The 83,155-nt window shown below is 34.4% G+C and carries 84 protein-coding genes; 14 read left to right on the forward strand and 70 right to left on the reverse strand.

Features of this window, described 5'->3' with window-relative positions; translation table 11 throughout:
* Positions 1-1,037: 1,037 nt before the first annotated feature.
* Positions 1,038-1,775 (forward strand): tyrosine-protein phosphatase, encoded by a 738-nt coding sequence (locus tag FJV36_RS03115; RefSeq protein WP_158729309.1) that lies wholly within the window; start codon positions 1,038-1,040, stop codon positions 1,773-1,775.
* Between the two features lie 543 nt (positions 1,776-2,318).
* Complete coding sequence (locus tag FJV36_RS16425; protein WP_233264578.1) at positions 2,319-2,909, forward strand: transposase; 591 nt, start codon at positions 2,319-2,321, stop codon at positions 2,907-2,909.
* Between the two features lie 256 nt (positions 2,910-3,165).
* Here FJV36_RS16425 and FJV36_RS03125 read toward each other — a convergent pair whose 3' ends face one another.
* From FJV36_RS03125 to FJV36_RS03210, 18 genes are all read right to left on the reverse strand, one after another.
* Positions 3,166-5,526, reverse strand: coding sequence for a tyrosine-protein kinase (locus FJV36_RS03125; protein WP_158729308.1), 2,361 nt, complete (start codon positions 5,524-5,526; stop codon positions 3,166-3,168).
* 6 nt (positions 5,527-5,532) lie between these two features.
* A complete protein-coding gene (locus FJV36_RS03130; protein ID WP_158729307.1) occupies positions 5,533-6,327 on the reverse strand; it encodes a polysaccharide biosynthesis/export family protein in 795 nt (264 codons plus the stop codon).
* A 409-nt stretch (positions 6,328-6,736) separates the two neighbouring features.
* On the reverse strand, positions 6,737-8,644 hold the full coding sequence (locus FJV36_RS03135; protein ID WP_158729306.1) for a nucleoside-diphosphate sugar epimerase/dehydratase: 1,908 nt from the start codon (positions 8,642-8,644) through the stop codon (positions 6,737-6,739).
* A gap of 813 nt (positions 8,645-9,457) precedes the next feature.
* Complete coding sequence (locus FJV36_RS03140) at positions 9,458-10,612, reverse strand: DegT/DnrJ/EryC1/StrS aminotransferase family protein (protein ID WP_158729305.1); 1,155 nt, start codon at positions 10,610-10,612, stop codon at positions 9,458-9,460.
* 276 nt (positions 10,613-10,888) lie between these two features.
* The gene (locus tag FJV36_RS03145; RefSeq protein WP_158729304.1) at positions 10,889-11,479 is read right to left on the reverse strand and encodes a sugar transferase; all 591 of its coding nucleotides are present in this window, start codon (positions 11,477-11,479) and stop codon (positions 10,889-10,891) included.
* Entirely contained in the window at positions 11,479-12,696 is a 1,218-nt protein-coding gene (locus tag FJV36_RS03150; RefSeq protein WP_347753117.1) for a DegT/DnrJ/EryC1/StrS family aminotransferase, read from the reverse strand. Before FJV36_RS03150 ends, FJV36_RS03145 begins: the two co-directional genes overlap by 1 nt.
* A 13-nt stretch (positions 12,697-12,709) precedes the next feature.
* Positions 12,710-13,309 (reverse strand): N-acetyltransferase, encoded by a 600-nt coding sequence (locus FJV36_RS03155; RefSeq protein ID WP_158729303.1) that lies wholly within the window; start codon positions 13,307-13,309, stop codon positions 12,710-12,712.
* A gap of 127 nt (positions 13,310-13,436) precedes the next feature.
* Positions 13,437-14,696 (reverse strand): glycosyltransferase family 4 protein, encoded by a 1,260-nt coding sequence (locus FJV36_RS03160; RefSeq protein ID WP_158729302.1) that lies wholly within the window; start codon positions 14,694-14,696, stop codon positions 13,437-13,439.
* 29 nt (positions 14,697-14,725) lie between these two features.
* A complete protein-coding gene (locus tag FJV36_RS03165; protein WP_158729301.1) occupies positions 14,726-15,595 on the reverse strand; it encodes an alpha-1,2-fucosyltransferase in 870 nt (289 codons plus the stop codon).
* 6 nt (positions 15,596-15,601) lie between these two features.
* The gene (locus FJV36_RS03170; RefSeq protein ID WP_158729300.1) at positions 15,602-16,690 is read right to left on the reverse strand and encodes an EpsG family protein; all 1,089 of its coding nucleotides are present in this window, start codon (positions 16,688-16,690) and stop codon (positions 15,602-15,604) included.
* A gap of 4 nt (positions 16,691-16,694) precedes the next feature.
* Positions 16,695-17,483 carry a family 6 glucosyltransferase gene (locus FJV36_RS03175; RefSeq protein ID WP_158729299.1) on the reverse strand — a complete coding sequence of 263 codons (789 nt, stop codon included), beginning with the start codon at positions 17,481-17,483 and terminating at the stop codon, positions 16,695-16,697.
* A gap of 75 nt (positions 17,484-17,558) precedes the next feature.
* Complete coding sequence (locus tag FJV36_RS03180) at positions 17,559-18,842, reverse strand: lipopolysaccharide biosynthesis protein (protein ID WP_158729298.1); 1,284 nt, start codon at positions 18,840-18,842, stop codon at positions 17,559-17,561.
* Positions 18,843-18,924: 82 nt separating this feature from the next.
* On the reverse strand, positions 18,925-19,632 hold the full coding sequence (locus tag FJV36_RS03185) for an acyltransferase (protein WP_158729297.1): 708 nt from the start codon (positions 19,630-19,632) through the stop codon (positions 18,925-18,927).
* 236 nt (positions 19,633-19,868) lie between these two features.
* Positions 19,869-20,954 (reverse strand): GDP-mannose 4,6-dehydratase, encoded by a 1,086-nt coding sequence (gmd, locus tag FJV36_RS03190; RefSeq protein WP_158729296.1) that lies wholly within the window; start codon positions 20,952-20,954, stop codon positions 19,869-19,871.
* 75 nt (positions 20,955-21,029) lie between these two features.
* Positions 21,030-21,980 carry a GDP-L-fucose synthase gene (locus FJV36_RS03195; protein WP_158729295.1) on the reverse strand — a complete coding sequence of 317 codons (951 nt, stop codon included), beginning with the start codon at positions 21,978-21,980 and terminating at the stop codon, positions 21,030-21,032.
* Positions 21,981-21,998: 18 nt separating this feature from the next.
* Positions 21,999-22,901, reverse strand: a complete 903-nt coding sequence (rfbA, locus tag FJV36_RS03200) for a glucose-1-phosphate thymidylyltransferase RfbA (RefSeq protein ID WP_158729294.1) — start codon at positions 22,899-22,901, stop codon at positions 21,999-22,001.
* Positions 22,902-23,387: 486 nt separating this feature from the next.
* Complete coding sequence (gene rfbB / locus FJV36_RS03205) at positions 23,388-24,434, reverse strand: dTDP-glucose 4,6-dehydratase (protein ID WP_199250908.1); 1,047 nt, start codon at positions 24,432-24,434, stop codon at positions 23,388-23,390.
* 1,027 nt (positions 24,435-25,461) lie between these two features.
* Entirely contained in the window at positions 25,462-25,920 is a 459-nt protein-coding gene (locus tag FJV36_RS03210) for an HU family DNA-binding protein (protein ID WP_233264577.1), read from the reverse strand.
* Between the two features lie 597 nt (positions 25,921-26,517).
* On the opposite strand from FJV36_RS03210, the gene FJV36_RS03215 reads away from it, so the two are divergent.
* Positions 26,518-26,658, forward strand: coding sequence for a hypothetical protein (locus FJV36_RS03215; protein WP_158980824.1), 141 nt, complete (start codon positions 26,518-26,520; stop codon positions 26,656-26,658).
* Positions 26,659-27,742: 1,084 nt separating this feature from the next.
* Here FJV36_RS03215 and FJV36_RS03220 read toward each other — a convergent pair.
* The 9 genes from FJV36_RS03220 to FJV36_RS03260 form a co-directional block, all read right to left on the reverse strand.
* Positions 27,743-28,219, reverse strand: coding sequence for a UpxY family transcription antiterminator (locus FJV36_RS03220; protein ID WP_158980826.1), 477 nt, complete (start codon positions 28,217-28,219; stop codon positions 27,743-27,745).
* Between the two features lie 1,099 nt (positions 28,220-29,318).
* Positions 29,319-30,326, reverse strand: a complete 1,008-nt coding sequence (locus tag FJV36_RS03225; RefSeq protein ID WP_158729292.1) for a mannose-1-phosphate guanylyltransferase — start codon at positions 30,324-30,326, stop codon at positions 29,319-29,321.
* A gap of 112 nt (positions 30,327-30,438) precedes the next feature.
* Positions 30,439-31,722 carry a nucleotide sugar dehydrogenase gene (locus tag FJV36_RS03230; protein ID WP_199250907.1) on the reverse strand — a complete coding sequence of 428 codons (1,284 nt, stop codon included), beginning with the start codon at positions 31,720-31,722 and terminating at the stop codon, positions 30,439-30,441.
* Positions 31,723-31,998: 276 nt separating this feature from the next.
* On the reverse strand, positions 31,999-33,390 hold the full coding sequence (locus FJV36_RS03235; RefSeq protein WP_158729291.1) for a UDP-glucose 6-dehydrogenase: 1,392 nt from the start codon (positions 33,388-33,390) through the stop codon (positions 31,999-32,001).
* A 79-nt stretch (positions 33,391-33,469) separates the two neighbouring features.
* Entirely contained in the window at positions 33,470-34,453 is a 984-nt protein-coding gene (locus FJV36_RS03240) for an SDR family oxidoreductase (protein WP_158729290.1), read from the reverse strand.
* A 23-nt stretch (positions 34,454-34,476) separates the two neighbouring features.
* Positions 34,477-36,924: an exopolysaccharide transport family protein gene (locus FJV36_RS03245; RefSeq protein WP_158729289.1), complete on the reverse strand. Its 2,448-nt coding sequence runs from the start codon at positions 36,922-36,924 to the stop codon at positions 34,477-34,479.
* Between the two features lie 15 nt (positions 36,925-36,939).
* Entirely contained in the window at positions 36,940-37,728 is a 789-nt protein-coding gene (locus FJV36_RS03250; protein ID WP_158729288.1) for a polysaccharide biosynthesis/export family protein, read from the reverse strand.
* A gap of 73 nt (positions 37,729-37,801) precedes the next feature.
* Complete coding sequence (recR, locus tag FJV36_RS03255) at positions 37,802-38,422, reverse strand: recombination mediator RecR (RefSeq protein WP_158729287.1); 621 nt, start codon at positions 38,420-38,422, stop codon at positions 37,802-37,804.
* Between the two features lie 412 nt (positions 38,423-38,834).
* Positions 38,835-39,200 carry a CoA-binding protein gene (locus tag FJV36_RS03260; protein ID WP_086452740.1) on the reverse strand — a complete coding sequence of 122 codons (366 nt, stop codon included), beginning with the start codon at positions 39,198-39,200 and terminating at the stop codon, positions 38,835-38,837.
* 147 nt (positions 39,201-39,347) lie between these two features.
* On the opposite strand from FJV36_RS03260, the gene FJV36_RS03265 reads away from it, so the two are divergent.
* Positions 39,348-39,977 carry a MarC family NAAT transporter gene (locus FJV36_RS03265; protein WP_158729286.1) on the forward strand — a complete coding sequence of 210 codons (630 nt, stop codon included), beginning with the start codon at positions 39,348-39,350 and terminating at the stop codon, positions 39,975-39,977.
* 57 nt (positions 39,978-40,034) lie between these two features.
* Here the strand turns inward: FJV36_RS03265 and ctlX are convergent, their stop codons facing one another.
* From ctlX to rpsL, 37 genes are all read right to left on the reverse strand, one after another.
* On the reverse strand, positions 40,035-40,970 hold the full coding sequence (ctlX, locus tag FJV36_RS03270) for a citrulline utilization hydrolase CtlX (protein WP_158729285.1): 936 nt from the start codon (positions 40,968-40,970) through the stop codon (positions 40,035-40,037).
* 76 nt (positions 40,971-41,046) lie between these two features.
* Positions 41,047-41,961 carry a dimethylarginine dimethylaminohydrolase family protein gene (locus FJV36_RS03275; RefSeq protein WP_158729284.1) on the reverse strand — a complete coding sequence of 305 codons (915 nt, stop codon included), beginning with the start codon at positions 41,959-41,961 and terminating at the stop codon, positions 41,047-41,049.
* Positions 41,962-42,027: 66 nt separating this feature from the next.
* Positions 42,028-43,311, reverse strand: a complete 1,284-nt coding sequence (locus tag FJV36_RS03280) for a citrate synthase (RefSeq protein ID WP_158729283.1) — start codon at positions 43,309-43,311, stop codon at positions 42,028-42,030.
* A gap of 154 nt (positions 43,312-43,465) precedes the next feature.
* Positions 43,466-44,758, reverse strand: coding sequence for a phosphopyruvate hydratase (eno, locus tag FJV36_RS03285; protein WP_158729282.1), 1,293 nt, complete (start codon positions 44,756-44,758; stop codon positions 43,466-43,468).
* 242 nt (positions 44,759-45,000) lie between these two features.
* Positions 45,001-46,101, reverse strand: a complete 1,101-nt coding sequence (carA, locus tag FJV36_RS03290; protein WP_158729281.1) for a glutamine-hydrolyzing carbamoyl-phosphate synthase small subunit — start codon at positions 46,099-46,101, stop codon at positions 45,001-45,003.
* A 189-nt stretch (positions 46,102-46,290) separates the two neighbouring features.
* The gene (rplQ, locus tag FJV36_RS03295; RefSeq protein WP_158729280.1) at positions 46,291-46,779 is read right to left on the reverse strand and encodes a 50S ribosomal protein L17; all 489 of its coding nucleotides are present in this window, start codon (positions 46,777-46,779) and stop codon (positions 46,291-46,293) included.
* A gap of 64 nt (positions 46,780-46,843) precedes the next feature.
* Positions 46,844-47,836 carry a DNA-directed RNA polymerase subunit alpha gene (locus FJV36_RS03300; protein WP_039110214.1) on the reverse strand — a complete coding sequence of 331 codons (993 nt, stop codon included), beginning with the start codon at positions 47,834-47,836 and terminating at the stop codon, positions 46,844-46,846.
* A gap of 21 nt (positions 47,837-47,857) precedes the next feature.
* Complete coding sequence (gene rpsD, locus FJV36_RS03305) at positions 47,858-48,463, reverse strand: 30S ribosomal protein S4 (protein ID WP_158729279.1); 606 nt, start codon at positions 48,461-48,463, stop codon at positions 47,858-47,860.
* A gap of 93 nt (positions 48,464-48,556) precedes the next feature.
* Positions 48,557-48,940, reverse strand: coding sequence for a 30S ribosomal protein S11 (gene rpsK, locus FJV36_RS03310; protein ID WP_024981527.1), 384 nt, complete (start codon positions 48,938-48,940; stop codon positions 48,557-48,559).
* Between the two features lie 8 nt (positions 48,941-48,948).
* Positions 48,949-49,323: a 30S ribosomal protein S13 gene (gene rpsM, locus FJV36_RS03315; RefSeq protein WP_158729278.1), complete on the reverse strand. Its 375-nt coding sequence runs from the start codon at positions 49,321-49,323 to the stop codon at positions 48,949-48,951.
* A gap of 2 nt (positions 49,324-49,325) precedes the next feature.
* A complete protein-coding gene (gene ykgO, locus FJV36_RS03320) occupies positions 49,326-49,442 on the reverse strand; it encodes a type B 50S ribosomal protein L36 (RefSeq protein ID WP_008992256.1) in 117 nt (38 codons plus the stop codon).
* Positions 49,443-49,455: 13 nt separating this feature from the next.
* Entirely contained in the window at positions 49,456-49,671 is a 216-nt protein-coding gene (gene infA / locus FJV36_RS03325) for a translation initiation factor IF-1 (protein WP_007136545.1), read from the reverse strand.
* Between the two features lie 3 nt (positions 49,672-49,674).
* Positions 49,675-51,021 (reverse strand): preprotein translocase subunit SecY, encoded by a 1,347-nt coding sequence (secY, locus tag FJV36_RS03330; protein ID WP_158729277.1) that lies wholly within the window; start codon positions 51,019-51,021, stop codon positions 49,675-49,677.
* A 13-nt stretch (positions 51,022-51,034) separates the two neighbouring features.
* Entirely contained in the window at positions 51,035-51,487 is a 453-nt protein-coding gene (gene rplO, locus FJV36_RS03335; RefSeq protein ID WP_086452752.1) for a 50S ribosomal protein L15, read from the reverse strand.
* A gap of 11 nt (positions 51,488-51,498) precedes the next feature.
* Positions 51,499-51,681: a 50S ribosomal protein L30 gene (gene rpmD / locus FJV36_RS03340; RefSeq protein WP_086452753.1), complete on the reverse strand. Its 183-nt coding sequence runs from the start codon at positions 51,679-51,681 to the stop codon at positions 51,499-51,501.
* Between the two features lie 12 nt (positions 51,682-51,693).
* Positions 51,694-52,221: a 30S ribosomal protein S5 gene (rpsE, locus tag FJV36_RS03345; protein WP_035668102.1), complete on the reverse strand. Its 528-nt coding sequence runs from the start codon at positions 52,219-52,221 to the stop codon at positions 51,694-51,696.
* A 6-nt stretch (positions 52,222-52,227) separates the two neighbouring features.
* The gene (rplR, locus tag FJV36_RS03350; RefSeq protein WP_086452754.1) at positions 52,228-52,578 is read right to left on the reverse strand and encodes a 50S ribosomal protein L18; all 351 of its coding nucleotides are present in this window, start codon (positions 52,576-52,578) and stop codon (positions 52,228-52,230) included.
* An 11-nt stretch (positions 52,579-52,589) separates the two neighbouring features.
* The gene (gene rplF / locus FJV36_RS03355) at positions 52,590-53,132 is read right to left on the reverse strand and encodes a 50S ribosomal protein L6 (RefSeq protein WP_086452755.1); all 543 of its coding nucleotides are present in this window, start codon (positions 53,130-53,132) and stop codon (positions 52,590-52,592) included.
* 18 nt (positions 53,133-53,150) lie between these two features.
* The gene (gene rpsH / locus FJV36_RS03360; RefSeq protein WP_158729276.1) at positions 53,151-53,549 is read right to left on the reverse strand and encodes a 30S ribosomal protein S8; all 399 of its coding nucleotides are present in this window, start codon (positions 53,547-53,549) and stop codon (positions 53,151-53,153) included.
* Positions 53,550-53,671: 122 nt separating this feature from the next.
* Positions 53,672-53,941, reverse strand: coding sequence for a 30S ribosomal protein S14 (gene rpsN, locus FJV36_RS03365; RefSeq protein ID WP_026707007.1), 270 nt, complete (start codon positions 53,939-53,941; stop codon positions 53,672-53,674).
* Between the two features lie 3 nt (positions 53,942-53,944).
* The gene (gene rplE, locus FJV36_RS03370) at positions 53,945-54,496 is read right to left on the reverse strand and encodes a 50S ribosomal protein L5 (RefSeq protein WP_158729275.1); all 552 of its coding nucleotides are present in this window, start codon (positions 54,494-54,496) and stop codon (positions 53,945-53,947) included.
* 2 nt (positions 54,497-54,498) lie between these two features.
* Entirely contained in the window at positions 54,499-54,813 is a 315-nt protein-coding gene (gene rplX, locus FJV36_RS03375) for a 50S ribosomal protein L24 (protein ID WP_158729274.1), read from the reverse strand.
* A gap of 11 nt (positions 54,814-54,824) precedes the next feature.
* The gene (rplN, locus tag FJV36_RS03380) at positions 54,825-55,193 is read right to left on the reverse strand and encodes a 50S ribosomal protein L14 (RefSeq protein ID WP_026717863.1); all 369 of its coding nucleotides are present in this window, start codon (positions 55,191-55,193) and stop codon (positions 54,825-54,827) included.
* A gap of 2 nt (positions 55,194-55,195) precedes the next feature.
* Entirely contained in the window at positions 55,196-55,456 is a 261-nt protein-coding gene (rpsQ, locus tag FJV36_RS03385; protein WP_086452759.1) for a 30S ribosomal protein S17, read from the reverse strand.
* A gap of 17 nt (positions 55,457-55,473) precedes the next feature.
* The gene (rpmC, locus tag FJV36_RS03390) at positions 55,474-55,659 is read right to left on the reverse strand and encodes a 50S ribosomal protein L29 (protein WP_086452760.1); all 186 of its coding nucleotides are present in this window, start codon (positions 55,657-55,659) and stop codon (positions 55,474-55,476) included.
* Positions 55,660-55,672: 13 nt separating this feature from the next.
* Positions 55,673-56,098, reverse strand: a complete 426-nt coding sequence (rplP, locus tag FJV36_RS03395; RefSeq protein WP_007803637.1) for a 50S ribosomal protein L16 — start codon at positions 56,096-56,098, stop codon at positions 55,673-55,675.
* An 18-nt stretch (positions 56,099-56,116) separates the two neighbouring features.
* Positions 56,117-56,875 (reverse strand): 30S ribosomal protein S3, encoded by a 759-nt coding sequence (gene rpsC / locus FJV36_RS03400; RefSeq protein WP_035668118.1) that lies wholly within the window; start codon positions 56,873-56,875, stop codon positions 56,117-56,119.
* A 5-nt stretch (positions 56,876-56,880) separates the two neighbouring features.
* Entirely contained in the window at positions 56,881-57,294 is a 414-nt protein-coding gene (gene rplV, locus FJV36_RS03405) for a 50S ribosomal protein L22 (protein ID WP_035668120.1), read from the reverse strand.
* Between the two features lie 6 nt (positions 57,295-57,300).
* Positions 57,301-57,579, reverse strand: a complete 279-nt coding sequence (gene rpsS / locus FJV36_RS03410) for a 30S ribosomal protein S19 (RefSeq protein WP_007136562.1) — start codon at positions 57,577-57,579, stop codon at positions 57,301-57,303.
* A 6-nt stretch (positions 57,580-57,585) separates the two neighbouring features.
* Positions 57,586-58,410 (reverse strand): 50S ribosomal protein L2, encoded by an 825-nt coding sequence (rplB, locus tag FJV36_RS03415; protein ID WP_144893902.1) that lies wholly within the window; start codon positions 58,408-58,410, stop codon positions 57,586-57,588.
* Between the two features lie 6 nt (positions 58,411-58,416).
* Positions 58,417-58,707, reverse strand: coding sequence for a 50S ribosomal protein L23 (gene rplW / locus FJV36_RS03420; protein ID WP_073370568.1), 291 nt, complete (start codon positions 58,705-58,707; stop codon positions 58,417-58,419).
* Positions 58,708-58,713: 6 nt separating this feature from the next.
* Positions 58,714-59,343, reverse strand: coding sequence for a 50S ribosomal protein L4 (gene rplD / locus FJV36_RS03425; RefSeq protein WP_144893904.1), 630 nt, complete (start codon positions 59,341-59,343; stop codon positions 58,714-58,716).
* Positions 59,343-59,960, reverse strand: coding sequence for a 50S ribosomal protein L3 (gene rplC, locus FJV36_RS03430; protein ID WP_072945403.1), 618 nt, complete (start codon positions 59,958-59,960; stop codon positions 59,343-59,345). The genes rplD and rplC overlap by 1 nt, the downstream gene beginning before the upstream one ends.
* 335 nt (positions 59,961-60,295) lie before the next feature.
* The gene (rpsJ, locus tag FJV36_RS03435) at positions 60,296-60,601 is read right to left on the reverse strand and encodes a 30S ribosomal protein S10 (protein ID WP_007803605.1); all 306 of its coding nucleotides are present in this window, start codon (positions 60,599-60,601) and stop codon (positions 60,296-60,298) included.
* Between the two features lie 11 nt (positions 60,602-60,612).
* The gene (fusA, locus tag FJV36_RS03440; RefSeq protein ID WP_158729273.1) at positions 60,613-62,769 is read right to left on the reverse strand and encodes an elongation factor G; all 2,157 of its coding nucleotides are present in this window, start codon (positions 62,767-62,769) and stop codon (positions 60,613-60,615) included.
* A gap of 10 nt (positions 62,770-62,779) precedes the next feature.
* Complete coding sequence (rpsG, locus tag FJV36_RS03445) at positions 62,780-63,256, reverse strand: 30S ribosomal protein S7 (protein WP_158729272.1); 477 nt, start codon at positions 63,254-63,256, stop codon at positions 62,780-62,782.
* 98 nt (positions 63,257-63,354) lie between these two features.
* Positions 63,355-63,738 (reverse strand): 30S ribosomal protein S12, encoded by a 384-nt coding sequence (gene rpsL / locus FJV36_RS03450; protein WP_007136570.1) that lies wholly within the window; start codon positions 63,736-63,738, stop codon positions 63,355-63,357.
* A gap of 170 nt (positions 63,739-63,908) precedes the next feature.
* On the opposite strand from rpsL, the gene FJV36_RS03455 reads away from it, so the two are divergent.
* The 4 genes from FJV36_RS03455 (at position 63,909) to rlmB (ending at position 71,187) form a co-directional block, all read left to right on the forward strand.
* Positions 63,909-65,591: a hypothetical protein gene (locus FJV36_RS03455; protein ID WP_158729271.1), complete on the forward strand. Its 1,683-nt coding sequence runs from the start codon at positions 63,909-63,911 to the stop codon at positions 65,589-65,591.
* Between the two features lie 84 nt (positions 65,592-65,675).
* Positions 65,676-68,930 (forward strand): SusC/RagA family TonB-linked outer membrane protein, encoded by a 3,255-nt coding sequence (locus FJV36_RS03460; RefSeq protein WP_158980828.1) that lies wholly within the window; start codon positions 65,676-65,678, stop codon positions 68,928-68,930.
* A 4-nt stretch (positions 68,931-68,934) separates the two neighbouring features.
* Positions 68,935-70,377, forward strand: a complete 1,443-nt coding sequence (locus FJV36_RS03465; RefSeq protein WP_158980830.1) for a SusD/RagB family nutrient-binding outer membrane lipoprotein — start codon at positions 68,935-68,937, stop codon at positions 70,375-70,377.
* 75 nt (positions 70,378-70,452) lie between these two features.
* A complete protein-coding gene (gene rlmB / locus FJV36_RS03470) occupies positions 70,453-71,187 on the forward strand; it encodes a 23S rRNA (guanosine(2251)-2'-O)-methyltransferase RlmB (protein WP_144893916.1) in 735 nt (244 codons plus the stop codon).
* Between the two features lie 42 nt (positions 71,188-71,229).
* Here rlmB and FJV36_RS03475 read toward each other — a convergent pair whose 3' ends face one another.
* Complete coding sequence (locus FJV36_RS03475) at positions 71,230-72,015, reverse strand: rhomboid family intramembrane serine protease (protein WP_158980832.1); 786 nt, start codon at positions 72,013-72,015, stop codon at positions 71,230-71,232.
* A gap of 247 nt (positions 72,016-72,262) precedes the next feature.
* Between FJV36_RS03475 and FJV36_RS03480 the strand changes: the two genes are divergently transcribed.
* Positions 72,263-73,540: a replication-associated recombination protein A gene (locus tag FJV36_RS03480; RefSeq protein WP_158980834.1), complete on the forward strand. Its 1,278-nt coding sequence runs from the start codon at positions 72,263-72,265 to the stop codon at positions 73,538-73,540.
* Positions 73,541-73,591: 51 nt separating this feature from the next.
* Here the strand turns inward: FJV36_RS03480 and FJV36_RS03485 are convergent, their stop codons facing one another.
* From FJV36_RS03485 to radC, 3 genes are read right to left on the reverse strand one after another with little or no spacing between them, the layout of a single operon-like run.
* Positions 73,592-74,359 (reverse strand): hypothetical protein, encoded by a 768-nt coding sequence (locus FJV36_RS03485; RefSeq protein ID WP_158729266.1) that lies wholly within the window; start codon positions 74,357-74,359, stop codon positions 73,592-73,594.
* 1 nt (position 74,360) lies between these two features.
* Positions 74,361-75,047, reverse strand: coding sequence for a YjjG family noncanonical pyrimidine nucleotidase (locus tag FJV36_RS03490; RefSeq protein ID WP_158729265.1), 687 nt, complete (start codon positions 75,045-75,047; stop codon positions 74,361-74,363).
* A gap of 9 nt (positions 75,048-75,056) precedes the next feature.
* Positions 75,057-75,749, reverse strand: coding sequence for a DNA repair protein RadC (radC, locus tag FJV36_RS03495; protein WP_158729264.1), 693 nt, complete (start codon positions 75,747-75,749; stop codon positions 75,057-75,059).
* A 68-nt stretch (positions 75,750-75,817) separates the two neighbouring features.
* Between radC and FJV36_RS03500 the strand changes: the two genes are divergently transcribed.
* The gene (locus FJV36_RS03500; protein WP_370514389.1) at positions 75,818-76,339 is read left to right on the forward strand and encodes a DUF1287 domain-containing protein; all 522 of its coding nucleotides are present in this window, start codon (positions 75,818-75,820) and stop codon (positions 76,337-76,339) included.
* Positions 76,340-76,543: 204 nt separating this feature from the next.
* A complete protein-coding gene (locus FJV36_RS03505) occupies positions 76,544-76,642 on the forward strand; it encodes a DUF1287 domain-containing protein (protein ID WP_370514388.1) in 99 nt (32 codons plus the stop codon).
* A gap of 32 nt (positions 76,643-76,674) precedes the next feature.
* Here FJV36_RS03505 and murC read toward each other — a convergent pair whose 3' ends face one another.
* Positions 76,675-78,084 carry a UDP-N-acetylmuramate--L-alanine ligase gene (gene murC, locus FJV36_RS03510; RefSeq protein WP_255470326.1) on the reverse strand — a complete coding sequence of 470 codons (1,410 nt, stop codon included), beginning with the start codon at positions 78,082-78,084 and terminating at the stop codon, positions 76,675-76,677.
* Between the two features lie 61 nt (positions 78,085-78,145).
* Positions 78,146-78,796, reverse strand: a complete 651-nt coding sequence (locus FJV36_RS03515; RefSeq protein WP_158729263.1) for a lipopolysaccharide assembly protein LapB — start codon at positions 78,794-78,796, stop codon at positions 78,146-78,148.
* A gap of 244 nt (positions 78,797-79,040) precedes the next feature.
* On the opposite strand from FJV36_RS03515, the gene FJV36_RS03520 reads away from it, so the two are divergent.
* From FJV36_RS03520 to FJV36_RS03530, 3 genes are all read left to right on the forward strand, one after another.
* On the forward strand, positions 79,041-80,030 hold the full coding sequence (locus FJV36_RS03520; RefSeq protein ID WP_158729262.1) for a glycosyltransferase family protein: 990 nt from the start codon (positions 79,041-79,043) through the stop codon (positions 80,028-80,030).
* A 207-nt stretch (positions 80,031-80,237) separates the two neighbouring features.
* Positions 80,238-80,699: a DUF962 domain-containing protein gene (locus FJV36_RS03525; protein ID WP_158729261.1), complete on the forward strand. Its 462-nt coding sequence runs from the start codon at positions 80,238-80,240 to the stop codon at positions 80,697-80,699.
* 1,544 nt (positions 80,700-82,243) lie between these two features.
* The gene (locus FJV36_RS03530; protein ID WP_158728025.1) at positions 82,244-83,146 is read left to right on the forward strand and encodes an IS1595 family transposase; all 903 of its coding nucleotides are present in this window, start codon (positions 82,244-82,246) and stop codon (positions 83,144-83,146) included.
* Positions 83,147-83,155 lie beyond the last annotated feature (9 nt).

The raw sequence follows: 83,155 nt of genomic DNA on the forward strand, positions 1-83,155 counted from the left end.
GTTCTTGCGAACAAAACGGCTGTCAATTCAATATGTCTAGGAACGTATTCTTACTATTTTTTCGCCTTTCGTTTGTTTCTCAAAGCGGGTGCAAAAGTAGTTATTCTTTTTTAACTGGCAAGAAAATCATGAAGTTTTTTTGAGATAATATTTATCTCGTTTGCTTCTCTATTTCTTATCAATCTCTCAAGGAACTTCCAGCGTTTTGCGGGGTGCAAAGATAACTTTCTCTTTTAAATCTCACAAGCTTTTTTTAAGGTTTATTTAAAGAGTAAATCTCTAATTACTTTGTTTTACTTGTCAATCATTTAAAGAACGTCTGCGTCATTGCGGGTGCAAAACTACAACCTTTATTCCCTTTTACAAGCTTTTTATTCGCCTTTTTTTGATCTTTTCTTAACTTTTAAACTAAAGCACTGATTAAACGACTCTTAAAACATAAACTTTTTTAAGTTAATTTAAATTAGGATCGTTTTACTGTAAAATCGTGACTCTTGAGAGTATTTGATAGCATTCTATATATAACGACTACTGGTTTACATCTATTCAATAATAGAATTATTAATAGAATTGTTATCTATTATATATAGGTAGCGTTTTTACTTATCCGCAAAAAACGTCTTCTAGATTCTCAAACCGCGTTAGGGATAGTAGCGAAAAGCCCACAGTGACGACCGAAAGGAAGGAACGAGGACTTGTAGCGAAAAGCCCGTCCTTATATAAAACAACAAGAGTAGCAGGATCAACTGCTACTCTTGTTGTTTTATATAAGGGATCGCCCAAATAAAATTTAATATTCCCATCTACTTACACGAACAATCATTAGTTAATATCTAAATCAATTAAAAAAGATGCACTGACAAATTATAGAATAGTATTATTCCTTTATTATTTAAAAAACTCAATTGTACTACAATCTTATTTTGAAAGGAAATGAAACAGAAAACGATTACCTTACAATTGAGTACTATCAAAAAAACGAATGCATTCTCTTTTAAAATAATCCTTTTAGACAGAGTTTTATTTATATTTGCATCATGTTTACATTTTTTAAATCGAAGCCTCCTTTACGAGAGCTCATTCCGCAAAATCACATTGACATCCATTCGCATTTGCTTCCAGGCATTGACGATGGTGCTCAAACATTCAAAGATACGCTAGCCCTAACCACTGCTTTGCAAAGCATGGGTATTACGGAGTTTATTACAACACCTCACATTATACAACATGTTTGGGACAACACACACGAACAAATTATAAAGAAACAAAATGAAACGATATCCCTATTACACGGTAGCGGTATCACTTCTCCATTTAAGGCTGCAGCAGAATACCTAATGGACGATCAGTTTGTTAAACTTTTTCAAGAGAAGTCATTACTAACCTTGAAAAATAATTATGTACTAGTAGAGATGTCTTATATCAATGCTCCTATTCAACTGTATGCTATTTTATTTGATCTACAAGTTGCGGGCTATATTCCCGTTTTGGCACATCCTGAACGCTATCTATTCTATCACAACAACATGAAGGAATACGACAAACTTATAAAGGCGGGATGTTTGTTCCAGCTTAATTTACTGTCTATAGTTGGCTATTACGGCAACGGAATTGCTCAAATTGCCGAACAATTACTTCAAAAAGGAATGTATACCTATGTAGGCACCGATGCACATCATGCCAAACACATTGCTGCATTTGATCAAAAAATATTAATTAAAGACACCGCCCCCTTGAAAGAAGCGATTGCCAACAATCAATTTTTCAAACTATAAAATCAATCCAGAGCAGTTGCCACTAGGATTACCATTTACCCCTAAAAAAAAGGGTTTAATAGTCAAAAATAGTTGGTAAAAATGCTGTAAAGCATTATAAAATATGATGTTTCCAAAAGTTTATTGAAATTCGTTTCAATAAACTTTTTTTATTTATGAAAAACTCAAAAAAAAGCGTTGTCCAACGTGCAAAAGTCTTCAAACTATTAAATGGGGAATTCAACAAAATAAGCAGCGTTTTAAATGTAAGGATTGCAGTCAATTATTTACTTCAAACAATAAATCTGTTTCAGATTCTAACAAAGAAATTTGGTTTAAAAATTGGATAATTGGCAAAGATACTTTTGATAAGATATCACTTGAATCTGGATATAGCAAGAGCACATTACAACGTTATTTTTCTAAAATGTTGCATAAGGCACCCTTTTAGAATTTAGCTCTGCTGATGAAATTTATTTAGTCCTGAATGGAACCTATTTTCCAAATGATATCTGTTTGGTTGTTTATAGGAACTTTCATTTAAGGTCAACGCAACTTTATAGAATGACCAATGGAGAACATTTTGAGGAGATTGCAGAAGACTTACAGAATTTATTGAAACTAGGAATTAAAATAAAGAGCATCACATCGGATGGAGATAAATCCTCAATAAAAGCTATTAAAAAAGTGTGTCCAAAAGTACCTTTTCAAAGATGTTTGGTGCATATATCAAGAATGTGCAGAATATGGATTACTCAGCATCCAAAGCACAAATCTGGTTTTGAACTTAAGCAAATAGTTGTCAAAATCCATCATATTGATTCTGAATATAAACGACAATTATGGCTTATTGAACTCATTCAATGGGAAGAAGAATATCGGGATTTTATTAATCAAAAATCACATAATATGGAAACTGGAAGATATTGGTATACCCATAAAATGGTTAGAAGATCATTTACTGTAATTAAAAAAGCATTACCCAATATGTTTCTCTATTTACAGGATGGCAAAATACCCAATACAACAAATTCTTTAGAATCTTTTTTTGGACATTTAAAAGGTAATTTGAATGTTCATAGAGGATTAAGTTTAGCCAACCGCAAGAACTTTTTGAAATGGTATTTGTATTACAAAAATCAAAACAACAAGTAGGTTTTCTTAGCCATTAGACATACCAAAAAATGTATAAAAAAGGGCAGATAAACTGCCCTCATTTTTCGTATATGTATCAAATCTATTGCTAATTGGTTGCTCCTCAGCAGAGCCAATGTCCTCTTCAATTTGACTGAGCTAATTTAACTAATCTAAAATTAAAAATTACCAACTATTTTTGACCACATTACCAAAAAAAGAAAGCTTACTACGTAAACACACAGTAAGCTTTCTTTTTTTGTAGTATAACTTTTGATTATTTGATATTCAACAATCTTTTATACCATACTTTTTGTTCCACTTGCATTCCGTAGCCATAACCGTAACCGTAGCCTTTAGACGAATCGGTATCGTTTAACAACAAACACATATTAGGTAATTTATGCTCTCTATATAATGTGTTCGGTATATCGAGCATTCTTTTTTCTAAGACATTAGCACGTGCTACATAAATAAAACAATCTGCATTATTGGCAATTAAAAGTGTATCTGTAACCAGAGCAACAGGAGCCGTATCAACAATAACATAATCGTATTTTTTCTTAAGATTTTCAAACATTATGTCTACTTTTTGACTCATTAAAAGCTCAGCAGGATTAGGCGGAATAATACCCGCTGGTAGAATATCAAAATGCTGAAAACCATCGTACCTTACAATGAAATCTTCTACTTTTAGATCTTTGGACGATAAATAATTAGTAACTCCCTCATCTGGAATAGTTACATAATCATCCAGACGTGGACTTCTGATATCCATCCCTATTAAAAGCACTTTTTTTCCAGAAAGCGCAAAAGTGGCTGCCAAATTTACAGATACAAACGTTTTCCCTTCGGAAGGAAAAGTAGAGGTTAAAAATATGGTTTTGGCTTGACCATCCGGCACACGACTTAACATAAACTCTAGGTTGGTTCGTATAATTCGTAACGCTTCTGCACTACTCGTTCTACTTTCGGCACGAATCAACTCGTTTGGCGAATCAGACGAAGGAACATCACCAATAAAAGGGATAAGTGTTTTTCCTTCTAAATCCAAACGGCTTTTAATTTTAGTATCAAACAAACTGTTCACATATATCACCCCGATAGGGACTAAAACTCCAAGCAACAAAGCTGCCAAATAGATAATGCTCTTTTTGGGCGCTACAGGAACAACTGATCCTTTTGCCTCGTCCACAACTCGAGCAATAGCCTCTGTTGCAGCCATGGCGATAGCCGTTTCTTCACGTTTTTGCAACAAATACAAATATAGCTCCTCCTTCACTTTTTGCTGTCTTGCAATTACACGAAATTGACGTTCTTGGACCGGAATTTTACCGATTCTACTATCTAACAATCCTTCTTGACCGCGCAAATCTCTCTTTTGGATTTGCAGGTTAGACTTCATTCTATTCAAACTAGCCGACACATTAGACTTTAAAGACTCTATTTGTTCGCCTATTTTAATAACTGAGGGATTAGATTCCGTGGCCGACTTTAAGATTCTATTACGATCTAATACTAATTTATTATATTCACCAATCAACTCTGTAGCTTCTCCACTGATAATATTACTAGGCAAGAGATCAGCCTTTTTACTGTTTTTCATGAAATCAAGCATAGAACCAATCATGTTCAACTGTATATCAGCCTCAACTCCTTTTTTATCGTACTCGCTAGACCCCTCTATAAAAAGCTTGGCTTCAGTTTCAATATCCGTCAAACGATTGGACTTTTTAAAGTCTTGAACGTTCTGCTCCACTCCATCTAATTCTTGGGTAATTAAAGCCAAACGATTGGCAATAAAACGAGAGGTATTCTCCGAGATGAAATTTTTATCTGCTGCAGAACCTTCGTTGTAGTTTTTAACCAAATTATTTAAGAAATCCTCTGCTTTTTCCACCACAGGATCTACAATAGCAAGTTCTACCACACTACTCGTCTTACTCAAAGGATTTACGGTCAAACGAGACCTGTAGCTCTCTACTAATTTCTCTAAAGGTGTGACGATAATCTGAATGGACGTAGCTGATTCACCAAAAGACACACGACGAATCAACGATTTGTTAATCACAAAAGTCCCTAACTTAGAGGGAATTGATTCTCCATAACGGTACGTCATTTTGGATGCTAGTAACATCTTATTCTCCGCTACCTCTTGCAATTCAAATGAATTAGGTGTAGTTCCTTTAAATTCAAATACAGCTCTCCTCTCTTCAAAATCTTTCTTTTTATTTAAAAAAGTAACAATGATGGGAGCATTTTTATACAAATCACTGCTGATGACTTTTCCTTGCGATGCTAATGTTATCGCAAGATTCATCTTCCTCAGCGTACTTTCTACGAGTGTTCGCGACTTTAAAATCTCAATTTCATTATCTAAATTGTTTTTTACACCGCCAAGGCCCATATCTGCAAAAGCTGACAATTCTGAAGACAGTCCACCTTTTTTTTCATCTTTAACTAATATGGTAGTGGCAACTTTATATTGAGGTGTCGCATACCTTAAATACACATATGCAATTGATAAACTGATCGTAATACCCAACAAAAACCACCTCCAATGCGCCGCATATTGTTCTACAAGGGCTTTAATATTAAAATCTTGTTCTGTATTTTCAGTATGAATACTATTTTCCATTCGGGTTTATTTTGAACTTGAAACGATAAGCGTTATTAAAGTGATTAGCAAGGAAGAAATGGAGATAATTACTCCAGTATTGGGTCCTACAGCAGCTGCATTGATGCGGCTTTTATTAGGCTCTACATAGACCACATCATTTTGTGCTAGATAATAAAAAGGAGACTTCAAAAAGGCAGCATTGGTAATATCCACCCGATTGAATGACTTTACTCCATTCGTTTCTCTAATAATCAGGATGTTATTTCTTTTACCATAAATGGTCAAGTCTCCAGCCAAAGCTAGTGCCTCAATCAGTGTAATGCGCTCAGAGTTTACGGGATATGAACCTGGAGTAGTTACCTCTCCTTGTATGGATACTTTGAAATTGGCAATTCGGAGGTTGATAATTGGATTTTTGATGTAGGCAGCAATTTTTGTATGTAATACTTGCATCACCTCTGTACGAGTAAGACCACTCACCTTCAATTTTCCAATTACTGGAAACTCAATATTACCTTGCGTATCGACTAAATACAATTGCATGGTCATTTGACCATTCGCATTATTGAGATTTGTACTTTGTTGCGTAATAACCGAACTCAAGTTAAAGGGTGCAGCAATTTCAGGATCCTCTGCTGATACAATAATAGACAACAAATCGTCTTGCTGAATCTTAATTTCGTAGGAACTATTATTGGATAAAGGTGACATGGCATCAATATTTTGGTAGTAGACCACGTCTTTTCTTTGGGCACAAGAAAACAACAAGCCAATAATTACAAACGGTATGATCCGTTGGAGTACATAATAATATTTCATTTTCAATGATTTGGGTTTTAACGGTGCAAATATAAGAAAACACCACTTAAATTGACCTTTTAATGATACTAATTTAAAATATTCTACAAACCAACGCTATGGCATCAACAAACTCAGGTAAACAATAGATTTAAGCTCTATTACCAAACAAAACGGAAAAAAGTTTCTAAAATTGCTTTCCTGCTTGCGAATTCCAAAGAATATAGATATTTAAACAACGCACGCTATTAAACTCTCGTATTCTCTTACTGCAATAGTAGCGTAAAGAACTTTTTTTTTATAAAAAACGATAAAGAATCCCTTAAACCAGAAGCACAGGACGTATGCAATAAAAAAACACTCGAATTGACTGTTTTTTTTATTAAAATGGCTGCTCGAGTGTTTGTTTACTGTGTATAGCAACACGCTACTAAGGATGTACTTCCACTGTATCTAGCGTTTCAAAAGTAGAATTCATACTTTTAAACTCGGGTACTATTTTTTTCATCTGCGCCACCATGGTATCGTTGGCATACCCTTCTGCAATATTTATCAAGTCAGTCACATCTTGGTGTAAGGTCTCGTATTCATCCTGTAATTCCTGCGCGATCATAATTTTAGAATGGTGCGTTGGCATTGACTTTGAGGTGTCATTCAACAATTCTTCGTATAATTTTTCACCCGGCCTCAAACCAACTACCTGTATCTTTATATCCCGTTCTGGTATAAAACCAGCCAACTTGATCATTTTTCGAGCCAAATCAATAATTTTTACTGGCTTGCCCATATCAAAAATATAAATTTCACCACCTTTACCCATCGCTCCCGCTTCAAGCACCAGTTGACATGCCTCAGGTATGGTCATGAAATACCGAATAATATCCTTATGGGTTATCGTTACAGGCCCACCCTCGGCAATTTGTCTTGTAAAAAGTGGCACTACAGAGCCATTGGAACCCAATACATTTCCAAAACGAGTGGTAATAAACTTGGTTGCTTGATCCCCTTTTTCGTGTTGGTTTTTTAAATGCAAGGACTGTACGTATTTCTCTGCTATTCGTTTGCTAGCCCCCATAACATTACTTGGGTTTACCGCTTTGTCGGTAGAGACCATAACAAATTTTTTGACGTTATACATACAAGCTAAATCCGCTAAATTTTTAGTTCCTTTAATATTCGTAAAAATAGCTTGACAAGGATTATCCTCCATTAACGGGACGTGTTTATAAGCTGCTGCATGAAAAACGACATGTGGTTTATAGGTTTTAAAAACCATATCCATCGCTTCCCTGTCTCTAATATCGGCTATCACGGTTCTAATTTTTGCGTCTGTAGTAATAGCATCCGTTTCCAATTGTAAATGGTGCAAAGGCGTTTCGGCTTGGTCTAGTATGATTACTTTTTTGGGTTGAAAAGTCAATACTTGCCGAACTATTTCACTACCTATGGAACCAGCTGCACCACTAATTAAAACCACTTTGTCTTTCAATTGCTTCGAAATGGATTTGTTATCCAAAACGATCGGTTTCCGTTCGAGCAAATCTTCAATTTGAATGGTTTTAACCTTTTGAGAAATCTCACGTTGGTTCTCCCAATCAGAAATCAAAGGCACTGTAAACACTTTCAAATTATACTCTAAGCACTGGTCTACGATCACAATTTGCTCTTCTCGGGTTAATGCTCTATCCGCCAGAAGTACACTAGTGGCACCTACTGAACGCATCAAAGCAGGTAATTTCTTTTTCTGAACTAAAATTGGTAAATCCAACATTCTTTTGGACGCATTTTGATTGTTTTTATCAATAAAACCTACAATTTTAAAACGTGTTGGTGTTTCAAATTTTAATGCATTCGCTACAGATATTGCATTGGCATCGGTACCATAAATTACGGTACGAATCAAGTTGGTACTTTTACTTTCAGAAAAATAGAGCTCAAAAGTATGTTTTACTATGACACGGTATAAAAATAACCCACAAAAAGACAGTACTATATTGATGAATAGGGCGGTATTCAAAATTATTTTTCGACCTTCAGCAAATTCAAAAAAGAAATTGATGATTAAAAAAACTATTAAAACGGATAGTTGTGAAAACAATAATTTTACGGCATCAATATTAGAGGAATGCCTAATAATCCCGGAATAGGTTCGGAAAAGCCAAAAGAAAAAAACATTGCACAGCAATAGCATACTTAAATACAATGCTGAATGGGTGGTAATCACATAATCTAAACCAGTACCTTTAAAAATAAGGAAGGTAAAAAAAAATGACAAAATTAGAATTACCAAATCAATAGATACAATGATCCATCGGGGTAAATATCCCAAATTATGCATGCTCAAGCGCAAATTTAACTTGGAAAAAAAATCTGTAAACAATGCGGCAGCTTTTTTTATATATAGACGACTCAAATTCGTAGGTTTTAAAATAGTATTATTATAATTCGTATTCTGAAATCAAAGATAAGGAAAATATTGACCTTACAACTTTCCTTCAAAGATGTGTTTTCGGTTTTTAGTCTACAGTAGTCAGTTTACAGTGATCAGTTTACAGTATACATTTAACATTTTACATTTTTCAGGCTTAAATCGAAGATTCATGAATACCAAAAAAAAAAAACAATATTAACCCGTGAATAATTTTTGTTTCTTTTGAAATGTCAATTCATGAACACTCATAAATTAAGACCTCGTGAGTAATCAAGACAAAAGAAGAGAATAATCATAAAAATCTCAATTGTCTGCAAAAATGAAAACCATGTAGAGATGCTTCGTACCTCAGCATTACAAAATAAAAAGTCGAGGGGACTAAGGCACTGAGGTTCTAAGTTAATTTTCGAAATAGTTCGTCACTAGCAATTAGCTTTCAGCTTTAAAAAATACTCCTCCGAAAATCAATTCGCAAAAAACCGCCCTTAAATTAAAAACGTAAAAAAACAGCGAAAAAACGAAGTGGCAGTAGTCCGCGAGTTGAGGCTTAAAGCCGAACGGCTCGGGCTGCGGAACTTAGTTTCGAGGTAGTTTTTAAGTTTTTAATTTTCAGGCTTGATCTTTTGTTTCTTTTGTATCAAGACAAAAGAAAAAGAAAATCTTTAAAGAATAAAGTCGTCTAAAACTAATGATTAACAGCACCTACTCAGTAACCCGCTATCATTTATAAAAAGGTTCTAAAATCGCAGTCAATACCTTAGTAATCCGTTCTCGATCTGCATCGGATAAATTAGATCCTGACGGCATACACAATCCAGTATCAAACAAGCTTTCAGAAACAGTACCTCCATAATACGGATACTTCTCAAAAATAGGTTGCAAATGCATCGGTTTCCATAATGGTCTTGATTCTATATTTTCAGCTTCTAATGCTAATCTCAAGGTCTCACGTGTTAACCCATTTGTTAAAAGAGGATCTACAACAATAGCACTCAACCAATAATTCGCAAAATAATCGTCATTAGGAACTGTAAAAACCGAAATTCCCTTATAATTCTGAAAGAAATCAACATAAAAATCATGCATTGCTCTGCGTTTGACAACATGTGCATCTAATACTTCCATTTGCCCCCTTCCAATTCCGGCACAAATATTACTCATACGGTAGTTGTAACCAATGGCACTGTGCTGGTAATGCGGTGCATCATCTCTAGATTGAGTCGCATAGAAAACAGCTTTTTGCTTTAGGGCTGCGGTAGGAGTTACAATAGCACCACCGCCAGAAGTAGTTATGATTTTATTACCATTAAAAGAAAACACCCCAATATCTCCAAAAGTGCCACATTTCTTTCCTTTATAGCTGCTTCCTAAGGCTGCAGCAGCATCCTCTAAAATGGGTATTTGGTGTGAATCAGCAACCGCTCGCACAGCTTCAATTTGATACGGTATACCATACAAGTGCACGGCAATAATGGCTTTAGGCTTTTTACCTGCTACAATCCGGTCCTTAATAGCTGCTTCTAAAACTGTTGGGCATAAGTTCCAAGTGTCCAATTCACTGTCAACAAAAACGGGCGTAGCGCCCTGATAAAAAATAGGATTAACCGAAGCGGCAAAAGTCATACTTTGGCAGATCACTTCATCACCTGATGTAACACCTAATAAAACAAGGCCTAAATGAATGGCTGATGTTCCAGAACTTAGTACAGCAACTGAAACTTTGTTTTTAAATAAATATTCCTCAAGATCTTGTTCTAGCCCTATAACATTAGGTCCAAGTGGGGCAATCCAATTTGTAGCAAAAGCTCTTTCTATAAATTTTTGTTCACCATCACCCATATGCGGACAAGATAACCAAATTCTTGATGACGACATTTTCTTAGATTGCTTATTGTGGTACAAAGTGTTTGTTTAAGTATCTTACTTAAGATTGCTTAGTTTACTTGTTTAATATTATTCCTCATGAAAACTTAAATAACATAGAAAAGTGAAAAAATATTTCAAATAAAAAACTATATTAACCAGTTACTTTATATGTTAAAATATCAATTTCATTTTTTACAAGTACAACAAAGGATATAATTATATTAGTGCGAAACACAGTTAATAAATTTCACCAAATATTCAATAATTTAAAACTGCTATTCATAGTTAGTTTTTAAATATGCTCCAAAATGTACTAATTATCACACCAATATCCTTTATCAAATTCCTTTTCTCTAAGTAATTTAAATTAATCTGAAGCTTTTGTGGCATAACAACTTCAATGTAATAACGGTCTGGATTTTCTTGACAAGAAAGAAGTTCGTTCTCATTTCTGAACTCAATGGATGCTAAATCCGTTATTCCAGGTCTCACATTTAACACTTGCATTTGCATAGGATTATACAAATCCACATATTTTCTAACTTCAGGCCTTGGGCCTACAAAACTCATGTCCCCACAAAACACATTAATCAATTGCGGCAACTCGTCAAGCTTATATTTACGCAAATAAAATCCGATTTTTGTTACTCTTGGATCTCGTTCACCAACAGTTAACAAACCTAATTTATCTGCATTAACAAACATGGTTCTGAATTTAAAAATAAAAAAATCATTATTGTTTTTACCTACTCTAAGTTGCTTGTATATAATAGGACCCTTCGTGGTGATTTTCATCGAAATAATTATCAAAACGAATAATGGAAGTAATAAAACAAGGCCGAAAAATGAAAACACGATGTCAAATACTCTTTTCATTATTTACCAGTAACTTTATGCACTGATGTTGCAACAACTTCAATCACCGTATTAATTTGCTCTTCTGTGATTTCATAAAAAACTGGTAACGAAATTTCAGTTTCCCATAATTTTTTTGCTATCGGAAAATCATCTATATCATATTCTAGCGACTTGTAATAAGAAAGTAATGGCAATGGTTTATAATGGACATTAACCGAAACATCAAGATTAAATATTTCTTGGATGATACTGTTTCTCTCTTCTAAAGTCACATCCTTTATTCTTAGCAAATAAAGGTGATATGAGGTTTCCCTAGATTCATCGGCATAAACTGGAGTTATCGCCCAATCGTACTTTTCAAAAGCCGCAGTGTATTTTTCGAATATAGTTTTTCTTTTTGGCAAAGTTTCCGTTTCATACCTGTCAAATTCCACCAATCCGATTGATGCTAAAATATCGGTCATATTGCATTTAAAACCTGCATCTATAACATCATATTCCCAATTACCTTTTTGACTTTTTGCCAATGCATCCTTGTCTTGCCCGTGCAGCGAAAGGGTGTTTAATCGGTCATAAACTTCTTTGTTGTTGAAAGGTGGTGGCAAATTAATACAGATAGCGCCACCTTCAGCAGTTGTCAGATTTTTAACCGCATGAAACGAAAATACGGTAAAATCGGCCTGAGCACCGACTTTTTCATTATGATAAACTGCTCCAAAAGAATGTGCTGCATCGGACAATACCAAAATCCTTCCTAGTTTTTGTTGATTTTCCGATTCAGGTACAAACAATTCCTTTACATTTTGATTCTGCAACAATTGATTTAGAGCTGCATAATCAATTGGCAGTCCCCCTACATCAACCGGAATTACGGCCTTAGTTCTGGAAGTAATATGTCTTTCAATTTTGGAAATATCAATGCCGAAATCTGATGTAACATCAACCATAATAACTTTAGCACCACGGTGTCTGACTATGTTTGCAGTAGCGCAATAGGTATATACGGGTACAATTACTTCATCTCCTTCTTTTATCCCGTACCAATACAACAGCAATTCTGCACCGGCGGTCCAAGAGTTAACTGCTAGTACATTGCTCACATTACTGTACTCTGCTATTTTTTTTTCAAACAACTTGGTTCGCGGACCAGTAGTTATCCAGCCCGATTCTAGGGCATTTGTAACTTCATCAATAACTTTTTGATCTATTCGTGGTGGTGAAAAGGGTATAATCATTACTATATCTGTATTATTTTAAATTCTTTTTTAATTTATACATTTTTCGGTTGGGATACGTTACAAATTCATAATAAACTTGATAGCCAGTACTTTTATAAAACTCTAAAACTTTCTTATTTTCATTGAAATCTGTGGTCAAGGCCAATTCGGAACAACCTTTATTAACGGCTTCTTCCTCAAACTTTTTTATCAATTCTTTTCCTATTCCTTGTCCATTATAATTAGGAAGAACACCAATAGAGAGTAACTCAGCATAATTTCCATCATCTTTTTCATCTGAATTTTTCCCTAAATTATTTCCCAAACGAATTATTGCTTTAGGATTTGAACAAAGAATAATTACACCTTGAAGCATAAAGGCTAAAAGGTTTTGCTTAATCAATCTTTTATGAAACCCTTTAGAATACATACATCCAATACTAAATCCTATTAAATTGTCATTCGCATCAGTAGCACAAATAGCTATTGACTCCTTACTTTTTAGACAGGATTTATAGTAAGTATTTAAGAAACCTTCTCCCAACGAACTTAAAAAGAAATCTTTAAATGATTTTAAATGAATCGATGCTATCTCATTTGATTCCGATATTTTAATGGCTCTGTATTTCATATTAAATCGTTATCAGTGCTACAATTAATCACTTTTATTAATTAATTTTTGGATAAATATTCTATTAATTAAATTCATAAACTTAAAATTCTTGTAAATTATAAATAGTAAATTACTGATATTATAATTAAAATGCATGTCTATTAGCCTCCATAACTGTATCTATAAGTGGTCCCAATTTTTTGATTTGATAATTTTTGTCAAACATAAGTCCTATCCGATTTGAATTTTGTGCGAATTCGTCACGTTTATCGTTATTATTAACAAGATAAATTATTCCTTTAAGGAGTGATTCCTTGTTACCTGGCTCATAATTGAGGCCTGCAGTTTCCTTTTCTATTATAGATCCTACTTCTCCTTTTAATGAATTTAAAATTGCTATACCAGCAGCTGTATAATCATAAAACTTATCTGGCATTTCTACATTAGAAATTTCTGTGTAGATGGATAAACCCACATCACTCATACTATATAGATAAGAAAGGCTTTCTGGCTCTAATTTTCCTAAATACTTTACTATTCCAGATTTACTATTCTTTATAAATTCTTCTACATTACTTCTCAGTGGACCATCTCCAGCAATTAGAAATTTAACATTACCTACCTGCAGTTTTTCAATTGTATTTACAACTTCAAGTAAATTTAGAATATCATAAGAAGGACCTAGTGTTCCTGCGAAAGTAAACCATATATCGTTATCTTTTTTGTCAGGTAATAAAGCTAATAAACCTTTATCTGGTTTTATATTTCTTCTAAATTCCTCTACATCTATACCATTATAAATTACAGCATGAGGTCTTGATCTTAAATTGCTAGCAAAACTTAGTGGAAGTTCGAGATAAGGTGTAGATAAGGAAATAAATCCATCTAAATCTTGGTAAATATTTTTTCTATTTCGATACACTGGATAAAATAAAGCATTTATTAATCCTTTAATCTTGTTAGGAAAAGAATTTACCATTAATTCTGGCCATAAATCCATTTGATCAAAAATGGCAGGAACTTTTTCCCTTTTAGCTATTTTGTATCCTGCATAACCAAAAGTCAGCGGAGATTCACTATAAATTACTAGATCGGGCTTATTTACTAATTTACTTTGGTATAATTTATAAGAAAAAACTAAATCTCTATAGATTCTTCCAAAAGAAATATTTTTTTTATACCCTGGTGTAGGAACCAAAGTAATTTTAAAATTTTCATTTATTACTATATCTTTCCAGCCTGATGATCTCTGATTTTTAAAATGGTGAGAAAATGACGAAGTATACCACGTTACATTGTGCCCTATTGAAGACAAATAATTTCCAATTATTGTACATCTATACTCTCTCCATTTTTCTTCCGGTATTGGTATCGGTCCATATGGATTAATTATAATTATATTCATTTAAAAAAAAAGTTATTAAAATAATTTATTTAAAATTTTTCCCAAGAATCAAGATGCACTTGTGAATCATAATCTCTATTTACCCACCTACTGGGGCTAATAATCTTTATATCTTTGTTATTATTCAGATAAGCCGCCCACCAACTGAAAGAGCTGTTGGCGATAATCATATTTTTACAACATGACATAAGATACATATCCCAAAAACTCTCTTTACCAATGTTGTGAGATACAAACTTAATCCTATCAGTGTTAAGAAAAATCTTTATATTATCTATACACCACTGGATATCATTAGAAAATATAAAAAAATATGGATTCTCTACTTTAGAATTTATCTCAAAAATTGCATTGCAATAATAGTCTAACTCGCATATCCCGATAAAAGATTTTGCATTTAAATAATCCCCCCTCCGTACATGTATCGATACAGAATTAACCGATTTAATTAATTCTGACAACTCTTTATTTTCCCCGCTAGCAATAGGAAAGCTAAATATTTTTTTAACATCTTCTTTTATACTTTCAAAATACAAAGGGCTTTGCCAATATCCTTCGAAATAACAATCCCCATTAACTGTTAGAGCTCTTTCATCGTAAACATAATCTCTTTTTTCAATGTACTCTTTAGACTTTTTTGGCAGTATTTTTCTAACTAACCTTGATAAAGTATAATGCGGTATATAAGTTGTTAATCTAGAAATTTCCCTCTTATTTGCCACCATAATTTCTTTGACATTAAAAATTTCATTGATTAAGAAGCCATCATGAAGACCATAATGGTTAAAGTGCGATATATCAACAAATATATCATCATCATTTCTTTTTTTTAAGGCAAGTGCAAATGCATAGCAAAACATCTGATTACCTAAACCTCCAATTGTATTAACTATCTTCATACATTTCTATTCCCAATAAAATTTATATGGAATTACTGTAAACCACTCTGGTCTATAGACTAATATGATATAAACTTGTATACATAAAAAAATTACCCAAAATAAATACATCATAAATCTATCCATAATACCTTTGATTCTATAACATGAATTTGTAAGTAATACAATCGATATAGGAATAAAATAATGCGTATATCTTACTAAGATACCAAATTTTATCGAAAGCACTAAAAATAAGACATTACCTAAAAAGAATAAAAGCATTTGCTTATCACTATTAACAAATATTTTAAAATTAAAGTTCTTTACCACAATTATTAAACCTATCAAATAAGTTAATAAAACTAAAAAAATTCCAATCTTAGACTCTGAAATACCTTCTTGACCTAAATAATCAGATCCGTAGTTTGGAAAAAAAGAATAGAAAATTCCTAAAATTTTATCAAGTGATAAAAAAGTACATAGCGTAAAAAAAATGGTATAGATCAAAGTTTTTTTAGAAAATCTAATGAAATTCAAAAAAGGAACCAAAAAAAGAATATATGCTGAAGAATGAAACTGTGCAGAAATGAATACAATTAAATAATACCACTTCCATTTTTGATTAAATAAATATGGTATAGCAAAATTAAAAACCGCTATAGCAAGTCCCTGTCTTATTCCTGATACTAGAAAAAAATAATGTGTTAAACCAATAAACAAAAAAATTGTAAACCATAAGTTTTCAGAATATCTATAGAAAAGAATGATAAATGAACTTTGAATTAGTAAACTTGTAATAAAAAATAATGCTACAGGATCTTTAGAAATTAAAAGATAAATAATGTTTTCAAGTATCTGATATCCTATTTCAAATCTTTCAAACGCGTTAAGATCAAATATATTATTAGGTGATATACTTTGAAAATGTTCAGCGTAAGCAGGAGTATCATTATATACAGTTATATGTCTTAAACCAGCTGGTAAAAATAATTGTACAAAGAATAAGATTGCAAGAATTTTTTTTTTATTTTGTGTTGATAAATGTTTTATCGAAGATATAAAAACTCCTTCGACAATAAATAACAACATTAGAAATACTAAGATTAACTCCATCAAATTAATTTAAAAATAACCATCTAATTCCACTGTAAACTATTTTAAATCCCTTAAAAACCCTAGTTTTTTTTGAGTGATCAATTACTTTATCAAAATATATATCAATTTTTACTTTATTTCTTATTATTATTAGTGGTTTATATGGTGTCTTTGCATCTTCAGGACAAGCATAGGAGGACGGTAATAATTTTCCGCCATAATCATAAAAGTATCTATTAATATGGGACTCATCATGATATATTGCCATTATTCCATTTTTGTAATCTTCCATAATATTATTATAGCAAACCTGGCAAAATAACAAATAGTCTTTTGTTTTACCCCCATTAAGACCACCTATTACGTACCGATATTTATTTCTTAATTTAAATGGTATAAAAGCTTTAGAGAGTTGATTTCTCTCGAAAGGATACCTAAGGGGCGTTTTATTATAATACCCCCCATTTAAGGCAAATACTATCTCACCATCTTTATTAGGTAAGATTTCTGGACCTATGTGAGACACAAAAAGCATGTTAGAATTAAAAAAATAGATATAGTCGTACTTCTTTAATTCCTCACTAATTGATAAAAACATGTTAAAACGCATAATTGAGTCTAATGGAAATCCTTCACACTTTTTCTCTATTATGGTAACATTATTATCGACAGAAATCTTGCTATTATCTGTAAAAACAAAATACTGTTTATTTGCAATATTTTTTAAGAAATACTTTTCTGATGAATTATAAAAGCCTTCAAAGAACTGATTGTACCTACCTGTACAAATATATACTATTGCTATATTCATTTTTTATAATTATTATCAATAAAACTCGAACGATTTAACACGAACTATTATACCTACGATTAATTAAAATTGAAGTTACTTTAAAAAGTTCATGCTTCTTTTGTACATAGGGACAAAAGCGATAAAAAACCATGAAATTGTCATTACTAAAATAAAATAATTCAACCCAAAATAAGAAATTGCAATTCCTCCGATTAAACAAATTGAAAATGCTAACAAAATATGTATTATAAATTCAAATTTAAAATCTGTAATACTATGTAAAAATGTACTAACCCAATATACCATTCCTATTATTAAACTCAAAACACCTAACATTAAAATAAAGATTATATTAGATTTTATGACTTTTGAAGATAAGTAAAAAACAATATCTACACCCCAAAAGATGGCGATACCTAAATAAAAAGCGTAACCTATCAAAGTTAAAAGTAAAGATGTATGAATAATTTTCTTGATCCAAATTTTGTCTCCTTTATGCCAAGCCAATGTTAACATAGGCCAAACTGCTGGCAAAATTGCTGATATTAATATCAATGGTATGCTAATGTATTTATAAACAACACTATAATGAGTCACTTCCTTTAATCCAAATTCTCTTACTATATAAAAGTTGGGGACAATAGTAATTATTATCTCAGCCAACTTAATCCCGAGAAATGAAATTGAAGGTTTCAACTCTTGTTTTAATTTTGAAATGACATCTTTATTTGAAAAACGAACAATATTACTTGAATACATTAAATTAAAAAAAAGAAATATACGCAAAATAAATATTGGACTAGAAAAAAGAAAGGCTACTAACACTAAATTATCGGTATATATTAATGCCAAAAAAGTGGCACCAAACATCAATAGTGTTAAAATCCCTTCAATAAATCTAATATTTCCCAATAATATTTTAGATGCATAATAATTTTCAACATTACTTAGACTAATGCTAATAACCATAACCCCGTACAAAACTATAAACAAAGGTAAACTTTCACTTTTTGCAATTGGATCTGTTATTTTAAAAAATAAATTTATATCCACAAAAAAAAAACACAAGCCCAATAATGACGCCATTAAAAATAAAAAAGCCCCAAAAACAAATCCTGAATATAAATATAACTGGAAATTTATAGTGTCGTTATTACTGTTAAATTCTGTGAGTCTATTTTTAATACTTGGAAAAACTCCTGCGTCTAAAAAATTTATAAATGTCAATGTACTTAATGCCATTATCCACAACCCATATCTATCAGCACCTAAATATTTTACAAATAAAGGTATGCTTACAAAACCAATTAATGTTTTACATAATGTAGCAAACAACGAACTTGAAATTTCTTTATAAAACTTAATTTTTCCAAACATATAAAATTCAATTTTTTTTAGTTTAAAATAGATGTTTTTTTAATTAACTCGTACTTGCCTAACGTTTATCCTTTATAAAAAACTACAATCCAGCTTTACTAATAAATTCTTCAAAACTTTCAAAAATTGATTTATGTTCTGATTTAAATCTTTCGTAATATTTACCATATTGACTTTTAATTGGTAAAATCTCCGAAAATTTATCACTATCCGAACCATTTAAAAATATTGGAAATTCTTCATAAAAATCTGAAATTATTGGTCTCCGTCCAAAACCGTCTTTTATACTGCGGGCATATTCAAAAGCTTCATCTACATATCTACTTTTCCTCTTTTCATAATATTCATCTAATGAACATATTACTTTTGCCGGCACACCAGCTGCTACACAATTAGAAGGTATGTTTTTATTCACGACAGAACCAAATCCAATAAAAACATTATCCCCGATAGTCACTCCTTTTAAAATAGAGACATTTCTTCCAAAAGCCACATTATTTCCAATTACTACTTTACCCGTTGATGAAACATAGTCATGATAAACATTTAAAAACACATGAGATACATAATCATGTGTTAACAATGAAAATCCTCTATTAATAAAAACATCATTACCAATTTCAACTAATGTTGGCTTATGCATATCTATATCTAGTGTGGTTCTATTAGTAAAAATCACGTTTTGACCAATATTCATTCCTTTTCTTCTTAAATATCTAGTGTAACTTGTATTAGACATCAAAGAAATTTTGTATTCTAATAAATTAATAAATTTGATTATTGTTTTCATATCGTAAAATTAAATTAAACGTTTTTAACTTTCTAACAAGATTAAAATAAATACTTAGCTTTTTTTTATGCTATAAAATTTAATTAGAATATAAACTTTTTTTATATTACTTAATATAAATTGATTACATATCTTTTCAGGCTAAGACCATCGATTTTCTAATCCTCATTATTTATTTATTAGCTGTGCAACAATTAAAGTAATCAAGAGCAAAAGGATAGACCGTAAATTAAAATCTATCCTAATTTCTTAATTATCTCCAAATCACTTGCTACCATCTCTTTCACCATGTCAGCTAAATCGTATTTCGGTTCCCAACCCAATTGCGTTTTTGATTTCGTAGGGTCTCCAATTAATAAATCTACTTCAGTTGGACGGTAGTATTCTGGATCTACGCGTACTACTACTTTACCTATTGGTAATTGATATTCTGCATTACTGCATGAAACTATTTTTGCCACTTCACTTTCATTTACTCCTTCAAAAGCCAATTCAATACCCACCTCAGCAAACGCCATCGCAACGAAATCTCTAATATAAGTAGTTACTCCTGTCGCAATCACATAGTCCTCAGCAACATCTTGTTGCAAGATACGCCACATCGCCTCCACATAATCTTTGGCATGACCCCAGTCTCTTTGAGAATTTAAATTTCCTAGGTACAAACATTCTTGCTTTCCTTTGGCTATTGCAGCAGTAGCCATAGTAATTTTACGGGTCACAAAGGTTTCGCCACGTCGAGGAGACTCATGATTAAAAAGAATACCATTGCAGGCAAACATATTATAGGCTTCACGGTAGTTCTTTGTAATCCAAAAACCATATATTTTAGCAGCACCATACGGAGAGCGTGGATAAAAAGGGGATTGTTCATCATAAAACCCTTGTGCATTTTTATTTTCGGCTAAGCCACCATACAATTCCGATGTTGACGCTTGATAAACTCTTGTTTTTTTAGTTAATCCTAGAATACGAACTGCCTCTAATATTCTTAAAGTACCTATTCCGTCTACATTAGCAACATATTCTGGTGAATCAAAAGAAACTTTTACATGAGACATAGCCCCAAGATTGTATATTTCGTCAGGCTGTACTTCCTGTATAATTCGGATAATATTTGTAGAATCGGTTAAATCACCGTAATGCAATTTAAAATTCACATGAGCTTCATGCTGGTCTTGATAAATGTGATCGATTCTTTGTGTGTTAAAGGACGAGGCACGGCGTTTAACACCATGAACCATATATCCCTTTTCTAATAATAATTCCGCTAAATACGAACCATCTTGACCTGTAATTCCAGTAACTAAAGCTGTTTTCATCTTCTAATTGTTTGCTATTTTGTTTTCTACATCTAAGTTCCTGCACCATCAAATCTTAGCGTATTTTACTATATTTTATAATTTTACTTCTTTGTACGAACTCTCGTTTTTCAAAAACCAATCGTAGGTTTTCACAATTCCTTCTTCCAACTTCATTTGATGTTTCCATCCAAGTTCATGCATTCTAGAGACATCCATCAGTTTTCTGGGTGTACCATCCGGCTTGCTGCTATCCCAGATAATTTCTCCTTGGTGGCCGACTATTCTTTGTATCGTTTCTGCCAAATGTTTAATGGTCAAATCCTCTCCCGTTCCCACGTTGTACAAGTACTCAGGAAGTCTGTTCTCTAATGCAAAAACAACTGCTGCTGCCATATCATCCACAAAAAGAAATTCTCTCATGGGTGTTCCGCTACCCCATAAGGTCACAGAGGCGTTATCGTTGTTTTTGGCTTCGTGAAATTTTCTAATCATTGCCGGTAGTACATGAGAAGAGTTTAAATCAAAATTATCATGTGTTCCATACAAATTAGTCGGCATTAAACTAACAAAATCTTTATCAAACTGGTTGCGTATGGCTTGGCAGGCTTTTACGCCTGTAATTTTAGCAATAGCATACCACTCATTGGTGGGTTCCAAAGAATCGGTCAGTAAATATTCTTCCTTTAATGGTTGAGGCGATAATTTTGGATAAATGCAAGAACTACCAAGAAATATAAATTTTTCAACTCCTGACTGATGGGCCGCATCTATCAAATTATTTTGAATTTGCATATTTTCCATCAGAAATTGATACGGAAAATTATTGTTTGCTAAGATACCTCCCACTTTTGCAGCGGCATCGATAATCACAGCAGGTTTTTCATTGTTGATATAATCCAGCACCGAATTTTGATTTCGTAAATCTAATTCTTTACTTGAGGAACCTATTAAATTTGTATAACTATTGGCTACTAATGTGCGCCAAATGGCACTTCCTACCATGCCCTTATGACCCGCTATGTATATTTTTGTATTTTTATTCATTTTAAACGCAACTAACGATTATAACCCTTCACTTTTATTTTGCACTACTCTTTTTGCCAATCGTAACAAATACTGACCGTACTCATTTTTACTCAATGGCGTTGCTTGCTCTAGTAGTTTTTCTCTGGAAATATAGCCTTTTTCAAAAGCTATTTCTTCCAAACAGGCTACTTTAAGCCCTTGTCTTTTTTCTATGGTTTGTATAAAATTACTCGCTTCTAGTAAGGATTCATGAGTACCTGTGTCTAACCAAGCATAGCCGCGACCCATCAACTCCACTTTTAAATTTTGTAAAGCCAAATATTCTTGATTGATAGTGGTAATTTCTAATTCCCCTCGGTCACTTGGCTTAATATTTTTGACTATTTCTACCACAGAATTGGGATAAAAGTACAATCCTACTACAGCATAATTACTCTTAGGCACTACTGGTTTTTCTTCAATACTGACCACAGTTCCAGTGGAATCAAATTCAGCTACGCCATACCGCTCAGGATCCTGTACATAATAGCCAAAAACAGTGGCTTTGTTGTCTACAGTGACATTAGCAACGGCTGTTTGTAATAAAGCTGTCAATCCATGACCATAAAAAATATTGTCCCCTAAAATCAAACAAACCGAATCGGTGCCGATAAAATCAGCTCCTATAATAAACGCTTGTGCCAATCCGTCTGGACTAGGCTGTTCAGCGTACTGAATGGTAATCCCAAAATCACTTCCATCTCCCAATAGGTTTTGAAAATGCGGCAAATCATGAGGGGTGGAAATCAACAACACTTCGGTTATCCCAGCCAACATCAATACCGACAACGGATAATACACCATCGGTTTGTCATAGATGGGCATTAACTGCTTGGATATCGACTTAGTAAGGGGATACAATCGGGTGCCGGACCCGCCTGCCAATATGATTCCTTTCATAATTTATATTGTCTTTCGATTGTCATTTATGAGATCAATTGCTTCATGCATCTTTTAAGACTCTCTCTATAATGAGGTATGACCAAAAGTATTTTTAATTTTATACGTATTTAGTAAAGAATAGGCCAGTCTTTTGGCTGGCGTGAGATACGAGTCTGCATTTACTTGCCAGTTGATGGCTCAAGTGAGATCACTATACTGGATTCCACTTTCACTATCTTTATAGTAGACTTCATCCACTTTATATGAGACTATCTCATTCGCACTTAAGGCCTAAAAGCCATGGGCAAATCCCTTAGGAATGATTAATTGTATTTTTTTTGCTCATTATTTAAATGATATGATTACAATTAACTTGATCCGTTATTTTTTTGTCTAAAGATTACACGCTTTTAGATATTAGTCCAAATTAATATTTTTAATCTGCGTGCATTTGTATCCAAAAAATAAAGTTATACCACAACGCTGAACATTCTGTTTAATGTACTACGATTCGTATTGTTTTTGATAATAGGTAGCGTAATCACCTGAAGTCACGTTTTTTAGCCATTCTTCATTGGACAAATACCAATCTATAGTTCGCTCTAATCCTTGTTCAAAAGTTACAGAAGGCTTCCACCCCAACTCCGTATTTATTTTAGAGGCATCTATAGCGTAACGTAAATCATGACCTGGTCGGTCTTTCACGTATGTAATCAGCTTTTCAGAAGTACCAACTGGTCGTCCTAATTTACGATCCATTTGCTGACACAACAGTTTGACTAAATCAATGTTTTTCCATTCATTGAAACCGCCTATGTTGTAGGTTTCATGATTTCTACCTTCGTGAAAAACCAAATCAATAGCTACCGCATGATCTTCCACAAAAAGCCAATCACGGGTATAATTACCGTCTCCATATACGGGCAGCGCTTTGTTGTTTATGATGTTGTTAATAAATAACGGAATCAATTTTTCTGGAAAATGAAACGGCCCGTAGTTGTTAGAACAATTAGTTAACACATAAGGTAATCCGTAAGTTTCACCATAGGCACGCACAAAATGATCAGAACTGGCTTTTGATGCCGAATAAGGTGAATTAGGATCATAGGCTGTAGTCTCAGTAAACAAGCCCGTTGCCCCTAAGGAACCGTAAACCTCATCGGTACTAATGTGGTAAAACCGCTTGCCTTCGCTGTTGTTTTTCCACAATTCCTTACACGCATTTAAAAGATTCATAGTTCCAATCACATTGGTTTTCACAAAGGCTAAAGGGTCTTTTATGGAACGGTCCACATGAGACTCCGCTGCCAAATGGACCACCGCATCAAATTCATACTGTTGAAATAAATTATCCACAAAAGTAGCATCTACAATATCCCCTTTTACAAAAGTATAATTGGAATAGTTCTCAATATCTTTGATATTTTCTAGATTCCCAGCATACGTCAAAGCATCTAGATTTACGATTGTGTATTTAGGATATTTAGTCACAAAACGGCGTACCACATGCGATCCTATAAATCCTGCTCCTCCCGTAATTAGTATTTTCACAACGATTGTATATATATTTTTATTCTATGCCTCTTACAATTTGCATGTACAAGCATTGGCCTATTCCATTTTTATAAAACCTATTGGCATTTGTTTATAATGCGCAACTACCTTACCAATAAAAAACTATTAAACGGTCCAAAATGCAACTAGTAAACATGGCTTCGCCACTGCAAGTCCCATTTGAGATTGCTTTTTTTCTAGTTGTGGCAAATTTATAGTAAATTATCCAACAAAGTGCAGATTATCTAAGAAAAATATGCTTGACTCCCTAAATTTAACTTACAAATCACATAGTCTTTTCTTGCAAATTGCATAGTGATTGGTGCGTATTCCGTTTTCTGTGTTTAGTAATTAGTGCTTAGTAGTTAGTAGCTAGTCCTAAGTATTTAGTCCTTAGTAATTAGTGCGCGATCATTAGTCCTTAGTGCAGCGTGCTCAGTTTTAAGTTTCAAGTTTCAGGTTTCAAGTTTCAAGTTTACAATTCACAATTTAAAATTTAAATTAAGAACTACTTCGTAAATCGGGTAGAAAAAACCACACCTACTTTTAACATTAAATTTATAAATAACACCGCCACATATTGAAACTTTTCGCTACATTTGAAATCTGATTTAACGAATAACTGGAATTATTCGAGGTCTTAAATTCACTCCATTGCTCAAAAAAACAGGGTTCTAGTCCGTATTTTTGAGCTTTTTTTATGACTAAAACCCATCCATTTGACCTAATTTAAACAAATAATCTTACATAAAACCTTCCTGTTTTACGAGACACAGCCGAAATACAGACACTAGTAAGCGATTTTTTGATCCAAAAAGACTTAACAAGGATTTCAAAAACTTTTTAAAAAATCAACTTCACGGTATTTTGACATCGTCTTGATGAACTTTTTACTTCGTCAAGACGATTCTTTTGTTGCAACAAGACGATTTGAACGTAATTTTGACACTATTGGGCATAAAAAAACCTCGAATACTGGAATATTCGAGGTCTTAAACTCAGTCTTTTACTACTGAACAGGGTTCTAGCCCACTTTTCTAAAAGATAAATCCTTTAGCATACTGCGCATTTTCTTGCCAGGACGGAAGAGCACGCGCGTTTTTTTGATGGCTGCTGTTGATACCTCATCAGCAACATCTTTACCTTCAGAGCTAATGCCTACTTGAAAGTTGCCTAAACGACCTAGCTTCACAATGCGACCTTGACCCAGTTCGCCAATGATGTTGTGTTCTAGCGAAGCGAGTACGGCATAACAATCAGAAGCTGTCAAGGTACTCTGATACGAAATCAACTCTGCTAGTCTTTCGAAATCAACATCGCCATCTGCAACTGCAGCAGCATAAAACTTTTCCGGAGCCACTAAGTCTCTCGGGTTCTTCCTTGGAAGAATTTTGTATTTAATAGCCATAATTTTTGGTATTAAATTAATAAATAAGTTTGTCTTAGTATACGTACTAAAGCATCTAACTGACTTTACAAACATAATATACTTTTACTGTAAGTAAAAGCCAAACTTATTCACAATTGAGGCTTGTTTTTAACAACAAAAAGAAATGTGCAAATACACCCAACATACTTACATACAGCATATTAATTTTATTCGGAATTCGTTAAGCCCTGTTAAATATAGGTTTTTCCAAAAAGACAATCAAGAAACGCATTTAACACAGCATATTGGCATTACAAATTCCAGCAATAAAAACTAGAGCATTTTAAGTTACTTGTATCAAACGTATTCAAACACACTGAAAACCTACCACAGGAACTTAAGCGAAAGCCCCAGAACCAGAAATAGATTCAATTCACAAACTTGTTACATTCCCTTATCTTGTAAAAAAATAATGGATTTTGTGCTTTTTTGCAACAGGATTTCTAGATGTCCCAAATGTCATTTATCAATCCCCATTTATAGCGTGTGTGATACATGTAAAATATTTCGTTCCGATATAGAATGGTTTGTTTTCAGTACTCAGAAATTAGTCCTTAGTAGTTAGTCCTTAGTGCAGCGTGTTCATTTTCAGGTTTCTAGTTTCAGTTCACAGTTTACAGTTCACAGTTTACAAATAGACCTGCTACAAAAATGAATTTGGAAAAACCGCCCTTAAATCAAAAGCATAAAAAAACAATGATAAAGCAAAACGGCAACAGTCCGCGAGATGAGGACGAAGGACGAACGGCTTGGGCTGCGGAACGTCGTTTTGAGGTAGTTTTTAAGTTTTGAATTTTTAGGCTTGATCTTTTGTTTCTTTTGTATCAAGACAAAAGAAAAGAACAAACTCGAAAAATGAAATCGTCTGCTACAATAAAGAATATGTAGAGATTCTTCGTACCTCAGCATGACAGAATGGAGAGAGTTGGCAGTGGTCAGTGGTCAGTGATCAGTAATTATTATTTAGTCCTTAGTCCTTAGTGCAGCGTGTTCAGTTTCAGGTTTCAAGTTTCAAGTTTCAGTTCAAAGTTTACAGTTCAAAGTTTACAATTTACAATTGACATTTCACAGTATACGATTGACAGTTAGTAATTTAAAATTTAAAAATAGAATTGCTATATAAACGAATTCAGGAAAATCGCCCTTAAATTAAAAACGTAAAAAAACAACGTAAAAACGGAGTGGCAGCAGTCCGCGAGATGAGGACGAAGGACGAACGGCTCGTGCTACGGAACGTAGTTTTGAGGTCGTTTTTAAGTTTTGAATTTTTAGGCTTGATCTTTTGTTTCTTTTGCATCAAGGCAAAAGAAAAGAATAAACTCGAAAAATGAAATCGTCTGCTACAATAAAGAATATGTAGAGATTCTTCGTACCTCAGCATGACAGAATGGGGAGAATTGGCAGTGGTCAGTGATCAGTAATTATTATTTAGTCCTTAGTCCTTAGTGCAGTGTATTCAGTTTTAGGTTTCAAGTTTCAAGTTTCATTTCACAGTTTACAGTTCACAATTGACAGTTCACAGTTCACAGTATATAGTTGACAGTTAATAATTGACAATTTAAAAATAGAATTGCTACATAAACGAATTCGAAAAATCGCCCTTAAATTAAAAACGTAAAAAAACAACGTAAAAACGGAGTGGCAGCAGTCCGCGAGATGAGGACGAAGGCCGAACGGCTCGTGCTGCGGAACGTAGTTTTGAGGTAGTTTTTAAGTTTTTAATTTTCAGGCTTAATCTTTTGTTTCTTTTGTACCAAGACAAAAGAAAAGAACAAACATAAAGAGATACTTCGTACCTCAGCATGACAGAATAAAAAATTGCATGTCAAATGTTACAAGTGATTAGTCTTATGTTGTTGTCATTTAATTAACAAAGTTATTTCATCTCTACTTTAAGCACGCAACCCAGAGATTCTAAAACCAGCAAATAATGGTTTTGTTTGACTTCTTGAACAGTAGCCTCTTGGTCTATAAATGGCCCTGACTCTAAAACAACTTTATCTCCTTTTCTCCACGTGTCAATGACAACATCAAATGTACCTGGGGCTGAAAGCCAGTTCTGAATGGTCTCTATCTCTTTGTCTTTGACAATTGCTGGTTTCCCTAACCAGAACAAGTAGCGCACAACACCTGGAACATCAAAAACAACATTACGCTCTTTCTCAATTAGATTGACAAAAATATAAGAATTAAATAAAGGAAGCTGTATCTTTTTTTTTCGATCAGACCATTGCGTAATTTTAGTAATTATAGGACAATACCCCAAAACACCCATTTCAGTCAAACGATCAGCTACTTTCTTTTCCGATTTTGGTTTGGTATACAATACATACCAATTTGTAGTTACATTCATATTATTTATTGCAATCTATAATAGACAAAGATACTACTCCAATTGCGATAACAAAGCAAATGGGGTTGATTTTAAAATGAATCTACTGTGTTTTCAACCCCTGATTATTCCTTTAGTTTTTAAACACATAACGATTTTTGACAGTAGAAATTTGGAATTGAAGGCACTAAGTATTTAAATCAATAGTAGTTTACATTCATAAGTATATGTGAAGTGATCAGTAAATAGTCATTAGTAGTAAGCCCTTAGACATTAGTGTTCAGCATTCTGATTTAAGCAATTAGTAATTAGTAGTAGGTGTTCAGCAGTTAGGTGCGAGTAATTAAACCATAGTTTAGAAAAACGGCTCGGCCTGCGGAACGACGCTTGGTGGTAGTTTTTGCGCTTTTTATTTTCAGGCTCGATCTTTTGTTTCTTTTGAAATGTCAATTCATAAACACCCATAAATTAATAACTCGTGTGTAATCAAGACAAAAGAAAAGAATAGCTCAAAAAAAACGAAATCGTCTGCTAAAATGAAGAAGATGTGGAGATGCTTCGTACCTCAGCAGGACAAACTACATAATAGAAAGTGAAAAGTGAAAAGGTCGAAAGTAATTAGTAGTCAGTTTTCAGCATTTAGTCCAAAGTTTAAACAATAACTCCACTCGAAATCAATTCGAAAAAAACACCCTTAAATCAAAGGCATAAAAAACAATGATAAAGCAAAGTGGCAGCAGTCCGCGAGTTGAGGACGAAGGACGAACGGCTCGGGCTGCGGAACGGCGCTTGGCGGTAGTTTTTACGCTTTTGATTTTTAGGCTTGATCTTTTGTTTCTTTTGAAATGTCAATTCACGAACACCCATAAATTAATAACTCGTGATTAATCAAGACAAAAGAAAAGAATAAACTCGAAAAACGCAATCATCTACTAAAATGAAGAATATGTGTAGATGCTTCGTACCTCAGAGCAACAAATGATCTCTATAACCAAGCAACCCGACAATCAAAACGAAAATTTAATCGCTTGATTATTCCGTAAAATACATCAAAAAAAAATGTACCGAAAACAACTTCTTAAAAAAGTCTTTTCGGCACATTTTGATAAAGAGAAAACGATTATTCTAATAATATTGAATTGCTTTTTTCTAATTCTGTATAAATATTTTTTACTTCTTGTGAACTTTCTTTTTGCAGAATCAAATTTGCATTCTCCGTATGTACGAAAATAGCGTTCTTCAACCCCACAAATGCAGTGTATACATCAGTACCGATCACCATATTACCATTAGCATCTACAGACTGTCCTTTTGAAACCAAATAATCATAAACCGATTCAAAAGACCCTAAATCAGACCATTTGAACTCAGACGAAACTACTTTAATCTTCTTACTGCGTTCCATTACCGCATAATCCACACTAATGGATGGGATTGTCATTGACAATTCATAATCCAATTGCCCTGCTTTATTAGCTTCCCAAACCTGCTTTGATTTTTCGTATACTTCTGCATTATACAATTTCAACTCTTCTAAAAATACCGCAGCTTTAAAACAGAACATACCACTGTTCCATAAAAAGTTACCATTCTTGATAAAATCTTTAGCCGAAACTTTATTGGGTTTTTCTCTAAACGAAATTACATCGTCACCAGAGCGTTCTATATAACCATATCCGGTTTCAGGTTTAGTAGGAACAATTCCAAATGTAACAATATATCCTTGCGATGCCTTTTCTATAGCTTCACTGATCGATTTTTCATAAGCAGCAGTTCCATCAATAATGTGATCTGAGGGTGTAACGATTAAAATCGTATCTGGAGCTGAAGCAAATGCAGCAAAAGCAATTGCGGCAGCTGTATTTCTTGGTGTTGCTTCAATAATATCTATATAAGCAGTACCCGATTTTTCTAAAACTTTTTTACTTAAATGACAATTATCTGTGTTACCAACGACCATCACGGTATCTGCCAAAGATCGATTGCGATCTACGGTCATTTCAAACAAAGACTTACCATCAAACAAATCCAAATATTGTTTGGGTTGGCTTTTACGTGATAACGGCCATAGCCTGCTTCCCACTCCTCCCGTAAGAATTACATGTGTAATTGATCTTGCTTTTTCCATAATTAAGCTATATTTAATGTATATTCTTTATTCATTTATTTTTTAAATCTAGAAACAGGATTAAAAATCTTTAATCACAACTCTATAATAGATTTTTAAAGTCCATCTGCTTTCACAGTCGTCCATCCGCTCGTTCTCCTAAAATGCCTTTCACATCATAAAGCAAACTTTTTTCACATTGTAAAGCAGAAAAATCTAAATCTACAAAAACTGTATGTGCCACGCCCAAAACAACAGCATCAAAACGTTCTACTGGTAATGTAGTTGATGTGGTTAAATTGTACTCTCTAGCTACCTCAACTGGATTTGCCCAAGGATCACAAATCGTGATTTGAATGCCATAATCAGCTAAAGCCTTTATAACATCTACTATTTTGGTATTGCGCACATCAGGACAATTCTCTTTAAAAGTGATGCCCAACATTAACAATCGAGCGCCATTGACAATGACTCCTTTTTTAATCATGAGCTTCACTACCTGCGACGCTACATAATCACCCATACTGTCATTCAAACGTCGTCCTGCCAAAATGATTTCGGGATGATAACCAAACTCTTGTGCGCGTTGTGCCAAATAATACGGATCAACCCCTATACAATGACCGCCAACCAATCCTGGTTTGAAAGGTAGAAAATTCCATTTGGTACCAGCTGCTTCTAGCACCGCTTGGGTATCTATTTGCATCAAATTGAAAATTTTGGCCAACTCATTTACAAATGCAATGTTGATGTCCCGCTGGGAATTCTCTATTACTTTTGCCGCCTCGGCCACTTTTATCGATGGGGCCAAATGTGTGCCAGCAGTAATGACCGATTGATACAATTTATTTACTTTTTGACCAATGGCAGGAGTAGAACCTGAGGTCACTTTTAAAATTTTTTCAACCGTATGTTCTTTGTCGCCTGGATTAATTCGTTCTGGGGAATACCCTGCAAAAAAGTCCACATTGAATTTCAATCCAGACTTTTTTTCCAATACAGGAACACATTCCTCCTCGGTTACACCGGGATATACGGTTGATTCATAAATGACAATATCTCCTTTTTTTAAAACCGAACCTACCGTTTCGCTGGACTTAAACAAAGGCGTTAAATCAGGTCGGTTGTTTTTATCAACTGGAGTTGGCACGGTAATGACAAAATAATTACAATCGGCTATAGCTGCTATATCCGCTGTGCAATACAGTCCGTTTTCATCACTTGGTGCGGTCCGCAAAACCTGTTGCAAGGTTGCGTCGTCTATTTCTAAAGTACTATCAGTGCCCGCAGACAGACTTGCTATACGTGACTGATTGATATCAAAACCTACAACAGAATACTGGGTAGCAAACAATCTTGCCAAAGGAAGACCGACATACCCCAAACCAATTACTGCTATTTTTATATGTTCACTCAACTTATTCTTAACTATTGATTATTTAAAAGTACGCCTTTAAGCGTTGCCGTTGTCGGCTATATGTTTCTAAGGTTGCGCTTTTCCAGCATTCATTACCGTATCCTTTAATAAAAAGCTCAAATAGCCGTTCCCTTTATTTTACTTTCGAAGAAAAGCCTTAAAAACTATTTTAAAATTGTTTCTTAGTACACAAATGTAGCTAAAACAGGCTCTATTTCTAATACCGTTCAACGATGCTTTAGGATGCTTGGTGTTTACAAAAGAACAAACAACCGTCTAGGAGCCGATTCCTTGGTATACAAATCCAATGGCACGAAGTTGCGCTGCATCCAACACATTTCGTCCATCAAAAATAAAAGCTGGTTTTTGCATCCGGTCAAATATTTTTTGCCAGTCATAATTTGCAAATTCATCCCACTCGGTGAGAATGGCTACCGCATGGGCATTTGCACAAGCTTCATAAGGATTTGAAAAAGTAGTTACACTCGCACTGTTTTGCTCTGGACTGCGTGTTTCTAGATAATTAAGATCCTCTACTATTTTCTTTGAAGACACTTTTGGATCGTATACTGCAATTCTTGCATGCTCATTGATCAAATCATCGGCCACAAATATCGCTGCCGATTCTCGGGTATCATTCGTATCCTTCTTGAAAGCCCAACCCAAAAAAGTAATTTTTTTATCCGAAACCGTATTGTACAATGTTTGTACAATACCATTTGAAAAGCGTCTTTTTTGATGATCGTTCATAATAATTACTTGCTCCCAATAATCGGCTACTTCATGCAAGCCGTATGATTTAGCAATGTATACTAAATTCAAAATATCTTTTTGGAAACAAGACCCTCCAAATCCTACCGAAGCTTTCAAAAATTTAGGTCCAATTCTACTATCCATCCCAATTGCCTTAGCCACTTCATTAATATCAGCACCTGTTTTTTCACAAAGTTCAGACATGGCATTAACAGATGAAATTCGCTGTGCCAAAAAAGCATTGGCAGTAAGCTTAGACAGCTCAGAAGACCATACATTTGTAGTTAATATTTTATCGGCAGGAACCCAATTAGCGTAGACTTCAACCAATGCATCTATTGCTTTCTTACCTTCGGGAGTAGTGTCGCCTCCAATTAAGATGCGGTCTGGCTGCAATAAATCAGTCACGGCCGTACCTTCAGCCAAAAATTCAGGGTTCGAAAGAATTTGAAATTGAACACCGTTTCCGGTATGATCTAAAATACTTTTGATTGCTTCTGCTGTTCGAACAGGCAGCGTTGACTTTTCGACTACAATCTTGTTGTCTTTGGCTACCCGTGCAATTTGGCGCGCACACAACTCAATGTATTTCAAATCAGCAGCCATACCCTTCCCTTTTCCATAGGTTTTTGTTGGCGTGTTTACAGAGATGAATATGATTTGCGCTTCATCAATAGCTTGATCCACTGCTGTAGAAAAGAATAAATTTCTACCTCGAGCGTTGGCTACTATGGCACTCAAACCAGGTTCGTAAATAGGTATATTATCGACATTCGGGTCGTTCCAAGCAGCAATTCGCTCTTCATTCAAATCAACAACAGTTACTTGTATATGGGGACATTTTTGTGCAATCACAGCCATGGTAGGACCACCTACATACCCTGCTCCAATGCAACAAATTTTTGTAATTTCCATTCTTTATCTATTAAGCGCTTATTTTTTATTTATATTTTATCTCAAAGCTTTGAGAAAATTTCATACTGATTACTGCATCTTATTTTAAATGCTCCCAATACCAGCCAACGGCCTCTTGCAAGCCTTCTTGTAATGAAAATAGCGGATTATAATTCAATAATAGTTGCGCTTTCTCAATGCTGGCCAAAGAATGCGGAATATCTCCTGCCCGGTTTGGACCATATTCTACTGCTACATGTTCAATTTCAGGATCATAAACCGATAAATACTGTTTTAAATAGGTGACCAAATTGTTCAACGTATTCCTATCCCCAAAAGCAGTATTGTATACCGTGTTTACGGCTTCAGGATTTTGAGTTAACATTGCCAATTCATTCATTTGTATCACATTATCAATATAGGTGAAATCTCTAGAATAATTACCATCGCCATTAATTCTTGGGCTTTCGTGTTGCATCAATTGCATGACAAACTTAGGAATCACCGCAGCATAAGCGCCATTAGGATCTTGTTTTCTTCCAAAAACATTGAAATAACGCAAGCCTATCGTTTCTAAACCATATGATTTGCTAAATATTTCAGCATACAGTTCGTTCACATATTTAGTAATAGCATAAGGAGACAGGGGCTTGCCGATAGTTTCCTCTACTTTTGGGAGCGCTTCTGAGTCTCCATAGGTTGACGAACTAGCTGCATACACAAAACGTTTTACTTTATGATCTCGTGCAGCGACCAACATATTCAAAAATCCCGAAACGTTGACGTCATTACTCGTAATGGGATCGTTTAATGAACGGGGAACAGAACCCAACGCAGCTTGGTGCAATACATAGTCAACTCCATTTACAGCTTCATTACAAGTCATAGCATTACGAATATCACCTTCTATCAATTGGAAATTAGGGTGATTCAGACAGTTTTTCAAATTGTGCCGGTGTCCCGTTGCAAAATTATCCAAGCATACCACTTCGTACTTTTTATGTAAAAAATATTCACACAAATTAGATCCAATAAAACCCGCTCCACCCGTAACCAATATCTTTTTTCGGACTTCGTTTTCCATGCTGTTTTTTATTTTACTGCTTTTTATGTGTTATTCTTTTTGACTAAACCTTTTATTTTTTGGAACCAACCTTTAGGCTTTTCCTCTTCATAGTAACTTTTATCATAAGTACCATAGCCGTATCCATAACCTGTTCCGTATTTGGCTTTATTTTCATGACCGTTTAAGATAATGCTTGTATTATTCAACTCACCACGCTTGATGCGATTGTTCAATAATGCAATCATGTCTTTTTTAGTATAATTTTGTCTTACAATGTATAACGTTACATCACAGTATTGTGCCAGTTCAAGTGCATCCGAAACCAATCCTGCTGGTGGTGTATCTAATATTATGTAATCATATTCTTTCTTCAAAGCATTGATCAAATCCTCCATCCCTTGACTTATGATCATTTCTGAGGGGTTTGGCGGTATAGGTCCAGATAATATTACATCTAAATACGGAATGTGCGTCTTATTGACAATCTCTTGTATTGATTTTTGTTTGATAATGTAATTAACAACCCCTACTTCGTTTGTTAAATTAAACTCAGCTGCAAGTCTAGGTTTGCGTAAATCCAACCCAATTATAACCGTCTTTTTTTCGCTCAAGGCAAAAACAGTGGCGATGTTGATAGAACAAAAGGTTTTCCCTTCACCACTTATTGAAGAGGTAATCATCAACGTTTTAGCACCATCAACATTTTGTTGTTTGTACAAAAACTGTAAGGAGGACCGAATGGCTCTAAAGGATTCTGACAATGCTGATTTTGGTTTGTCAAAAACGGCCAAATTAGATTTCTCTTTATTGACCCCAACCACTCCAATCAATGGAATCTTGGTCATTTTATTAACATCATCACTATTTTGTATAGTATCATTAATAAAGAAAACAAAGAAAACCCCTATCAACGGAATTAATATTCCCACGAAAAGTGCCAAAATATAATTCACCGATGTTTTTGGCCCAATAAGCCCTCCCCCTGTGTCTTTTGCAGGATCAATAAAATGAATATCTGATAAATTAGCTGCTTTTACAATATCAGCCTCGCTTCGTTTTTGTAAAAAAGTATTGTAAATATTGTCACTCAAGTCATACTTCCTTTTTATTTTTATTAGCTCTTGCTGGTCTTCGGGTAGTTTTTTGATCGTGCCTTCTGTAGCATTGATTTTACTACTCACTAAGGCTAAATCGTATTGTAAGGCCCCTTTTGCCGTTGAAATATTTTCCAGTAATACTTTCTTTACCGCCTCCATTTGGTTGTCAAACTCTTGAAAAATTTTCTCGCTTTTTACAGCATAAGCCATTTCAGACCTTTGCGTAGACAAAGCGATTAATTTAGACACATTAACAACAATGTTAGGATCATCAATTCCTGCAACAGAGGGCGCCGGAAGTTTAGCATAATTAACGCTATTATTTAAATACGATTTTAAGGAATTATAGTATACAATTTTTCGATTGATTTCCTCTTTCTTAACATCATATTCCAAAATTTGTTCCGAGAATTTAACACCACCGTCTTCTACATCGTAAATATTCTTTCCTTTTCGAAACGATTTTAACTCATTACCCGTTTCTTTCAGTTGAGTCTCCATGGCTATCAAGGTACTGTCTATAAAAGCAATGGTATTCGTTGCAAATTTATTTTTACTGTCCAACTGTCTTTTGATTAACATCTTGACCGTAGCATTCAAATATTCGACCAAACGGGTTTTATTAGTACCCTGCATGCTTAAAGTAATAATAGAGCCTGCCTTTTCATAGGTTTGAACGTTAATGCCTTTGTAAGCAGCAACTGTTCCGTCAAAATCATTGAATTGAACAAAATACTCATTCCCTTTATACAGCCCTGGATTTTGGTTAAGTTCTAATTGCCAGTTGAGGAAAGGCAAAACTACTTTTTGTCCTACTTTGTATCGCTTTACAAACTCACCTGCAACCACATTGGTAGTACTATACGTGTTGGTAGCATATTGAATAACGTTTACGCTTGGGTTTTCAAACGGAATTTTGATTTCGTATTCAGTCTCAGTCAAAAACCTAATACTAATACGTTGCCCTGCAAGCTGCGCCTTGGTTTTGTCAATTTTTACAAAAAAAGGAACTGCTCCATAGGCATCTGTAAAATTGTATTTACCTTGTATTTGATAACTGATATAATAATTCAATTGATCTACCACCAATTCATTATGAGATCTAGATTGTAGTGTAGTAGAAATGGTTTGAACTTGATCTGAATTACCTCCCCAATTGAATGTCAAACTGGTATTTGAGGTAAAGAGTGGGTTGTTTTCCTCCTTTATGGAAATCATGGTCTCCATACCATAGATTTTCTCTTTTCGAATGTTGACTTGATAGGCAATAATCAATGTAATGGCCAGACTAATTAAAAACCAACGCCAATAGCTGCTAATTTTAATCAGAAAGCCTTTAAAATCAAAACTAACTTGGTTTTCGAAAATTGAAAAATCTTTGATATCTAACATGTGTTCCGTGCCGTGTTAATTCTTTAACAATAAAAAGGTTGTGGTTGCTAATGACAACAAAGTAATAATAGTCCCTAAAGATTCTATACCCGTTTTTCCGGTACCCCACGTTTTCTGTTTGAGCGGTTTGACGTAAATATAGTCATTGGGTTGCAAATAAAAATAAGGTGATTGCATGACATTTATATTTGTAAGATCAATATCAGCCATTTGTACACCGGTAGGCGTTTTTCGGATTACTGTAACGGCCTTCCTATCTCCTGTTATGCTGATATCACCTGCATTTGCAATTGCTTCCATAATAGTAACTTGCTCTTGATACAAAGTTTTAGTTCCCGGAGCACCTATTTCTCCATTCATAGTAAAACGCAAACCTGCTAATTTTACGGTTACAAAAACGTTGGCTTCTTTAGTAAAATAATCTGATAAAAGTTGTTTTTCTATTCGAAGTCGAATGTCATCCAAGGTGTATCCAATCACATTTTGCTCTCCCAAAACGGGAATTCGAATGTTTCCATGATCATCTACCCTGAATCCTTCAAAATACAATGACGCATCGGACTGGCTTTGTTTTCCACCATCATTTGAAATAGAAAAAATGGATGCTAACTTAGGATCAATGGTTTTAATAGAAATGCTTAGCACATCATTGACTTGTAACCTGTACGGCTTTGATGCCACCACCGAAATGGGAACCTCTGTCATGCCATCCTTTTTTTGCAAATAAATTAAATCTTGTGTTGCGATACATGATGTCATCAAAACACTGATTAGTAGCATCAAACCACCTACAAATTTGTTCATTTTTCATTATTTTTATCCACAAATATAGCTTTTCATTTACGATATAAAAAGTATCCTAATGGGAATGCTTGTATTAATTGTTTTTTAATGATTTCTCAAAAGGTACACGGTGCAAAATACTGCGTCCTAGTGTCACTTCATCTGCATATTCTAGTTCATCACCCACAGCTATCCCTCTAGCAATAGTTGATACTATGATGTTGCTCGATGCAATTTGTTTGAAAATATAAAAATTGGTGGTATCCCCTTCCATTGTAGAGCTTAAGGCAAATATAATTTCCTGTACTGCCCCCGATTTGACTTTTTCAACCAATGCTGTAATGTGCAACTGGCTGGGACCAACACCATCAATAGGAGAAATTTTTCCACCCAAAACATGATAAATACCCCTAAACTGATTGGTATTTTCAATCGCCATCACATCTCTAATGTCCTCAACCACACAAATCACATTGTGGTTTCTACTGCTATTAGAGCAAATCTCACACACCTCCCGATCTGAAATGTTATTACAACTCACGCAGTATTTGATATCCTGCTTCATTGCAAGTAGGGCTTGCGCCAAAAATCCCGTTTGCTCCTTGGGCTGTTTTAACAAATGCAAGACCAATCGCAATGCCGTTCGCTTCCCAATTCCCGGAAGTTGCGACATTTCGTTGACTGCCTTTTCTAAAAGTTTTGATGAAAATTCCATACCTGCAAATGTAGCAATTTGTTTATTTGTTCCGCGCCATTATTCCCAATTCCTAAACAATGATCAAGCTATATTGAAGGTTTTATTTTTGCATCATTACACCACCAAAAACTTTACAAAAAAACTTAAAACTTTCCTATAAACTCCATTTCACAATACCCAACTGTTTACAGTTTAGTAACAGTATCTAATTGGCATAAAGCCAAAAAAAGGAGATCCATTTCAAGTGATTATTTCTTATTTTCCTTGGAAATAGTCTTGTTGTAACAACCTTAATTGCGTTTGGTATTGATTGACTAATCTTTAAAATACAATCTTGAATCTATGAAATGCATATTAAAAACATATCTTTTTGATCAAGAGCGGTTTAATAACTAATTAAGAAAATCAAAATCAATAAAACTTACGAATATTAATACTGATTGGTAGCCAATAAAACTAGAGTACAAGCCACTTCTACCTTAATATTGTTCAATTGTAACAACTGGTAAAACTCGGGATTCTCTGTTCCTGGATTAAAAATGACACGTTTAGGTTGTGCCTCAACTATATAGTTGTAATAATCGCGCTGACGTGTTGGGTTAAGATATAACGTAACAGTGTCTATGTTTTTAAGTGGAATTGCTTTCGTTTGGATTTTGATTCCAGCTACTTCTCCTGCATTTTGGCCCACAGCTAGTACTGAATGTCCTTTTTCAACTAACTGCTGTACTGCTTTGAACGCATAACGATCCGTTTTGGTCGTGGCACCCAGTACCAATGTTTTTTTATTCTTCATCCTTATCATCCTTTTATGAGTCACAAAAGTAAGCAAAAAGGTTCACCTTATGTAGTGATTATGGTAATTGTTACGGTGCAATAAAAAAACATTGCGCTAACAGTCCCAAACAAAAAATGAGTATTTTTGTGGTATTAAACAACAATTATGGATCTCTTTATTTATCTTTTTGTCGCGCTTTTCTCTGTATTGAATCCTATAGGTACCGTTCCTATTTTTGTAGGTCTTACTCAAAATGATCCCAAAAAAGAACGCTCGCGCATTTCTTTATGGACAGCCATAAACGTTTTCATTATCTTGATAGTTTCTTTTTTTATTGGACAATATGTTTTGCTTTTTTTTGGCATTAGCATTGATGCACTCCGAATTGCAGGAGGTCTTATCATTGTAAGTTCTGGATTTTCATTGCTCTCTGGTAAGTTTACCAAAAAACGAGGTATCAACAAAAAGGCAGAAACGGAAGCGCAACAACGAAATGACATTGCACTTACACCACTTGCAATACCCATGCTTGCGGGACCTGGATCTATATCGCTCCTCATTGCTTTTTATCAGGAACACAACAGCACCAAAGAAATCATCATTTCTACGCTAGCCATCTTAGCCATTGCAGTAACTATTTTTATCATTTTACGCAGCGCTCATTACCTCGCCAAAATATTAGGTGCTTCTGGAATTATCGCAATCTCCAGAATTGTAGGCTTTATTGTAATCGCCATTGGAATACAATACATTGTAAGCGCCATCATTAACATCATCAAAGTAAATCTTTCATAAAAAAAAGAAGCGGATCATTCAGTGAATGATCCGCTTCTTTTTTAAAATACTTTTTTTCTAGCTTCTCGGCAAGAAAATCTCAGCCATCATACATCGGGCGCTTCCGCCACCACAAGCCTCAATGGTATCTAGACTTGAACTCAGTATTATAGCATGCTTTTCTAATTGCGCCACTTGCTTTTCTGTAAGCGCCTGATGCGCCGCGGCACTCATAATCAAGAATCTTTTACCAGCAGCTCCTTGCACTTCAAGCATGTTTCCTGCAAAACTATTCATCTGGTCTTCAGTTATTAAAATAACCTCTTTATTGTTTTCTTTTAAATTATCCAGAACCATTTTGCGTTCTTTTTTGTCGTCTATGCAATCCGCACAAATCACAGCAAAAGTTTCGCCCAAACACATCATGACATTGGTATGATAAATCAATTTTCTTTCGCCATCAACAGTCTGAAACGCTTCAAAAAGAACTGGAGCATAATCAAAATCTTCACAGAACTCAATAAACAACTCCTCATCTGCACGAGGTGACAAAGCACAATATGCTTTAGAATTGGTTCTATCCAAAAGAATACTACCCGTACCTTCTAAGAAAAAACCATCCTCTTCTGCTGATGTGTAATCTACTATATTGTGTATAACAAAACCTTTATCTTCTAACAAGTCTAATACATCCTCACGGCGTTCTTGACGTCTGTTCTCAGCAAACATTGGATATAAAGCTACATCCCCATTTTCATGAAAAGATATCCAGTTGTTCGGAAAAATACTATCTGGCGTATCTGGAACTAGCGTATCGTTGACTACGGTAACATCTATACCTGCAGCAACTAATTTGGCTACAAAATCATCAAATTCTTGCTGTGCTTTCGCATTTACAGTTGCCGGTAATAAGCCATCTAGCACTTTTTGATAGTAATTATTCACAGCCGTTTGCTCGTTCATTCTAAAAGCTACGGGCCTAATCATCAAGATGGAATTGGTAGTTTGTTTCATGTATTTTTAGTTTAAAGTTGAGTTGTTTAAAGTTGAATATTGCATTCTGTTTCACTTTAAACTTCAAAACAAATATTTATTCTCTAATTAAAGGTAAGGTCGAACATCGCAACAAGCCTTCTTGTTTTGCAATCTCGGCATACGGAATTTCTTCTACTGTAAAGCCGTTTTCTCGAAGCCAATTGTTGAGTCTCGTAAAATTCCTTTCCGAAACTACAACACGAGTATCAATTGAAAAAACATTAGAATTCATGTGATACATTTCTTCTCGGGTTAAATGAAAAAGATTTTCTTTACCAAAAAGATCTACAAGAAACACATAATCGGCTTCTTCTCTAAACCCATTTTTGTAGATAATTCCTTTGTTCGTTCCCAAAGGTTGAAAACAACAATCCAAATGTAAAGCATTGTCTCGAGCTTCAATTTTTGATTTTACCAAATCGAATTCTTTTACAATCTTATTTGGAAATAAATCTCTAATATACTGAACGCCTCGCATATTCGTTCTTGCCGTAATGTAATCTTTATAGTCACTACCCTTGTATGTCCCAATAAAAATATAGTCATCCCATAACATCACGTCTCCGCCTTCAATATGAACTTCTTCTGGCGGTCGCACAACGTTTTCTGGTTTTATTTGATCAATTACATATTGAATTGCGTCGAGCTCTCGCTCCCTGTCTGGCAAAATATTAGACTTGACAAAAGTGCTTTCAATTACAAAACCAATATCTCTAGTGAAAATTTGGTTGTAATTCTCAATCATTTCAGGTCGATACACCTGCACATCATACTTTTCCAACACCTGCTTGAAAGCATCCATTTCCTGTATCATGTCCTGCTCAAGTGGATAGGTACCGGCTAGAATATGCTCTAGTGATTTTGGATCATAAGCCTCGTCTGCTGTTGGCGTTGGTCCATTGTGAAGTGCTGATCCCAGTACTACAGCACGGAGTCTTGCTGTTTCATTTTTAACATTAATTGGTAACATGTGTGTTTTCCCTTTTTAGCAAATATAAAAAAAGCTTCACTAAATAGTGAAGCTTTTAAAGTGTTTTTATCTTTTATCTGCGGTAACAAAATCGCGTAATGGATGACCTGTATAAACTTGTCTTGGCCTACCAATAGGTTCTTTATTTTCACGCATTTCTTTCCATTGTGCAATCCATCCTGGCAAACGTCCTATGGCAAACATTACCGTGAACATATCTGTAGGAATACCTAAAGCTCTGTAAATAATTCCAGAATAAAAATCTACGTTAGGATATAAATTTCTAGATTTGAAATACTCGTCTTCTAGCGCTGCCTCTTCTAGTTTTTTAGCAATAGCAAGAATTGGATCTTCAACTCCTAAAGTTGCTAAAACTTCATTAGCTGCTTTTTTGATGATTTTAGCTCTTGGATCAAAGTTTTTATACACTCTGTGACCAAATCCCATCAAACGGAATGGATCATTTTTGTCTTTGGCTTTAGCCATATACTTATCTGCATCACCACCTGTTGCATGAATTTCTTCAAGCATTTCAAGCACTGCTTGATTTGCACCACCATGTAACGGACCCCATAACGCTGACACTCCAGCTGAGATAGAAGCAAATAATCCTGCATGAGAAGAACCCACCATTCTTACGGTAGATGTAGAACAATTTTGCTCATGATCTCCGTGAAGAATAAATAATTTATCTAATGCATCAATAACAATTGGGTTTGCTTTGAACGGCTCTGTAGGCAATTCAAACATCAAACGCATAAAATTCTCTACATATCCTTTTGTATTATCATAATAATTCAAAGGATAACCCATGCTTTTTCTGTACGTCCAAGTTGCAATCACAAGGAATTTACCCATGGTTTTGCAAACTGCCTCATACATTTCTTTTTCATTATCAACATTAACCGATTTAGGGTTAAATGCTGTCAAAGCACTAGTTAAAGCAGATAAAACGCCCATTGGGTGAGCTGTTTTTGGAAAACCGTCGATGATGTTTTTCATCTCTTCGTTTACCAAGGTATATTTTCTAATATCCGTTTCAAACTGAGCCAACTGTTCTTTACTTGGTAATTCACCAAAAATTAAAAGATATGATACCTCAAGAAAATCAGCTTTATCCGCAAGATCTTCAATGGCATATCCTCTATAACGAAGAATTCCTAATTCTCCATCTAAAAAAGTAATATCACTTTTACAAGATCCTGAATTTTTGTATCCTGGATCAATAGTAATGATCCCAGATAAATCACGTAATTTGTTAATATCAATGGCTACTTCATTCTCGCTTCCTACAACAACAGGGAGTTCGATTTTCTTCCCATCAATTTCTAATGTGGCTATTTTTGACATAATATAATTGGAAATAAACTTTTAAAATAATAATTTCCCAAATCTATGAAAATTAACATTAATTAAAAAGAGAATACCAAAATGAAATTGTTAAATATTACACAAAAAGCCACTCACAAAGTGAATGGCTTTTCGTTATTTAGCAAAAAAGCTATTATTTTATTTTAAAAGCATTTTTTCCAGGGAAATAGGCAGATGTACCCAACTCCTCTTCAATACGCAATAATTGATTGTATTTTGCCATACGATCAGACCTAGAGGCTGATCCTGTTTTAATTTGTCCACAGTTCAATGCTACAGCTAAGTCAGCAATAGTATTATCCTCAGTCTCACCAGAGCGGTGTGACATTACCGACGTATACCCTGCATTCTTGGCCATATTTACAGCAGCAATAGTTTCTGTTAAAGTTCCAATTTGGTTCACTTTAATCAATATCGAATTCGCAATTCCTTTCTCTATTCCTGTTGACAAACGCTCAACATTGGTAACAAACAAATCATCCCCTACCAGTTGCACTTTGTCACCTATTTTTTCGGTAAGCAATTTCCATCCATCCCAGTCGTTTTCATCCATTCCATCTTCAATAGATATAATCGGATATTTAGCAACCAATTCGGCTAAATATTCAACTTGCTCGGCAGACGTTCTTACTTTACCAGTCTCTCCTTCAAACTTTGAGTAATCGTATTTTCCGTTTACATAAAATTCTGCAGCAGCACAATCTAAAGCGATCATGATTTCATCACCAAAAGAATAACCTGCAGCTTCAACTGCTTTTTTGATGGTATCCAAAGCATCCTCTGTTCCGCCAGCAAGATTAGGAGCAAAACCACCTTCATCTCCTACAGCTGTAGAAAGACCTCTGTCATGCAATACTTTTTTCAAACTATGAAAAATTTCAGTCCCCATTTGCATCGCTTGCGAAAAAGTAGTTGCTTTCACAGGGAAAATCATAAATTCTTGAAAAGCGATAGGAGCATCGGAGTGCGATCCACCATTTATAATATTCATCATTGGCACAGGCAAAGTATTCGCCGAAACACCACCCACGTAACGATATAATGGCAATCCAAGTTCATTAGCCGCCGCTTTGGCTACAGCCAAAGAAACACCAAGAATAGCATTGGCACCCAAACTAGATTTATTAGGAGTTCCATCTAAGTCTATCATCATTTGATCAATCTGATTTTGCTCAAATACAGACACACCAACAAGTTCTTCAGCAATTACAGTATTTACATTGTTCACTGCGTTCATAACTCCTTTTCCAAGATACGCTTTACCACCGTCTCGTAACTCAACAGCTTCATGCTCTCCGGTTGAAGCTCCTGATGGAACTGCAGCTCTACCCAACACACCATTATCTGTAATTACATCTACTTCAATAGTAGGGTTCCCTCTTGAATCAAAAATTTGTCTCGCGTGAATTTTTATAATAATACTCATAAACTGAATTTTTTTAAATTATACATTACAAATATATTCTAAGTTTTGGAATGATTTTATGAAAATAATGAATGTTATTAACGAAAACGTTATAATTTGATTTCCAAAGAATGAATTTAATAACTTGTGTACCTTATCGTGTCAATTGCTTTAATTTTTAGTCACTTTCTGAAAGCATGAAACAAAAAACGGGTTTGACTATCTTAATGTCAAACCCGTTTTATACTAAAAAAATATTACACTTATCCTTTTAAGCTATCAATAAAATGATCAAATAGATACGAAGAATCATGTGGCCCAGGGCTAGCCTCAGGATGATATTGAACTGAAAAACATTTTTTGTTTTTCATGCGCATTCCTGCAACCGTTCCGTCGTTAAGATGTACGTGTGTAATTTCAAGTGCATCGTTAGCGTCAAGATCTTCTTTACTAACTGCAAAACCATGATTTTGCGAAGTAATTTCTCCTTTCCCAGTAACTAAGTTTTTAACAGGATGATTGATCCCTCTATGCCCATTAAACATTTTATAGGTCGAAATCCCATTGGCCAAACCGATAATTTGGTGTCCCAAACATATCCCGAACAACGGAGCATTTGCCTCCAAAATATCTTTAGCCACTTGGATAGCACCTAATAGTGGCTCGGGATCTCCAGGTCCATTAGACAAAAAATAACCGTCAGGATTAAAAGACCTTAATTCATCAAAACTAGCATCGAATGGGAAAACTTTAATATAGCAATCTCTTTTAGCTAAATTGCGCAATATATTTTTCTTAATACCCAAGTCCAAAGCAGCAATTTTATATTTTGAATTTTCGTCTCCATAAAAATAAGGAACAGTAGTAGAAACTTTAGAAGCCAATTCTAATCCTTTCATATCAGGAACATTAGCCAAAGCTCCTTTTAAATCTTCTATTGCAGTTCCATCTGTACAAATAACAGCATTCATAGCGCCATTATCTCTAATATAGTTAACTAAAGCTCTCGTATCAACATCCGAAATACAGATCAAATTTTGCTTCTTAAAATAGTCTTCCAAACTTTCTGAGGCATCAGCACGAGAATAGTTAAAACTAAAATTCTTGCAAATCAAGCCTGATATCTTAATAGATTCTGATTCTACTTCATTTTCATTTACACCGTAATTACCAATATGAGCATTGGTAGTAACCATTAACTGTCCAAAATAAGATGGGTCAGTAAAAATCTCTTGATACCCTGTCATACCGGTATTAAAGCAAACTTCTCCAAAAGTAGTTCCGCTAATCCCTATTGATTTCCCATGAAAAATAGTTCCATCACTTAGTAAAAGAATTGCAGATTGTCGTGTTGTGTATTTCATTATTGTAGTGTTTGTGTGATATACTAACCAAAGTTAGCATGTATTAATAATAAATACTTCATAGCGAAGTACAACTATTCACCAATTTATAATAACAAATAATCAATTATTAAATTATAAAAAGGATAAAAAAAAAGGATAAACTATAAATAGCTTATCCTTAATTTTATTGAATCATTATTTGCATAATTACTCAGCAGTCTCAGTAGTAGAATCAGTTTCAGCAACAGAAGCTTCAGTAGCTTCATCACCTTTTTTAGCTTTTCCACCACGACGGCTTTTAGCTTTTTTCACTTCTTTTTTTCCACCATTGTAAAGTTCATTAAAATCAACAAGCTCGATCATTGCCATATCAGCATTATCTCCCAAACGATTTCCAACTTTAATAATACGTGTGTATCCACCTGGACGGTCTCCTACCTTAGCAGCTACATCTCTGAATAAATCAGTAACAGCATATTTGCTACGTAAGTAAGCAAAAACAATACGACGATTGTGCGTCGTATCCGCTTTCGATTTTGTTATTAAAGGCTCAACAAATTGTTTAAGCGCTTTTGCTTTAGCAACAGTAGTATTAATACGTTTGTGCTCAATAAGAGAACAAGCCATATTAGCTAACATAGATTTTCTATGCGCTGTCTGTCTGCTTAAGTGATTGAATTTTTTTCCGTGTCTCATGACGTGTTTTTTTTAAACCTTCATCTTGCTACAATCCTCTTTGGAGAGCAAAATACGAAGTGGTTTATTCTTTATCTAATTTGTATTTCGCTAAATCCATACCGAAGTTTAAATTTTTAACTGCAACAAGTTCATCAAGTTCAGTTAAAGATTTTTTACCAAAATTTCGGAATTTCATCAAATCATTTTTATTGAAAGATACTAAATCACCAAGTGTATCAACTTCAGCCGCTTTCAAGCAATTTAATGCTCTAACAGAAAGATCCATATCAACAAGCTTAGTTTTAAGCAACTGTCTCATGTGTAATGACTCTTCATCATAAGATTCTGTTTGTGCAATTTCATCAGCCTCGAGTGTAATTCTTTCATCAGAAAATAACATAAAGTGATGAATCAAAACTTTAGCTGCTTCAGTAAGTGCATCTTTTGGATTAATAGAACCATCAGTTTTAATTTCAAAAACTAATTTTTCATAATCTGTTTTTTGCTCAACACGGAAGTTTTCAATAGCATACTTTACATTTTTAACAGGTGTAAAAATAGAATCTGTAAAAATAGTTCCTATAGCAGCATTCTGTTTCTTGTTTTCCTCAGCCGGTACATACCCTCTACCTTTTTCGATAGTCAAATCGAAATTAAGTTTGATTTTGCTGTCTAAATTACAAATAACAAGCTCTGGGTTAAGAACTTGGAAACCTGAAATAAACTTTTGAAAATCACCAGCAGTTAACTGATCTTTACCTGAAACAGAAATTGTAACTGATTCATTATCTATATCTTCAATTTGACGTTTGAAACGTACTTGTTTAAGATTAAGTATAATTTCGGTAACGTCTTCAACAACTCCTGAAATAGTAGAAAACTCATGATCTACACCTTCAATGCGAACAGATGTAATTGCATAACCTTCTAATGCAGAAAGCAAAACTCTTCTAAGTGCATTACCAACAGTCAATCCATATCCTGGTTCTAAAGGTCTAAACTCAAATTTACCTTCAAAATCGGTTGAATCGATCATGATAACTTTATCGGGCTTCTGAAAATTAAATATTGCCATAAATTTCGACTAAGTCAATTATTATTTGTTGTACAACTCTACGATTAATTGTTCTTTGATGTTTTCTGGAATTTGAAGTCTTGCAGGAACAGATACAAAAGTACCTTCTTTAAGATCGCTATTCCAAGTAATCCATTCATAAACATGACTTGAATTAGATAAAGATCGTTCGATAGCTTCTATTGATTTAGATTTTTCACGAACTGCAACTTTATCTCCAGGTTTAAGGTGGTAAGAAGGAATATTAACAACTTCACCATTTACAGTAACGTGTCTATGAGAAACTATTTGACGAGCCCCTCTTCTAGATGGAGCAATACCCATTCTAAAAACAACGTTATCCAATCTTGCTTCGCATAATTGTAATAAAACTTCACCAGTAACACCCTTAGTAGCAGATGCTTTTTCGAATAAGTTTCTGAATTGTTTCTCTAAAATTCCATAAGAATATTTAGCTTTTTGCTTTTCCATTAACTGAACAGCATACTCAGACTTTTTTCCTCTTTTTTTAGCCATCCCGTGTTGTCCAGGAGGATAATTTCTTTTTTCGAATGCTTTATCATCACCGAAAATTGCTTCGCCAAATTTACGAGCTATTCTTGTACTAGGACCAGTATATCTTGCCATTTTAAATTGTTTAAGATTGAGATTATGAATTCAGGTCAAATCCTTCGATAATCGAAATTCAATCTAGTTTATACTATAATTATATTTTGAGTATTATACTCTACGTCTTTTAGGAGGACGACATCCGTTGTGAGGCATTGGAGTAACGTCAATAATCTCAGTAACTTCAATTCCACCATTGTGCAAAGAACGAATAGCAGACTCACGTCCGTTTCCTGGTCCTTTTACATAAACTTTAACTTTTTTAAGTCCAGCTTCAAGTGCTACTTTACTACAATCTTCTGCTGCCATTTGAGCTGCATACGGAGTGTTCTTTTTAGAACCTCTGAAACCCATTTTACCAGCTGAAGACCATGAAATAACTTCACCTTTTTTATTAGTCAAAGAAATGATAATGTTATTGAAGGTAGCAGAAATATGAGCTTCACCCGTTGATTCAACGATAACTTTACGTTTTTTTGCTGTTGCTTTAGCCATATTACTTATTATTTAGTTGCTTTTTTCTTGTTAGCAACAGTTTTTCTTTTACCTTTTCTAGTTCTAGAGTTGTTCTTAGTTCTTTGTCCTCTTAAAGGAAGACCAGTTCTATGACGAATACCTCTATAACATCCAATATCCATTAAACGTTTGATGTTTAAAGAAACTTCTGAACGTAATTCTCCTTCAATTTTGAAAGAAGATACAGCATCACGAATTGCTCCGATCTCCTCATCATTCCAATCTTGAACTTTTTTATCTTGGCTAACTTGAGCTTTTTCTAAAATCTCAACAGCTCTACTTCTACCTAATCCAAAGATATAGGTTAGTGCAATAACACCTCTCTTATTTTTTGGGATATCTACCCCTGCTATTCTTGCCATAATTATCCTTGTCTTTGTTTAAATCTAGGATTCTTTTTGTTTATTACGTACAATCTCCCTTTTCTTCGTACAATTTTGCACTCGGGACTTCTCTTTTTTACTGAAGCTCTAACTTTCATTTTTGAATATCCTTTAATATCTATAAGTAATTCTCGCTTTTGACAAATCGTAAGGACTCATTTCTAGTTTCACCTTATCACCAGGTAATAATTTAATGTAATGCATACGCATTTTACCAGAAATATGTGCTATTACAATATGTCCATTCTCTAACTCTACACGGAACATTGCATTTGATAATGCTTCAATGATCGAACCGTCTTGTTCTATTGCTGATTGTTTTGCCATAAATTAAGCTACTGCTTTTCTATTTTTACCACTTTTCATTAATCCATCATAATGCTTATTCAACAAGTATGAATTGATTTGCTGAACAGTGTCAATGGCAACACCAACCATAATAATTAATGAAGTACCTCCAAAAAACATTGCCCATGATTGTTGAACATCCATCAAGCTTACAACTATCGCAGGGAACACAGCGATCAAAGCAAGAAATATTGATCCAGGGAATGTAATTAAAGACATCACTTTATCAAGGTAGTCAGAAGTTTCAACACCAGGCTTAACACCAGGAATAAAACCACCACTTCTCTTTAAATCATCAGACATTTTATTTGTTGGAACTGTAATAGCCGTGTAAAAAAATGTAAAAACAATAATTAAAGTTGCAAATACAAAATTATACCAAAAACCAAACATATTACTAAATGCACCTACTATTGACTGAGATGTATCTGAATCTGACAACCCAGCTAGTGCCGCAGGAATAAACATAATTGCTTGCGCAAAAATAATCGGCATAACCCCAGAAGCATTAAGTTTCAAAGGAATCCACTGTCTATTACCATTCATCATGTCTTGCTCGAAATCTCCAGATGTAGTACGTCTTGCATACTGAACAGGAATTCTTCTAACAGCCATAACTAAAAGCACGCAACTAATAATTACCAGCAACCAAATAATAATTTCAATAACCAATAGCATTGGACCTCCATTGTTATTTGATACTCTTGATGTGAATTCTTGCATAAAAGCTTGAGGCAATCTAGCAAGTATTCCTACCATGATCAATAATGAAATACCATTTCCAATCCCTTTGTCTGTAATCTTTTCTCCAAGCCACATTGCAAAAATGGTACCTGTAACAAGAATTACAACAGATGAGAATAAAAACTCAAAAGAATTAAAACCTAGTAAAAAAGCATTACCAGGCAGTGTTCTATATAAGTTATAGATGTAGGTAGGACCTTGAACTAAAGTAATTCCAATTGTCAACCAACGTGTGATTTGATTTATTTTTTTTCTACCACTCTCTCCATCACTTTGAAGTTTTTGCAAATAAGGAATAGCTATTCCCATAAGCTGAACCACAATAGATGCAGAAATGTATGGCATAATCCCAAGTGCAAAAACTGAAGCTTGAGAAAATGCACCACCAGTAAACATGTCAAGAATTGAACCAATTCCTTCTTTGGTCTGTCCGGCTAAATTAGCCAATTGAGTTGCATCAATACCTGGTAAGGTCACTTGAGCACCAAAACGATAAACTAAAAGAAGACCGAAAGTAATTAGAATTCTATTTTTTAGTTCTTCAATTTTCCAAACATTACCTATTGATTCAATAAATTTCTTCATATTATACAGAAAATTACATTACTATAGCTTCTCCACCAGCAGCTTCGATAGCAGCTTTTGCAGTAGCAGTAAATTTGTGAGCGGTTACTTTTAATTTTGCTTTCAATTCACCTCTACCTAAAATCTTAACGATTTCATTTTTGGTAGCCAAACGGTTAGCAACATAAACTGACATATCAACAGTATCTTGAACAATACCATTTTCAACTAAAAGCTGAAGTGTATCAAGATTAACACCTTCGTAATCTTTACGATTAATGTTTGTAAAACCAAACTTAGGTACACGTCTTTGAAGTGGCATTTGCCCTCCTTCAAAACCAATCTTTTTAGAATAACCAGAACGAGATTTTGCTCCTTTATGTCCTCTTGCAGAGGTACCACCTTTTCCAGAACCTTCTCCTCTACCTAATCTTTTATTTTGATTGTGCGTAGAACCTTCAGCAGGTTGTAAGTTACTTAAATTCATAACAGTATTTGTTATTTAGCTTCTTCAACAGAAACTAAGTGTTTAACTTTATTTATCATACCAAGGATTGTAGGATTTGAATCATGCGCTACAACTTGTCCCATTTTACGTAGACCTAAAGCTTCTAATCCTCTTTTTTGTGAAAGTGGACAGTTGATTTTGCTTCTAACTTGTTTTACTAATAATTTAGCCATAATTTCCTTGTATTAACCTTTAAAAACTTTCTCTAAAGAAACACCTCTTTGTTTTGCAACAGTGTAAGCACTTCTCATTTGTAATAAAGCATCAAAAGTTGCTTTTACCACGTTGTGTGGATTTGAAGATCCTTGTGATTTTGAAAGTACATCATGTATACCAACTGACTCTAAAACTGAACGAACAGCTCCACCAGCAATAACTCCAGTACCATGAGATGCAGGAATTAAAAATACACGTGCTCCACCAAATTTACCTTTTTGTTCGTGAGGTACAGATTGACCATTTAAAGGAATCTTTACTAGATTTTTCTTAGCATCTTCTACTGCTTTAGCAATAGCTTCAGAAACATCTTTAGATTTACCTAAACCGTGACCAACAACACCGTTTTCATCACCTACAACTACAATAGCAGAAAAACCAAAAGCTCTACCACCCTTTGTAACTTTAGTAACACGATTTACACTCACCAAACGATCTTTTAATTCAAGACCACTAGGTTTTACCAACTCTACATTTTTGTATTTACTATTAGACATACTATATTAGAATTTAAGTCCAGCCGCTCTCGCGCCTTCTGCTAATGATTTAATACGCCCGTGATATAAGTAACCTCCTCTATCAAAAGTTACAACTTCTATCCCAGCTTTTAAAGCTTTTTCAGCAACTAATTTCCCAACTGCTGTAGCAACTTCAATATTCGTACCCTTACCTATTTCTTTTTCTCTTGAAGAAGCTGCTAGCAAAGTAACTCCGTTTACATCATCAATTAATTGAGCGTAAATTTCTTTATTACTTCTAAAAACAGATAGTCTTGGATTAGTAGCAGTACCACTAATTGTCTTTCTAATTCTGAATCTAATTCTTTGTCTTCTTTCAGGTTTTGTTAATGACATAATCTTATTTTTTAAGCTGATTTACCTGCTTTTCTTCTTAATACTTCACCCACGAATTTAACTCCTTTTCCTTTGTATGGCTCAGGCTTACGGAAACCTCTAATTTTCGCAGCAACTTGACCTAAAAGTTGTTTATCAAATGATGTTAACTTTACAATTGGGTTTTTACCTTTCTCAGATATAGTTTCTAAAGTAACTTCAGGAGCAATCTCTAAAATAATATTGTGTGAAAAACCAAGAGCTAAATCTAATTTTTGTCCTTGATTTGAAGCTCTATAACCAACTCCAACCAATTCTAATGATTTAGTAAAACCATCTGTAACACCAACTATCATGTTGTTGATAAGTGAACGATACAAACCATGTTTTGCTCTTTGATCTTTATGATCAGATGATCTGTCAACTTGAACCTGACCATCTTCAACTGTTACAGTAACGTCCGAAAACTCCTGAGTTAGTTGACCGTTTTTTCCCTTAACTGTAATAATTCCATTTGCTACTTCTACAGTAACACCAGCAGGAACTATTATAGGATTTTTACCTATTCTTGACATCTTATTATAGTCTTTAAATTAGTATACGTAACAAATTACTTCACCACCTACATTCAATTGTTTTGCTTGTTTACCGGTCATCAAACCTTTTGAAGTAGAAACGATAGCTACACCTAAACCATTTAAGATTCTTGGTATATTAGCAGAACTTGAATATTTACGTAAACCTGGTTTACTAATTCTCTGAATATCTTTGATTACAGACTCTTTAGTATCTTTATCATACTTCAAAGCGATTTTGATAGACCCCTGAACAGCGTTGTCTTCAAATTTGTAACTCAAAATATAACCTTGATCAAATAAGATCTTAGTTATTTCTTTTTTTAGATTAGATGCAGGAATTTCAACAACTTTGTGGTTTGCAGCCACAGCGTTACGAACTCTTGTCAAATAATCAGCAATAGGATCTGTATACATGTGTATCAATTTGCGGTCTTGGTTTTCAACAAACGATTTGTTGAACCTTAAACCAATTTATAAATATTAAAGATACAGACTAAACAAATGTTAAGTCTGTATCTGAAAGCAAAATTATGCTACTACCAAGATGCTTTTTTCACACCAGGGATCAATCCGTTATTTGCCATTTCACGAAATGTTACACGTGAAATACCAAATTGACGCATATAACCTCTTGGTCTTCCAGTTAATTTACAACGATTGTGCAAACGAACAGGCGAAGCATTTTTTGGTAACTTTTGCAAACCTACGAAATCTCCAGCTTCTAACAAAGCTTTTCTTTTCTCTGCATACTTTGCAACCGTTTTTTCTCTCTTAACCTCACGGGCTTTCATTGATTCTTTAGCCATGTCTTAGTTCTTTTTAAAAGGTAAACCTAATTCTGTTAATAACGACTTAGCTTCTTTGTCAGTCTTTGCGGTAGTTACGAAGGTAATATCCATACCAGAGATTTTATTAACTTTGTCAATATCAATTTCTGGAAAAATAATTTGTTCTAAAACACCAAGGTTATAATTTCCTCTACCATCAAAACCTGTAGCTTTAATTCCGTTGAAATCTCTTACACGAGGCAAGGCTGAAGTAATAAGTCTATCAAGAAACTCATACATTCTTTCTCCACGCAAAGTAACTTTAGCACCAATTGGCATTCCTTTTCTCAATTTAAAAGACGCAACGTCTTTCTTAGAGATAGTTGAAACTGCTTTCTGTCCAGTGATCTTTGTCAACTCATCAACTGCATAGTCAATAAGTTTTTTATCAGATACAGCTGCACCAACTCCTTTACTTAAAACGATTTTGTCCAATTTAGGAACTTGCATTACGTTTACGTATCCGAATTCCTCTTTAAGAGCAGCAATTACTCTGCTCTTATATTCTTCTTTTAGTCTAGGTATATACGCCATTACTATAATACTTGATTAGATTTTTTTGAAAATCTTACTTTCTTATCTCCTTCTACTCTAATACCTACTCTTGTTGTTTCCTTAGTTTTAGGATCAATTAAAGATATGTTAGATATTTGTATTGGAGCTTCTTTCTTTACAATACCACCTTGAGGGCTTTTTGCACTTGGTTTCGTATGCTTAGAAACCATATTAACACCTTCAACAATTGCTTTGTTCTTTTCACGATCAACGCTTAATACTTTACCTTCTGCACCTTTATGGTCTCCAGCAATTACTCTAACGATGTCACCTGATTTTATTTTTAGCTTTATCATCTTAAAACGAATTAAAGCACTTCTGGTGCTAATGATACAATTTTCATGAATTGTTTTTCACGAAGTTCTCTTGCTACCGGACCAAAAACACGAGTTCCCCTCATTTCACCAGCAGCATTCAATAATACGCAAGCGTTATCATCAAATCTAATGTATGAACCATCGGCTCTTCTTACTTCTTTTTTGGTACGTACAACAACTGCAGTTGAAACAGCTCCTTTTTTAACGCTTCCGTTTGGAGCAGTATCTTTGATAGAAACTACAATCTTGTCACCAACAGAGGCATACCTTCTTTTGGTACCTCCTAAAACACGGATAGTTAAAACTTCCTTTGCTCCAGTGTTATCTGCTACTTTTAGTCTTGATTCTTGTTGTACCATAATTATTTAGCTCTTTCTAAGATTTCAACTAACCTCCAACATTTTGTTTTACTTAAAGGACGAGTCTCACTTATCCTTACAGTATCTCCAACGTTACAGTCGTTCATTTCGTCGTGTGCGTGATACTTTTTAGTTTTCAACACGAACTTACCGTATAATGGGTGTTTTACTTTACGAACTTCAGCAACAACAATAGATTTATCCATTTTGTCTGAAGTTACAACACCAATTCTCTCTTTTCTTAAATTTCTTTTTTCTTCCATCTTTCAGCAGACTACAGTTATTGTCTTTTAGTAAGTTCAGTAGCTAATCTTGCAACAGTTCTTCTCACACCTCTAATTTGAAGTGGATTCTCAATTGGTGAAATAGCGTGAGCCATTTTAAGATCAGCATATGTTTTCTTAGTCTGGCTAAGTTTCTCTTGCAACTCTGCTGCAGAAAGATTTTTTATTTCTGATTGTTTCATAATATAGTATAAATTATGCTTCGAAATCTCTTGCAACAACAAATTTAGTTTTTACTGGAAGCTTTTGTGCTGCTAGACGTAACGCCTCTTTCGCAACTGACAAAGGTACTCCTCCAACTTCAAACATAATTCTTCCGGGTTTAACAACGGCTGCCCAGTATTCAACTGCACCTTTACCTTTACCCATACGTACCTCAAGAGGTTTCTTTGTGATTGGTTTGTCTGGAAATATTTTGATCCATAATTGTCCCTCCCTTTTCATAAAACGAGTGGCAGCAATACGAGCTGCTTCTATTTGACGAGAAGTTAAAAACATTCCATCTTCATGTACAGATTTAATACCAAACATTCCATTAGAAAGTTCATGCCCTCTTTGAGAGTTCCCTTTCATTTTACCTTTCTGTACCTTACGGTATTTTGTTCTTTTAGGCTGTAACATTTTTCTTTACTTTAAAAATTACTTTCGTTTACGAGCGTCTGGTTTTCCACCTTTGTTAAAAGGTTTTCTATCTCCTCTTGGAGAATCACCACCTTTACCTCCAGCACCAGATTGTTTTTTGTCCATTCCGGCTAGTGGAGAAAGATCTCTCTTTCCATAAACTTCACCTTTCATGATCCACACTTTGATACCCATTCTACCATAAGTAGTATGCGCTTCAGCCAAAGCATAATCAATATCAGCTCTGAAAGTTGATAGAGGAATTCTACCTTCTTTGAAACCCTCTGAACGAGCCATCTCAGCACCATTCAAACGACCAGAAATCAAAACTTTGATACCTTCTGCATTCATACGCATAGAAGCAGCAATAGCCATTTTGATTGCACGTCTGTAAGAAATTCTACTTTCGATTTGACGACAGATGCTTGTAGCAACTAGATACGCGTCAAGTTCAGGTCTTTTAATTTCAAAGATGTTAATTTGAACCTCTTTGTCAGTAATTTTCTTAAGTTCTTCTTTCAACTTGTCTACCTCTTGTCCACCTTTACCGATAATAATACCAGGTCTAGCAGTAGTGATAGTAACGGTTACAAGTTTTAAAGTTCTCTCGATTATTACTTTTGATACACTAGCTTTTGATAAACGAGCATGGATGTACTTTCTGATTTTGTGATCTTCGGCAAGTTTATCACCGTAATCATTTCCACCATACCAGTTTGAGTCCCATCCTCTGATAATACCAAGTCTGTTTCCAATTGGATTTGTCTTTTGTCCCATGCTGCTTAAGAATTGCTTTGTGTGTTATTGATAGCCCCTAACACGATTGTAACGTGATTAGAACGTTTTCTTATTCTATGTGCTCTTCCTTGTGGAGCTGGACGAAGTCTTTTCAACATCATACCACCATCTACACGGATTTCCTTAACAAATAAACCAGCTTCTTCCATATTAGCTTCAGGGTTTTTTGCTTGCCAGTTAGCAATTACAGATAAAACCAATTTTTCTAATTTTCTTGAAGCTTCTTTAGAACTAAATCTTAGTATGTTAAGTGCTCTTTCTACCTTCTGACCTCTTACTAGATCTGCTACTAAGCGCATTTTTCTAGGTGAAGTAGGGCAGTTATTTAACTTTGCGAAGGCCAAAGACTTATTTGCCTCTTTTCTTGCATCTGCTGTTTCTCTTTTACGAACTCCCATTGCTTCTTATTTTTTACCTTTATTTTTTGCTCCAGCATGACCTCTAAAAGATCTAGTTGGTGAAAATTCTCCTAATTTGTGACCTACCATGTTTTCAGTTACATAAACCGGTACAAATTGACGACCGTTGTGAACTGCAATAGTTTGTCCAACAAAATCTGGAGTAATCATAGAAGCTCTAGACCAAGTCTTAACCACTCCTTTATTTCCACCTGCAATATTTTCTTGAACTTTTTTGTCTAATTTATAATGAACAAAAGGTCCTTTTTTTAATGAACGTGCCATATCTTATTATTTCTTTCTACGTTCTACGATATACTTGTTACTCGGGTTTTTCTTAGAACGTGTTCTATAACCTTTTGCTGGTATTCCATTTCTTGAACGTGGATGTCCACCAGAAGAACGTCCTTCACCACCTCCCATTGGGTGATCTACAGGGTTCATTGCTACAGGTCTTGTTCTAGGTCTTCTACCTAACCATCTAGTTCTACCAGCTTTACCAGAAACAACTAATTGATGATCAGAGTTAGATACAGCTCCAATTGTTGCAGAACAAGTTAACAAGATCAATCTTGTTTCACCTGAAGGCATTTTAATTGTAGCGTATTTACCATCTCTTGCCATTAATTGAGCAAAAGTTCCAGCAGAACGTGCAATAACTGCACCTTGACCAGGTCTCAATTCAATACAAGAAATTACAGTTCCTAGTGGAACTCTACTTAAAGGTAAAGTATTACCAATCTCAGGTTGAGACTCTGGACCTGAAACAAGTTTCTGACCAACTTTCAATCCGTTTTGAGCGATAATATAAGTTTTCTCACCATCAGCATAAGCTAATAAAGCGATAAATGCAGTTCTGTTTGGATCATATTCGATTGATTTAACCGTAGCAGGAATTCCTTCTTTAGTACGTTTAAAATCAATAATACGATATCTCTGCTTGTGACCACCACCCGTATAACGCATGGTCATCTTTCCTTGACTATTTCTACCACCAGAGTTTTTTATCGGCGCTATCAAAGAGCGTTCCGGCTTATCAGTTGTAATGGCGTCATAACCATTCACAACTCTAAATCGCTGACCTGGGGTAATAGGTTTTAATTTTCTTACTGACATTTTATCTTAGATATTGTTGTAAAAATCAATTGTTTCTCCTTCTTGTACTTGAACAATCGCTTTTTTAATTGCATTTGTCTTTCCACTGATTAAACCACTTTTAGTGTATTTAGTAGTTCTATCTGGTCTCACATTCATTGTGTTAACACTAACAATAGTTACACCATAAGCAGCCTCAACAGCTTTCTTAATTTGTACTTTGTTTGCTTTTCTGTCAACAACGAATCCGAAGCGGTTTAAAACTTCACTTTCTTTGGTTACTTTTTCCGTTACTATAGGCTTAATAATGATGCTCATATCCTATTATTTACTTAAATTTTCTTCAATTATCTCCAAAGAACTCTCTAAAAGCACTAAATTATTAGCGTTTAATATAGCGTAAGTGCTTAATTCTAAGCTGCTTACAACGCTAGAGCTTTTTAAATTACGTGACGACAAATATACATTTTTATTTGAATCACCCAATACAAAAAGGGATTTTTTATTCTCTAACTCTAAAGCTTTCAAAACGTTGATGAAATTTTTAGTGTTTGGAGTTTCAAAATTAAAGTCTTCAAGAACGATAATGTTTGACTCTTTAGCTTTGATAGAAAAAGCAGATTTTCTAGCTAAACGCTTTAAGTTTTTATTCAATTTGAAAGAATAACTTCTTGGTCTTGGACCAAAAACAGTTCCTCCACCTTTAAATAAAGGGTTTTTAGCACTACCTGCACGGGCTGTACCTGTACCTTTTTGCTTTTTTATCTTACGAGTACTTCCCGCAACTTCAGCTCTTTCTTTAGCTTTGTGCGTTCCTTGTCTTTGATTAGCAAGATATTGCTTTACATCAAGATATACTGCGTGATTGTTTGGCTCTATACCAAATACTGAATCAGAAAGTTGAACTTTTCTTCCAGTATCTTTTCCGTTGAAATCTAATACTTTTGCTTCCATTACTTCTGAATGATTACATAAGAGTTGTTATGACCAGGAACACATCCTTTAATAACAAGTAGGTTCTTTTCAGCCACTACTTTTAAAACTCTAAGGTTTTGAACTTTTACATTGTCTCCTCCCATACGTCCAGCCATACGCATTCCTTTGAATACTCTAGATGGATAAGAAGAAGCTCCCACAGAACCTGGCGCTCTTAAACGGTTGTGCTGACCGTGAGTTGCTTGACCAACACCACCAAAACCGTGACGTTTTACAACCCCTTGGAAACCTTTACCTTTAGATACACCTTGTACATCTACAAACTCACCTTCAGCAAAAATAGAAACATCAATAAGATCTCCTAATTTTTGTTCAGTTGCAAAATCTTGGAATTCAACGACTTTTTTCTTAGCTACAGTTCCAGCTTTTTTAAAGTGACCTAAAGCCGCTTTTGTGGAATGTTTCTCGTTTTTGTCATCGAAACCTAGTTGCAACGCTTCATACCCGTCAACACCTTTGGTTCTGACTTGGGTAACAACACATGGACCCGCTTCGATTACCGTACAAGGAATATTCTTCCCGTTTTCGTCGAAAATACTAGTCATGCCGATTTTTCTACCAATTAACCCAGACATAAATATTAATTATTAATTACTAAAACTCCCTTCAATTTAAAAACAACAGCTGTTCTCAAACAGGGAGTGCAAAAGTATACATTAAAATCGGATATACCAAACAGTTACAAAAATTAAATAACTCATTATCAAAAACAAAACTTTTAAAAACTAAACAAACAGTCACTCCATAACATAATACACATTTCGATTCATGTTATTTCAAGGAATAAATAATAAAAAAAATTAGAAAAAAACATTACTAATAATCCGCTCATACCCTATAAATCAAAACATTTCATTTTATTCCAAAAAAAAAGCGGAACAAAATGTTCCGCTTTATAAAAAAAATATACTTAAACTTTAATTTCAACTTCTACTCCACTAGGCAATTCTAGTTTCATTAAAGCATCAATAGTTTTTGAAGACGAAGAGTAAATATCAATCAATCTCTTGTAAGACATTACTTCAAACTGCTCTCTAGCCTTCTTATTTACGTGCGGTGAACGCAATACTGTAAACAATTTTTTGTGAGTTGGTAACGGAATAGGACCAGTTACAACAGCACCAGTAGTTTTTACTGTTTTTACAATCTTCTCAGCAGACTTGTCTACCAACATGTGATCGTAAGATTTTAATTTTATTCTGATTTTTTGACTCATTTTCTTAAAGATTAAGCGTTTCCTTTTGCTTTTTTAATTACTGCTTCTGAAATATTAGAAGGCGTCTCTGAATAGTGAGAGAATTCCATTGTAGAAGTTGCTCTACCAGATGATAATGTTCTTAATGTTGTAACATATCCAAACATCTCTGATAAAGGCACATCAGCCTTAATAGTTTTAGCACCATTTCTATCTCCCATGTCACTCACCTGACCTCTACGACGGTTGATATCACCAACGATATCTCCCATGTTTTCTTCTGGCGTAATAACTTCCATTTTCATGATTGGCTCCAAAATTACAGCACCAGCAGCTTTTGCTACCTCTCTATAACCCATTCTTGCCGCTAACTCAAAAGAAAGCGCATCAGAATCCACAGGGTGGAAAGATCCATCTAATAAAGTAACCTTTAAACTATCAACTTGATATCCTGCTAAAGGACCAGTTTTCATTGCTTCACGGAAACCTTTTTCAACTGAAGGTATGTACTCTTTTGGAACGTTACCACCTTTCACAGCATTAACAAACTGTAATCCAACTGGAGCCTTACCATCAACTTCATCAGCAGGCTCAAGAATAAATACGATATCACCGAATTTACCACGACCTCCAGATTGTTTTTTGTAAGTCTCTCTGTGTTGTGCTTTTTTAGTAAACGCTTCTTTATATTCAACTTGAGGCTCACCTTGGTTCACTTCAACTTTAAATTCACGTTTCATACGATCTACCAAGATATCTAAGTGAAGCTCACCCATACCAGAAATAATCGTTTGCCCAGAAGCTTCATCAGTTCTAACAGTAAATGTTGGATCCTCTTCAGCTAGCTTAGCCAAAGCCATACCCATCTTATCAACGTCAGCTTTAGTTTTAGGCTCAATAGCAATACCAATTACTGGTGCAGGGAATTTCATTGACTCAAGAATAATTGGGTGTTTTTCATCACACAATGTATCTCCAGTTTTGATATCTTTAAAACCAACAGCCGCTCCAATATCTCCTGCCTCGATATACTCGATTGGGTTTTGTTTGTTTGCGTGCATTTGGTAGATACGAGAAATTCTTTCTTTATTTCCAGAACGCGTGTTCAAGACATAAGAACCCGCATCTAAACGACCTGAATAAGCACGGAAGAAAGCTAAACGCCCTACGAATGGGTCAGTAGCGATTTTAAATGCTAAAGCTGCAAATGGCTCTTTAACATCTGGCTTACGCAAGATTTTAGTTTGATCTTCTTCTAAAAGTTCAGCATCATCAGGGTGAATCCCTTCAATACCTTCTTTATCCATTGGAGATGGCAAGTATTTACATACTGCATCCAACATGAATTGAACCCCTTTGTTTTTGAAAGATGAACCAGCAATCATAGGAATAATTGCCATATCCATTACAGCTGCTCTTAAAGCGATGTTGATCTCTTCTTCCGTGATAGAATCTGGATCTTCCATATACTTATCAAGTAAGTTTTCATCATAATCAGCAACTGCTTCAATAAGAATGTCTCTGTACTCTTTTACTTCATCAACCATATCAGCAGGAATATCAACAACTTCATAAGTTGCTCCCATTCCAGCATCATCCCAAACAATAGCTTGGTTTCTTACTAAATCTACAACACCTTTGAAATCATTTTCTTCACCAATTGGCAAAGTAATCGCAACAGCGTTAGATTTTAACATGTCTCTTACTTGTTGACATACCATCAAAAAGTTAGATCCTTGTCTATCCATTTTATTAACAAAACCAATACGAGGAACTCTATATTGATCTGCCAATCTCCAGTTCGTTTCTGATTGTGGCTCAACACCATCAACAGCACTAAACAAGAAAACTAAACCATCAAGTACACGCAAAGATCTGTTTACTTCGACTGTAAAGTCAACGTGTCCAGGAGTATCAATGATATTAAAGTGATAAGGCAAGGTCTCAGGTAAAATTTTACCTTGAGTAGTTGGAAAATTCCATTCACAAGTTGTAGCCGCAGAAGTAATAGTAATACCTCTTTCTTGCTCTTGTGCCATCCAGTCCATTGTTGCAGCACCATCGTGCACTTCACCAATTTTATGTGATTTTCCTGTATAGAATAATATACGCTCCGTTGTTGTTGTTTTACCAGCATCAATGTGAGCAGCAATACCTATGTTTCTTGTATATTTAAGTTCTCTAGCCATTTCTTAAGGATTAAAATCTAAAGTGAGAGAAAGCTTTGTTAGCTTCAGCCATTTTGTGTGTATCCATTCTTTTCTTAACAGCAGCACCTTCTTCTTTAGCAGCAGCTAAACACTCTGATGCTAATCTTTGAGCCATTGACTTTTCGTTTCTTCTTCTTGAATAAAGAATTAACCATTTCATCGCCATAGAAATTTTTCTATCTGGACGAATTTGCATTGGAATTTGAAATGTAGCTCCACCCACTCTACGTGAACGAACTTCTACGTGAGGCATAACATTAGTTAATGCATCTTTCCAGATTTCTAATGCTGGTTTTTCAGCATCTTGTTTTTTAGATTCAATAATATCAATTGCATCATAAAATACTTTAAACGCTGTAGATTTTTTTCCATCCCACATTAAGTTGTTCACAAAACGTGTTACCAGTTGATCATTAAATCTTGGATCTGGTAAAAGTGGTCTTTTCTTTGCCGCTCTTTTTCTCATGTCTTTTGTTGTTAAAAGTCTTAACGTCTCCTGTCCAAATGTCTTAAAATAGCAAAAGCTGCCTTAAACTTTTGACTTTCGACTTTTGACTAATTAAATTACTTTTTTGCTTCTTTTGGGCGTTTTGCTCCGTACTTAGATCTTCTTTGCGTTCTTCCTGCTACTCCTGACGTATCAAGTGCACCACGAACGATGTGATATCTAACTCCTGGTAAATCTTTTACCCTTCCACCCCTAACTAATACTATCGAGTGCTCTTGTAAATTGTGTCCTTCACCAGGGATGTAAGCATTCACTTCGTTACCATTTGTCAAACGTACACGCGCTACTTTACGCATTGCAGAGTTTGGTTTTTTTGGTGTTGTAGTGTAAACACGCGTACAAACCCCTCTTCTTTGAGGACAAGAATCTAAAGCAACCGATTTACTCTTCTTAGTTATCTGAGTTCTTCCTGTTCTTACTAATTGTTGAATTGTTGGCATAATTAATACTAAAAATTTCTTATTATATTAAATTCCCGCTTTTTACGGGGTTGCAAATGTAGAAAATATTTTTTACTCTACAAACGTTAAACTATTAATTTTCAATTAGATTATTTAGAACTTTGAAAATCATTACAAAGATCTCATATTTGTAACACAAAATTCACATTATGAGCAATAAGAAAAAAATGCTTCTTTTATTTTTGTTTTTGTTTGTAGAAAGTATTTGTAACGCTCAAGAGTTTCGATTACAAATCATTGGAAATTCAAAAGAAGAAACCAAAATTATAGACTCCTTAAATTATCAAACCAAACACAAAAACATTAATTCTATAAAAGAGGAAATACAAAAATTCCTAAAAAAAACTTCCTCGCTAGGCTATATTGAAGCAAAACAATTGCCTCTAAATAAAGTCAACGACTCTACATTTACCAATAGAATTGAACTTGGACAACAAACAACAAGAATACTTATCACAATTGAGGATCAAGAAACGATAGCACTATTAAAACTTAAAAAAAGCACAATTGAAATCCCTTATGCGGAAGTAGAAAATTTTTTAAACCAAACTTTAGATCTTTTAGATGACAAGGGCTACATTTTTGCAACACTAAAACTAAATACAATAAAAAGCGAAAAATCTATTCTAAATACAGAATTACACATTCAAAAAAACGCATTCCGAAGCATCAATGCCATAGTAATAAAGCAAACAGAAAAAAAAAAATTCCCAAAAGGTCATCTCACTCAAATTAACCGAAAATACAAAAACAAACTATTTAATTTAAAAATTCTCGAAAAAATTAATGCCGATTTTAATCAGCTCAGCTTTGCAAATCAAACAAAATACCCCGAATTTTTAGCTACCACAGACACGACCAAAGTATACGTTTATCTCGAAAAGAAAAATTCAAATACATTTGATGGCTTTGTCGGCTTTAACAACAATGAAAATCGTTTTACACTAAATGGCTTCTTAGACCTTCAACTTGAAAATATATTAAATAAAGGAGAACAAATACAAATATTTTGGAAGAGCGACGGCAATGATCAAAAAACATTTAAAGCTAGCTTTTCTTTACCTTATCTTTTTAATTCACCTATTGGAATTCAAAGCGATTTACAAATTTTCAGGCAAGACACAACATTTCAAAACACAAAAACAACTCTAGGCTTAAACTATATATTAAAAAACAATTCGAAAATAAATCTAGAATACAAATCAACCCAATCTAGCAAGATTGAGAACATTAATATCAACATAGAAGGATTTAACAACAATTTCATTACTGTAGGATATGACAACAATCATTTACTTTCGAGTAACAGAAAAATAAAAACTCAATTAACTACTAGCACTACAATTGGAGCAGGCAATAGATTAATCAACATTGAAAGCAAAAAACCTACACAACAATTTCAAATAGATTTAAAAAATAAATTAACATTTGAATTCAACAACAAACACTCGATACACATTAATAATCAAAACTATTATTTGTCTAGTAAAGAATACGTAGAAAATGAACTAAACCGTTTTGGAGGTTTTAAAAGCGTACGCGGTTTTAGAGAAAACAGCATCATGACTTACCTATTCACGACATTTATGACCGAATACCGCTTTGCACTAACACCTAAACTATATATACACAGCATTGTAGATTTAGCTTACTACGAAACAAAATTACAGAATACACTTAAAAGCAATAATTTAACAGGAATAGGTTTTGGACTAGCTACCCAAACAAGAAACGGATTATTGCACATAGCGATAGCTAGCGGCACCGAATACACCCAAAAAAACAAAACTAAAAACACTATACTTCATGTTAGCTACAACATTAAATTCTAAATTTTAACATAAAAAAACACTTTTTCATTAGGAATGTTAAGAAAATATTAAGAAGTTTGTTGAACTAATTCAAAATATTAAAAAATGAAACTAAAGTTTAATGGATTACTAGTACTACTTATAGTAATAGTGGCGCAAATTACATTTGCCCAAGAAAGATCTGTTTCGGGAACTGTTTCTGATAATGCAGGAATGCCTTTACCAGGCGTGAGTGTATTAGTGAAAGGAACTAAAACTGGAACGCAAAGTAATTTTGATGGAAGCTACACTATCAAAGTTAACCCAACGCAAGTGCTGATATTTAGCTATATTGGCATGAACACGCAAGAAGTTGTTGCGAAAACAACATTAATCAATGTTAAATTGACTAGTTCATCCTTGGAGCTAGAGACTGTAGTAATAAATAACTTTGGTATTGAAACAAAAAGAAAATTATCAGACTCTTCAAGATCTAAAGTAAAAGGAGAAGCATTAAGAAGCACAGGCGAAGTAAACTTATTAAATGCCTTATCAGGTAAAGCTTCAAATGTTAACATTACCGCAAGTTCGGGTGATCCAGGTGCTGGATCTTATGTACAAATTAGAGGACAAAACACGATCACTGGTAGTACACAACCTCTTTATGTAATTGATGGTATACCAATTTCAGGACAAGAAGTAGATAACGGAAACAATACAGGGGGCGTAAACCAACAATCCAGAGTTAATGACATCAATCCAAATAGTATTGAAAGCGTAACAATTTTAAAAGGAGCTTCTGCTGCAGCCTTATGGGGATACAGAGCAGCCAACGGAGTGATCCTTATCACTACTAAAAAGGGGAAGGGTGGTAAAATTAGTGTTAACATCAACACCTCATATTCGTCTGATGAAATAAATGTAAAAATGAAAACACAAGACCTTTTCGGACAAGGTTCCGGTGGTCGATTTACTAGAAATGCTGGACCTTCATTTGGTGATTTAATATCAAATAGAAGCGGAGCCAGCGATGTCTTCAACACTGCAGGTTCATATTTTGTTGCAGATAGTGGAAACAAATACTATGCTATTACACAAAAAAACAGCAAAGCAAACTTCAACGAATCAAATTATGATGCAGTAATAGGCACTGGACACACCTTTACTAAAAATGTCGGCATCAGTGGAGGAAACGAAACTGGGTCGTTCTATCTTGGATTTGGGCATACTGACCAAGATGGTGTTATAAGAAATAGTAGCTACGAAAAAACAAGCATAGACTTTAATAGTTTGTTTAAATTAGGAGAGAAAACTACATTTAAAACAAAATTTTCATTCTCAGGTATTAATTCGAGCAGAATCCAACAGGGTTCAAATACAAGTGGTCTATATCTAGGATTATACAGAAATGCACCTGATTTTGATATTAGAGATTTCAAAGGCACTAATTTCACAGCAGCTGGAGTTCCTTCCTTAGGAAGCCAACGTGGCTACAGAAAAGATTTAGGTAATTTTGAGGGATCAAGAACTATTGCATATAATAACCCTCTATGGACAACAGACATTCAAAAAAACCCAAATACTGTAAATCGATATATTGCTGGATTCGAATTGAATCACAAACTAACTGAAAATTTTAGCTTATTAGGACGTTTCGGTTTGGACGCCTATACTGACGAGAGAATTTCAATGTATCCTATTTATTCCTCGGAAAATGCAGGAAACGGAAGTGCATCAGAGGATGGTATAACATACAGACAATACAATGCCGACATCATGGGTATTGGAAACACTTCAATAACCGACAAATTAAAATTAGATTATACTGTAGGTATTAATATTGCTGAAACAAATGATGTCAGAAGAGGTGGATCCTACAAAAACTTCCTTATCAACACACCTAAATTTGTTTACGACAACTCACTTTTAGCAGACAGAACTACATATCTTGCCAGATTAAACACCAAAACAAATGGCGCCTATTTCTCAACATCATTTGATTTTGATAGTATGTTCAATTTAAATCTTGGTGGAAGACTTGAAACTGCTTCATCATTGGCTCCTAATTTAAAAGCATATTTTTACCCATCAGCTGAATTATCATACAATTTAAAACATGATATTGAAAGTACTATTTTAACAAACGGTAAAATGCGAGCAACGTTTGGTCAAGTAGCCATAATACCACAGATATATAGAGGGACTACCTATATTACAGGCGCCTTAGACACCGAATCATGGGAACCTGGATACGATGCAGCAGCATATAACGGCGGATTTGAACGTGAAGGTGCAGCTGGTAATACTTTACTTAAACCTGAAATTAAAACAGAAGTAGAGTTTGGTACTGAATTGGAATTTTTCAATAGATTAACTTTGGGTGCAACCTATTATAATAGTGTTGTGAATGATAATTTGATTTCTGCTGCTATAAACCCGTCATCATCATTTGATTCTAGGTACGGTAATTTTGCTCAAATAAAAAACAAAGGAGTCGAAATTGATTTTGACATTGCAATTCTAAAAAATACAGACTTCAAATGGAACATTTCAGGTAATTGGGCTACCAATAAAAACAGAGTAACTAAACTTGACGGAACAACTTCTGTTTCATTGAATGGTTTTGCAGGAACCTCATCAAGAGCAGTTCTAAATCAACCAGTAGGCGTATTATGGGGAGGAAGATTTGATAGAGATGCTAATGGAGCATTAATATTGGATGCAAACAAGTTCCCAACTGCAGCACCTACAGAAGGCATAATTGGCGACCCAAATGCGAAATGGAGAGCAGGTCTTAGCAATCGTTTTTCATACAAAGGACTATCATTAAATGTACTTTTTGACGCCTCTGTTGGAGGAGAACTATGGGACGGAACAAATGGTGTTTTAAATACATTTGGACGAACGTTAGAAACAGCAAACATTGTAACCCTTTCAACTACTGAAGCAGCTAATTTAAAAGGATCAGATGGAGCCACTGCCCTATCTCAAAGCTGGCCAAATGCAGATGGAACAGTAAGTGTTCGTGGAAATATTAACAATTTCGGCGGAGGACCTGTACTAGTTAACCAATCATGGTATGCTGGGCAAGGTGGAGGTTTTGGCAGTATTGCAGAGCAGTTCGTAAAATCGGCTACATGGGTAAAACTAAGAGAAATCACATTAAGCTACAACTTAAACAGCAAATTGATTCAAAAAACAGGTTTAAACGAAGTTTCGATATCTGCAACAGGAAGAAACTTATGGTTATGGACGGAAGATAAAACATTAGGACAAGATCCAGAAACGAATCTTACTGGTGGATCAAATGGAAGAGGATTACAATATTTTAACAGTCCAAATACAAGATCATTAATGCTTTCATTAAATTTAAAATTCTAACAATATGAAACTATACAAAAAATATCTAACCCCCATATTTGCAAGTTTAGTACTAGTTGGGTGTACTGATTATGTTGAAGATATAAATACAAACCCACATCAATTATCAACAGATGATGCAGAATCAAAAAATATTTTTCAATCAGCTCTTTTGGCAAATCAGTATTTTCATTGCACTAATAACCTCAGAAACACAATGCTATGGTTAAGCCAGGCAAATGGGATAGACAGACAATACATCCCATTAAACAACTGGAACAACAGTGCAGCTTCAGATTCTGATTCAGCTTGGAGATTTGTATATGTAAATGGCCTACCTCAAATTCGATTAGTACAAGAAAAAGCTACGGCTGAAAAAAACGTGAAGAGTTTAGCTGCTATGCAAATTGTAGAAGCTCACCTAATAGGAACGGCAGCTTCATTATGGGGAGATATTCCTTATTCAGCGTATTCGATTGCTTCTGCATCTAACAAACCTAAGTTTGACAAACAAAGTGATGTGTACAAAGCAGTACAAATACTCTTAGACAAGGCGATTGTCAATTTAACAAAAGAAGGAGCGATACCCGCTTCATTAGATATCTATTATGGAGGAGATACGTCCAAATGGACTCAATTAGCATATTCACTTAAAGCTCGTTTCTACTTGCACACCAAAGATTATGCTAATGCTAAGTCGAATGCTTTACGTGGGATCAGTAATGCATCTAATGACTTCAAAGCTAAATTTGGCGGAAAAACTGCCAAACAAAACCTAAACCCTTTCTACGAATTTTTAGAATATGAAAGAAATGGTTATATGGCTGGTGATGGTTACGCAGCATCAATTCTTAACAGTACATCTACATTAAAAAGAACTAATACAAAGACTGATGAAGCGGCTCGTTTAGCCTACACTTATACAGGATCATTAGGGAATGAACAGCTAAATGTTAATGGATTAGATTTAGGATCAGAAACTGCACGATTTGGTTCAGATGCAAGTATGCCTTTAGTTTCTTATGGTGAAATGCTATTAATAATTGCAGAGGTGGATGCCAGATCAAGTTTAAGCTCTGGAGTTACATCCTACAATGCTTATAGATCATTATTAGACTCTGGTTATTCTATAGGACAAAACAATTCTGGATACGATAATAAAACGTTTAATTATGATCCTTACGTTGATGCAGATTTCAACAATGGAGGAATCGAAAACAACGATAATGCAACTCCGCAAAATGCTTTATTAAGAGAAATCTATGAAGAGAGATATATTTATTTTTTAGGAAACTACGAAGCATTTACAGACTTTAGAAGAACTAATAACATTGCTAAAATAACTCTTCGCGGGGCATTTGCAGGAACTCCACAAAGACTGTTGTACTCGCAAGAAGAAATTAATTCCAATCCAAATGTACCAAGTCCGTTACCAAAAGCAACAGACAAAACAGAGGTTAACAATTAATATGTAATAATTACAAATCAAATGCAATAAACCATCCCATTTTTTGGGGTGGTTTTTTTTTTATATATTTGCACAATGGAAAAAGAACATCAAATATTTGGGATAAGAGCAATTATCGAAGCTATACAATCTGGCGCAACAGTAGACAAAGTCTATATTCAAAAGGAAGCAAGTAGCGAACTGATGAAAGACTTGATGAAAGTGATGAAGCGTGGAAACATCAATTTCTCATACGTACCCGTTGAAAAGCTAAACAGATTAACTCCCAATAACCATCAAGGAGCTGTGGCTACCATCTCTCCTATTTCATTTTTTGATTTGGAAAGTTTAATAGATACAGTACTTGAAAATGGTAAAAAACCGTTGTTCTTGATTCTGGATCAAATTTCAGATGCTAGAAATTTTGGCGCTATCATAAGAACTGCTGAATGTACAGGAGTAAATGGAATCATTGTTCAAAAGGCTGGATCGGCGCCTGTGAATGGAGATACTGTTAAAACATCTGCCGGAGCGGTTTTTAATATTCCTATTTGTAAAGTAGAACACATCAAGGATGCGATATTTTTATTGCAAGCCAACGGAATTAAAACAGTTGCTGCCACTGAAAAGACGGAGCAGAACATATATGACATCTCTTTGAACGAACCTGTTGCAATTATTATGGGATCAGAAGATAGAGGTGTAAATCCATCTGTATTGAAAATTGTAGATGAAAAAGCTAAGCTACCTATGTTTGGGACTATAGGCTCCTTAAATGTATCTGTAGCGTGTGGCGCTTTTTTATATGAAGCTGTAAGACAACGTTCTTAAAGAACAATACACACACTTATAAAATGAGTTGAAACTATGGTTTTAACTCATTTTTTTTTGAATAAAATCATACTGGATGGGTATACTAGATGTGTAATATTCATAAATAGGTGTTTCCTCAATGGGCGTTTCAACGGGTAAATTTACGAAGTTTCCATTTTCGTCAAATCGTTGCATGAATTTGTCCTGAGAAGCATCATAATCTGGACGTTCCCAATCGTATTTTATAGTTCTCTTTAACTCGGGGGTCGCATATAAAAAAGACAACAGTAAACCCGAAATTAAACCTCCTAAGTGACCTTCCCACGAAATTGACTTTTCAGTTATTAGCTCTGGGCTTGGAAAAACATACCATACTAAACCACCGTAAATAATAATCACTGTGAGAGATAATGCTACTAGTCTATGGTTTTTAGTTTGAATTCCTATGAAAAATATAAAACTAAAGAGTACATAAATTAGACTGCTAGCGCCTATATGAAAACTCTCTCTACCGATAATCCAAGTAATCATTCCTGATAATAAAACTCCATAAACAACAACTTGAACAGACTGTCTAGCATAAAAAAACTGCAAAGCTGCGAGTAAAATAAATAGTGGTATACTGTTATTATACAAATGTTCTAAATCACCATGGATGAATGGACTTAAAAAAATACCTTGAAGTCCTGAAAAGGTTCTGGGATAGATACCGTTTTGATAAAAATCAAAGTCAAATTTTATTTGCAACCAATAAACGAACCACAATAACACTATTGCAAAAAATGGAAATAATACAACTGCATTTGTAAACTTAAAATGTTTGTCTAAAGAGGCTTCTGGAATCATTTAATACTATTGTAGGTGTTTACAATTTAAGTACAAAAATGCAACCAAATAAAATAGGATGAAATTTTGTCATGCTTAAACATTCTCCTCTACTTACGGTACACCGTAGCCCAGATGGAAATGGCATCCTTTTATATCTTGTTTTTTACAAGATATAAAAGATAGAATGTACAGCTGGAAAAAGCTCCAAATAAAACTGTAATTTTGTATTTATAATAAATTGGTAATTGCCAACTGAATTTAAAATATGGAAGCACCACTTGCAGAACGAATACGCCCTCAAAAACTGGAAGATTATGTAAGTCAATCCCATCTTGTGGGACCAAACGGTTCATTAACACAGCAAATTAACAAGGGAATAATTCCGTCTTTGATTTTCTGGGGGCCTCCTGGCACTGGAAAAACTACTTTGTCCCAAATTATTGCGCAAGACTCTAAGCGTCCGTTTTATATTTTAAGTGCTATTAATTCTGGGGTCAAAGACATCAGGGAAGTTATTGAAAAAGCAAAACAAAGTGGCGGATTATTTACGGCCAAAAATCCTATTTTATTTATTGACGAGATTCACCGCTTTAGTAAATCGCAACAAGATTCCTTACTGGCTGCTGTAGAGAAAGGCTGGGTTACCCTTATAGGCGCCACAACTGAAAATCCTAGTTTTGAGGTAATTCCCGCCTTACTGTCAAGATGTCAAGTCTATGTGTTGAATCCGTTTACAAAAATAGATTTAGAGACCTTGCTGGAACGTGCCATGAAGAAAGACGTACTGATGTCTCAAAAAAATATTGAGCTCAAAGAAACAGAAGCTCTATTAAGGCTTTCGGGCGGTGATGGCAGAAAATTATTGAATGTTTTTGAACTTGTGGTAAATGCATCTCTTGATGACAAAATTATCATTACTAATGAACGTGTGTTTGAAGTTGTACAACAAAATACGGTTCTTTATGACAAAACAGGCGAACAGCACTATGATATTGTATCGGCATTCATCAAATCGATTCGTGGTAGTGATCCTAATGGAGCTGTGTACTGGTTAGCCCGAATGATTGAAGGCGGCGAAGATGTGAAATTTATTGCAAGAAGAATGCTAATTTTGAGTAGTGAAGATATTGGCAACGCCAATCCTACAGCTTTTATCATGGCCAACAACACTTTTCAAGCAGTGGCAACAATAGGTTATCCTGAGAGTAGAATTATTTTGAGTCAATGTGCAGTGTATCTTGCAACTTCACCTAAAAGCAATGCCTCTTACTTAGCTATAGGCACCGCGCAACAGCTTGTAAAACAAACTGGAGATTTACCCGTACCGATTCATTTGCGAAATGCCCCAACTAAACTCATGAAAGAACTAGGCTATGGCGAGGAGTACAAATACTCTCATGATTACGCTAATAATTTTGCAGAACAAGAATTTTTACCTAATGATTTGAGCAATACTCCAATTTATGTGCCTGGGAATAATTCAAGAGAAAACAGCATTCGTGAATTTTTAAAAAACCGTTGGAAAGATAAATACGGTTATTAAAAAATGCCTCTGCAACATGGTCACAGAGGCATTAAAAAATTTAGATTCTAATTAAAACTTGACAGCAACCTTTTCTGAAACTAGCTGATCATTTTTATAATACTCAAAAAACCATTGATTGTCCTTAAGAATCAAAGATCCTTGCAAATCATTTTTGACAGCAATAAATGAATTCTGCTGAGAAGTTTTTAGCAATTTCATGACTACTTTTGGAGTTTTGTCAATCAATTGATAGCCTGTAGCTGTAGGTTGAGCATATAAAAGATCAGCTGTATCCACTGTTTCTGGTGGCGCACTGTTTACCAACGCATAAGAACCTGGACTTGATACGATTTTTTGTTCGCTTTGAGCAGCAATTACTGAATTAGCTTGGATATTATTTTGTTGTACTGCAACGCCACTATACTTGTATTTTAAAGTATTAATGGATTCAAAGGCTTGTACTAGCGCTTCATTATACGCTGCTTTATAATCTTTCTCCCTGCTTTTACCTACTTGAGATTTAAAAACAATATTGTCATTACAATCTTTAAGAGTTACAAAAAGTTTAGTAATTAAAAATCCATTCTCTTTTTCCACATATGCATAGAGCAAATCACACCTGTTACTGTACTCCGCTGGCAAAATTTCTTTGTTATAAAAAGCTGTAAATCCAGCCTTTTCTAAATGGTATTTTGTTAGTGTATTTACTCGGTATTGATTTTCATCTTTTAACCATTCAAACTTTAAGGGAACAATTACCGCTTTGTAATTGTTTACCGATTGGCCAAAAGAAATACTTACGAATAAAAGTAAAATACTTACTGCTAATTTTTTCATCTTATAAAAATTTTTTAAGTTCTAATAAATTGTTGATCTGCTTAATGCTCTGGTCAACATTTGCGTTGCTTTCGTTAAAATAAATTGCATCTAATCCTACATTGAGCGCTCCTAAAACATCGGCATCATAGCTATCTCCTATCATAATGCTAGATGCAATGTTAGCATTAGCTTGAGCAATCGCATAATTAAATATACCTGGATTAGGTTTTTTTACACCAGCCATTTCAGAGTTTGTTACGGTTTGAAAATAACTTTCAATTTTTGCATTGTACATTTTTCTGGATTGCACGTCAGCAAAGCCATTTGTAATAATATGCAAGTTGTATTTAGGCTTTAAATACTCTAATATTTCAAATGTTCCGTCAAATAGGTGATTATTATCTGGTAAAAGTTTGATGTATTCATCGGAAATTTTATTTATTTGCGCATCAGAAATGGAGTAGTCAATAGCATCAAATGAATGTTTCAATCTGTTATAACGCAATTCCTCATGCGTAATTTTGTCAAACTGATATAATTTCCAACATTCTTGATTTATAGGTACATATTTATCAATGAATAGCTTAGCATCAACTTCGGGATGATTGTTTTTAAAAATAGTATTGAAAGTAAGTTCTGAATTTTTATCGAAATCCCATAATGTATGGTCTAGGTCAAAAAAAACATCCGTTAATTTTGTTTTCATATTTTGTGATTAAATTATGCCTTCATCGGCAAAGCTAAAATAACTGTTTTCAGTCACTATAAGATGATCTAGGACTTTAATTTCTAAACTTTCTCCTGCTTGTTTTAATTTTTTGGTGATGTGTTTATCTGCATCACTGGGCACAAGTGTTCCTGAGGGATGGTTATGACATAAAATTAAGGCAGTAGCACCATTTTCTAAGGCTGTTTTAAAAACGAGTCGCACATCAACTAGTGTTCCAGTAATACCTCCTTTACTCAGTTGAGATTTGGCAATAATTTTATTAGAGTTATTCAAAAAAATAATCCAAAACTCCTCATGTGGCAGCTCTCCTATTACGGGTTGCATGATTTCAAAAATCACTTTACTTGAGGTTACTTTTTTTAACTCCACAGTATCCTCTGCTCTACGACGCCGACCCAATTCAAGAGCTGCAATAATTGCAATAGCCTTTGCTTCTCCAATCCCCTTAAAAGTGGTTAATTGTGCTAAGGATAATTTCCCTAATGCATTTAAATTATTGTCAACACTGGATAAAATTCGTTTGCTTAAATCAACAGCGGACTCATTTCGACTACCTGATCCTATCAATATAGCTATTAACTCCGCATCGCTAAGAGCACTTTTACCTTTGAGCATCAATTTTTCGCGCGGCCTATCATCTTCGGACCAATTTGTGATGGGAAAATTAGTTTGTTCCAAGTCGTAACTTTTTAAAATTAAGCATAATACAATAGTAAAAATAGCGTTATTTTCATTAAAGATAAAAGATGAAGGCAATTTATTTCTTACTAATTATTAGCATTTTAATGCCTTATAAATCAAAGGCACAGCAAGGCAGACCAAATATTCCGTTTGAAACACGACTTTCAAAAGCAGCTTTATCCATTATAAACCCCAATGTAATTTATGATCCAACGTATAAATCCATACCCTATCCTAAAGGCGATGTACCTAAAAACAAAGGAGTTTGTACAGATGTAGTCATTAGAGCCTACCGAAAATTGAATATTGATTTACAAAAAGAAGTACATGAAGATATGAAAACTAATTTTTCCAAATATCCCAACCTTAAAAAATGGGGCATGAAAAGGACTGATACAAATATAGATCACAGAAGAGTTCCAAACTTAGAGGTTTTCTTTGAAAGAAAAGGTAAAAAACTACTGGTAACCGATAAAGCTCAAGATTATAAAACAGGTAATATTATTACTTGGATAATTAACGGAAAGCTACCCCACATAGGTATTGTAACTCATAAAAAAACGAGTGACGGCATGCGAGGGCACTGAAAAAGTCCCTATTTTCAAAAATCATTAAAAAAAGTGATTAAATAAGGCTTTGATTTTATTTAATCGTCTTTTTTTAGTCAAATTTAATCTTCTTAGATTACAAGGGGTTTGTAATAACTAAAAGGAGCGAAACCATTGTGTTTTCGCTCCTTTTTAGTTATTTTCATTTTCCTTATTCGAGGGACTTTTTCAGTGCCCTCCGGCATGCGTCCATTACTAGTTCATAATGTAGGAGCTGGACAAGTACTGGAAGACTGTTTATTTAAATATAAAATAGTGGGGCATTATCAATATGAAAAATAAAAGGCGCCATAATAATGGCGCCTCAAAGTTTATTACTGCATTAGATTTTTAACCTCATCAAAATTTAATCCTCCATAATTACCGGAACTCATCAACAACAACGCTGAATTTTCTAAATCAAGGTTAAACAAATAGTCTTTAAAATCTTGTGGATTGGTATAAATAATCAAATCTTCTCTGTTAAAAGCTTTGGCTATTTGATCATAAGTTACTTCTTCAAGTTGTTTGATTTTTACAGCATCTGGCGAGTAAAACACAACTGCTACATCTGCATATTCTAGCGCTCCTTCATATTCTTTTAAGAACTCCGCATTCAAACTACTGTAAGTGTGCAATTCTAAACAGGCTACTAATGTGCGATTTGGGTATTGTTCTTTTACGGCTTTGGTTGTGGCTGCTACTTTACTTGGAGAGTGTGCAAAATCTTTGTAAGCCACTTTCCCTTTTCCTTCGGCTATTTTCTCTAGACGCTTACTTGCACCTTTAAAGCTAGCAATTGCTTCGTAAAAATCAGCTTCATCAACGCCCATGTTTTGGCAAATCCATTTGGCACCAGCCAAATTATTTAAATTGTGCGCACCAAACACTTCAATTGGCATGTCCCCTTCTGGAGTTTCTAAAAGTGTTATTCCATCACTCACTGTATATTGTGGTGTAGCATACGCTAATTTACGGATCGGATTTGTTGCAGCCTCAGCAACGCGTTTCACTTCGGCATCGTCTTCGTTGTATACTAATATTCCACCGTTCGTAATTTTATCAATAAAAATTTCAAACTGCTCCACGTAATTTTCATAAGTAGGAAAAACATTTATGTGATCCCAAGCAATACCTGAAATTAGAGCAATATTAGGCTGATACAAATGAAATTTAGGACGCCTGTCTATAGGTGACGACAAATACTCATCCCCTTCAAGTACCATAAAATCATTTTCTTCGGTCAGATGTACCATCGTATCAAAACCCTCAAGTTGCGCTCCTACCATATAATCTACAGCAATATTATGATAATGCATCACGTGCAAAATCATAGATGTTATAGTAGTCTTTCCGTGAGAGCCTCCTATCACTACACGAGTTTTGTTTTTTGACTGCTCGTATAAAAATTCTGGATAAGAATATATTTTTAACCCTAAAGCTTGTGCTTGTAGTAATTCAGGATTATCAGCTTTGGCATGCATACCCAAAATAATTGCTTCTATACCTTGTGTTATTTTTTCGGGAAACCAACCCATCTCTTGCGGAAGTAATCCTTTTTTTTCTAACCTTGATTTCGAAGGCTCAAAAACTGCATCGTCACTACCTGTAACTTTATATCCTTTGTTGTGCAATGCAAGTGCCAAGTTGTGCATGGCGCTACCTCCTACTGCTATAAAATGAAGATGGTTAGATGTATTTGAACTTAATACCGATGGGTTAGAATTTGGATGTGTAGTTTCCATATTTATATTTTTCTGAATTTTATTTGCGCATTGGCCACAGCCAAATAACGGAGTGAGATTATTACGTTTTCTTTAATTTATGTTTGTATAAATTGTCTAATTTTTGGGAACCTACTTTTGAACTACCCGCCTGAATGGCTTTTTTGTATTGATTTTCTGCAGCAGCGTATCGTTCAAAATATTCCTCAATATGCCCTCTTGAAAGGTAGCCGTCTACAGGTGATAATTTTGCTAATTCATTGGAATATTTTATCGCTTTAGACTCGCTTCCGCCAACAATTCCAGGCAACTGAATATACAATTCTATCAATGCCCATCGGGAGTCAATATGCTTTGGGTTTAATACAATGGCTTTTTCAAATGAAGATTTAACCTCATCAATCATTCCAAGCGCTTTAAACTTATTCACGGTCTTTGCTTTCATTCCTAAGGCACCACCATATTTATAATGATAATCTGCCTCAGTAGGCTTAAGCACTTTGAGTTTTTTATAATACACTATCGCTTTATCCCATGATTTAGATTGACCCGCAATATCGCCTAGGTATTCTATAACCTTAGGATCAGCAGGATTAGTTTTCAAAATGCCTTCAAAAAGAACTTCTGCCTGACTGTATTTTTCTTCCTTGAAAAGTTTCTCTGCTTTTTCAAAATTGGATTGAGACCACATCATGATTGGTAGCAATAAAAAAGAATAAAGAATTTGTTTCATTTTTCAAAAATAAGGAATTTATATAAGGATGTGAAAAGAATATGAGCCAACATTGCAACTAAAAGTATAATGAAATGGAAAACTTAAAAAAACTTTCTCATAACATCCCGCTCTTACTTTAGCTACAGATTAAACTCATGGTTGATCATAGCACGAAGATGCAAACAAAGTCCTTGCCAAAAGGTCAACTCATCATAAATGAATCAGCAATCAGTTTCTGTTTTTTCGCAACCAAAAAACTAATATGAAAATATTTTATGCCATTCAAGCCACTGGAAACGGCCATATCAGTAGAGCTACTCAATTATACCCATATTTACTTCAACACGGAACAGTCGATTTTTTCTTGAGCGGCAACAATGCCAGTTTAGATCTTAAAATACCTATTCGATATAAAAGCAATGGCTGCAGCTTGTACTACAGCAAGTGCGGTGGACTCGATTACTGGAACATCACAAAAAATATCAAACCACGCCAAATCTATAAAGACGCTGATGCACTGCCACTTAAAGACTATGATGTTGTAATCAATGATTTTGATGCCATCACTTCACTAGCTTGTAAAATGCAAAACGTACATTCGGTTCAATTAGGACATCAAGCCAGTTTCCTATCCAAAAACACTCCCAGACCCGATAAAAAAAATATCATGGGAGAGCTCATTTTACAGCATTATGCAAAAGCTCCTAAAAACATTGGCTTGCACTTTGAAAACTACGACAGCTTCATAAGGCCTCCCATGATCAAGGACAAAATAATTGAAGCCAATCCCAAAAATTTACAACATATCACTGTTTATTTACCATCGTTTGACCAAAACTGTATCGAAAAAGCGTTTCAAAAGTTACACAATGTAACATTTCATTGGTTCCTTAGTAGCGTAACTCACAAACACACCATTCAAAATATTACCTATTATCCCGTTAACCAAAAACAATTCAATAAAAGCCTCATCACTTGTGACGGAATTATTACGGGCGGAGGTTTTGAAACTCCAGCCGAAGCACTATACCTCAAGAAGAAAGTATTGAGCATACCAATTCGCAATCATTACGAGCAAGAATGTAACGCCGCAGCATTAAAAAAACTTGGCGTTCCGGTAGTGTACACCGTCGATAAAGAATTTGATACTATAATTTCAAACTGGTTAAACATGAAAATTACGTATCCTGAAATGCAAGCCAATAACATTCCTGAAACGCTTCAATACCTTTTTGACACCTATCGAGATTAAAATTAGTTTTGGGGAATGCCCCGCAAAAAAAGCGGGTCGGGCTATACAGTTCAATCTTTTTTGCGAAAAAAACGCAAAAAAGGATTTCCCTTTCTATCCCTCATTCAACACTGCTTTAAATAGTTAAGCCAATCCGAGAGCTAAACTGAAAAAATAAAATATTTCAGCAAAATCTAATTTATTTATTACTTTAGTAAAAAATAAATTATGAAAACACTAGTAGAATGGTTTGAAGAATATAGCGTAAGCCACAAAAACCTGACCAATAAAAAGATTCATTATATCTGTGTACCACTTATCTTTTTTTCGGTGGTTGGTTTGTTCATGAGCATCCCGAGTGGTGTTTTATCTCCACTAGCCTCCCTAAATCCAGCGCTAGCCAATTGGGCTTTTGTAGTGCTACTATTTGTTTTGTTTTTCTATTTTAGGCTTTCCTTAGTAATGGGAATAAAAATGACCTTCTTTACAGCTATTTGTCTCATCGGAAATTATTTAGTATCTCAATATGTACCGTTAGTTTGGTTTTCTATAATTGTATTCACCGTAGGATGGATTGGACAGTTTTATGGCCACAAAATCGAAGGTAAAAAACCATCCTTTATCAAAGATCTACAATTCTTATTAATTGGTCCTGCATGGGTAATACAATCGGTGTTTAGCACCAAATAAGAATGATATTAAAAAGATATTTTTCTACTTTGTTTCTTCAAAAGAGTATATGGAGGAGCAAAAAAATTATAAAACAGCAACTTAAACAACAAAGTTGCTGTTTTTTTTATGCCTAGCAGGCTCAAAAAAAATCCAGTAAACTCTTTATAAATTACATTCAAAAAAAGTGTAATTTGTAGCGCAATTCAATCAAGATAAAACTTCAATAGACATAGCCATTTACCATGAAAAAATACATCTTAACTTTGTTTTTTGTGACAGTAACCGCCTTCTCGCAGCAGTATGAAAAGAAATGGTCACAGATCCTAGCCCAAGAAAATAAAGGCAAAATAAAATCAGCAACTGAACTTGTTGATGCTATTTACAAAAAAGCAAAAAAAGAGAATAATGAAGTTCAAATCATTAAATGTTTTTTTTACAAGTCAAAATACCTGCAAGTTCTTGAAGAAGATGCACAAAACAAAATCATTCGCAATCTTAAAACCGAAATCAATTCTGCAACTATACCTTCAAAAGCAATTTTGAATTTAGTGTATGCCAAGTGTTTAATTGCGTATAAAAATAAAAACTCGTATTTGATATACAATAGAACAAATACGACTAGTCTTGAGGATGATTTTCTGACTTGGACAGCTAAAGACTTCGAAAAAGAGATTTCTTCTTCGGTTACAAAAACGCTAACAGACGAAACTGTATTAAAAAAAACACCATTAACACAATATGAAGCCGTATTTGATTTTTCAAAAAACCAAGACACAAATGAATCCTTATATTCTTATCTAGTAGGTGAAAATATAGACTACCTTAAAACAAATCTCAATTATTGGCAAAGCAGAAACAACAAACAACTGCAAGCCATGAAGGAGGAACTTTTTCAGGATTCAGAAAATTTCGCAAAATTAAAATTTGATTTTTTAGAAAAGGAACCCATCAAACTTGTACTTCAGTTATACCAAGAACTGGAAAAAGAACACAGCACTAGTGAGAAGCAACTAACCCGCATGAAATTCATTCAGGCTTACGTAAATATTTCCCATGAATTATACTTGAAATTCTTAAACCAAATTAAAGCGAAATCAACTGACACCATTAGCAACGAAAAGATTCAATTAGAAAACGCTAGCATCCTTCTTGCAAATGCCTCGAAAAAGACTTTTCCAGATTATAATAAAAAAGCACTCGCATTACTGGATAGCATTATAAAAAACAACAGCCGAACAAATGCTTTTAAACAAGCAGTACAACTGAGCCACACAACAACGTTAAAAACACTAACAGTTCAACTTCAAAAACATTCTTATACCAATGAAAATACCAGAGCCTCTGTACAATACAAAAACGTAAACAAACTCAAGGTTACATTTTATAAAATAGATCAAAAAACAAATCAAATTCTACAAAACGCGACTTATAACAAAGACAGCTTAGTACAAACCATTAGAGCTAAAAAAGAAATTGCAACTAGAGATTATGATTTAGAAAACAAAAAAGATTATAGAGTTACTTACTTAAAAAACACTTATATTTATAGTAAATACAAGGATATGGAAAGTATATTTCAGGGGGAGAATATTTTAGAGTTCATAAAGACATTCCCAGACGACCAAAGTTGCCGTGAATTTATAGCCAATGAGAAGTGGAAAGACGGCTATAGATGTAAACGTTGCGAGAATACGAAGTATGTTTATTTTGAAAAACACAATAAAAGAGAGTGTACCAAATGTAGATATAAAGAGAGTGCAACGGCAGGAACTCTTTTTCATAGAGTTAAATTTGGAATTCAAAAAGCATTTTGTATTGCCTTTGAAATGACTTGTACAACCAAATCAATATCCTCAACTCAAGCGGCAAAACGCTATGGAATAACTCAAAAGACTTCTTGGTTGTTTATGCAAAAAGTAAGACTTGCGATGAAGTCCTCAAAACAGTATCCAATGACAGGAAATGTACAAGTTGATGAATTTGTAGTTGGCGGAAAAGAAACAGGAAAACAAGGTAGAAGTTACGATAGCAAAAAGGCAAAAGTTGCTTGTGCTGTTGAGCTGACAGATGAAGGAAAGATAAAAAGAGGTTATGCAAATGTTATTGATGATTATTCTGCAAAGTCAATAAAACCATTATTTGACGAGCATATAAGTAAAGATGCGAATATTAAAACAGACCAATGGACAGCTTACAAAATAATAGCAAAGAGCTATAACATCGTCCAAGAAAAAAGCGTTCCTGGGAAAAACTTCAAAGAAATGCACACTATTATTCATCAGGTAAAAACTGCAATAAGAACGATTCAATCACACGTCAAAAAGGAACATCTCCAAAAATATTTAGATGAATATTTTTATCGACTGAACAGGTCAATTTACAAAGATTCTATTTTTGATAATATATTCAAACGATTAGTCTCACATCCGCATCAGGGTTGGAAGCAAATCGTAGTCATTAAGTAAGTAACTCGA

Source organism: Flavobacterium sp. I-STPP5a, assembly GCF_009764685.1.
In the GTDB taxonomy this organism is placed as follows: domain Bacteria; phylum Bacteroidota; class Bacteroidia; order Flavobacteriales; family Flavobacteriaceae; genus Flavobacterium.

What these genes read in the sequence shown, in the direction of transcription:
- FJV36_RS03115 (WP_158729309.1), top strand. Translation starts at nt 1,038, where the DNA reads ATGTTTACATTTTTTAAATCGAAGCCTCCTTTACGAGAGCTCATTCCG.
- FJV36_RS16425 (WP_233264578.1), top strand. Translation starts at nt 2,319, where the DNA reads ATGACCAATGGAGAACATTTTGAGGAGATTGCAGAAGACTTACAGAAT.
- FJV36_RS03125 (WP_158729308.1), bottom strand. Translation starts at nt 5,526, where the DNA reads ATGGAAAATAGTATTCATACTGAAAATACAGAACAAGATTTTAATATT.
- FJV36_RS03130 (WP_158729307.1), bottom strand. Translation starts at nt 6,327, where the DNA reads ATGAAATATTATTATGTACTCCAACGGATCATACCGTTTGTAATTATT.
- FJV36_RS03135 (WP_158729306.1), bottom strand. Translation starts at nt 8,644, where the DNA reads ATGCATAATTTGGGATATTTACCCCGATGGATCATTGTATCTATTGAT.
- FJV36_RS03140 (WP_158729305.1), bottom strand. Translation starts at nt 10,612, where the DNA reads ATGTCGTCATCAAGAATTTGGTTATCTTGTCCGCATATGGGTGATGGT.
- FJV36_RS03145 (WP_158729304.1), bottom strand. Translation starts at nt 11,479, where the DNA reads ATGAAAAGAGTATTTGACATCGTGTTTTCATTTTTCGGCCTTGTTTTA.
- FJV36_RS03150 (WP_347753117.1), bottom strand. Translation starts at nt 12,696, where the DNA reads ATGATTATACCCTTTTCACCACCACGAATAGATCAAAAAGTTATTGAT.
- FJV36_RS03155 (WP_158729303.1), bottom strand. Translation starts at nt 13,309, where the DNA reads ATGAAATACAGAGCCATTAAAATATCGGAATCAAATGAGATAGCATCG.
- FJV36_RS03160 (WP_158729302.1), bottom strand. Translation starts at nt 14,696, where the DNA reads ATGAATATAATTATAATTAATCCATATGGACCGATACCAATACCGGAA.
- FJV36_RS03165 (WP_158729301.1), bottom strand. Translation starts at nt 15,595, where the DNA reads ATGAAGATAGTTAATACAATTGGAGGTTTAGGTAATCAGATGTTTTGC.
- FJV36_RS03170 (WP_158729300.1), bottom strand. Translation starts at nt 16,690, where the DNA reads ATGGAGTTAATCTTAGTATTTCTAATGTTGTTATTTATTGTCGAAGGA.
- FJV36_RS03175 (WP_158729299.1), bottom strand. Translation starts at nt 17,483, where the DNA reads ATGAATATAGCAATAGTATATATTTGTACAGGTAGGTACAATCAGTTC.
- FJV36_RS03180 (WP_158729298.1), bottom strand. Translation starts at nt 18,842, where the DNA reads ATGTTTGGAAAAATTAAGTTTTATAAAGAAATTTCAAGTTCGTTGTTT.
- FJV36_RS03185 (WP_158729297.1), bottom strand. Translation starts at nt 19,632, where the DNA reads ATGAAAACAATAATCAAATTTATTAATTTATTAGAATACAAAATTTCT.
- gmd (WP_158729296.1), bottom strand. Translation starts at nt 20,954, where the DNA reads ATGAAAACAGCTTTAGTTACTGGAATTACAGGTCAAGATGGTTCGTAT.
- FJV36_RS03195 (WP_158729295.1), bottom strand. Translation starts at nt 21,980, where the DNA reads ATGAATAAAAATACAAAAATATACATAGCGGGTCATAAGGGCATGGTA.
- rfbA (WP_158729294.1), bottom strand. Translation starts at nt 22,901, where the DNA reads ATGAAAGGAATCATATTGGCAGGCGGGTCCGGCACCCGATTGTATCCC.
- FJV36_RS03210 (WP_233264577.1), bottom strand. Translation starts at nt 25,920, where the DNA reads ATGTTTGTAAAGTCAGTTAGATGCTTTAGTACGTATACTAAGACAAAC.
- FJV36_RS03215 (WP_158980824.1), top strand. Translation starts at nt 26,518, where the DNA reads ATGAATTTGGAAAAACCGCCCTTAAATCAAAAGCATAAAAAAACAATG.
- FJV36_RS03220 (WP_158980826.1), bottom strand. Translation starts at nt 28,219, where the DNA reads ATGAATGTAACTACAAATTGGTATGTATTGTATACCAAACCAAAATCG.
- FJV36_RS03225 (WP_158729292.1), bottom strand. Translation starts at nt 30,326, where the DNA reads ATGGAAAAAGCAAGATCAATTACACATGTAATTCTTACGGGAGGAGTG.
- FJV36_RS03235 (WP_158729291.1), bottom strand. Translation starts at nt 33,390, where the DNA reads ATGGAAATTACAAAAATTTGTTGCATTGGAGCAGGGTATGTAGGTGGT.
- FJV36_RS03240 (WP_158729290.1), bottom strand. Translation starts at nt 34,453, where the DNA reads ATGGAAAACGAAGTCCGAAAAAAGATATTGGTTACGGGTGGAGCGGGT.
- FJV36_RS03245 (WP_158729289.1), bottom strand. Translation starts at nt 36,924, where the DNA reads ATGTTAGATATCAAAGATTTTTCAATTTTCGAAAACCAAGTTAGTTTT.
- FJV36_RS03250 (WP_158729288.1), bottom strand. Translation starts at nt 37,728, where the DNA reads ATGAACAAATTTGTAGGTGGTTTGATGCTACTAATCAGTGTTTTGATG.
- recR (WP_158729287.1), bottom strand. Translation starts at nt 38,422, where the DNA reads ATGGAATTTTCATCAAAACTTTTAGAAAAGGCAGTCAACGAAATGTCG.
- FJV36_RS03260 (WP_086452740.1), bottom strand. Translation starts at nt 39,200, where the DNA reads ATGAAGAATAAAAAAACATTGGTACTGGGTGCCACGACCAAAACGGAT.
- FJV36_RS03265 (WP_158729286.1), top strand. Translation starts at nt 39,348, where the DNA reads ATGGATCTCTTTATTTATCTTTTTGTCGCGCTTTTCTCTGTATTGAAT.
- ctlX (WP_158729285.1), bottom strand. Translation starts at nt 40,970, where the DNA reads ATGAAACAAACTACCAATTCCATCTTGATGATTAGGCCCGTAGCTTTT.
- FJV36_RS03275 (WP_158729284.1), bottom strand. Translation starts at nt 41,961, where the DNA reads ATGTTACCAATTAATGTTAAAAATGAAACAGCAAGACTCCGTGCTGTA.
- FJV36_RS03280 (WP_158729283.1), bottom strand. Translation starts at nt 43,311, where the DNA reads ATGTCAAAAATAGCCACATTAGAAATTGATGGGAAGAAAATCGAACTC.
- eno (WP_158729282.1), bottom strand. Translation starts at nt 44,758, where the DNA reads ATGAGTATTATTATAAAAATTCACGCGAGACAAATTTTTGATTCAAGA.
- carA (WP_158729281.1), bottom strand. Translation starts at nt 46,101, where the DNA reads ATGAAATACACAACACGACAATCTGCAATTCTTTTACTAAGTGATGGA.
- rplQ (WP_158729280.1), bottom strand. Translation starts at nt 46,779, where the DNA reads ATGAGACACGGAAAAAAATTCAATCACTTAAGCAGACAGACAGCGCAT.
- FJV36_RS03300 (WP_039110214.1), bottom strand. Translation starts at nt 47,836, where the DNA reads ATGGCAATATTTAATTTTCAGAAGCCCGATAAAGTTATCATGATCGAT.
- rpsD (WP_158729279.1), bottom strand. Translation starts at nt 48,463, where the DNA reads ATGGCAAGATATACTGGTCCTAGTACAAGAATAGCTCGTAAATTTGGC.
- rpsK (WP_024981527.1), bottom strand. Translation starts at nt 48,940, where the DNA reads ATGGCTAAAGCAACAGCAAAAAAACGTAAAGTTATCGTTGAATCAACG.
- rpsM (WP_158729278.1), bottom strand. Translation starts at nt 49,323, where the DNA reads ATGGCAAGAATAGCAGGGGTAGATATCCCAAAAAATAAGAGAGGTGTT.
- ykgO (WP_008992256.1), bottom strand. Translation starts at nt 49,442, where the DNA reads ATGAAAGTTAGAGCTTCAGTAAAAAAGAGAAGTCCCGAGTGCAAAATT.
- infA (WP_007136545.1), bottom strand. Translation starts at nt 49,671, where the DNA reads ATGGCAAAACAATCAGCAATAGAACAAGACGGTTCGATCATTGAAGCA.
- secY (WP_158729277.1), bottom strand. Translation starts at nt 51,021, where the DNA reads ATGAAGAAATTTATTGAATCAATAGGTAATGTTTGGAAAATTGAAGAA.
- rplO (WP_086452752.1), bottom strand. Translation starts at nt 51,487, where the DNA reads ATGAATTTAAGTAACTTACAACCTGCTGAAGGTTCTACGCACAATCAA.
- rpmD (WP_086452753.1), bottom strand. Translation starts at nt 51,681, where the DNA reads ATGGCTAAATTATTAGTAAAACAAGTTAGAAGCAAAATCAACTGTCCA.
- rpsE (WP_035668102.1), bottom strand. Translation starts at nt 52,221, where the DNA reads ATGTCTAATAGTAAATACAAAAATGTAGAGTTGGTAAAACCTAGTGGT.
- rplR (WP_086452754.1), bottom strand. Translation starts at nt 52,578, where the DNA reads ATGTCATTAACAAAACCTGAAAGAAGACAAAGAATTAGATTCAGAATT.
- rplF (WP_086452755.1), bottom strand. Translation starts at nt 53,132, where the DNA reads ATGTCAAGAATAGGTAAAAATCCTATAATAGTTCCTGCTGGTGTTACT.
- rpsH (WP_158729276.1), bottom strand. Translation starts at nt 53,549, where the DNA reads ATGTATACAGATCCTATTGCTGATTATTTGACAAGAGTTCGTAACGCT.
- rpsN (WP_026707007.1), bottom strand. Translation starts at nt 53,941, where the DNA reads ATGGCTAAAGAATCAATGAAAGCCCGTGAGGTTAAGAGAGAAAAAACG.
- rplE (WP_158729275.1), bottom strand. Translation starts at nt 54,496, where the DNA reads ATGGCGTATATACCTAGACTAAAAGAAGAATATAAGAGCAGAGTAATT.
- rplX (WP_158729274.1), bottom strand. Translation starts at nt 54,813, where the DNA reads ATGATAAAGCTAAAAATAAAATCAGGTGACATCGTTAGAGTAATTGCT.
- rplN (WP_026717863.1), bottom strand. Translation starts at nt 55,193, where the DNA reads ATGGTACAACAAGAATCAAGACTAAAAGTAGCAGATAACACTGGAGCA.
- rpsQ (WP_086452759.1), bottom strand. Translation starts at nt 55,456, where the DNA reads ATGGAAGAAAAAAGAAATTTAAGAAAAGAGAGAATTGGTGTTGTAACT.
- rpmC (WP_086452760.1), bottom strand. Translation starts at nt 55,659, where the DNA reads ATGAAACAATCAGAAATAAAAAATCTTTCTGCAGCAGAGTTGCAAGAG.
- rplP (WP_007803637.1), bottom strand. Translation starts at nt 56,098, where the DNA reads ATGTTACAGCCTAAAAGAACAAAATACCGTAAGGTACAGAAAGGTAAA.
- rpsC (WP_035668118.1), bottom strand. Translation starts at nt 56,875, where the DNA reads ATGGGACAAAAGACAAATCCAATTGGAAACAGACTTGGTATTATCAGA.
- rplV (WP_035668120.1), bottom strand. Translation starts at nt 57,294, where the DNA reads ATGGGAGTTCGTAAAAGAGAAACAGCAGATGCAAGAAAAGAGGCAAAT.
- rpsS (WP_007136562.1), bottom strand. Translation starts at nt 57,579, where the DNA reads ATGGCACGTTCATTAAAAAAAGGACCTTTTGTTCATTATAAATTAGAC.
- rplB (WP_144893902.1), bottom strand. Translation starts at nt 58,410, where the DNA reads ATGTCAGTAAGAAAATTAAAACCTATTACCCCAGGTCAGCGATTTAGA.
- rplW (WP_073370568.1), bottom strand. Translation starts at nt 58,707, where the DNA reads ATGAGCATCATTATTAAGCCTATAGTAACGGAAAAAGTAACCAAAGAA.
- rplD (WP_144893904.1), bottom strand. Translation starts at nt 59,343, where the DNA reads ATGGAAGCAAAAGTATTAGATTTCAACGGAAAAGATACTGGAAGAAAA.
- rplC (WP_072945403.1), bottom strand. Translation starts at nt 59,960, where the DNA reads ATGTCTGGGTTAATTGGTAGAAAAATCGGCATGACTAGTATTTTCGAC.
- rpsJ (WP_007803605.1), bottom strand. Translation starts at nt 60,601, where the DNA reads ATGAGTCAAAAAATCAGAATAAAATTAAAATCTTACGATCACATGTTG.
- fusA (WP_158729273.1), bottom strand. Translation starts at nt 62,769, where the DNA reads ATGGCTAGAGAACTTAAATATACAAGAAACATAGGTATTGCTGCTCAC.
- rpsG (WP_158729272.1), bottom strand. Translation starts at nt 63,256, where the DNA reads ATGAGAAAAAGAGCGGCAAAGAAAAGACCACTTTTACCAGATCCAAGA.
- rpsL (WP_007136570.1), bottom strand. Translation starts at nt 63,738, where the DNA reads ATGCCAACAATTCAACAATTAGTAAGAACAGGAAGAACTCAGATAACT.
- FJV36_RS03455 (WP_158729271.1), top strand. Translation starts at nt 63,909, where the DNA reads ATGAGCAATAAGAAAAAAATGCTTCTTTTATTTTTGTTTTTGTTTGTA.
- FJV36_RS03460 (WP_158980828.1), top strand. Translation starts at nt 65,676, where the DNA reads ATGAAACTAAAGTTTAATGGATTACTAGTACTACTTATAGTAATAGTG.
- FJV36_RS03465 (WP_158980830.1), top strand. Translation starts at nt 68,935, where the DNA reads ATGAAACTATACAAAAAATATCTAACCCCCATATTTGCAAGTTTAGTA.
- rlmB (WP_144893916.1), top strand. Translation starts at nt 70,453, where the DNA reads ATGGAAAAAGAACATCAAATATTTGGGATAAGAGCAATTATCGAAGCT.
- FJV36_RS03475 (WP_158980832.1), bottom strand. Translation starts at nt 72,015, where the DNA reads ATGATTCCAGAAGCCTCTTTAGACAAACATTTTAAGTTTACAAATGCA.
- FJV36_RS03480 (WP_158980834.1), top strand. Translation starts at nt 72,263, where the DNA reads ATGGAAGCACCACTTGCAGAACGAATACGCCCTCAAAAACTGGAAGAT.
- FJV36_RS03485 (WP_158729266.1), bottom strand. Translation starts at nt 74,359, where the DNA reads ATGAAAAAATTAGCAGTAAGTATTTTACTTTTATTCGTAAGTATTTCT.
- FJV36_RS03490 (WP_158729265.1), bottom strand. Translation starts at nt 75,047, where the DNA reads ATGAAAACAAAATTAACGGATGTTTTTTTTGACCTAGACCATACATTA.
- FJV36_RS03500 (WP_370514389.1), top strand. Translation starts at nt 75,818, where the DNA reads ATGAAGGCAATTTATTTCTTACTAATTATTAGCATTTTAATGCCTTAT.
- FJV36_RS03505 (WP_370514388.1), top strand. Translation starts at nt 76,544, where the DNA reads ATGCGTCCATTACTAGTTCATAATGTAGGAGCTGGACAAGTACTGGAA.
- murC (WP_255470326.1), bottom strand. Translation starts at nt 78,084, where the DNA reads ATGGAAACTACACATCCAAATTCTAACCCATCGGTATTAAGTTCAAAT.
- FJV36_RS03515 (WP_158729263.1), bottom strand. Translation starts at nt 78,796, where the DNA reads ATGAAACAAATTCTTTATTCTTTTTTATTGCTACCAATCATGATGTGG.
- FJV36_RS03520 (WP_158729262.1), top strand. Translation starts at nt 79,041, where the DNA reads ATGAAAATATTTTATGCCATTCAAGCCACTGGAAACGGCCATATCAGT.
- FJV36_RS03525 (WP_158729261.1), top strand. Translation starts at nt 80,238, where the DNA reads ATGAAAACACTAGTAGAATGGTTTGAAGAATATAGCGTAAGCCACAAA.
- FJV36_RS03530 (WP_158728025.1), top strand. Translation starts at nt 82,244, where the DNA reads ATGGAAAGTATATTTCAGGGGGAGAATATTTTAGAGTTCATAAAGACA.